This window comes from Pseudoxanthomonas sp. UTMC 1351 (genome assembly GCF_040948865.1).
Lineage (GTDB): Bacteria > Pseudomonadota > Gammaproteobacteria > Xanthomonadales > Xanthomonadaceae > Pseudoxanthomonas_A.
Map to the genome: position 1 here is coordinate 57672 of NZ_JAVGJT010000008.1, position 115343 is coordinate 173014.

Genomic DNA, 115343 nt, shown 5'->3' on the forward strand with positions numbered 1-115343 from the left:
CTCCGTGATCATCAACGAAACGCACGTGATGCGCGTAACGCGGCTTCAGCGCGCGGCCACAGATGCGTTCGCCGATACGCAAAGCGTCCGGACCGGACAAGCGCACGATGCCGACGCCGCCCGCACCGGCGGCGGTGGCAATGGCAGCAATGGTGTCAGCAGCAACGTCGGACATGGTGATTGGAAAGATGAAAGGGGAATAGGGTAACGGAAACAGAAAACCCGCCGTTCGGCGGGTTTTCTGACGCATCAGGCGAGAGCCGGAATGCTATTTGGCGGGGGTGGCTTTCGCCGTTGCCGGTTCCCCGTGGCGCTTGGTCATCCACCATTGCTGCAGCAGGCCCAACGCACCGTTGGTGACCCAATACAACACCAGGCCGGCCGGGAAGAAGGCCATCATCACGCCGAATACCAGCGGCATGAACTGCATCATCTTCTGCTGCATCGGGTCCATGCCGGGTGCAGGCGTCATCTTCTGCGTCAGCCACATCACCAGCATGTTGAGCGCAGGCAGGATGAAGTAAGGGTCGCGCGCGGTGAGGTCCTGGATCCAGGCGAACCAAGGTGCCTGGCGCAGCTCCACCGATTCCACCAGCACCCAGTACAGGGCCAGGAAGATCGGCATCTGCACCAGGATGGGCAAACAGCCGCCCATCGGGTTGATTTTCTCTTTCTTGTACAGCTCCATCATCGCCTGCTGGAACTTCTGGCGGTCGTCGCCGTAGCGTTCCTTCAGCTGTGCGATGCGCGGCTGGAACTTGCGCATCTTGGCCATGCTCTTGTACTGCGCCGCCGAAAGCGGATACAGCGCCAGCTTGACCAGGATCACCAGACCGATGATCGACCAGCCCCAGTTGCCGATGAAGCCGTGCAGGAAGTTGAGCACCCAGAACAAACCTTCACCGATCACCGCGAAGATCATGAACTGGCTGTAGTCCACAGCGCGGTCCAGGCCAGGCACGCCCTGCGCCTTCATTTGTTCGATCAGCTTCGGGCCCACATACAGGCGTGCCGATGTGGTCGCCTGCTGACCGGGCGCAACCGCGACACCGGGGCCGACCTCGCGGATCAGCGCACGCTTGCCGCCAGGCAACGATTGTTCGTCCAGCGAGATCACCGTGGTGTCGGCGGCCTGCGGAATCCATGCGGAGAAGAAGTGGTGCTGCAGGATGGCGATCCAGCCGCTGGCGGTGCGCTTATCGACCTTGCCGTCTTCCAGATAATCTTCATCAAACTTCCGGCGTTGATAACCGCCATCAGCGCTGTACCACGTGGCGCCGCTGAAGCTGAAGGATTCCGGATTGGTCATACCGCTCTTTACGACGGGCGGATTGCGCAACAGCTGGCGGTACACCGAACCCTGCCAGGGCGAGCTGCCGGTGTTGATCACGTCGTCGCGCACGGTCACGGTGTATTCGCCGCGCTTGAGCGTGAATGTGCGACGGATGGTGACGCCGTTGGGGCCCTGCCAGACGAACGGCACCGATATCTCCGCGGCGCCCGGCGCCAACGTGGGATTCGCGGCACCTTCTGCGGGCACGAAACCGTACTCGTGCGTAGGAGCGACGCCCGCGCTGATCCATCCGCTCTCGGCGACAAAATAGTTCGCGGGATCTTCGCTGAAGAGTTTGACCGGTGCGCTGCCTTCCGATTTGGTTTGTGGATACTTCAGCAGTTCCGCCGACAGCACTCGTCCGCCGTCCAGCGTCATCCGAAGTACATCGGTCGTTACCGTCACCGGCTTGGCGGCCTCGGGCGTGGCGCTGCTGGCCCGCGCTTCGACCTCGGCCGTTGGGGCGGGAGGCAGCAGTGCGGCGGCGCTCGGAACGGTGCTGCTGCCAGAGGTGTTGGGAACAGATACGGCGGTCGGCGCAGGCGCCGGTGCGTCAGGCGTTGCGTTGCGCTTGCCCCACTCCATCCACAACAGGGTCGCCACCATCAGCCAGGCGAAAATCAGGAATACACGGGTCTGGTTCATCAGGCAGGCAGTCTCAACCGGCTTTGGCAGCCGACGTGGGGGTGGAAGAGGAAGGGGAATGCGTGGCCGGCGGCATTGTGCCGCCCGCGGCCGGCGCGGGCAATGCGCCAGCGCGGGTAAGGACGCGCACAAAGGTGGCCCGCAGCTGCACGGGCGCCACTTGCGCCGCGGCGGTGCGCGCCACAATCACGTAATCGCCGGGGGCGAGTTGAGAGCGCAGCATCCGGAATTGTTCGCGCAGGTTGCGCTTGATGCGATTGCGCACCACGGCACGCGTACTGACCTTGCGCGATACCGCCAAGCCAAGCCGGGCCGGTGTTTCACCAGGCAGCCAATGCAGACTGAACAGAGGATCGGAAGTGCGGCGAGCTTGGTCGAACACGCGCGCGTAATCGGCACGCGCACGCACCCGCGCTTGGCGCGGGAAAGAGAGTTTCATCGCTGGGAAGAGTCCGCACCGGAGAGTGCGGGCTCCCGGCACTGGGATCGCATTGATGCCTCCGCCGCAGAACGCGGCAAAGTCATCAGGCGCAGAGGCGCTTGCGGCCCTTGGCGCGGCGGCGCGACAGGATCTTGCGACCGTCGGCGGTCTTCATACGGGCACGGAAGCCATGGTCGCGCTTGCGCTTGAGGTTGCTGGGTTGATATGTGCGCTTGGTGGCCATGGGGCCCTCGGGCGTGTGTTGTGAAGGAAGAACCGGAAATTCTATAGGTACCGGGAGCTTACGGTCAACTGTCCGTTGCTTTTGCACATGGACGGCCAACGCTCAGGCCCCGCCGGTACAGCCGTTCGCCCATTCATCCACATCTTATGCACAACATCATTCCCTGCGTCGGTTGCGGGTGGTAGTCTGGCCGACCCCATTTTCTGGTCGACCCGTGGTGCCTCCGGCAGCACGCGGTCCTTCACGACGAGATCTCAGTTGCTTCACGCGATGGACGCTTGGCCCCGCTGTCTCGAACGCCTGGAAGCCGAACTTCCGGCCGAGGATGTGCACACCTGGTTGAAACCTCTACAGGCCGAACAACGCAGTAATGCGATGGTCCTGTACGCGCCCAACGCGTTTATCGTGGAACAGGTACGCGAACGTTACTTGTCGCGGATCCGCGAGCTATTGGACTATTTCGCCGGGCATAACGACGTGTCGCTGGAGATCGGCTCTCGCAGCCGCGCACATGACGCGACAGCACTCAACAGTGCCGCGGTTATCCCGGCGTCACCGGTCGAGCCTTTCGCCGGCAACCTGGACAGCCATTACACCTTTGACAACTTCGTCGAAGGCCGCAGCAATCAGCTGGGCCGCGCTGCGGCGTGGCAGGCGGCGCAGAAGCCCGGCGATCGCGCTCACAACCCGCTGCTGCTGTATGGCAGCACGGGACTGGGCAAGACGCATCTGATGTTCGCCGCCGGCAACGAACTGCGCCGGCAGAATCCAAGCGCACGCGTGCTGTATCTGCGTTCGGAGCAATTCTTCAGCGCCATGACCAAGGCACTGATCGAGAAGTCGATGGACCAGTTCAAGCGCCGCTTCCAGCAGGTGGATGCGCTGCTGATCGACGACATCCAGTTCTTCGCCGGAAAGGACCGCACGCAGGAAGAGTTCTTCCACACCTTCAATGCGCTGTTCGACAGCCGCCAGCAGATCATCCTGACCTGCGACCGCTATCCGCGCGAAGTGGAGGGCCTGGAGCCGCGCCTGAAATCGCGCCTGGCCTGGGGTCTGTCGGTGGCGATCGATCCGCCGGACTTCGAAACGCGGGCGGCGATCGTGCTGGCGAAGGCGCAGGAACGTGGCACCGTCATTCCCGACGAAGTGGCTTTCCTGCTGGCCAAGAAGATGCGCTCGAACGTGCGCGATCTGGAGGGTGCGCTCAACACGCTGGCCGCGCGTGCGAATTTCACTGGCCGCGCCATCACCTCCGAATTCGCGCAGGAAACGCTGCGCGATCTGCTGCGTGCGCAGCAGCAGGCCATCAGCATCCCCAATATTCAAAAGACCGTGGCAGACTACTACGGTCTACAAGTCAAGGACTTGCTGTCCAAGCGACGCACGCGCTCACTGGCGCGGCCGCGACAGGTGGCGATGGCCCTGGCCAAGGAATTGACCGAACACAGCCTGCCGGAAATCGGCGACGCGTTCGCCGGTCGCGACCATACGACCGTGCTGCACGCCTGCCGCCAGATCCGCCACCTGATGGAGGCGGATGGCAAGTTGCGAGAGGACTGGGACAAGCTGATCCGCAAGCTCAGCGAGTGAAGTCCTTTCGCGCCTGCCGGCAGCATAAAGAATTCAACGGGAGGCGTAAAAGGACAATTTTGTGGGCAAGGGCCGGCCGGGCTGTGGATAAGGTGTGCGGGAAAAATCTCGCTTTTTTTATCCACAGGTTGTCACACCTACCCACAGCGCTCTGTCCACCGGGTTTCGTTAGCAAAAAATCTTTTGCTTTCAGTTGGTTAGAGTAGTTGCTAAGCGTTTTGGCTCCTACCATCACCACCAGCTTTTAAGCTTTTAATCTTCAAAATCAAAAGCAGAAGGGGCAACCACTCAATGCGTTTCAGTCTGCAGCGCGAAGTATTTCTTAAGCCGTTGGCCCAAGTGGTCAATGTGGTTGAACGCCGGCAGACGCTACCGGTATTGGCCAATTTCCTGGTGCAAGTCCAGGGTGGGCAGCTTTCCTTGACCGGTACCGATCTGGAAGTCGAGATGATCGCGCGTAGCGCTGTCGACGATGCCCAGGATGGCGAGACCACCATTCCTGCCCGCAAATTGTTCGAAATCGTTCGCGCGCTACCCGACGGCAGCAAGGTCACCGTCAGCCAGTCGGGCGACAAAGTGACCGTGCAGGCCGGCCGTAGCCGTTTCACCCTGGCCACGCTGCCCGCCAATGACTTTCCGTCAGTGGATGAAGTTGAAGCCACCGAGCGGGTCAACGTGCCGGAAGCGACGTTGAAGGAACTGATCGAGCGCACCGCATTCGCCATGGCCCAGCAGGACGTCCGGTATTACCTCAACGGGCTGCTTTTCGATCTAAGCGAGCGGACGTTGCGCTGCGTCGCGACCGATGGCCACCGTTTGGCGTTGTGTGAGGCGGAGTTGGACGGCGCACCAGTATCGAAGCGTCAGATCATTGTTCCGCGCAAAGGCGTGACCGAATTGCAGCGCCTGCTGGAAGGTGGCGAACGCGTGGTCGAACTGGAAGTCGGCCGTAGCCACATTCGCGTCAAACGTGATGACGTCACCTTTACCTCGAAGTTGATCGATGGCCGCTTCCCCGATTACGCCGCGGTGATTCCGATTGGCGCCGACCGTGAGGTGAAGCTGGACCGCGAAGTGTTGCGTGCAGCGCTCCAACGTGCGGCGATCCTGTCCAACGAGAAATATCGCGGCGTGCGGGTCGAAGTCTCGCCGGGGCAGCTGAAGATCAGCGCGCACAACCCGGAGCAGGAAGAAGCGCAGGAAGAAATCGAAGCCGACACCAAAGTGGATGGTTTGGCGATCGGCTTCAACGTGAACTATCTGCTGGATGCGTTGTCGGCATTGCGCGACGAACACATCGTGATCCAGCTGCGTGATGCGAACTCGTCCGCACTGGTACGCGAGGCTAGCAGCGAGAAGTCCCGCCATGTGGTGATGCCGTTGCGCTTGTAGTTTTCTAGATGGCCATACGGTTCCACGTGGAACGAAGCGCTTCGCCCGGTCTATGCCGGGCGAAGTCGTTTTTGGAGCTCGACTCGCGAGTACCGCAGCGGTAAGAGATAAAATTGGCTCATGATCCTTGCCTGCCTGCACCTTTCACCCCTCAAGCACATCGGCGGCGAAACTCGCCTCGCAACGAAGCCGTCGCGATGCGAGTAACTCGGCTGGTGGCCACTGGGCTGCGGAAGTTCGATGAAGTGACCCTAACGCCTGGTCCCGGGATCAACCTGATCACCGGCGACAACGGCGCGGGTAAGACCAGCCTGCTGGAGGCTTTGCATCTGATGGCGTACGGCCGCAGCTTTCGTGGAAGGGTTCGAGATGGTTTGGTTCGAACCGGCGCGGATGCCGTCGAGGTTTTTGTGGAGTGGCAGGAACAGGCTTCTCCGCGTCCACGTAAGGCCGGCCTGCGCCACACCGGGCAGAATTGGCAAGGGAGATTGGACGGCGAGCCTGTAACCCAGCTGGGGGAGCTCTGCGCCGCTCTAGCGGTAGTCAGTTTCGAGCCGGGGAGTCACGCCCTTATTACCGGAAGCGGTGAACCAAGGCGCCGATACCTGGATTGGGGTCTGTTCCACGTGGAACAAGACTTCCTCGCCCTTTGGCGCCGCTACGCCCGCGCCCTGAAACAGCGAAACGCGCTACTGAAGACCGGTGCCGGTGGCGCGCAGCTGGATGTCTGGGACCATGAGTTGGCAACAGCGGGTGAACCGTTGACCCAGAGACGACTGCAGTACCTGGAGCAGCTGCAACCTGCCCTTCAGCGGGTCGCAACGGAGCTGGTGCCTTCGCTGGGTGTGGCGTCTTTGGATTTTCAACCAGGGTGGCGCCGGCATGAACTGCCGTTGGCCGATGCCCTGCTGCTGGCACGTGACCGCGACCGGTCGGCAGGTTACACCTCGGTCGGTCCGCACCGGGCGGATTGGCGCGTGGAGTACACCGCCAATCCCCACCGGGAAACGCTTTCGCGAGGACAAGCCAAGCTGACTGCATTGTCCTGCCTGCTCGCGCAGGCCGAAGATTACGCGGCACGGCGCGGCGAGTGGCCGGTGATTGCGCTGGACGATCTGGCGTCAGAGTTGGATCGGAACCACCAACAGCGGGTACTAACGCGGTTGCGGCAAAGCGGAGCGCAGGTTTTCGTGACGGGGACAGAAATGCCGACCGCATTCCAAGACCTTGAGCTCGACATGGTCTTGTTTCACGTGGAACACGGTCAGCTACGCCAACAACCGCGGGTGACCGTGCCAGCCGAGGTTAAATCGGGCGAATAGGCGTAAGTGCTATAATTTCCGCTTCGAACCCAATAGCTAATGTATTGCCAGCAGGGCTCTCCCGCAGGCGGTAATGGAGCTATGCAGCCGACCTGAAGCGAATGACCGACGAAACGATTTCTGTACCGAACGGCAACTACGATTCCAGCAAAATCACCGTCCTGCGCGGCCTTGAAGCGGTACGCAAGCGTCCCGGCATGTACATCGGCGACGTACACGATGGCACCGGTCTGCACCACATGGTCTTCGAAGTGGTCGACAACGCAATCGACGAAGCGCTAGCGGGTCATGCCGACGACGTCATTGTCAGAATCCACGAAGACGGTTCGGTCGGGGTATACGACAACGGCCGCGGCATTCCGGTCGATATCCACAAGGAAGAAGGCATCTCGGCGGCCGAAGTCATCATGACCGTGCTGCATGCCGGCGGTAAGTTCGACGACAACAGCTACAAGGTTTCCGGCGGCCTGCATGGCGTGGGCGTATCGGTAGTCAACGCGCTGTCCGAGCACCTGTGGCTGGAGATATGGCGCGACGGATATCACTACAAGCAGGAATACGCGCTCGGCGAGCCGCTGTATCCGCTGAAGCAGCTGGAACCGTCCGACAAGCGCGGCACGCTGCTGCGCTTCAAGCCCGCCGCGGAAATCTTCACCGATGTCGAATTCCACTACGACATCCTCGCCAAGCGCCTGCGCGAACTGTCGTTCCTCAACTCCGGCGTCAAGATCACCCTGATCGACGAGCGCGGTGAAGGCCGTCAGGACCTGTTCCAGTACGAAGGCGGCATCCGCAGTTTCGTCGAGCATCTGGCCCAGCTGAAGACGCCGCTGCACCCCAACGTGATCTCGGTGACAGGCGAACAGAACGGCATCACCGTCGACGTCGCGCTGCAATGGACCGACGCGTACCAGGAAACGATGTTCTGTTTCACCAACAACATTCCGCAGAAGGATGGCGGCACCCACTTGATCGGGTTCCGCGCCGCGCTGACTCGTACGCTGACCAACTACATCGAGCAGAACGGCATCGCCAAGCAGGCGAAGATCACGCTGTCGGGCGACGATATGCGCGAAGGCATGATCGCGGTTCTTTCGGTCAAGGTGCCGGATCCCAGCTTCTCCTCGCAAACGAAGGAAAAGCTGGTCAGTTCGGAGGTCAGGCCGGTAGTTGAGAGCACGTTCGGTGCACGTTTGGAGGAGTTCCTGCAGGAAAACCCTGCCGAGGCCCGCTCCATCGCAGGTAAGATCGTCGACGCGGCCCGTGCCCGCGAAGCCGCCCGCAAGGCCCGCGACCTGACCCGTCGCAAAGGCGCCCTGGATATCGCGGGCCTGCCAGGCAAGCTCGCCGACTGCCAGGAGAAGGACCCGGCGTTGTCCGAACTGTTCATCGTCGAGGGCGACTCGGCCGGCGGCTCGGCCAAGCAGGGCCGCAACCGCAAGAACCAGGCGGTGCTGCCGCTGCGCGGCAAGATCCTCAACGTGGAACGCGCGCGCTTCGATCGCATGCTCGCTTCGGCCGAAGTCGGTACCTTGATCACCGCGCTGGGCACCGGCATCGGCAAGGACGAATACAACCCCGACAAGCTGCGCTACCACCGCATCATCATCATGACCGACGCCGACGTCGACGGCTCTCATATCCGCACGCTATTGCTGACGTTCTTCTATCGGCAGATGCCGGAACTGATCGAACGCGGCCACATCTACATCGGCCTGCCTCCGCTGTACAAGCTCAAGCAGGGCAAGCAAGAGCTGTATTTGAAAGACGACGCCGCACTCAACGCGTACTTGGCCAACAGTGCCGTCGAAGGTGCTTCGTTGATTCCCGCCAATGGCGAACCGCCAATCTCCGGCGAAGCGTTGGAAAGCCTGCTGTTGGCGTTCGCTGGTGCGCGTGATGCGATCGCACGCAATGCGCATCGCTACGATTCGATTCTGTTGGAGTCGCTGATCGACTTCACGCCGCTGGATGCCGCGCATCTGGAGCGCAATATCGATGAGCGGCACGAGCTCGATGCATTGGAAGCCAAGCTCAATCGCGGCAATCTTGGCAGTGCGCGTTACTCGCTGCAGCTCCAAGCGGCCAACGATCAGCGTCCCGCTGCTTTGCTGGCGACCCGACGCCACATGGGCGAGGAACTGACGCAGGTGTTGTCGTTGTCAGCCTTCGAAACCGGAGAGCTGCGTCCGCTGCGCGATGCGGCGGCGGTGCTGCACGGCTTGATTCGCGAAGGCGCCACCATCCTGCGCGGCAACAAGACCCAGCCGGTGAACAGCTTCGCTGAAGCACAAGCCTGGTTGCTGGAAGAAGCGAAGAAAGGCCGCAGTATCCAGCGCTTCAAAGGCTTGGGCGAAATGAATCCCGAGCAGTTGTGGGATACCACAGTGAATCCGGACACGCGCCGTTTGCTGCAGGTACGCATCGAGGACGCCGTCTCGGCGGATCAGATATTCAGCACGTTGATGGGCGACGTGGTGGAGCCGCGGCGCGACTTCATCGAAGCGAATGCGTTGAAGGTTTCAAACCTGGACGTCTGATACGGGCGCTGCAATGAGCGATCTAGAAGCGCCCCCGGGCTCGCTTTCCACGCCGTACGCTGCAAAAAAAGCACCATCGTCGCGTGCTCCTGCATCGGCTGCGGGAGTTGCCCGGTCGCTACTGCATTTTTTTGCCGACTGGCTCGTGGCGATGTTCGCCATGTTGGCGATGCTGGTGTCGACCGGATTCATTTGGGCGATATGGCGCGGCATCCAGATCGGTGTGCGGGACGGCGTTTCCGACATGGATGCTTCCGCGCTGGTGCAAGCAGTCGGCAAACCCAGCGCCGTCGCCACGATTGTCATGGTGCTGATCAGTACGGGCGGCGCAGCGTTGCTGCTCTACTTCTGGCGCCGCCGCGCCACGGCTGCCGAACGCGCATATTCCAGACAGGCCGCCCTGAGCAAATCGACCTGGGTCAAGGCGGCGTTGGTCGGGACAGGCGTTTTCCTCATCAGCACGCTCCTCACGCGTCTCGCCCAGTCGTTCGGTATCGCCCCCAATCCCAGCAACCTGGGGTTGATCAAAGACGTATTCGCTACTCACCCCGTTTTTCTGAGTCTATTCGCGGTAGTTCTGGCGCCCGCCTACGAGGAACTGCTGTTTCGACGTGTCCTGTTCGGGCGCCTCTGGGCAGCGGGCTGGCCCTGGCTGGGCGCGGTGCTCAGCAGTCTGGCGTTCGCTTTGGCCCATGAGCTGCCTGGCGCCAATGGCAACGCGCCACTGGCTACACTGCTGTTGTGGGTGATCTATGCCGGCATGGGCATGGCTTTCGCCTGGCTTTATCGGCGAACCGGAACCCTGTGGGCGCCCGTTGGCGCTCATATGCTGAACAATGCGCTAGCGCTGAGCCTGTTCGGGCTCGTAGGCAGCTGAAAAGCCGCGCGATTGACGAAAGTTTAAGCAGACGTTGCACACACTCATCACATCCGTACCGTAAAAGGGGGCCTATGAAACGCTGGATGCTCGCCGTGGCTATCGCCACCGCTCTGACCGCTTGCGCGACCACGACGTCGTCGACCGGGCGCAAGCAATACGTCGGCGGCGTATCGCAGCAGCAATTGGACCAGCTGGGCGCGCAAGCGTTCGCCGAAGCGAAAGCCAAGGGCCCGATCAGCAAGGACACCAAACAGAACGCCTACGTTCGCTGCGTAGTAAATGCCCTGGTCCGGCAACTGCCGGCCGAGCAACAACGCGTCGCTTGGGAAACTGCCGTATTCGCGGAACAGGATCCCAATGCTTTTGCATTGCCGGGCGGCAAAGTAGGCGTCAACGCCGGTATTTTTACGGTCGCCAAGAATCAGGACCAGTTGGCCGCCGTGCTGGCTCACGAAATTGGACACGTGGTCGAACATCACCACGATGAGCGCATCACACGCCAACAAGGCACATCGACATTGCTGGGCATCGGCAGCGCGATCCTGGGTTCCGCTTACGGGCAAGGCGCCGCGAATGCGACCTCCCAGCTCGGCGGTTTCGCGGCGCAAGGCCTGATCCTGCTGCCCAACACTCGGGTGCAGGAAAGCGAAGCGGACGTCGTCGGGCAGCGCCTGATGGCGCGCGCGGGCTTCGATCCGCGCCAAGCCGTGAATTTATGGGAAAACATGATCGCCGCGAGCGGTGGCAGCCGCCCGCCGCAATGGTTGTCCACCCACCCTGATCCCACCAACCGTATCCGTGAATTGCAGCGCGATATTCCCGCGCTTCTACCGGTCTACGAGTCGGCGCGAAAAGGGGGGAACAGCCCTAGATGCAGTTGATGTACGGTACCAATTTGCTGCAAAGCAGCATGCAAACTTGTATCCGATCCGCACCGGATTCTGTTAGTTTTGCCGGCCCCGCGACACCGGCCGGGTTTGGACCGCCATCCCCTGCGGTGGCCTCAAGAGGTAAACCATGAAGCTTCCCAACTCGAAATTTCTGGGCTTGGCCCTGCTCGCCGCCTTCGGTGGCGGCATCGCTGCCGACGCGGTCGCCTTCGATGCGCGCTCTGCCGACCGTAGCTCTTCCCGCAAGGGCGCCAAGGCGGAAGTCCGTTACCCGGACGCCACGCGCGAAGAGCCGAAGACCAAGGCGTCTTCGAAGATGCAAGGCAAAATAAGCAAGCTCTACAAAGCCTACGAAAAAGAAGACAACGACGCCGAGGTGCTGACGCTGGCCAAGGAAATCGCGGCCGACGCCAACGCCAACGAATACGACAAAGCGATCGCCGCGCAACTGGGCGCGCAAGCCGCCTATGCCCTGGACGACAGCGCTACCGCCAAGCAGTTGCTGCAACAAGTGGTCGAGCTCAACAGCCTGGACAACAACAACTATTTCCAGTCGATGCTGATGCTGGCGCAGCTGCAGTTGCAGGACGAACAGTACCCTGAAGGCATGGCCATGCTGGATCGTTATCTGGCCGAAACCAAATCCAACAAGCCGGAAGACCTCATCCAGAAGGGACAGGCGCTGTACCAGATGGAACGCTATGCTGACGCCATACCGGTGCTGAAGCAGGCCATCGCCGCGACGACCGAGCCCAAGGACAGCTGGTACAGCCTGCTGTTGGCATCTTATGTCGAGGCCGGCCAGCCGGCCGAGGCGATCAAGATCGCTGAGCAACTGGCGGCCAAGAGTCCGGATGACAAGAAGGCGCAGTTGAACCTGGTCGCGACCTATCAGCAGGCAGACCAATTCGACAAAGCCGCCGCCGTGCTGGAAAAGATGCGCCAAGCCGGCCAGCTGACCGACGAAAAGGAATATCGCCAGCTTTACGTCACCTACGCCAACATGGACGGCAAAGAGAAAGAGGTGATTTCGGTAGTCAACGAAGGACTGCAGAAAGGTATTCTGAAGCCGGACTACCAGACGCAACTGGCGTTGGCGCAGGCTTACTACTATTCCGAGCAGGTCGGTCCCGCGATCGAGGCTTGGCAAAAAGCTGCGCCATTGGCGCCGAACGGCGAGACCTACTTGAACCTGGCCCGCGTGCTTTGGCAGGAGGATCGCGTTGCGGAAGCCAAGCAAGCGGCGAAAGCGGCACTGGACAAAGGACTGAAAAAGCCTGAGGACGCGCGCAAGATTATCGCGCTGCCTTAGTCCTGATGAATGACACCGTAGGCCAGAAAAGCGACAGAAACGATGGTGCTACAGTGTCGGATTGGTATAAGCTGGGTATTCCGCTGACGAAAAGGTTAGCGGTACCTAAAACAACGCGGCGCGCAAGCGCCCGGACCCAACATTGAGTTAATTGGCGCATGGCTGAACAACTGGTCATCAATAGGTATCGGGAAGAGGAAGAGGACAACAGCCTCAACTGGCCCCGTATCATCGGTATCGCCTTCGTGATCGCGTTGCACGCGGCCGCGCTGCTGATGCTGTTGATCCCGGCGGTTGCTCCGCCGGCCGAAAAGAAACAGGAAACCCGTACTTCGGTGGTCATCGTCGATGCACCGCCACCGCCGCCGCCACCGCCGCCGCCGCCGCCGAAGCAGGACACTCCGCCGCCGCCGGTCAAGAACCTGGCGCCGCCGAAAACCACGCCGCTGCCGCCGCCGCCTGAAGCACCGCCGATCGAAGTGGCCGAGCCGCGTCCGACCGACGTCTACCAGCCCCCGGCGCCTCCGGCTCCTCCGGCTCCAGTCGCGGACATTGGCGCGAGCGTCGATATCTCGTCGAAGAACATGAACCCGCCGAAATACCCGCCGGCTGCGGCCCGCGCCGGTATCGAAGGCACGGTCATTCTGATCATCGATGTGGATGCCAACGGCAACGTCACCAACGTATCCGTTGAGAAGTCCAGCCGTAACCGCGATCTGGACCGTGCAGCGATGGATGCCGCGCGCAAATGGCGCTTCAATCCATCCGTCGTTAACGGCCAGAAGGCAGCCGGTCGCGTCCGCGTACCGGTGGACTTCAGCATGGGCGGTTAATCTCACACACCGCACTTGCATCACCCTTTCGTAAACCGCAACACTCTCAATCAACACTTATATAAAGGTAAGCGTCATGCTGCAGGAAACCATCATCGCCGCCGCAGCGGGGGGCAACAACGCCGCGAGTGCCCTCACGCAGATGGGCTTCGAACACTTGATCCACGAAATGACCAGCAAGCCTGGTGAATTCGCTGTTTCTTGGGTTGTGTTGCTCACCCTCGTGATCATGTCGGCACTGTCCTGGTACTGGACCGTCATCAACGCTCTGAAGAACACCCGTCTGAAGAGCCAGGCAGACCGCGTCACCAGCACCTTCTGGGACACGCCGAACGCACAGGACGCTATCCGTTTGATGGAAGAACAGCCGCGTAACGAGCCGTTCTCCAAGATCGCACTCGATGCCGCCCAGGCCGCTGCGCACCACCAGCGTTCTGAAGGCGCTGCCGCTACCGGCGTCGGTGAAACGCTGAGCCGTTCCGAATTCGTTGATCGCGCGCTGCGTCAGGCCGTGACTCGCGAAAGCTCGAAGCTGCAGAGCGGCATGACCCTGCTGGCTACCGTCGGTGCAACCGCGCCGTTCGTAGGTCTGCTGGGTACGGTGTGGGGCATCTACGGCGCCCTGATCCGCATCGGTGCGACCGGCCAGGCGTCGATCGACGCGGTTGCCGGCCCGGTGGGTGAAGCGCTGATCATGACCGCCATCGGTCTGTTCGTCGCCATCCCGGCGGTGTTCGCCTACAACTTCTTCAGCAAGATCAACAGCTCGACGATCGCCAAGTTCGATACGTTCGCGCACGACCTGCATGACTTCTTCGCCACCGGCTCGCGCGTTCGCTGAGCCGGTAGTACCCAAGTAGTCATCGACAAGCATTGACGGAGCCCGCAAATGGCTTTCAGTAGTGGTAATAGCGGCGGCCCGATGGCCGAGATCAACGTCACGCCCCTCGTGGACGTGATGTTGGTGCTTCTGATCATCTTCATCATCACCGCGCCGCTGATGTCGCATAAGGTCAAGATCGAACTGCCCGAGGCCAATCTCGTGCAGGAAAAGGATCAGGAAGCGCCACCGGTTCCGCCGATCACCATCTCGGTGAAGGAGGACGGCTCGCTGTTCTGGAACGACGAGGCGATCAGCAAGGAAATCCTGGAATCGCGTCTGTCCAGTACCGCCCAGCTGCAGCCGCAGCCCAAGCTGAATCTGCGTGGCGACAAAACCACGAAGATGCGCACGATCTCTGAAGTCACCAAGATCGCGCAGGCGCAGGGCATGCTGGATATCGGCTACGTCGCCACCAAAGAGAAGGGTCAGTAAGCCATGGCATTCAGTACGGGTGGAAGCAAAGGCCCCATGGCCGACATCAACGTCACGCCGCTGGTGGACGTGATGCTGGTGCTACTGATCATCTTCATCGTGACCGCGCCGATCATGACGTATCCGATCGACGTGGCGCTGCCGCAGCGGGTCATCAACCCGCCGCCGCAGCTGCGCGAGCCGCCGCCGCCGATCGACCTGCGGATCGACGCAAGTGGTTCCGTTTACTGGAACAACTCGCCGATCAGCCCGCGCGACCTGCAAGCCCGGATGACAGAAGAAGTGCAGCGCGATCCTACCAATCAGCCGGAACTGCGCATTGATGCCAACCAGGACGCACAGTACGACGTAATGGCGAAGGTTTTGGCTGCCGCCAAGAACGCGCAGATGCAGAAGATCGGATTCGTGCAGCCGTAAGCGCGACGTCCAGCGACACCTGAAACGCCGCCCACTGGGCGGCGTTTTTTATGCGATTGCTGCGGCGGTGTGGAAGGACGTCCCATGCCAGGACATCTCTCGCGTGGGAGGTGCAGGGGACAGCCAAAGCGTTTTTGACACGGATCAACGCGGAAAGGCGCGGATCAAGCCGCTAAGCGTTCTTATCCGTGTGCATCTGCGTCAATCCGTGTCCAAGAAACTTTAGCCTGCCCGTCGCCATTAACTGGTCCCGGCCGACGCGCTGGCTCTCTTGCCAGCTCGTAGAATCCAGCGTAGCGTCGGGATTGCCAACCACATTCAGGAGTCCGCTATGGCTTTCTCCGATTCGGCAGTTTCCTCTCGCGGTTCCGCATTGGCGGAGATCAACATCACTCCGCTTGTCGATGTCATGCTGGTGCTGCTAGTGATTTTCATGGTGACCGCACCCATGTTGACGCGCTCGATCAATCTTTCGCTGCCGCAGCCAACGCCGGAGACAGTTATTACCAAGCCACTGCAACTGCGCTTGGAGGTCGCGGCGGACGGTACCTATCGGCTGGATGATCGCCCGTTGAGCCTTGCGGATCTTCGCCAACGTCTGGAAGAGGCCAGTGTCTCCGATCCAAGCGCAGTGCTCTCTGTCGAAACCGCGTCCGATGCCGACTACCAGCCGGTGGTGGCTGCATTGGCGGCAGCCCGCAATGGCGGCCTGACCAACATCAGCATCCGGTAGCTTCGGTCACACTACTCTGGGAACGTTGGCCGGCAGCGCCTCAGCGCACGGACTCGAGTATTGCCAGGTAGTTCTGTACCGTGTGCTGCAGGCCGGCGTACAGCGCCTCGCTGATCAGAGCATGGCCGATCGATACTTCCAGTACCTGAGGCACCGCCTCCAGGAACTCTTCCAGATTCGTCTGGCTCAGGTCATGGCCGGCGTTAACACCGAGGCCTAACGCTCTAGCTTCGACAGCGGTCCGCGCGCAACGGTGCAGTTCGGCATCCGCATCGCCGTTGGCCAGTGCTTCGGCAAAGGGGCCTGTGTAAATCTCGACCCGATCCGCACCGATCTCGGCGGCGCGTTCCAGTTGCGGACAACCGGCATCGACGAACAGGCTCACCCTGCAACCCAGAGATTTCAGTTCAGCGATCAACGGCCGCAACCGCTCCGCATCCTGAGTAAAATCAAAGCCGTGATCGGAGGTGATCTGACCATCGCTGTCCGGTACCAGCGTCGCCTGGGCCGGACGCGCCTGCTCGCACAACGTCAGGAAACCGGGATAACCCTCGCGTGGCGGCGCAAAAGGATTGCCCTCCAGATTCAGTTCCACCCGGTTTTCGCGGGTCAGCTCCGCCAGCGCAAAGACATCATCGGCGCGGATATGACGCTGGTCCGGCCGCGGGTGCACGGTGATTCCGTGGGCGCCGGCGTACAGGCAGGTGCGTGCCGCGCGTACGACGTCGGGTTCGCTGCCGCCGCGCGAATTGCGCAGCACGGCTATCTTGTTGACGTTGACGCTGAGCGCGGTCATGGCACTGCCTTGGCGATCAAGCCGCAGGCGGTTCCATCGAGGAGCGATTAGCGTCCGCCTTGCGCGCTTCCGCCAGCTGGCGTAGCCGGCGCAGTTCTGTGGGATCGATCATCTGCGATTCGTCTCGGCTGGTGTCGCCAACGCGGGCTGCGTACCAGCCAACGATCCAGGCCAGGAACAAGCCCAGCGATGCCAGCAGGCAAACGACCAGCAGGGCCAACGACGAGGTCCGCAGCGCGACGCCCAGCGAGCCAATGGCAAGCAGCAGGTAGAGCCAATGCATGATCCGCCCCCGTGGTGAATGGCGGAAGTTTACCCCGTCGGCGGGCGGGCAAAAACGGTCACCGTTCACAGCAATGGCGACATCAGCCGCGCCAGGGCTTCCGGCAGGCGCTGACGCCAGAACGCCCGGTTCCGTTCGGCATGGACGGGCTCGGCGGCGGCGAATTCGCCTTCCAGCAACTGCGACAGCACGCCCGCAACGCCGCGGTCGCGGAACAGCATCGATATCTCGAAGTTCAGCCGAAAACTGCGGTGATCGAAGTTGGCGCTGCCGATGATCGCCAACCCGTCGTCGCACAACAGCGTCTTGCTGTGCATCAGCCGCGGACCGTACTCGAAGACCTTCACCCCGGCGGCCAGCAGCTCGTCGAAATAGGACCGCGCCGCGTACGTCACCAGCCGCGAATCGCTCATCTTGGGCACCAGCAGCCGCACATCCAGTCCGCCCAGCGCCGCGGAGGTCAGCGCCATGCGGGCGGCTTCGCCCGGTACGAAATAGGGCGTCGTCAGCCATACCCGGTGGCGCGCCTCGTGGATGGCCGCCACGTGCATGCGGTGGATCGCCTCCCACGCCGAGTCCGGGCCCGACACCAGCGTTTGTGCCGGAATGCCGCCTTGCACATTTGCCTCCACCGCGCCCCACAGGCGAGTGCCGTGGAAGTCGCGGCGTTGCCGGCCGGAGGTGTAGACCCAGTCTTCAACGAACACCTGCTGCACGCTGCGCACGACTTCGCCCTCGATGCGCAGGTGCAGGTCGCGGTAGGCGCGGGGATTCAACGCCTCGTTCTGATCGTCGGTGATATTGATGCCGCCGGTGAAGGCGATACGGCCGTCTACCACCACGATCTTGCGGTGCGTCCGCAAGTTGACCCATGGTCGCGTGAACGGGCGCAGGCGCGTGGGATGGAACCAGCTGAACTCGCCGCCGGCTTCGACCAAGGGCTGAAAGAAGCTGTCCTTCACCCGGCCGCACCCCACCGCATCCACCAGCAGCCGAACCTTGATGCCGGCGCGTGCGCGCTCCACCAATGCATCACGAAGACGGGTGCCGCTGCGATCCGCTGCGAAGATGTAGTACTCAAGATGCACATGGTTCTGCGCCGCCGCAACCGCGTCCAGAATGGCGTCGTAAGTCGCGGCGCCATCGACCAGCAGCTGCACCGACGTGGCGGTGGATGGCGGCAGACCGGTGGTGGTCTGCGCCAGCATGTTCAGCTCGCTGCAATTCTCGTCGGTGGGGCAATAAACGTCGTACGCCTCCAGACTGGAGCGCGACCGGTGCCGTCTGAGTTGCTGCCGTTTGATCTTCTGCGGACCCAGCAGAAAGTAAATCAGATAGCCGATGTACGGCAGCACCGCCAGCGACAGCACCCAGCTCAGCGTCGCCGCCGGTTCGCGCTTCTGCAGAATGATCCAGCCGCATAGCGGCACGATGTACAGCAGCCAGGCCGCGGTCAGCCAGCCCTTCAGGTTGGGGATGGACAGGAACCCGTCCCAGAACGTTTGTATGGCAGTCAGCATCCACCGATTCTATGCGGTGTCGCGGTGATTGAGACGTCCGCGGCGTAAGCTGGCGGCATGGGCGAAGCGAAGCATCCGGGCATCAAGGGACGGGGATCCACCGGCTATCTCCCGGGCCGGTTTGCCGTGACCACCCCGGTTTCCACCGACGATGGCTGGCACCAGCCGGACCAGGAAGGCGATATCGAATCATCGCCGCAGACCCAGGTACGCGAGGAAACCGCCCGCACTATCATCAGCCGCAACCAATCGCCGGACGTCGGCTTTTCGCAGTCCATCAATCCCTACCGCGGTTGTGAGCACGGCTGTTCCTACTGCTTCGCCCGGCCGTCGCACGCCTATCTGGACCTATCGCCAGGGCTGGATTTCGAAACCAAGATCTTCGCCAAGACCAATGCGGTGGATGTACTGCGACGCGAACTGGCCAAACCCGGCTACCGCGTTAGTCCTATCGCGCTAGGCATCAATACCGACGCTTATCAACCCACCGAACGCAAGTTGCAGCTGACCCGGCGGATCATCGAGGTGCTGGCAGAAACCAAGCATCCGTTCTCGCTGATTACCAAGAACGCGCTGGTCGAACGTGACCTGGATCTGCTCGCACCCTTGGCCCACGACAATCTGGTGCAGGTCCACTTCTCCATCACATCGTTGGACAACCATCTGTCCTCACGGCTGGAGCCACGCGCTTCCGCACCGCATGCGCGGTTGCGCGCGGTGCGTCGCCTGAGCGAAGCGGGCGTGCCGGTCGGTGTGATGTTCGCCCCGGCGATTCCATGGGTGAATGACAGCGAATTGGAAGCGGTGCTGGAAGCCGCGCGCGAGGCAGGCGCAACATCGGCCGGCTACGTGCTGTTGCGCCTGCCGCATGAAGTCGCACCGCTGTTCCGCGACTGGTTGCAAACGCATCTGCCCGATCGTGCCGAACACGTGATGAGCACGGTTCAACAGCTGCGCGGTGGCAAGGACTACGACTCGACGTTCGGCAAGCGGATGCGCGGCGAAGGCGTCTACGCCGATCTTCTCGCCCGGCGCTTCGCCTTGGCGACCAAGCGCCTGGGCTTCAACCGGAATCGCCACGACGACTTCAACTGCGATCTTTTCGTTCCGCCGCGCAAGCCATCGCCGCAAGGCGAGCTGTTCTAGCCACCTACCTTCGTAGGAGTGGTGCCGGCATGCCGGTACCGGTAAGTCGCGACCGGAAATCTAAAGCTCTTAGACACGGATCAATGCAGATGAACACCGATAAAGCGGTTTACTTCTTATCCGCTTCTATCCGATTTGATCCGTGTCAAAAGCCTTGCCTATTCTTCCGGTCGCGACTTGACCAGCCATTCGGCTGTTAAAAACCGTCGCTCCCACAAAAGAGCGGATACGAGCGCTGGTTGCACCATTGTGGGAGCGACGTGAGTCGCGACCGCGGCAACGAAACACCCCGTGAGACAGACCAGAGCGGTAACCCGCTGACAATCAAATAATCCGAAGCGTGATTGCCTTCAACACAGCACGCGTGCGATCACGCGTACCCAGCTTGTCCAAAATGGTAGAGACATAGTTCTTCACCGTTCCTTCGGCCAGGAACAAGGTTCGTGCGATTTCCTTGTTCGAGTAGCCGCCCGCCAGCAGCCGCAAGATCGAAACCTCGCGTTCGTTGAAGGTATCGCTGGGAGGAGCCTCGTCGCGAAAGCGGAAGCGTGCGCGGACCGGGTCGGTGCTGACCGGTTGCAACAATGTCTCCCCTGCCGCTACCCGTTTGATCGCATCCTGCAAATCTTCCGGTGCCGCGTCTTTCAACAGAAAGCCTTGCGCGCCGGCTCCAGTTGCGCGCAATAGCAGGTCGCTGTCGTCGAACGTGGTCAGCAACAAAACCGGGGTGCTATCACCGCGTGCGCGCAAAGCGACCAGCGCGTCGATGCCATTGATGCCCGGCATGCGGATATCGCTGAGCACCACATCCACCCGCGTGGCGGCGAGTTGAGTGAGTAACTCAGCGCCGTCACCGGCTTCGAATGCAATCTCGATGCCGCCCAGCCTCTCGATCAACGCACGCAAACCGGCACGAACCAGCGCCTGGTCGTCAGCCAGCGCGATACGAACAGGACTCGTCATGCGGGGAACCTTGCCTGTAGCTGCAGACCACCTTGAATGCGCGTGCGGACGAGAAGATCGCCACCCAGGGCGGCGACACGCTCGCGCATTCCACACAGACCATTGCCTTCCCGAACGGCGCCCCGCAGCTGGCCGTCGTCCTCGATCTTCAGCACCACGCCATTTTCTTGCGCGCTGAGCTGTACCCACAACGTATCGGCGTGGGCATGCTTGGCGGCGTTGGTCAGTGCTTCTTGCACCACCCGCAGCAGTGTTTCGGCGAGCGTGGGATCGACGATGCATAGGTACGGGTCGATATCCAGCTGCAAGCGCGGGCGCGGCAGAGGCGCCGCCAACGCGCGCAGCGCCATTTCCAGATCCAGACCGCGGGAATCACGCAATGCTTGCACCACATTGCGGATGTCGTCCAGCAGTTCAGTCGACAACTGTTCGGCCACTTTCACTTCCGGATGTCCGGCCAAGGCGGGATCCGCCGCCAGTGCACGCAGGTTGAGTTTCATCGCGGTGAGCTTGTGGCCGGCGACGTCGTGCAGCTCCCGCGCCACCCGGAGCCGTTCGGCACCGCGGGCGCTGTCGCTCAGCAAGGCACGCGTGGCCAGCAGGTCGGCGTTGACCCTGGCCAACAGGTCGCGTGAACGTTCGGCGGTGACCGCGTAGTAAACACATAGCGCGGCCAACGCCTGGAAGCCCATGTTGATCAGCACCATCATCGCCGGCGAGTTGAAGCCACTGTCGGCCATCAGCAGATAGAACGCCACGTCGACCAACAGCACCGCGGCTATCGCCCATCGCGGCGGCCAAAACCGGAAAGCGCATGCGGTCCAGATCACCAGCAGCACCTGCGCGGTACCGACCAGCGGCGCCACCCAAGTCAGCACCAGCGCGATGATAGGCATCAGCACCAGCGCTGCATGACGGGTCCGCTGCCAGTGCTCCGGTCCGGTCGACACGGTAGCGAACAGAACCGTGAATACCGATAACACCACCACAGCGGCAAATAGCCGAGATGCGGGGACGAACTGCAACGACAGCGCGACGGCGCCGACTGTGAATAGCCCGGCCAGGGTCATCGGTTCGCGCAAGCGGCGGAAGAATTCCAGCATGTGCGCATGCTGCGCCGGGCGTCCGGACGTTGGCAATGCCTCCGGTGCAAGTGATGACTTCTGGCAGGTCGGCCGTGCGGTGGTTGCCGGCACGACTGCTGACACAACGCTGTCAGCAGGCCACCCCTAGTCTTGCTACACACCCGCGAACCGCCGAGGCGACCATGAGTACGCAGGTATCCCCCTCCCCTTCCCCTGGCTTGCTGGCGCGGGTTCTACAAAGCTATGTCGCGGGAATCGGCCGCGGCATGGTCAGCGGCGAACAGCTCATCTATCCAGGAGGCTTCCCCATGCTGGACCCGCGTCCTCATCTCGACGGCCGCCATGATTTCGATTTCTATCATGGTCGCTGGCAGGTGCATAACGAACGGCTGAAGGAACGCCTGGCCGGCTGCGACGAGTGGGAACACTTCTCCGCCACCCAGCACTGCCAGCCGATTCTGGGCGGCGTCGGCAACCTCGACGACTTCGTTACGCAATGGGGTGGCGGGTTCCGTGGCATGACACTGCGTTTGTTCGATCTGAACGCGCAGCGATGGAGCATCTACTGGGCTAGCAACCGCACCGGCATGCTGGAGCCGCCGGTAGTGGGACGTTTCGAGAACGGCGTTGGTACGTTCTATGGCCACGACCAGCACAAAGGCCAGGCGGTGCTCGTGCGTTTCCTCTGGCACGAGATCTCAGCGGACCGCGCGCACTGGGAACAGGCATTCTCGACGGACGATGGCCAGCATTGGGAAACCAACTGGCATATGCGGATGACGCGTCTTTCGTGATGGAATGCGCTGCGAAGGAACATGCCATGAGCCAACGGGCTGTCACCATGCGTTGCGTGGAAATCCGTTCCTATCGGCTCAAGCCGGGCACGCGCGATACGTTCGATCGATTGATGTCGGATATTTCCGTTCCAATGCTGCGGCACTGGCAGACCGATGTGGTGTGCCACGGTGCTTCGGCGCATGATGAGGTCTTTTATTATTTGGTCCGCGCGTATTCCAGCGTGGAAGACCGGCAGCGCCGTCAGGATGAATTCTATGGCGGCACGGAATGGCGGGACGGACCGCGGCAAGCCATTCTCGATCTCATCGAAGACAGGGCGTGCTATCCATTGGGTAGCACGCCCTACATCGGTCGTCATTCCCATGGACGACCACACCATCGACAGGCTCAGGAACAAGGAAAATAACAATGTTTGATGCCCTGCCCCTCCGGCGTGCCGAACACGCCATCGTAGAGCTGCGCCAATACACGCTGCATCCTGGTCGGCGCGACGAACTGATCGAACTATTCGAACGCGAGTTCCTGGAAGGACAGGAAGCCGCCGCCATGGAAGTGATCGGTCAATTCCGCGATCTCGATCATCCCGACCGCTTCGTGTGGCTGCGCGGGTTCTCCGACATGTCCACCCGCCGTGAAGCGCTGGCCGATTTTTATGGTGGGCCGACATGGAAGGCAAATCGCGACGCCGCCAACGCGACGATGATCGATTCGGACAACGTGCTGCTGCTGCGCCCCGCTTATCCCGGCTCCGGCTTTCGCGTCGAAGGAAAGCCGCGGCCGCCGGGAGCGACCGCATCATCGGACGGATTGGTAGTGGCGAACCTGCATTACTTCGATGCGCCGGTCAGCCCCTGGTTCCTGGCGCATTTCCACAATATGCGTCGGCCGCCGCTAGCCGCGATGGGCGCGACGCTGTTGGCCAGTTTCGTCACCGACTACAGTGAAAACACCTTCCCCGCGTTGCCGGTGCGCGAAGGCGAACATGTGTTCGTCTGGTTCGCCCATTTCGCCGACGAGCAGGCGTATGCGCGCTATTGGCAACTAATGGAGGCGCTTTCGACCAATGGCGGTTCCAAGCCGCCGCAAGTACCGCACCGGGTCGAGTCGTTGCGGTTGAAGCCCACCACCCGCTCGCGTCTGGGCATTTCGTGGTGAGCTGCCGGTCGATATGGCGGTGGACGCGCGCGTCGGCGATGATGCGCGAATGCGCCGCGCCGACCGTCTGTTCCTGATCATCCATGCTCTGCGTGGCCGTCGCACTGCCCTGCCCGCCCGCAACCTGGCCGAGACCCTCGGCGTCTCGCTACGCACGGTTTACCGCGACGTGGCCGACCTGCAGCTGTCCGGTGTGCCGATCGAAGGCGAGGCCGGCGTCGGCTATCTGTTGCGCAAGGGCGCGGACATTCCGCCGCTGATGTTCAACATCGAAGAGCTCGAAGCCCTGGTCGTGGGCACCCGCTTTGTCCGCGCCTTCGGTGGTGAACGGCTGTCGCAGGGTTCGCGTTCGGCACTGTTGAAAATCGAAGCGGTACTGCCGCCTGAACTTCGCGCACGCGCCAAACGCACGCGAATCTTCGCGCCTGTGCTGGAGGGACGCCTCGAAGCCACCGGTATGATCGATCGCCTGCATGCTGCCATTGAAGGCCAGCGCGTTTTGGCGCTGGCCTATCGCGATCAATCCGGCGAACCCACACAGCGCGAAGTGGAGCCGCTGTGCCTGTCCTTCTGGGGCGGTAGCTGGACCTTGGGTGGCTGGTGCCGGCTGCGTGGCGATTTCCGCAATTTCCGACCCGACCGCATCGTGGCCGTGTCGGAAACTGGCGAGGTGTTTACTGAAACACCGGAGCGCGGGATGGATGCTTATCTACGCGCCGTGGGTGTTCAGCCGGAAGCTAGTATTTGATTTGTTGCGATCCTTGTGGGAGCGACGTGAGTCGCGACCGGAAGAACAAAGCTCTTTGACACTGATCAACGCAGATAAACACGGATAAAGCTTCGATGTTTGATCAGCTTCTTTCTGCGCTAATCCGCGTCAGAAGCGTTTGGTTTCCGGTCGCGACTCACGTCGCTCCCACATGGAAGCTCTGCGTCCACGGAGAAAATCAAACATCCCCGTCTTGCGCCCAGCCTTCGCCGGTGCCGTGGGTGTACACGCGGTCGCTCTCGAGCACATCACCCGCTGGAATCGCTTCTTGCTCATCCAGCCGCGCATAGATCGGAGTGAAGTCGGGGGCGGTGGCGTCCATCAGCTGTTCGAAGCTGTCGATGACAAAATACGTCTTCTGATAGGTATCGATGCGGTAGCGCGTCCGCATGATGCGCTCCAGATCGAAACCGATCCGGTTGGGTGCCGGCGATTCCAGCGAATACAAAGACTCGCCCTTCGACGACACGATGCCCGCACCGTAGATGCGCAGGCCTTCAGGGGTATTGATCAGGCCGAATTCCACCGTGTACCAGTACAACCGGGTCAGGTGCTGCAGCGCGTCCGCGCCGACGCCGTGCGCCTTCACGCCGCCCCGGCCGTAGGCCTCCATGTAATCGGCGAACACCGGGTTCATCAGCAGCGGCACGTGGCCGAACAGATCGTGGAACAGATCGGGCTCGGCGATGTAATCGATCTGCTCCGGCCGGCGGATCCACCAGGTCACCGGGAAGCGCCGATTGGCCAGGTGATCGAAAAACTCCAGCTCCGGCAGCAGGCCTTCCACTCCGATCAGGTTCCAACCGGTGGTCTTCCCTAGCACTTCATTGAGTTCGTCGAAGCGGGGAATATGGTGCGGGGTCATGCCCATCGCGTCCTGTGCCTGCAGGAACTCCTGGCAGGCGCGGCCCACCAGCAACTCGCGCTGACGCTGGTACAACTTGCCCCAGGTGTCGTGGTCGACCGCCGGGTAGTCCGCCGGTTGCTCCACCACGGCGGTCGTATAGACCGGCACATAGCCTTTGTCGGTCTTCCGGCCTTCAACAGGCTTGTACTCGACGCGGCGTGGCTCGTTCATGGACGGGTCCGGGGAGTGGGCGTGTGCAAGCATGCTATCGCCGAAGCGGCGCAATGGGATTGCAAAGTTGCGCGTGGTGGTCGCTTTGGCGCAATCTTGTTGCGTAAAAGCGCCAGGAGACACATCTAATGGTCGAATCCATCTCATTGGACCGCACCGACCTGCGCCTGCTCGCGTTGCTGCAGCGGGAAGGCCGGGCCGCCAATACCGAGATCGCCGCCCAGGTGAACCTGTCGCCTTCGGCCTGCCTGCGCCGCATACAGCGGCTGGAAGCGGCCGGCGTGGTCAGCGGCTATGCCGCCCTGGTCGACCCCAAAGCGGTGGGCCTGGGGCTGCAAGCCTTCGTTCGCGTGCAGTTGGAAAAGCACGGCCAGCCCAGCATCGACCTGTTCGCCGACAACATGCAACGCTGGGATGAAGTAGTGGCCTGCTACGCGCTCACGGGCGATATGGACTATCTGCTGCATGTGGTGGTGCAGGATCTGGAACACTTCTCGCGTTTCCTGCTGGACAAACTGCTCAACGCCAGCGGCGTGGCCGACGTTAATTCCAGCTTCGTACTGCGCACGGTGAAGGCGTTCAGCGGATTGCCGCTGCCGAAGGGATAGCGGCTGTGCCCGGGTGCTTGCGCGTTGTAGGAGCGACGGGTGTACGTGAAAGGCAGCGCAAGGTGCTTCAGCAGTAGGCGATGTAATGGTCCCTCATCGACGGCGATAAACTTCCCGTATGAACCAGTTCCAGCACTCCTGGCAACGCGCATGGACCGGCATTGGTGCACGGACGGACGGGCAGGGGGCGTACGAGCAGTTGCTTGCGCGCTATTCGGAACCGCATCGCCACTACCACACGCTGCAACATCTGGGCGAATGCCTGGCGATGTTCGAATCAGTACGTGGCTTGGCCGAGCATCCCGACGAAGTCGAACTCGCGCTGTGGTTTCACGACGCGATCTACGACACCCATCGGCCCGACAACGAAGAACGCAGCGCCGACTGGACGCGCGCTGCGTTGCTTGATGCTGGCGTCGCCGCCGACTCGTCCGATCGCGTGCATGCCTTGATCATGGCGACACGGCATACCGCCAATCCCACGCTGCCGGATGAGCAACTGTTGGTAGATATCGATCTGTCCATTCTTGGCGCGGAGCAGGCGCGCTTCGACCAATACGAAGAACAGATCCGCAAGGAGTACGCGTTCGTGCCGAGCTGGCTGTTTCGCCGCAAACGCAAGGCGATTCTGCAGGGTTTTCTGGATCGGCCGTCGATCTATAGCACGGCGCATTTTCGCGAAGCGCTGGAGCAGCGCGCCCGCGCGAACCTGAGGCAGACGACGCGTAGAGCGGCGATCTTATGCTGACTGTTAAACCGTCATGGCAGCAGTGTCGACATAGCATCCTTGTGGGAGCGACGTGAGTCGCGACCGGAAACATCAACGTCGCGACTCACGTCGCTCCCACAAGGAATTAACCCGTGCCTTCTGTAGAACCCGGCAAGCCCTGTTATACAACATACGTTAGCGTCACTGCGCTTTGGCCGTCTTCTCTTCGTCGCCGCACTTGCCGTCACTGCCCCACAATTTGCCGAGACGAAACTTGCTTTCCTCGCAGTCCGACTTCGCCGTAACCGGCGGCGGCGTCAAGCGCGCAGCCTGCGCGGCAATCCGCGTTTGCTGCAATTGCGCCAGCTTGGCGCGGATCTGCGGCATCGCCGCCAATGCCGCTTTCTCGCCTTCCAGAATGGCGTTGTTGCGCTGCTGGAAATCGGCCGGGCCGATGTCGCTGACCTTGGGCCTGATCACAATGTCCGCGCGCGCCAGTTCCTGTTCGCCCAGCTTCTGACCCATGATGCCGATCGACTGGTTGACGATGCCCAGCATGCTGGCGGGACGCGTGCCGGGCGCCTTGGTGGAAATATCCACCGCAATGACGAAGTCGGCGCCCAACTGCCGCGCCGCATCCACCGGTACCGGGCTGACCACGCCGCCATCGACGAAGCTTGCCTTACCAATCACCACTGGTTCGAACACACCTGGAATACTGCTGGAAGCGCGCACCGCCTGACCGGTGTTGCCACGCACGAACACCGTGCGTGCGCCGGTTTCCAGCTGCGTCGAAACCGCAGCGAAAGGTTTCTTTAGCTTCTCGATGGGCCGCTTGTCGACCAGATCGTTAACGTAGTCCTGCAGTTTCTGGCCTTGCACCAGGCCGCCGGAGAACAGGCGCACGTCGCGGATCTTCGCTTCATCCAGTGCGAACGCCTGCTGCTGCATCTGGAACGCGTCCATACCGCTGGCATACAGCGCGCCAACCACGCTGCCGGCGCTGGTGCCGGAGACCACGACGGGCTGGATGCCGTTGGCTTCCAGCATCTTGATCACGCCGATGTGCGCGAAACCCTTGGCCGCACCGCCGCCCAACGCAATGCCGACACGGATATCCGGCGGCGGAGGTGGCGGTTCAACGACCGTCGGCGGAGGGGTAGGCCGGGTGTTGTCGAAGCACGCGCTCAGCAGCAGCGTGAAGGTCAGCAGCCAAAGCGGGCGAGCGCGGCGGAGCGTAGTCATTTTGGTCAGGCCGGATAGGCGTGGTTGGAGCAGGGCGGTCAGGGCGCTGCGGTAAGGCGAGCGGCGCAGCATACACGCCGGCAGCCCAACGATATCCAACCGTCCGCGCCTATGTCGGATCGGCGTCCCGCCGCGAGCTCTTTCCGTCAGATCACGGCAAAAGCGAAGAACTCGCGGCGGGACGCCGCTCCTACAAGGGCACCTCCAGGGGGCATCGACATACGGAAATCCGTCCCTCCGCATGGAAGAACCGGCGGAGCGGCCGCGAATCCCCGTTACCTTCAGCCTGAACGGTACTTCCGGCGGTTGCCCCGGCTGTTGCTGTAATGCAACATTCGCGTGCTAGCGCCGTCGGCGCCCCGACCACCCACTCTCCGGATAGCCATCGCCATGTCCCAGCTTCGCTCCGCCGCCGTGCGGCCGCATCGCCTTGCCTTCGCCATCGCCGCTTTGCTGCCCTTCGGCACTGCCTTTGCCCAGGAAACACCGACGGCTGTCGCCGAATCACGCGAGGCTCCCGCCGCCACGCTGGATGCAGTGCAGGTCACCGCGCAGCGCAGGGTCGAAAACATCCAGGACGTGCCAGTGTCCATTTCCAGCGTCAGCGCCGAAAAACTTGACGTGCTGGGTTCCGGCGGCAATGACGTGCGCTTCCTGTCCGCACGCGTCCCCAGCCTGAACATCGAATCTTCCTACGGCCGCGCGTTCCCGCGTTTCTATATCCGCGGCCTGGGCAATACCGATTTCGATCTCAATGCGTCGCAGCCGGTTTCGCTGATCTATGACGAAGTGGTGCAGGAAAGCCCGTTGCTGAAAGGCTTCCCGGTGTTCGACCTGGAGCGCATCGAAGTGCTGCGCGGTCCGCAGGGCACGTTGTTCGGCCGCAACACGCCGGCTGGCGTGGTGAAGTTCGAATCCGCCAAGCCCACGCGCGAACTGAGCGGCTACGGCCAGCTGTCCTACGGCACCGACGACATGTGGAATTTCGAAGGCGCCGTCGGCGGCCCGCTAAGCGAGCGCTGGTCCGCGCGCGTGTCGGCGATGTACCAGCGCAAGGAAGATTGGGTGGACAACACCTACGCCGGTCCGAGCGACGGCTTCGAGGGCTACGACGAATCCGCCGCCCGCGTGCAGTTCCTCTATGAAGGCGATGCCTTCGAAGCGTTGCTCAATCTGCACAAGCGCCACCTCAATGGCACCGCGCGACTGTTCCGCGCCAACATCATCGAACCTGGCAGCAACCGTTTCGTGGCAGGCTTCGACAAGGACAAGGTGTCCACCGATGGCGTCAACTTCTCCGAGCTCGATACCTGGGGCGGCAGCGCGCGCCTGCGTTGGGAGTTTGGCGACTACAACCTGCATTCGATCACCGGCTATGAAACCGCCGAATCGCTCAACCGCGGCGATATCGATGGCGGCTACGGCGCGGCATTCCTCGGCCCAGGCAACTCCGGTCCCGGCTTCATTCCGTTTGCGTCCGAGTCGGCCGACGGCCTGCCGGACCACAAGCAGATCACCCAGGAATTCCGCCTGGAATCGAACTACGACGGCCAGTTCAACTGGCAAGCCGGTGTCTTCTATTTTAAGGAAGACATCACCATCGACAGCTTCAACTACGACTCGCTGACGCCTGGTAATCCGCAGGCGGGTCACGCGGTGCAGGAACAGGAAAATACCGCCTGGGCGGTGTTCGCTTCGGGTGAATACGACGTCACCGACAAGCTGAAGCTGCGCGGCGGCGTGCGTTATACGCAGGACAAGAAGGACTTCTCCGCCAGCGTGCTGGAAGCCGCGCCTTTCGGTGCGCCGGTCGGAGGCCCGTACGTGGTCAGCACCGACGTCAACGACGTCAGCTGGGATGCCAGCGCGGTGTATGCGTTCAACGATGACGTCAACTTCTACGGCCGAGTGGCCAAAGGCTTCCGCGCGCCTTCCGTTCAGGGCCGTCTGCTGTTCGCCGCCGCCGATTCACCTAACGGCGGCGTATCCAACGCGGACTCGGAAGAAGTGATTTCGTATGAAATGGGCGTCAAAGCCGACCTGTGGGACAAGCGCGCGCGCGTGGGCTTCAATGTGTTCCGCTACAACGTGGACAATCAGCAGATCATCGCCGTCGGCGGCGGTTCCAACATTGCCACGCTGCTCAACGCCGACAAGAGCACTGGCCAGGGCTTCGAGTTGGATTTGGAAGCGTACCTGACCGACAGCCTGCTGGTGACGCTAGGCAGCAGCTACAACGACACCGAGATCAAGGACGCCAACCTGGCCGTGCCGGGTTGCGGCGGCGGCTGCACCGTCACCGATCCAGCCGTGCCGGGTGGCTACTCAATCGATGGCAATCCGCTCCCGCAGGCGCCCAAGTGGGTGCACAACCTGACCGCGCGTTACGGCATCCCGATGGGCGAGGGCGCCGAGTTGTACGTCTACACCGACTGGGCTTATCGCAGCGAAGTAAATTTCTTCCTGTACGAATCGCTGGAGTTTCGCGGCAGGTCCACGCTGGAAGGCGGCCTGCGCGTCGGCTACGGCTGGAATTATGGTGACTACGACGTGGCGCTGTTCGGCCGCAACATCACAGACGAAACCCGCATCGTCGGCGCCATCGACTTCAACAACCTGACCGGCTTCATCAACGAGCCGCGCAGCTACGGTATCGAGTTCACTGCCAAGTTCTAAGACATCTTCTTAATCCGTCATCCCGGCGCAGGCCGGGACCTAGCGACTTGTGCGACGCGAAGACAAGGCACTGGGTCCCGGCTTACGCCGGAAGTGCTTTTCAACAGCCGAATGGCTGGTCATGACGATCAAGATCTACGGTGCTTTGATGACCGCCGCGGAACACCCGCGCCGCTTTACGGCGCGGGATACAACGCAGCGCGCACCACATCCAGAAGCTGCTCGTCGGGATCCTGCCGCTGTTCCCAGTACATCACGCCACCCAACCCGCGTTGGCGCACGAAACGCGCCTTCGCCTGCAGCGCCTGCGGGTCGTCATAACTGATCAAGCGCCGTTGCTCTTCGTTCCAGAGCCACGCGGATTGCGCCTGCTCGTCCCAGTAGCGAACCACGCCGGGCTTCCCGAGATGGTCACGTGCGATCTCTTGCCAGGAAATAAAACCACCGTCGCTGCCGAAGCGCTGGTGCAATCCGTGTTGTTCGACCGCCACATCGCCGAACGTGCGGCCATAGAACGCCAGCCCGATATTGATCTTGCGCGGTGGCGCGCCCGCCTTGATGAATTCGTCCACGGCTTTTTGCGTATTGCGGCTATCCGGCGCCGCCGTGCTTGAACGATACAAGGACGCATGATGCCCGGTCGTCGGCGTCAGGCTGCCGTAGAAGTCGTAGGTCATCAGATTGATCCAGTCGAGTATCCGGGCGATCTTCGCAATCTCCAGACCCTTGGCGGCTTCGCCGTCGGCCGCCGCGATGGTGAGCAGGTAGCGGCGACCGCTGTTGGTGGTACTCAAGGCATCCAGCTTTTCCCGGATGGCTATGAGCATGCGGGTGAAATTCTGTTTGTCTTCCGGGCGGTGGCTGATGCCAGGACCGGGATGGGCCGGATACTCCCAATCGATGTCCAAGCCATCCAGATCGTGCTTGCGTACCAGTTCCACGGCGGTGTCGGCGAACCGCGCGCGTGCGGCCTCGGTGAGTGCTGCTTCGGAGAAATTGCCCGCGCCCCAGCCGCCGATCGACAGCAGCACCTTCAGATCCGGATTTGCTTCGCGCAAGGCCACCAGGCCAGCCAGCGAACGCGCCGCGGTTTCCTGTGGCAGGAACACCTCATGCGACGGGTTGACCAGTGCGAACGCGAAATTGATGACGTCCAACTTGTCCGCGCTGATCTTCGGAAGCGCGGGACCATCGGCGACGTAGCCGATGATCCGGTAGTCATTCGCGGCGATATCGTCCGGCTGTTCCGCCCGCGCAGATACGTGGATGACCATGGCGACCCATGCCAGGCCGACCGCGAGATATTTCCTTGACGCTCCCATCCGTTGCACACCTCACGCGATTGCGAGAGGGCACTATACGGCGCAGCGCCGGCAGAGAATTGAGACGATGATTCGAAGAATCGGGAGACCGGTGCAGACAAAAAATGGCTGCAGGTCTGTCGCGCCTGCGCACCATCAAGTCAGGAATGCGGCGGGTCGCGGGGCGGGAAACGCAACAACACGCCGCGCTCTTCTTCTTGTTCCCCGCGTCGCCATAGGACGGGCACTTCCTGAGGCACAGGCAGTTCCAGCTCATCGTTCGCCTTGGCGGCTTCTTCTTCCTCGATCTCCCAGCTGTAGCGTTTGCGCGGCAGCATCGGATCGAGCTTGCGGAACAAGATGGCGGCGATGAAACCCGCCACGGCACCGCCCATATGCGCCTGCCAGGACACGCCGACTTCGCGCGGCAACACCGTCAGCACCATGCCGCCGTAGAACAGGAACGCGATCATGCCGGCGGCAATCGCCGCGCGGTCGCGGCGCAGCAGGCCCAACATGAAGATCATGAACATCAGGCCGTGAGTCAGCCCACTGGCGCCCAGGTGATGCGTACCAGCATCGCCCAGCCACCAGGGCCCCAATCCAGCGCCCAGCCATACCAGCGGCAACGCGTACAACGTGGCCCGCGGATAGACGCTGCCGGCCAGCGTACCCAGGATCAGTAGCGCGGTAGCGTTGGCGGCGATGTGCTCGATCGACCCGTGCAGCAACGGCGCCGTCAAAATGCCCCACAGCCCCTCACGGCTCATTGGCTCGATCGCGAACGGCCGCCAGTCGAAGCTGCCCTGCGCGGAGAACACCATAATCAGCAGCAGCACGAAAGCGAGGCTGAGGTTCAGCGCCCACAGCAGGCGCCGGCGGTCATGCTGCCGTTGGGTTTCCGGGTCGAAGGCCGGGTGATCGGGATGATGTGGGTCCATGCATCATGCAATGGCGCCGCTGGTTCGGATTGCAAGGGTGGTCATGGTGGTTCTCATACGGATACACCATCCCGTCCCCGGGATATTCCTACGGGTGAGTTGCAATTGGCTTTAGAGAGGGTTGCGGCAGTTCACTTCGCCGTTGGCTGGAGAGCACGAAGCTGGTTAACGTTTTCTCTTATTGCTTGCTGAGGCGGACAGTTTCCGCGCTGCCGCGGGCGTCACTTGTTCTTTGCTCGTGCAAAGAAAAGTAACCAAAAGAAACACGCCCCTGGCAGCGCGCCCCTTCGGGGTACGTGTCGCCGGTGGGAATTTTCGGAAGGCACATCCATGTACCTGCCGAAAACGCCGCGCGTCCTGCGCGGCGCCCCAAGGGGTTGTACCCACCGGCGCCACCGCGCCTTAAAGGGGACCCCAAAAGTCAAAGGCAACGACAAACGCGACAGCAACAGCAAAGCAACAGCAATCGACTACCTGGTGTACACACACGGATACGGTTTTTGCTTCTGTTCTTGACTGTGCTTTTGACGTTGCCTTGCTTTTGCTCTTCTGCTTCTCGGGGCCCCGTTCAGGTGCGGCAAGCGGGACGGGTAAAACCCCGCAAGGGGCGGCGCACAGGATGTGCGCCGTTTTCGGCAGGTACATGGATGTACCTGCCGAAAATTCCCGGCCCGATTGCGAACCCGAAGGGCGGGCCGCCTGGGGCGTGCTTTCTTTTGGTTACTTTTCTTTGCACGAGCAAAGAAAAGTGACGCCCGCTGCAAGCGCGTAGACCACCAGCTCCAGCGAGATATTCGCGTCAGCGCCAGGACAATACAAAACTACGCCGAAGCTCCAGGCTTAGCCGGCCGCATCAAACTCAGAACAATGGTCACACCCAGAATCACCACCACACCCGCCAACGACCACAACACCGGAATCTTGAACACATCGATCAGCAGCATCTTGGTGCCGATGAACACCAACACCACCGCCAACCCGTAAGGCAGCAGATGGAAACGATCCGCCATGCCCGCCAACAGGAAGAACATCGCACGCAAGCCCAGCACCGCGAATACGTTGGACGTCAGCACGATGAATGGATCCGCGGTGATTGCGAAGATCGCCGGAATACTGTCCACCGCGAAGATCACATCGGTCACGCAGATCAGCACCAGCACCACGAACAAGGGCGTGTACCAGCGGACGCCGCCCTGCTTCACGCTCAGCGCATCGCCGTGATAGGTCGGCGAGAGACGTAGGTGCCCGCGCATCCAGCGCAGCGCGGGATTGGCTTCCAGATCCGGTTCCTTGCCCGCGGCGAACCACATCTTGATGCCGGTCACCAGCAGGAACGCGCCGAACAAGTACAGCAGCCAATGGAACTTGGCCAGCAGCGCCGCGCCGGCGAAGATCAATAGGCCGCGCAGCACGATGGCGCCCAGTACGCCGATTACCAGCACACGCTGGCGCTGCTCTTCCGGTACAGCGAAGTAGCTCATCAGCATCAGGAAGACGAAGATGTTGTCGACCGCCAGCGACTTCTCCACCAGATAACCGGTGAGGAACTCCAAACCGACCTTGCTGGCCATCGCCGCGCCGGCGGTTTCGTTCAAGTACCACCACAACCCGGCATTGAACAGCAACGCCAGGCCGACCCAGCCCAGGCTCCAGTACAGCGCTTCCTTGAACGTCACCTTGTGCGCGCCGCCATGACGCATCAGCACCAGGTCGGCCAGCAAGGCCACGACCACCACGACGGCGAAGCCGCCCCACAACCACACATTGCCAATCGTCTGCATTCGCGACTCCGTCGAAAGTAAAAGGCGTACGGGCCGCAAAGGCAGAGGGATGCGAATGGAATGGAAGATATTCCCGATTCCAGGGCAAACCTTCGCCATGCGGCGAAGGTCTTGCTCACAGCCGATTAACCGACTGCCGTGGGACCGGAGCGATATGCTCGAAATGACGGCCTGCACGTTGGGAGCTACTCCCCTTCTGCGGCCATTCTCACGGCGCAGGGCGGTGAGGTCAATCCGACAGGTAAAATGATGGTCATGAATACCCCACTTCCCGTTGTCCGTCTCAAAAACGCCTGGCGCTCCAGCCACCCGTGGATTTTCCAGAAGCTGGTGGAAAAGCCCGTCCAGAAGCCCAAGCCCGGCAGCCTGGTCGATGTCGTCGGCGTGGATGGTGAGTGGATCGGCCGGGGTTTCTACAACGGCCATTCGCGCATTGCCGTGCGCATTCTGGAAACGCACCCCGAAATTCCGGTGGATGCCGGCTGGTTCTCGCGCAAGATCGCCGATGCGGTTTCGCTACGCCGTGATGTGTTGAAGCTGGATGCCACCACCGACGCCTGGCGCGTGGTGCATGCCGAAGGCGATGGCCTGTCCGGGTTGGTGGTGGACCGCTATGGCGATCTGCTGGTGGTCGAATTCTTCAGCGCCGGCATGTTCCGCCACCGCGACTGGATCTATGAAGCGTTGAGCGAACAATTCCCCGGAGCACGCTTCTATAGCTTCGCCGAGGAGCATGTGCAGAAGCAGGAGAGCTTCGATTACCGGCCGGTGAGCAGCGCAGGTCTCGAAGCGCCGGCGCCGAGCATCATCACCGAAAATGGCGTGAGGTTCCGCGCCGACCCGGCCGGCGCGCACAAGACCGGCTTCTTCGCCGATCAGCGCGAGAACCGTGAATGGTTGTCGCAACAGTGCAAGGACAAGCGTGTGCTGGACCTGTGCTGCAACACCGGCGGCTTCGCGGTATATGCCAAGGTGCGTGGTGCGGAAGAAGTGGTGGGCGTGGACATCGATGAGGACGTCATCGAGATCGCCAAGGGCAACGCCAAGCTCAACGACGTCAAGTTGAAATTCGTGCAGGCCGATATATTCCCGTACCTGCGCGATGCGGCAAATCGCGGCGACCAGTACGACGTCGTGATCCTGGACCCGGCCAAGATGACGCGCGACCGCGAGCAGGTGATCACCGCGCTGAAGAAATACCTCGACATGAACAAACTGGCGCTGGGCGTGGTGAAGCCGGGCGGCTTGTTCGCCACGTTCTCCTGCACCGGCCTGGTCAGCGAAGAACAGTTCCTGGACATGCTGCGCCGCGCCGCTTATTTCTCCGGCCGCACCATCCAGATCCTCAAGGTGTCCGGCGCCGGTGCCGACCACCCGTTCATGGCGCATGTGCAGGAATCGCGTTATCTGAAGGCGGTGTTCTGCCGCGTGGTGGATTAGCTCAGGAGCGAGGTCGGTTGCGACCAAAAATCAAAGCTTCTTAGACGCGGATCAACGCAGATAAACGCGGATAAAAGCATTCATTGCTTTATCCGCCTCTTTCGCACTGATTCGTGTCAAAAATGGCTTTATTCTTCCGGTCGCGACTCACCGGCGCCAGCATGCTGGCGCCGGTGAGTCGCGACCGTATTAATCGACCGGAAAAAGAGCCGCCTCAGCTCTCCGGCGACAACTCAATGCAATCGAACTGGACGTTCGGATCGACGTCGGCGTCGTAGTCCACGTCGTCGCGCTCGAAGCCGAACAGCTTGAGGAACTCGCGCTTGTAGCTGGCGTAGTCGGTCAGCTGGAGCAGATTTTCACTGTTCACCTTGGGCCACAATTCCTTGCAGGTTTCCTGCACGTCCTCACGCAGTTCCCAGTCGTCCAGGCGCAGGCGGTTTTCATTGTCGGTTTCCGGCGGCTGACCATCAGCACGATAAAGACGCTCGCGGAACAGGCGGTCGAGCTGTTCGATGGTGCCTTCGTGCAGGCCTTTCTCCTTCATGATCTTGAAGACCATGGAGATATACAGCGGCATCACCGGAATGGCGGCGCTGGCCTGGGTCACCACCGATTTCAGCACCGCGACATTCGCACCGCCGCCGATCTTGCGCAGGCGTGCGTCCAGCCGGTGAGCGGTGGCATCCAGATCCACCTTGGCGCGGCCCAATGCGCCGTGCCAATAGATCGGCCAGGTGATCTCGGTACCGATATAGCTGAAAGCCGCCGTGCGCGCGCCAGGCGCCAACGCATCGGCACGTTCCAGTGCATCGACCCACAGCTCCCAGTCCTGGCCGCCCATGACGGTGACGGTGTCTTCGATCTCCTGCTCGGTCGCAGGTTCGATCGATGCCTGGATGATGGTGTCCTTGTTGGTGTCGATCGCGGTCGAGCTGTACGCCGCCCCGATGGGCTTCAGCGCCGAACGCTTCACTTCGCCGCTGCCGGGCAGCTTGCGCACCGGCGAGGCCAGCGAATAGATCACCAGGTCCACCTGGCCGCCCATCTCGTTCTTGATCAGCTCGATGGCCTGGGCGCGCGCTTCATCGGAGAACGCATCGCCATTGATCGAGCGGCTGTACAGGCCTTCGGCCTTGGCGAACTTGTCGAACGCGGCGGCGTTGTACCAGCCAGCGGTACCGGGCTTCTTGTCATTGCCGGGTTTTTCGAAGAACACGCCCAGGGTGTCGGCACCGTAGCCGAACGCCGTGGTGATCCGCGCGGCCAGGCCGTAGCCGCTGGACGCGCCGATCACCAACACCTTCTTCGGACCATCGCTGCGCACGCCATGTGCCCGGACCGCGGCAATCTGGTCGCGCACGTTGAGCTCGCAGCCGAGCGGGTGGGTGGTGGTGCAGATGAAGCCACGGACCTTGGGATGAATGATCAACGTCGTTACCGGGTTATGTGCCTGCGCAGCATCTTAGTCTCGCGCCCGTCGAGAATGAAGCAAAGGTGCTACACACGCCTGCGTATGGCGCGGCACAAGTACGGCAGAAAGGGGGAGTGCGTCCTCAATAGCCGCTCTCGCGCAGCGTGTCCTGTACCTGCTCATGCCGTGCCTGTAATTGTGGTGAAGGCGCTTTGCCGAGCAGGCTGACAATGATGATTCCGACGGTGGAGGCGAAGAAGCCAGGCACTATCTCGTACAGCGCGCTGCCCGTTTGTTTCCACAGGACCACCGTTGCCGCGCCGACCACCATGCCTACCAAGGCGCCGTTGCGGGTCATGCGCTTCCAGAACAACGACAGCACCACCACTGGTCCGAATGCCGAACCGAATCCAGCCCAGGCGTAGGCGACCAGTCCGAGCACGCGGCTCTCCGGGTCGCGCGCTATCCAGATCGCCAGCAGTGCGACCGACAGCACCATGGCGCGCCCAAACCACACCAGCTCTTTGTGGCCGGCTTTGGGGCGAACGAAACCGCGGTAGAAATCCTCCGTCAGCGCGCTGGAACAGACCAGCAACTGTGCCGACAGCGTGCTCATGACCGCGGCCAGGATCGCCGACAGCAGCACACCCGCCACCCACGGGTTGAACAAGAGTTCCGACAATGCGATGAACACGCGCTCGGGGTTTGCGTTGACCGGTCCGGCCACGGCAGGGTTGGCCGCGAACCAGGCAATACCGAAGAAGCCGGTCGCCATCGCGCCGGTCAGGCACAGGACCATCCAGGTCATGCTGATGCGGCGCGCACGTGGAATCGTCGCCAGACTGTCGGCAGCCATGAACCGCGCCAGGATGTGCGGCTGGCCGACGTAGCCCAGTCCCCACGCGACAGCGGAAATCACCGCAACAACGCCGCCAGCGCCGATCCATTGCAGCCGCGCCGGATCGGTCTGTTCGATCAGCGCGATCGCCGTTTCCGGCCCACCGGCGCCGATGATCGCGAACACGGGCACCAGCAGCAGCGCGAAGATCATCAGCGTTGCCTGCACGGTGTCCGTCCAGCTGACCGCAAGAAATCCGCCGATGAACGTGTAGGCGATCGTCACCCCGGCGCCCCAGAGCATGGCTTGCTCGTATGGCAGTCCGAACATGCTTTCAAACAACCGTGCCCCGGCCACGATGCCGGACGCGCAATAGATGGCAAAGAACACAAGGATCACCACCGCCGACAGAATTCGCAGCAGTCGGCTCTCATCGGCGAAACGGTGGGTGAAATAGTCCGGCAGTGTCAGCGCGTTACCCGCGCGTTCGGTATAGACGCGAAGCGGCCCGGCCACATATTTCCAGTTGCACCAGGCGCCGATGACAAGCCCGATGGCGATCCATGCCTCGGAGGCGCCGGTCAGGTACAAGGCACCCGGCAGGCCCATCATCAGCCAGCCGCTCATATCCGATGCACCCGCGGCGAGCGCGGTAACGTAGCTGCCGAGCGAGCGCCCGCCGAGAATGTAGTCATCGAAGGTGCGCGTGCGGCGCCACGCCAGGAAACCGATAGCCACCATCAGCAGCAGATAGGCGGTGAACGTGACGAGCAGCGGCGTGCCAGCAGTCATGTGAATCCTTGTGGTCTTCGATGAAGTGCCGCGCCGATAGACGTGACATAAGTAAGGGCGGTAAATCGCCGGCCCGCAAGCGTATTCACGGGAGTGGCGGGCAGGGTAAAGGCGCGCGGCGTGACTGGCAATCGGCGCTGCACCACGCACCGGATATGCCGCTGCGGCAGAGTGAGAGGGAAGCCAAATCCTGGTACTGATTGTGGGCTTCTACCTGCACGCAATGTTCGGAGAATCAAGTCACATCGGCGGCTGGCGCAGCCTTCGGGATAACAACCACTGCATCGCCATGAAGAATCTCTTGTCGTGTCGCCCCGGCGTTGATTCTGGTTGTCATCGCGGTCGTTCCGCTCAGTGGTCGTGGTCAACCGGGACCACCCTCCGACCGCTTCTTCGTCGATACGACTCAGGCCGCTTCCGCTACAACACCGACGCGTTCGTCGGCGCGCGGCTTGACCGGACGATTGACCAACAACACTCCAGAGAACACCAGCCCCAGCGCGGGCAGCAAGGTCCAGCCCAATGACTCGCCGAACAACCACGCTCCGGCAACGACGCCGGTCAGCGCGATGACATAGCCGATCTGGCTATAGGCCACGCTGTCGGCGATACGCTGCAATGCGGCTGCGGACACGTTGGCGGCCACGGTGACCACGATCATCAACAGCACCAGCGGCCACAAAGTGATTGCTCGTGGCAGCGAGGCCATGGCGTCGCCGGAGAAAAACAGCGGCACCAGCATCAGTGCCTGCACGGCCATGGTGCCGGCAGTGGAAGTGGGTGCATCCATGCCGGTCGGCCAATAGCGCGAGCGATAGACATTGCCGGCCGCCAGCAGCACCGGCACTGCCAGCGCGACCACCAGTGCCAGCGCCTGCTCGCTGTCCACCGCCTGCGCGCGCGGCAGCAGCACCAGGCTTACGCCCAGCAAGCCCAAGCCGGTTCCGATCAGCGCATTGCGCGACGGCAGCTTCCGCTGCACCAACGCCTGGAACAACGAGGTGAACAATGGAGACAGCGTCACCACCACGGTGAAGATCCCGGCCGGAATGCGCGCCAGCACCCAATTGCCCACCAAGGCGGAAGCGCTGACCGCGATCAGGGCGGCAATCGCAAAGAACCGCAGCGCAGCCGGATCGGTCGGCAGCCGGGTCCCGCGCGCGACCACCAGGGTGACGATTACGCTGGCTGCGCCGACGACCTGGAAAAAGGACACCGCGACAGGACTTAGGCCCTGGCTCAGCAACAATTTGCCGATCACGAAGATGCTGCCCACCAGAGTGCCGGCGGTCAGGGTAAGTAGCAGACGGGCGGTAGAGGTATGCATCGCGGGGCTTCCAGGGCGGGATGACTGCAGGATAGGCATTGGCCAGCGACGGATAATCCGCCCGGAAGTGATTAGACTGTTTCCCCATGTCAACAATCCCGTTGGGACAAATCCCCATTCCCGACCTGCCCGGGCTGCTGGCGTTCGTCCGGGTCGCCGAGCTGGGCAGCTTCGTCCGCGCCGCCGAAACCCTCGGCCTGTCCAAGGCGGCTGTGAGCAAGCAGGTGTCCGGTCTGGAGCAGCGCCTTGGGGCGCGCTTGTTGCACCGGACCACGCGACGGTTGAGCCTGACCGAGGCCGGCCAGCTCTACTTGCAGCACGCACAAGTCGCTTTCGCCGAAGCGCGCGCCGCCGAGGACGCCGTTACCGAGGGCAGTGAAGTCCCGCGCGGGCGTCTACGCGTCGCTATTCCGATGACATTCGGCGTCATGCACGTGGCGCCTTATGTGGGTGCTTTTCTCAGCCAGTATCCGCAGGTGGACATCGATTTGCGGATGGCGGACGGCCCGCAGGATCTGATTCGCCAGGGAGACGATCTGGGCATCCGGCTGGGTCAGCTGGAATCCTCCAGCCTGGTCGCGCGCACCATCGCCCACAGCCCCGTCTATCTATGCGCCTCGTCGGCCTATCTGGACCAGCACGGACGGCCTCAACGCCCGGACGAACTCAGCCAGCACGATTGCCTGCATTTCAGCCTGGCCTCCGCGGGCCGCACCTGGGAGTTTCGCTCCGGTGAGGAAACCCTGCGCATCGCTCTGCCGGCACGGTTGGACGTCAACAACACGCTGGCACTGAAAATGGCGGCGCTGGCCGGCGCCGGCATCGCGCGCATTCCGGCTTTCGTGATTGCCGATGAACTGCATGACGGCCGTCTGGAAAGGGTGCTGCCGCAATGGTCGCTGTTGGGCGTGGACGTGCACGCAGTGATGCCGGCGCGCCAGCATGTGCCGGCCAAGGTGCGCGTCTTCGTCGAATACCTGCGCCAAGCTTGGGCAGCGCAGACGGATTGGCGCACGGCAGCTCAGCCCGGCGGCTGACGCAGTCCCTGCGACGCCGCCCAGTACACTGTCCGCATGGATATTCAGACGCTACTTCTCCTCTTGCTCGGGCTCGCGGCTGCCGCGGTCGTGCTGCTCATCGTGCTGTTGCTGCGCCGCCCCGAAGCGCGGCTGGAGCAAGCCTTGCGCGAAGAGCAGCGCAATGGCCGCGGTGAACTGCGTGAACAGCTGGACAGCCTGTCCAAGCAGCAGGAAACCCGTATCGAAGGCTTCGGCCGCAACCTGGCCGATCTGAGCATCCGCACCGACCAGCGCCTGGACGTGTTGCGAGACAGCCTTGCCGAAGATGCCAGGAAAGGGCGCCTGGAAGCGGCCGAATCGCAACAGCGTTTCGCCGACGTGCTCAGTCAGCGGCTGAGCGAACTGACCCAACGCAATGAACTGCGTATCGGCGAGATGCGCGCCACCCTGGAAGACCGGCTGAAGTCGTTGCAGGCGGACAACACCGCCAAGCTGGAGCAGATGCGCCAGACCGTGGACGAGAAACTTCACGCCACCCTGGAAACGCGCCTCACCGAAAGCTTCGGTAATGTCACCGCCATGCTGGCGCAGGTGCACCAGGGCTTGGGCGACATGAACAAACTGGCGGCCGACGTGGGCGGCTTGCAGCGCGTGTTGAGCAACGTCAAATCGCGTGGCGTGTTCGGCGAAGTGCAATTGGGCAACCTGTTGGAACAGGTATTCACGCCGGACCAGTACGCCGCCAATGTCGTCACCGTACCTGGCAGCAATGAGCGGGTGGAATACGCGGTGCGTTTCCCCGGTTCCACCACCGACTCGGCGGTATGGCTGCCGATCGACGCCAAGTTCCCGCGCGAAGACTACGAACGCCTGCTCGATGCACAGGAACGCGCTGACGCGGAGGCCGTGCGCGTGGCGGGTGACGCGCTGGAGCGCGCCATCAAGAAACAGGCACTGGAAATCCGCAAGTATGTGGCGGCACCGCACACCACCGAATTCGCCATCATGTTCCTGCCCACCGAAGGCCTGTATGCCGAAGTGCTGCGCCGCCCCGGCTTGTTCGAAGCCATGCAGCGCGACCATCGCATCACCCTGGCTGGCCCGACCACGCTGCTGGCGCTGCTGACCAGTTTGCAGGTCGGCTTCCGCACGGTTGCCATCGAGAAGCGCTCAGCCGAAGTCTGGCGCATCCTGGGCGCGGCCAAAAGCGAGTTCGGCAAGTTCGGCGACGTGCTCGATTCGGTCAAGAACAAACTGGAACAAGCCAGCAAGCAGATCGACAACACAGGCGTGCGCACCCGCGCCATCGCCCGCACCCTGCGCGAAGTGGAAACACTGCCGGGGGAAGAGACCCAGAAGTTGTTGGACGCCGCGGCCGATAGCGACGAGGCGGAGTAGGGCGGCTACTGTTTGTAGGAGTGGTGCCGGCATGCCGGCACCGGTAAGTCGCGATCGCAAATGAGATCTACACGCAGGATCCCTGTAGGAGCGCCGTCCCGGCGCGAGCTCTTCCTGGCAGATCGCAATAGAAGCGAAGAGCTCGCGGCGGAATGCCGCTCCTACAAATACAAATGATGGGTGTCGCGCTTCAAGCGCCCGGTGTGGAAAACGAAAAGCTACTGGACACGGATCAACGCAGATAGACACGGATAAAAGCATTCGATGCTTATCCGCTTCTATCCGCGTTGATCCGTGTCTAAGGCTTTGGCTGTTCTTCCTGTCGCAGTACCGGCATAGCGGCGCAGGTCTACACGCAGAAGTTCTGTAGGAGCGGCGTCCCGCCGCGAGCTCTTCGCTTTATCGCGATCTGACGGAAGAGCTCGCGGCGGGACGCCGCTCCTACAAAAGCAGGACGCCGCTCCTACAAATACCAATGATGGGTGTCGCGCTTCAAGGACCCGGCGTGGAAATATCCGGCATCGGCATGGCATCCACCGGCACCGTCGGGTTGTTTTCGTCCAGCAGATAATCCGGCAGCGAATCTTCGTTGTCGCCCTGCTTGCTGCCTTCGATCTGATAGGCGCGGCGCTGCATCCACGAATCGCGCACCAACGTGTAGTCGTCCACGGCGCCATCGCGCAGGCTGTCCAGCGACAGCAATTGCGCGCGCGTGTCGACCAGATTCAGGCCCTGCAGGAAAATGCGGGTCTTGTCCTGTTCGATTTGCCGCACCGGACTGAGCGGCATGTCGCCGGCCAAGCCCAGGACATCGCGCACGGTGCGCGGCCCGAACAGCGGCAGTTCCACATAGCGCGAACGATGCCAGCCCCACGTGCCCAGCGTCTGCCCGAAATCTTCCCGTCCGCGCGGCAGCTTGGCGTCGCTGGCCGGGTCGAACAGGCCACCGATGCCCAGCGTTGAATTCAATACGAAGCGGCCCAGTGTCTGCCCGGCGGCTTTCGGTTTGCCCTGCAGCAGTTGGTTGACCAGGGTCAGCGGCTGGCCCAGGTTGTCGAAGAAATTGCTGACGCCCAGTCGGACCGGGCGCGGAACCGCTTCGACGTAGGCGCGCGCCAGCGGCTTGGCGATGGTGCGATCCACCGCGTTGTTGAACCTGTGCACCTTGCGGTTGTATTTCTCCCAAGGGTCGTACGCCTTGGGCAACTGCGCCGCAGCTGGCAACGTGGGGTCGGCGATCGGGTCGTAGGGTTCCTGGCCATAGATGGCGGCGAAATCCTGTTCCGCGGACGTGCTGCCGTTGACAGTAGGCGTCTCGACTGTCGCGGCCTCCCCCATGGGAGCAGGCGCGGTGTCGCCGGCCGGCGTGGCTTCGGCTACGGAGCCGCCATCAACAGGCGCGCTGTTGGATCCGCCGTTGTCAGGCGTGCTGTTATAAGGCGTGCTGTTATTAGACGCGCTGTCGATGACCACCGGCTCGGCCGGCGAAGCGGACGAGGCGGCGGGTGGTGCGGAAGCGCAGGCGGAAGCCAGCGCGGCGAACAGTACGACGGTGCTGACGCGAAACAGGTTCATCCCGGTTCCTTGGGCTAACGTGGGGGGTTGCCGCTACGCCGGATAGTCCAGCGTCGGCGTCAATCGATAGGCTGCCCGCAGATCCGCCAAGCCCGCGGGCTCGCCATCGAATTGCGGGGAGTTGCCGGCAGCACGCAGGCGCGCGGCGAGTTCCGCCAACAATGCCAGCCCGGCGCTGTCGACGGTAGTGACGTTGGTCAGGACGAAGCGTTGCGTACCGGGCAACGCTGCCGAAGCCTGCCGCCACAAGCGCGTGGCAGCAGCACGGTCCAGCGCACCGGTGAATACCAGCGCGCTGCCGTCGCGGCTGACGCCGGCGTCAGTTGACGTCGCCACTGACCTGCATCCTGCCGGCGCGCAGATCGGCAGCGACCTGCGGAATGGATTTCTGCCGCAGCGGCGCATCGAACTGGTTGCGGAAGGTCTGCACGAACGACACGCCTTCCACCATCACGTCGAAGATCTTCCACTTACCGCCAACCTGGCGCAGCAGATAGTCGACCGGCACCGGGTCGCCGTCCGGGCGGATCATTTCGCTGGACACCTTCACCCCGCGGCCGCCAGGCAGCGCGGTTTCCGACTTCACCCGCACCTTCAGGCTCGTATTGAAGTCCAGCAACGCCGAACCGTAGCGGGTCATCAGGCTGTCACTCAGCGCATCGGCGAACAGCTTGATATCCGCATCCGACGCGCCGCGGCCGTGCATGCCCAATACCAGCCGGCCGGCATAGTCGCGATCGAACAGCGTGTTGAATTCGCTGGATACATACTCGCGCAGCGCCGCCGGATTGCCTTTGAACTCGGCGCGGCGCTGTTCCAGCGTGGTCAGGATGCGGGTGCTGCTGGCCAGTACCAACTGGCTGGCGGCGCTGGGCGCAGCCTGCGTCCGGGCGGCCTGCGCGAAGGCCGCGGGAATGGGTGCCGCGGCTACCAGAGCCGAGGCGAGAACAACCGACAAAAGAGAATGCTTCATAAGAGGCCTCAAGGCTGGGGAACTTCTTCAGAGGGAGCAGGCGGCGGCGTTGCTTCCGGCGTCGTGCCAGTGTTGCCGCCGCCGCTGAACATGTACTTGCCGGCCAGTTGCAGCAGATCGACCGCCGGCTGGGTGAAGGCGATCTCATCGCCGGACTTCAATACTTCCGGATCGCCGCCCGGCGACAGCCCGATGTAGTTCTCACCCAGCAAACCGCTGGTGAAGATGCCGGCGGCGGTGTCGCCCGGCAGGTCCTTGTACCGGCCGTCGATGGAGAGCGTCACGACGGAGTCGTATTTGACCGGGTCCAGCTGAATGTCAGCCACCTGTCCGATCACCACGCCACCGATCTTCACCGGCGCCTGCTTGCGCAGCTGGCCAAGATTGGTGAAGCGCGCTTTCAGTTCGTAGCTGCTGCCACCGAAACCGAAACGTTGGTTGGTGGAAGCCAGCGCCAGCACCAGCAGCGAGGCCAGTGACAGCAATAGGAACGCGCCGACGGCGAATTCTAGACGGGGTCCGCGAATGGACATGGCATTAACTCCGGAACAGCAAAGCGGAAAGAACGAAATTGAACATCAGCACCAGCAGCGAGGCATTGACCACCGCGCGGGTGGTTGCCACCGAGGTGCCTTCGATAGTGGGTTCTGCGTGGAAGCCGACATAGGCGGCGACCAGCGCGGCGGTACCGCCGAACACCGCCGACTTCAGCAGCGCCACACCGAAGTCGTCCCAGAAATCCACGCTGTTGCGCAGCGCCGACCAGAACGTCCCGTTGTCCAGGCCCAGCACGTGCACGGCTTCGAAATAGCTGGCGCTGATCGCCAGGCTGCAGAAGAAACCGGTGAGCAACGGCACCGTCAGCACCGCCGCCCAGAAGCGCGGCGCGACGGCCTTGGCGACCGGATCGATCGCCATCAGCTCGAGTGCCTTGATTTGATCGGTTGCACGCATCAGGCCCAGTTCGGCGGCGATGGAACTGCCGGCGCGCCCGATGAACAACAGCGCGGTGAGCACGGGACCCAGTTCGCGGTACAGCGACAGGCCCAACAGCGTCGATAGCGCATCGGCGGCGCCGAACGTGGTCAAGGTGCGATAGCCCTGCAGGGTCAGCACCAGGCCCACGAAGGCGCCGCCCACGGCGATGATGGGCAGCGAACGCCCACCGATCTTGTAGATCTCACGGGTCAGCTCAGCAAAAAAATCGCCCGTGGGCTTGGAGGCGCGAAACACCGACAGCGAAAACAGCCCGGCGCGGCCCAACGAGCGAGTGGCAGCGATGAAGGGCATCAGGCTTCGCCTCCGGGAATGGGGAATAGGGAATGGGGAATGGGAAAAGCCGTCGCTACGCCATGCCGACGTAGGCATGCAGCGATTCCCGATTCTCGATTCCCGATTCTCGTCCTCACGCCGCCTCCGTCCGTTTGGCCGTATCGAAGGCAATCGGCCCATCCGGTTCGCCGCGCAGGAACTGGCGCACCAACGGGTCGGCGGTGTTTTCCAGTTCGGTGGGTGTGCCGGCAAATACCAAGCTTCCGTTGGCGATCACCACGGCTTGGTCGGCGATGGGCAGGGTTTCATGAACGTGGTGGGTCACGATGATGCTGGTCAGCCCCAAGGTCGCGTTGAGGCGCTGGATCAGGCTCATGATCACGCCGCTGGCGATCGGGTCCAGCCCGGTCAGCGGTTCGTCGTAGAGCATCAGCGGCGGATCCAGCGCAAGCGCGCGGGCGAGGGCGACGCGACGGGCCATGCCGCCGGAAAGCTCGCGTGGATACAGGTCGGCGGCGGCGCGCAGTCCCACCGCATTGAGCTTGAATTCGACGATACGGCGAATCAGCGCGTCCGTCAGCTTGGTATGGGTGCGCAGCGGCAGGGCGACGTTGTCCGCCACCGACAGATCGGTTAGCAATCCATTGCCCTGTAGCAGCACGCCAACACTTTTGCGCATTTCCAACAAGGCGCGGCTTCGCTGCGGCACCGGCTGGCCGAACACTTCCACCGCACCGCTGACAGGCGGAAGCTCGCCGGTCAGCGCTGCCAGCAACGTCGACTTGCCGCTGCCGCTGGGGCCCAGGATCGCGGTGATGCTGCCCGCCGGCGCCGCGAAGGCGATGTCGCGCAGGATCGTGCGACCGCCGCGGTCAAGGCGGACATCAGACAGGCGAACGGCGGGGGTGTCGGAAGACGTCATGGATTGCCGGATTGTTTGGCGGGATGTTTGGCTAATCGGGTTTAACGGAAAAACAACGGGTTAGCTTCACGGCTAGCGCCTGAACAAAACCTGCACCGACGAGTTTGATTATTGTTTAAGACAGCTTGGTCACCGCATGCGCCCACATCAAGTCTCGCCACAGCCGAGTCTCTGCAATTGCGACTGGGCTGCGGCATCATGGCCGGATGCAGGGGCAGCCCCACGATTTCCGTCTTTATCCTTCCAACGATCTCGATGTGCTGGCCGCCGTGCTGGCCAGCGGGCTGCGCGGCCGTGCGGACGACTGGTGGCGGCAGGAAGTGGTGCTGGTGCCGCAATTCTCCATGCGACGCTGGCTGCAGCAGGCACTGGCAGAACGACTCGGCATCTGCGCCAACGTAAGTTTCCTGACGCCTGGCGAGTTCGTCGATCTGGCCCTGGATGCCAATCTGGGCGAGGCGCCGCGTGGCGACCGGCTGATGCCCGAAGCGCTGCGTTGGCATCTGCTGCGCGAACTCGAACACGACCCACCGGCCGAATTCGCGGGCTTTGCCGGCAACGCCGATCCGCGTTACCGCTGGTCGTTGGCGAGTGCGTTGGCCGACAGCTTCGAGAAATACCAAGCTTGGCGCCGCGATCAGTTACTGGCTTGGGAGCGCCATGCGCCGCGTGACGACGCCCAGGCCACGTTATGGCAGCGGATCGGCCGCGGCCGTCAGCATCGCGCGCGGCGTATCGGCGAGTATCTGAAAAAGTTCGGTCCGGAAGGCGTGCAGGCGCCGGCCGGGTTGCCGCCGCGGCTGTTCGTGTTCGCCTGCCAGAACATCTCGCCGGATGTGTTGCAGGTGATCGCCAGCCAGGCACGCGCAGGTGAGCAGCACTTCTATCTGCACACTCCGTCGCGGGTTTACTGGGGCGATCTGTCGCGCTGGGCGGCTGACTACACACCCGACCAGGACGACCGCTTCGGCGGCGAAAATCCATTGCTGGCCGCCTGGGGCCAGGCCGGCCGCGATTTCATCGCCGCATTGGGCGGCGGCGAAACCGTTCGCGCACGCTTCGAGGCCCCCGCTTTCAGTGAGCCCTACGACGATCTCTTGCTGGGCCGTATCCAGGCCGATGTGTTGGAGAACCGCGCGCCTTTGGCCGCGGAGGCTCACGACGCCAGTTGGCCGCGTACGCAAGTCGCAACGGACGACACCAGCCTGCAATTCCACGCCTGCCACACGCGCTTGCGCGAAGTGCAGGTGCTGCACGATCAGCTGCGGGCGCTGTTGGAACAGGAAGCGCCTGAAGGCCGCGAGCGTCTTAACCCGCGCGACATCGCGGTGCTGATGCCCGACGTGGATGCGTATGCGCCGCATGTGGAAGCTGTGTTCGGCGGCGCGCTGGGCACTCCGCGCGAGCTGCCCTACACCATCGCCGACACCAGCCCATTGGCCACCGCCGCCATCGCGGAAGCTTTCCTGCGTCTGTTGAAGCTGCCCTTGCAGCCGCTGACCTTGCCGGACTTGATCGATCTGTTGGCGGTGCCGGCGCTGGCGCAGCGCTTCGATATCGAAGACGCCGACCGCGCGCGTTTGCAGGATTGGCTGCAGGCGGCTGGCGCGCGCTGGGGTTTGGATGGTGCCGACCGCGCGCGTCATCTGGTTCCGTCAGACTCGCCCATGCTGGAGAGCGAATCCGTCCGCCTCGCGCGCGAGTCGAACGAGTACACCTTCGAGTTCGCTGTGGACCGGCTGCTGTTGGGCATGGCCAGCGGCGATGACGAACTGATCGGCGGCGCGGCTACGGGCGGAGGACACACCATCGCACCGTGGCCGGAGTTGGAAGGTCAAGCCACCGAATCGCTCGACGCACTGGTGCGGCTGTTGGCGGCGCTACGCAGTTTCGGCGCGCGCCTCCAGGGTCCGCACACACCAAAGCAATGGTCCGATCATCTGGCCGAACTACTGACAGCCGTGTTCGCCGCCGAACCTCGCGAAGACAGCGAACGCGCCGTTCTTGAGCGCCTGCACAAAGCAGTCGCCGATTTCGCCGACAGCGCGGTACTAGCCGAGTTCGACGACGCCGTGGCGCACCGCGTGGTGCTGGATCACTTCCAGGCCGAACTGGCGGGTAGCGATGCGCGTGCCCCATTCCTGTCTGGTGGCGTCTGCTTCGGGCGAATGGTGCCGATGCGGCTGATCCCCTTCCGTGTGATCTGCCTGCTGGGCATGGACGAGGCGGCGTTTCCAGGACGCGACGGCCGCGACCCGATCAACCGCATCAACCAAGCACTGGAAGACAGCGACCGGCGGGTGGGCGACCCTTCGCGGCGCGACGCCGACCGTTATTTGTTCCTGCAACTGTTCTCGTCGGCCAGCCGGGCGTTCTATGCCAGCTGGGTAGGCATGGACGCGCGCGACGGTAGCCGGCGCGAGCCCTCCGTACTCGTGTCGGAACTACTGGACACCGCCGCGCGTTATCACCACGGCGATGCAGAAGCCGTACGTGAGAAGTTGGTAGTCCGGCATGCGTTGCAGCCGTTTTCGCCCGCCGCGTTCGGCGCGGCGCTGCCGGAGGAAAGCCACGGCGACGCGCGCCGTTTCAGCTTCGACGCGCGCTGGTATCCAGCAGCGGGTGCCGATACCGGCACAGGCCGCGCCGAACGGGAAATATTCGCGTCGATTCTGCCGCCGCGCGATGAGGCGGATGAGAAAACCGTTCTGTCGCTGGCGCAATTGCGCGACGCGCTGATGCGGCCGCATGCGTTCTACCTGCAGGCCGGGTTGGGGCTGCGGCTGCCGGAGGAAGAAGCGCCGCCGCAAGAACACGAACCCTTCGGCATGCCGGATGCGCTGAGCCGCTACGGACTACGGCAGGTAGTCTTCGACGCCTGGCGCCGCACAGGCGAGGCACCGGAACTTTCGTCGCTGCAAATCGAATTGCTGGCGCGCGGCTGGTTGGCGCCTGGCGCGGACGGCCGCGCCGTGCTGCGAAACATCGTCGACGAAGTGGCGCCGTTTGCCGAAATGGCGATAGAAGAAGGCTTCACAGGCACCGGCGAGGCGCTGCCGTTCGAGTTGATGCTGGGCGATGGTGGGGCGGAGAAAAGCATGCTGGCCGGAACCCTGGAGCAAGTGCATGGCGATCGGCTATTTCGCGCAGCGCTCAACCCTACGGGCCGCCACGGCGGCCATGCGTTGCGGCACGGATTGGATTGGCTGGTGGCTTCCACGCAGGATTTGGCGTTGCACGAGCTGTCGGTGGAAAAGAAAGGCGCACTGCCGCGCATCGCGGTGCGCGAACCGCTGCCGCCATCGCAAGCACGCGCCGCATTGGGCGCGCTGATAGCGTTGCGTCAGCACGCCGCGCGCTTCCCGTTGTGTTTCCTGCCCAAGAGCGGCCACGCTTGGTGGTCGATGGCGCAGCAGGATCACGAACGCGCACTGGAAGAAGCGCAGAAGGTATGGGGCGGTGGCGCCGAGGGCGGCTTTGATGAGCTTCGCTTCGGTGGACCCGGGGAAGCGCAAGCGGCAACACGCATTGCATTGCGCGGACGCGATCCGTTCCTGGATGGTGACATCGAAGCGCGCGACGCATTCGAACTGCTATCCCACAGTATTTTCAGCGCGCTGGAGCAGGGCCAGCCTTTCGACGCGGAGGCGCTGCTGTGAGCGACGCCGTATTCGACACCAATCTGCATGCGCGCAGCCTGGTCGAAGCCAGCGCCGGCACCGGCAAGACCTATGCGCTGGCAGGATTGTTCGCACGCGCGGTGATCGTCGACCGGCTGCGCGTTCCGCAGATCCTGGCGGTGACCTACACGGTCGCTGCCACGCAAGAACTGCGCGAACGCGTACGGCTGCGGCTGAGACAGGCGGTGGAGTTGGCCGATGCCTGGAAAGAAGATGACCCAGAGACGCAGGCGGGCGACGCACCCGAAACCGCGATGCTGCGCAGGCTGCTACATCAAGCTTTGCTGACCGAGCCGCGCGAATCGCTGCCGGCATTGCGCCAGCGCCTGGCCCGGGCGCTGCGCGAAATGGATCTGGCCGCCATCGCCACCATTCACGGCTTCTGCCAACGTGTTCTGCGCGAACACGCGCTGGACACACGGCAGCCGTTGATTGCTTCGGAACTGGAAACCGCCGATACCGCCGCGCGTGAACGACTGGCAGCGGATCTGTGGCGTGCCTTCTCGCGCGATGCCGAAGGCGCGGATTTCCTGCATCGGCAATTCGGCCGAGTCGAAGCCCTCTCCCGGGCACTGCGCGACTTGTTGGCGCCAGAACCGTTGCTACCGCCATCGCCGCCGGCGTTGGTCGATCCGCGTCCTGCGCTGGCGCAAGCTTGGCAGCACGTCTGCGAAGCGTTCACCGTCCATGGCGAGCCCGCGTGCGAAGTCGTCGGCCGTGCCATCGCCGATGCTGTGCTCAAGGCGAATGAGTACAAGGCCGACCACGTCGTCTCGCTCTGGCAGTGGCTGAGGAAAGCGGTAGCGTCATCGAATCCGCCTTTGGCGGCGCATCCCAAGCTGCACAAATACCTGCCTGCCGTGCTGGAGAAAGGCACGCTCAAGGCCAAGGCGGGAAAGACACCGCAATCGCCATTATTCGCCACCTTCGAGCCCGTCATCGACACGCTGGCGGCGGTGGAAACTTGGCAGGAAGCGCGGGATCTGCAACGGCTACATGTCTTGCGTGCCGACGCGCTGCGCCGCGAACGCGCTCGCAAGGAAGCCTTCAACGTCCGCGACTATGACGATCTGATCGGCGAACTGCATGCGGCGGTCGCCGACGAACGCACATCGGCCAAGCTGGTCGGCGCCTTGCGCGAGCAGTTCCCCTGCGTGCTGGTCGACGAGTTCCAGGACACCGACGCGCGCCAGTGGCAAATATTCGCGCGCTTGTTCGGCGAAGGCAGCCTGGTGCTGGTCGGCGATCCCAAGCAGGCCATCTACCGGTTCCGCGGCGGCGACGTGAATACCTACGTTGCCGCAGCGAAGACGGCACAACAGGGCGCCACGCTGGACCGCAACTTCCGCTCGCGGCCCAGCGTCATCCGCGCCGTCAACACGTTGTTCGAAAGCACTCCACCGAGCGCATTGGGCGAGGGAATCGATTTCCTGCCCACGCAGCCCGGTGGCAGTGCGGCCGACATGGATTTTCTGCTGGATGGACAAGCCGCACCGGCAATCCACTTCCACGTCGTACCGCCGTCCGAGAATGGCAAGGACTACACCAAACCGGTTTCAGTGCGCTTGGCCGCCGAACTCTGCGCCGATGCCATTCTGCAGCGCCTGCAACAAGCCCAAGCGGGCCACGCGCTGATCAAGGACCGTTCGAACAAGACCATGCGGCCGTTGCAGCCGCGCGATGTCGCGGTGCTGGTCCGCGATCACCGCCAAGCCGCCGCCGTACGCCATGCGTTGTCATTGCGTGGCGTTCCTGCGGTAGCTTCCGGCCGGGAAAGCCTTTATCAAAGCGAAGAAGCGCAGGATTTGCTGACGTTGCTGCTGGCACTGCGTGCACCTGGCGATGACCGCCGCCTGCGCGCCGCGCTGGCCACGCCGCTACTCGGCTGGGATGCCGCACGTATCGCCGTGCTGGATGAAGAAGGCGACCTGCTGCGGCAATGGCAGCAATCGCTGGTGAGCTGGCGTTCGCGCTGGGAGCGGCACGGCCCGCAAGCGATGCTGGCAGAAGTGCTGGCAGCCAATGCCGAGCGCTTGCTGGGACAGGCTGGCGGCGAACGCCGATTGACCAATTACCTGCAGCTGGGCGAACTGATGCAGTCCGCGGCCGGCCGCAATCTGGGCACGCAAGGACAGCTGGACGCACTGCGCTATGACATCGTCCATGCCGATGGCGATGACGAAGCGCAGCAACCGCGACTGGAATCCGACGCCGGACGCGTGCAGATACTCACCCTGCACAAGAGCAAAGGGCTGGAATTTCCGCTGGTCTATCTGCCGTTCGTCGGCATCGGCCGGCAGGAGAAGGTCAGCGGTTTGGCGATGTATACCGACGCCTCCGGCCAGCGCGTGCGGCAATGGCCGACGGCACAGACGTTCGAAGGCGCTCCCGCCTGGAACGATGCCAAGCAGGCACATCTGGATGAGGAAAGCGCCGAGGATATGCGGTTGCTTTATGTGGGCCTGACCCGCGCCAGCGAAGCGCTATGGTTGTGCGGCGGTCCGCTGTCGCAGCATCACAACGCCTCATTGCACCGCCTGTTGCAAGCGCCTGCGTCTGCGCTAGAACTAATGGATGCGTTGGGTGACGCCGCTGTTGTCAGCAACGGCATGCCTCCGCTGGAGCAGCCGGGACGTTTGCCTGCCGCGTCTGTGCCGGCGGTGCCTGCGCCACGCGAAGCTCGGCGCAGACTGCACCGCGATTGGTGGATTCATAGCTTCAGCCAGCTGCACAAACAACAATCGCATGGTGCCAGCGCCATGATCGAAGCGCGCCCAGCGGACGATGAAGTACCGTCGGCCATCGCGCCACCCCGGCCACGCCAATTCGGCGGATCGCGTTTCGGCAATACGCTGCATCACGCGCTGGAACGCATCGACTTCGCCGCTTGGCGCGATCACGCCGCTGAATGGCCACCTCACGGACAAACCCAGCCGCTGATTGATGCCTTGAACAGCCAGGGCTATCCGGAAAAGCAGCACGAAGCCGGTGTTCGCGAGTTGACACCGCTGATCGCAAACACCGTCAACGCACCGATGCCCGAAGGCGTCCGCTTGTGCGACCTGCCCCAGGAAGCGCGCATCACCGAACTGGAATTCCATCTGGCGCTGCGTGGAGCCACTACGCAGGCGTTCCTCGATCTGCTGCACCGGTATGAGTTGGCGCTGGACCGCCATGATTTCGGCGTGTGGACGCAACTCACCGGACTGTTGAACGGCAAGATCGACCTGACCTATCGCCATGCCGGCCGCGTCTATGTGATGGATTACAAATCCAACGATCTGCCTTCGTATGAACCCGATGCATTGGCACAGACCATGGCGTCCAGCGAATACGACCTGCAAGCGTTGCTGTACACCTTAGCGGTGCACCGCTGGATGCAATTGCGCTTGGGCGAGCAATACGATTACGACCGCGATTTCGGTGGCGTTCGCTATGTGTTCTGCCGCGGGCTGGACGTTGCCGATCCAGCGCGCGGCGTCTTCGTCCCGCAATTTCCGCGCGCGCTGGTCGAAGCGGTGGATGCGTTGCTGGTACCGCCACTGGAGCTCGCCGCATGAGCGCGGTGACGTCGATGCTTGGTGATCGCCTGCGGCCCGTGGATATGGCGTTGGCCGACACGCTGCGCCGGCTGGATCCGCGAACCGATGAGCGCGTGCTGCTGGGCGCGGCGTTGGCATCGCTTGCGGTCGGCGCTGGCCACGCCGGCTTCGATCCCGCACGGCCGCATTGGCTGCTGGGACATGCGGAAGATCTGCCTGATGCCGACGAATGGATCGCCGCCTGGCGCGCATCGCCATGGATAAGCGAGCCGGCGCAGGAAGACATCGCCAACCCGGCAGCACCCTTGGTGCTGGAAAACGGATTGCTCTATCTGCGGCGTTACCGTGAATACGAACGCGCACTGGCCGCGGGATTGAAACGGCTGGCTGCGCAATCGCTGGTGGGAACCGATCTTGCCGCGGTGCAGCCGCTGTTCGCCGACCTGTTTCCGCACGCAGAGCAGGGCGATCGGCAAGCGCGCGCGGCGGCGTTGTCGCTGGTGCAGTCCTTGCTGTTGATCACCGGTGGTCCGGGCACCGGCAAGACCACCACCATCGCGCGGCTGCTGTTGCTGCTGATCGCGCAAGCCGATGCGCAGGGCGCGGTATTGCGTATCGCGTTGGCGGCGCCGACTGGACGCGCGGCCGACCGCATGTCAGAAAGTCTGCGCGCTGCCTTGGCGAAGTTGGATGGGCTGCCCAGCCTCCGCCCCGCATGGCGCACGGCGCTGCCGGACCGGGCCAGCACCTTGCATCGCCTGCTTGGCAGCCGGCCCGGCAGTCCCCACTTCCGCCACAACGCCAGCCAGCCGCTGCCGTTCGACGTGATCGTGGTGGACGAAGCCTCCATGGTGGACCTGCCGCTGATGGCAAAACTGGTCGACGCCGTACCCAACGGTGCGCGCCTGATCCTGCTGGGCGACCGCGATCAGTTGCCGTCAGTGGAAGCGGGCGATGTGCTGGCGGCGATTGGCGATGCCGCGGGCGATGGGGATGTGTTGCCGGAAGAGCTGGCGGAGCGACTGGCGCCGTTGCTAGGGATTTCTGGTTGTGGGAGCGACGTAAGTCGCGACCGGAAATCTTCCGCAGCCAGCGACACTCCCAAACAGGTAGATCTATTCGCGGAAGAAGTAATTGATAGTTCCAGCACTACGGTCGCGACTTACGTCGCTCCCACAAATGAGTTCCTGCCCCCACTCTTCGGCCATCGCGTCCAACTACAACGCGGCTATCGCCAATCCGAGGAACTCGATCTCGCACCACTAGCGGACGCCGTGCGCAACGGCGATGCGGACACCGCTTTGTCGCTGCTCCGCAGCCAATCGCTACGCGGCGTCGATTTCCACGAAGACGCCATCGGCCCGCTAGCACCCACCACGCGTCGATCGTTGCTGACGCACTGGCGCGGCATGGCAGCCGAAACCGACCCTGCCGCGGCGCTGGCGTTAGCCGACCGTCTTCGCCTGCTGACCGCTCTACGCGAAGGCCCGCAAGGCGCCGCCACGTTGAACGCGCAGATCGAGGAAGCCTTGGCCGGGGTCCATCGCGAGGTGTACTTTCACGGGCGTCTGCTGCTGATCGCGGAGAACAGCTATCGGCACGGATTGTTCAACGGCGATGTCGGTATCTGCCTGCGCCAGTCCGATGGCGCCACCGCGGTGTTCTTCCCGGGCGGCGGCGAAGGCGTGCGCGGTTTCCATCCCGCCGCACTGCCGGCGCATCTCAGCGCCTTCGCCCTCACCGTGCACAAGGCGCAGGGCTCCGAGTTCGACCAGGCCTGGGTAGTGCTGCCGCGCCAGGATGCGCGCACGCTGACGCGCGAACTGCTCTATACCGCGATCACCCGCACGCGCCGGCAAGTGCATCTGTTCGCGCGCGAGGACATCCTGCGCGCAGCGTTGTCCCGACAGGCACAGCGCATCGCCGGATTGAAGGAAAGACTGGCGTAGCAAGTCCACCCCGCGCCCGTGCGAGAACAAAGCGCAGCATCCGACACCTCTTGGTCGCTGCTGCCGATAGGCGGCGAGAGCAGGCGCTATACCGCGTTGCAATCTAAGCTATAACTTAGTTTTTCAGGGTTTCTGAAGAGTCAGATAGGCAATCTAAGCTATAACTTAGATTTCGCTTGCTTTTGGTAGCCTGATGATGAAATCTAAACTGTGGATTAGATTTCGGAGCATCAGTATGCAGGTCCATATAGAGGACGCCAGTGACGTCGGGCGTTGGGTTCGTGCAGTCCGCAAGGCACAGGGACTGCGGCAAGACGATCTGGCGGCGATGGTCGGTGCCAGCCATGTATTCCTGGGCGATGTCGAGCGTGGCAAGGGTACCGTGCAGCTGGGCCGGGTCTTTGAAGTCCTGCGGGAGCTCGGCATCGGCGTGAGCCTGGATATACCCGCCGACATGGCGGCCGATACATCCCGGCAAAGGCAATCGGAATGAATGCCGGTCTGCCGCCACGTCGGCTGGAGATCTGGTTGGAGGATCGCCGCATCGGTGAACTGCGCGAACAGGGCAATTTATGGGCGCTGGCTTACGATACCGCCTGGCGACAGGACGGTTACGACCTATCCCCGTCTTTGCCGCGCGCCGAAGGCGAAGTGGTTGACGGCGCCAGTGTGCGTCCCGTGCAGTGGTTCTTCGACAATCTGCTACCCGAGGAGGGCGCGCGCCAGTTGGTGGCGCACGACGCCGGGGTCGACGCCGCCGATGCCTTCGGTCTATTGCAACGATTCGGTCCCGAATCCGCCGGCGCGCTGACCTTGCTTGCGCCGGGGCAGACGCTGCTTCCGCCGGACTTACGCCTTCTGCCGGACGAGGTGCTGTCCGCGCGTATCCGTGCGTTGCCGCGCCTGCCGTTGTCGCACGACGCGCCCAAGCGCATGTCGTTGGCCGGCGCGCAGCACAAGCTAGCGGTGGTTATCCATGAGGGCCGGTTGTGGGAACCGGTGGGACGTGCCGCCTCCACACATCTGCTCAAGCCAGACCACGAACGGGTCGACGATTACCCGCACAGCGTCGCTAACGAGTGGTTCTGCATGCGACTAGCGGCAGCCTGCGGGTTGCCCGTACCAGCAGTGGAAGTGCGACGGTTGCCGGAGCCGATATACCTGGCGCGTCGTTTCGATCGCGAGGGCGACGGCTCGGCGGCACGCCGACTGTACGCGCTCGACGCTTGTCAGTTGCTCTCGCTGGACCGCACCTTCAAATACTCGCAGGCCACCATCGAACGCCTGCGCCAACTGGTTATTCTTTGCCGTCGCCCAGCAGCGACTCGTATCGCCTTGTTGCGCTGGCAGATATTCAACTTGCTGATCGGCAACGGCGATGCGCACCTGAAGAACCTCAGCTTTCTGGTTAGCGCCGATGGCCTGGAGCTGGCGCCGCACTACGACCTGCTCAGCACCGCGGTCTACCGGGCGCCGGATTGGGGCGCCGCGGAATCGGTGATTTCGATGGGTGGCAAGCGGCGCTTCGGTGACATCGGACGTGCCGAAGTGCTTGCCTTCGGGCAGACACTCGGCGTGCCCGAGCAAACGACTGCGCGCCACCTGGACCGGCTATGCGTGGACATGCCGCAGAAAGCCATCGAACTAATGGACGAATACGAACAAGGCGCAGCTGGCCGCGTTGATCCGGGCGAGGCGCGGTTGCTGCGGCAGATCGTGCATGGGCCGTTGGAGGATAGGCTGCGAGTGTTGCGAGTCGTTCAATGAGCGATGATTAAGAACAAAAAAGGGGATAGGGAATGACGATGTCTTGATCCCACACCGGATCAGTTGATCGACGAGCAGACGTCCGGAAACGGCGCTTACATGTCGCCCGAAGGCTGAGCAAGCCATATCCAATGGATGACGCGCACTAATGCGTTAACATCACGCCCCCGTACGGGAGTCCGCGCCCATGAGCCCCAAGAGCAAACCCATCCCCCCCAACGTCACCCAGGAGCAGGCCGAAGACGCCGTGCGCGTGCTGCTGGAATGGGCCGGCGAGAATCCGGAGCGCGAGGGCTTGCTGGATACGCCCAAGCGGGTCGCCAAGGCGTACCGCGATTGGTTCAGCGGCTATCAGATCGATCCGCGTGAGTACTTGGCGCGTACCTTCGAGGAGGTCGCCGGCTACGACGAAATGATCGTGCTGCGCGACATCGAGTTCGAAAGCCACTGCGAGCACCACATGGCGCCGATCATCGGCAAGGCGCATGTCGGTTATCTGCCCAACGGTAAAGTAGTGGGCATCAGTAAGCTGGCACGCGTGGTCGACGTCTATGCACGCCGCTTCCAGGTCCAGGAAAAGATGACCGCGGAAATCGCGCAGTGCATCCAGGACGTGTTGCAACCGCGTGGCGTCGGCGTGGTGATCGAAGGCGCGCACGAATGCATGACCACCCGCGGCGTACACAAGCGCGGCGTCAGCATGGTCACCTCGAAGATGCTCGGCGAGTTCCGCGAGGATGCCCGCACCCGTTTGGAATTCCTGCAATTCATCAAGGCCGGCAACGGCGGACGATAGGAGCGGTCGCTAGCCGGTAGGAGCGGCGTCTCGCCGCGAGCTCTCCCGTCAGGTCGCGATAGAAACAAGGAGCTCGCGCCGGGACGGCGCTCCTACAGGAGCGTCCGCTTTGTAAGAGCGGCCCTGCTCCCTCGATGCAACAATGCTCCAGGTATGCCGAAGCCTTCGCATTCTTCAATCTGTCCTTGCGGTTCCGGGCGAGCCTATACCGCCTGCTGCGGCCGCTACCATGCGGGCGAAGCAGCACCGGATGCGGAAGCATTGATGCGTTCGCGCTACAGCGCGTTCGTGTTGAAGGATGAGCCGTATCTGCGTGCCAGTTGGCATCCGGATACGTGTCCTGCCGATCTGCATCTGGACGAAGCTGATGGCTCAACGACCTGGCTAGGCCTGAGCGTGAAGCACCACCGCATCACCGGGCCGGACACGGCGGAAGTGGAGTTCGTTGCCCGTTATCGCATCGGCGGAGGACCCGCAGTGCGACTGCACGAACGTAGTCGCTTCGTTCGCGGTGATGGCCGTTGGCTCTACGTGGATGGCGATCATCTTTGACGGCAGTGCAAGGAATTAGTCCACGTTATTTGTAGAGCCGAGCTTGCTCGGCTGCTCTTGAGGAATTCCGAGATCTGCAACGAAGAGCAGCCGAGCAAGCTCGGCTCTACGAAGAGCTATCTCAAGTGGCTCTCTACGACTTCCCACCATGCAGGTAATCCAACGCCACCTGCATCAGCGACCGAAAGCCCAAATCCAGCGAAGACTCATCCAGCATGAACTGCGGCGAGTGGTTGCTGGGTGCCGTTGCCGGGTCGATGCCTTTGGCCGTTGAGCCGACAAAGAAGAACATCGAAGGCACTTCCAGCGCGTAGAACGAAAAATCCTCCGCGCCCATCTGCAACGGCGGCTCGATGACGTTCTCCTTGCCCGCCGCGGCCTGCAGGCTGGGCAGCATGCGCGCTGTCAGCTCGGGATTGTTGATGGTGGCTGGGTTGCCCGGTTGGTCAGGCACCTCCGCCACGACCTTGGCGCCATGCGCCGCGGCCACGTGTTCGGATACGTTTTTCAGGTCGGCGAAGATCTTCTGCCGCATGCCTTCATCGAACGTGCGAATGGTGCCCACCAGCTCCACGTCGTCGGGAATGATGTTGTAGCGGATGCCACCCTTGATGGCGCCGAAGGTCACCACCGCCGGCAGCTTGGCGATGTCGGTGCGACGGCTGACGACGGTCTGCGCGCTGCCGATCAAATCAGCGGCCGCCACGATCGGATCGATGCCGCCCCAAGGCCGTGAACCATGCGTCTGGCGGCCGATCACCTTGATGGCGAAGCGGTCCGATGCCGCCATCAGCGGTCCCTGTCGCACACCGATCTGTCCGGCCGGGATCGAAGAAAAAACATGCAGGCCGAACACCGCTTCCGGCTTGAAGTCCTTGAACAATCCCTCCTTCAGCATCAGCGACGCGCCGCCTTCTTCGCCGGTCGGCGCGCCTTCTTCAGCGGGTTGGAAGATCAGCATCACTTCGCCGGGCAGGTCGGCCTGCATCGTCACCAGCGCCTCGGCCACGCCCATCAGGATGCCGGTATGCGCATCATGGCCGCAGGCATGCATCACGCCGACGGTCTCGCCGCGATAGGTCGAAGTGACCTTGGAGGCGAAGGGCAGGTCATTGCGTTCGGTCACCGGCAACGCGTCCATGTCCGCACGCAACGCGATGCGTGGCCCCGGCTTGCCACCCTTGATGATCGCCACCACGCCGTGATGGGCAATGCCGGTCTTCGGCTTCAGACCGAGCGCTTTCAGGTGCTCGGCGACCTTCGCGGCGGTGCGCTCTTCGCGGTTCGACAACTCGGGGTGCTGATGGAAGTCGCGGCGCCAGGCCATCACCTTGGCTTGCAGCTTTTCGGCGGCAGCGGAGACTTCCGGGCGCTGTGCAGCAGCGGCATCCTGCGCTTGGGCAGACAGCGCGCACACCATCGACACGGCCAGCAGGGGAACAGCAAATCGAGAAGCAATGCGCATCATCGGACTCCGGACAAGGGATGCCGTGATGCTAAACCGGATAGCGATGCGTGTGGGACGTATGATAAGCGCGCGTTCCGTGCGGCGTTCTCGCCGATGGCGGTACGTCGGCCGTTACCCCACACCGGATTTCCATGTACGAACTCGCCTTGCAGGCTCTGCTGCTGTTGTTCTTCGCCGGCATGCTGGCCGGCTTCATCGATGCCATCGCTGGCGGCGGCGGCATGATCACCATTCCCGCCATGCTGCTGGCGGGTATCCCGCCGCTACAAGCGCTGGGCACCAACAAGCTGCAATCACTGTTCGGCTCCGGCTCGGCCAGTTGGAGCTACGCGCGCCATGGCCATGTCGATCTGCGGGCGCAATTGCCGATGGTGTTGATGGCGGCTTTGGGCGCCGCGCTAGGCGCGTTGCTGGCGACGGTGGTGCCAGGTGGCGTACTCAAGGCCGCGCTGCCGTTCCTGCTGATTGCCATCGCGGTGTATTTCGGCCTGAAGCCCAACATCGGTGAGCTGGACCGGCAGCGGAAGATGACGCCGTTTGTCTTCGGCCTGACGTTCGTACCGCTGCTTGGTTTCTACGATGGCGTATTTGGTCCCGGTACCGGGTCTTTCTTGATGCTGGGGTTCGTCGCGCTGGCCGGCTACGGCATTCTCAAAGCTACGGCGCACACCAAGTTTCTCAACTTCGGTTCCAACGTCGGTGCGTTTGTGGTGTTCCTCATCCATGGCGCGGTGTTGTGGAAGGTGGGTTTGGTGATGGGGGCGGGACAGTTCATCGGTGCGTATCTGGGTTCGCGGTTTGCGATGAAGCAGGGGGCGAAAGTGGTCAAGCCGTTGTTGGTCACGGTCTCTGTGGCGTTGGCGATTCGATTGTTGGCGGATCCGGCGCATCCGTTGCGGGTTTGGTTGGGTGTGTAGGCCTGTTTCTTTTGGCCCGGGAACGGCGGCCATCATCATTGAAACACCGGAGCGGCGTCCCGCCGCGAGCTCTTTGGCTTCCTGGCGATCTTTCTGGACTTGGGGTTGGGTTATAGCGGGCAGTCTTGCGCTGGCGCGGACGATTCATCGGAGCGGATGATCTACGCGCTTGCAGCGGGCGTCACTTGTTCTTTGCTTGTGCAAAGAAGCGCTTCTCAACAGCCGAATGGCTGGTCAAAGTAACCAAAAGAAAGCACACCCCAGGCGGCGCGCCCCTACGGGGTCCGCAATCGGGCCGGGAATTTTCGGAAGGCACTTGCTCGCTTCGCTTCCAAGACCGGGGCGCGCGCCTCCGGCGCTTGCCCGTTCGCCGGGGCAAAGCAGTGCTTTGCCTTTATCCGGCTCACCCATGTGCCTGCCGAAAACGACGCACATCCTGTGCGCCGCCCCTGCGGGGTTTTACCCGTCCCGCTTGCCGCGCCTAAACGGGGCCCCGAAGATCAAAAGCCAAAAGCCCACAGCCCACAGCCCACAGCCAAACCTACAGCAACGGCGCCAGCAACGGCGAGAAGCAGAACGCTTTGCCCTTCGCTCTTGCTTTTGCTCTTAGCTTTTGGGGCCCCTTTAAGGCGCGGTGGCGCCGGTGGGTACAACCCCTTGGGGCGCCGCGCACGACGCGCGGCGTTTTCGGCGGGCACATGGATGTGCCCTCCGAAAATTCCCACCGGCGACACGTACCCCGAACGGGCGCGCTGCCAGGGGCGTGCTTTCTTTTGGTTACTTTGACCAGCCATTCGGCTGTTGAGAAGCGCTTCTTTGCACGAGCAAAGAACAAGTGACGCCCGCTGCAAGCGCGTAGATCATCAGTAGCAGTGAGCCATCCGCGTTAGCGCCAGGACGGCGACAAGCCGCCATGACTCGCAAACAAAAATCCCTCTAATGCGAATACAACACCGGCAACATCGCATCGCTAAGCAGCTCGCGCGTCACCCCACCCACCGCCCACTCCCGCAAACGCGAGTGGCCATAACCACCGACGACGATCAGCTGCGCCTGCGACAGTTGCGCGTGCTCCAGCAACACTGAGGCGACCGATTGGCCGTGCGATTCGCGTACGACCCGGTTCGCGACGACGCCGTGGCGCGCCAGGTGGTCCACGATATCCGCGCCAGGCAAATCGTCTTCGTCATCGTCGGGCTCGGCGCCGGCGGGCTCCACCACCAGCACATCGACGGTGTCGGCGGACACCAGCAGCGGCAAGCTGTCGTGCACCGCGCGGGTTGCCTCGCGGCCGGGCCGCCAGCCCACCACCACGTGGCGTGGAGGTAGTGCGACGTCGCAGTGCGGCGGCACCACCAGCACAGGCCGGCCGGATTCCAGCAACAGGCTGGCGAAATAGGAATGCGTGATCTTGGCTTCCGTGCTGTCGGCTCCGCCTCCCGCCACCACCACCAGATCCGCGGCATGCGCGCAGTGGGCCGCCATCCGATACGGCTCGACGAACAGCGCCTCGACCGCAGCGACATCGCTCGACAGCGGCTCGGGCTCCAACTTCGCGCGTAGCCGCGTCACGTTGTCTTCGGCCCGGGTACGTAGCCGCTGGTAGACGTCGCTCATGGCCGCATCTGGCATGAAACCCCAGGCGCCCGTCGCCGGCACCGGCAGGTTCACTATTTCCAGCACCAGCAGATGGGCGCCCAGATCGGTTGCCAGATCGATGGCGGTGTTGAGCGCATCCACATCGCCCGCGGTAGCGGTGTTGGGAACGACGATGGTCCGGATCATGAGTGGCCTCCGATTCGATAGGTCGATACAGGCGTTATGGGCCAGGCGCCTCCTCCATCTATGTTGATCCTGGTGGCATTACCGTTCTGAGAAAGCCGCTGTGCCGTGCTCGCTTCTCCCTCACTTCCCAGGCGCAGGCTGCTGGTAAGTGCCCACCAGCTCGCCCTTGGCGAGTACATGTCCCCGCATGGCGGACAGCAGTTGGTTGCGGTCGGCGCCTGGCGGCAGGTCGAGCGGTTGGTCCAGTGCGAACACTTGGAAATGGTAGTGATGGGGCGGATCGCCTTCCGGCGGCCGGGGGCCGAAATAGCCCGGCGAACCGCGATCGTTCGCACCTTGCAGGACGCCTTCGGGCTCGGTCAGCCGTAGCTGCTCCTGCAATCCTTCCGGCAGTTCGGTAGTGGCGGCGGGAATATTCCACGCCAGCCAATGCGCGAATGGCTTGATCTGTTTCGCATCCGGGTCTTCCACGATCAGTGCGTAGGCGGCGGCACCTCCCACTGCGTTCCAGCGCAGCGGCGGCGATATACCGTCGGCGTATTCGCTGTACTGGGCGGGGATGGCCTGCCCGGGTTGCCACGCGGCGGAAGAAATCGACAAGCTGGCGTTGGCTTGGCCGGCTTTGACCTGAGTTTCCGGACGTGCCGAGGCCAAGGGCCCGCGATCGGTTTGCGTCTGGCCGCTGTCGCGCGGCCGATCAGAGGTTTGTGAGGTCATGGCTGTAGCCTTCTTGGGTCCGTTGTAGTTGACGCGATAGATGACGCCGTTGGCGTCGTCGCTCATCAGTAGCGCCCCGTCTTTGGCCACCGCCAGTCCAACCGGCCGCGCGAAATGCGTGGTGCCGCCATCGCTCAGAAAGCCGGTGACGAATGTGCCGTCACCTTGTTGCGCCATCGCACTACCGCAGCACAGCGCTAGCAACAAGCGGTACCGTGTTCGCTGTCCGGTCGATAGCAACCCACTGCGCAACGGCATTCATTCCGCGTGGTGTTCTACCTGCTAATGCGGCAAGGATTTGTCAACGGAGCGATTCTTCCCCTCTCCCTTTGGGGTGAAGGCATGCGGCTTACGAGCCATTGGCTCGTGCATGCCTGAATGCCCTGCACGCTGCGCAGGGCTGGGGCGCGAAGCGATGTGCCCGAAGAGCCTGCCCGCACTTGATACGGGATGGATGAGGGAATGGCATTGATTGGCCATCGGCCTTCAATACAAGCGGAAATGTCACGCCTCATCCGCCGCTTCGCGCCACCTTCTCCCGGAGGGAGAAGGAAAAAGCTGACGCCGATGCGCTTAGCTAATACGCATATAACGACTGTTACAGAGAACGACCCGACGTATCGGAAAATGCCATCGCCATCATGCCGGCGTTAGCAGCCTGGCGGGTGTCGTGCCGGGTGAACTGCACCACGACCGGGCAATCGCTTTCTATCAACAGTCCGTACGGCTCATCCAGCCGCACCGCTTCGGGAAATATCAGGTCGTTGACGCGGAAGACACGCACCCGCCGTGCCGCGATGGTCAGCCGGTAGGTTCCGATGGGCGAGTGCCGCTCGTACAGTACGCGGATGCGCAGATTGGCCAGCGTGGGGCCGGTATTGAGCACGCTGAACTGATCGCGGCTGGTGAACGCCGGTTCCGGTCCGTTCGAGCGAGAAGGCACGCAGCCGGCGGAAATCGCCCAGCGGCGTTTCCCAAGTGGTGCGTCACGCGAAGGGGTGCTGGGAATCATGCGGGTTTGACTCCCAGTAGTTCGCGAAGATCGCGGTTGAGGAAAGTACCCGCGGGGTCGAAGCGCTCGCGCATGTGTTTGAAATGATCCCAGCGTGGATAGCGCGGCGCCAGGTCGCGCGCCTGCAGTCCATGTTTCTTGGCCCAATGCGGGCGACCGTCGTACGCCAGGAAGATGGGTTCGATATCGCGGAAGTAATCGCGCCATGGCAGCGAACTGTTCTGGTGCAGCGACAGCGTGACCACATCGCGCCCATGCGCTGGGCTGAGATCGCTATCGTCGGCGGCCACGGTGCGGAACAGCACGCGCCAGCCGACGATGTTGCGCCAACTGTCCAGCACTCGCTGGCGCACCGCTTGAAAGCAGGCGACGCCGTGTTCGGCGGGCACCGCGTACTCGCACTCTTCGAAATGATGCGGAATGCCGCTATGCGTGGGGATCACCTGATGTCCGTAGCCGCCATGCCATTCCAGCAATCGTGCGTAAGGAAGATCGGAAGTGCCGCCGCCAGGAGGGTTGAGCAAACGGATCTTGCAGTCGTCGCGGCGCGGGTACCAATAAAAATCGAAACTGTGGTTCTCCGCCATCAACCGTTCGCAATCCTCAAGCACATCATCGGTGGCAGCGGCGTACTCCCGCCGTTCGATGTTGTAGCTGCGCACCAGTTGCAGCGTGATGTCGGTAAAAATGCCCAGCACGCCCAGGCTGACACGCAGTGAATGCAGCTTGTGAGGTTCGTTGGCGCCGATCTCGTGCAGATTGCCGTCGCCATCCACCAGCCGCACGGCAATCATCATCTGCGACAGGTTCTGCAACCGTCGCCCTGCGCCGTGCGTACCGGTACCTATGGCGCCGCCGATGGTCTGCGTGGCCACGTCGCCCAGGTTGGGCAGGGCCAGGTCATGCGCGTAGAGCGCTTCGCCCAGTTCGTCGAGCGGAGTTCCCGCGCGCACCGTCGCGCGGCGACGCATGCCGTCCACGGAAATGATGCCTTTGTACTGGCGCAGCGATATCAGCGCATCCGGCGCATCCACAATCCCAGTGGACGAATGGCCGGTGCCCACGATCCGTGCGCATCCCGACCGTTGCCTTAGCCGACGAACCAGTGCGGTCAGCTCGTCCTCCGAACGCGGGTAGTGAGAGGTGCGCGGATGCGCCGCCACACTGCCTGACCAGTTACGCCAGGTAGCGCTGGCCATGGCGCGTCAGGCCACGCTATCGGGACGAGCAACCCTGCGGGTCGCGACCCAGTACACACGGGAGAGCGTTATCACTCGGGCATGTATCGACATACATTTCCTCGTTCTTTCTTGCCCCGCACGCATCGGGCTGCGGCGGTGCCTATCCCAGCGTTACCAGGCCCTAATCCGCGGCGAAGGCGATCGTCGTCATCAGGGCGTTCTCCGCCTGGCGTGAATCCAGCCGGGTGTGCTGGACGACGATTTCGACGTCCGATTCGATGACGCTGGCATACGGCGTATCGCGAGGAACCGGCTCCGGATCGGTGAGTTCATTGAAGCGCACATGCCGGGTGCGTCGTGCGTCCACCTGCAAGCGATAGGGGCCGGTCGGTTCGCGGTCCTCGAAGTAAAGCGTGATGCTGATGTGCGCCTTGCGTTCGCCAGCGTTGAGGATGCAGCAGGTCTCGTGGCTTTGCAGTTCCGGCTCCCGCCCGTGGCTCCAACCCGGGATGTAGCCCTCCGCGATCGCCCAGCGTTTGCGTCCGATGGTCCCGTTCATGGTTCCGCTATGTATCACGGCCCAACCATAGGCGATGTGTAGATGAAAGCACCTCCCTGTCTCGCCGCGTTAACGCCCACTACCTATCCTGAATCCATTGATTTTCAGTGGAATTGTCGATGCCGAAGATCGGTTATCACGCCTCGCACGAGCAGTTCTCGCCGCGCGAACTGCTGGATCTTGTGCGGCGCGCCGAACAGGCGAGATTCGATGCGGCGATGTGTTCCGACCACTTCCACCCCTGGAGCCGCGCACAGGGCGAGAGCGGACATGCCTGGAGCTGGCTGGGCGCCGCGATGGCCCTGACCCGGCTGCCGTTCGGCGTGGTGACGTCGCCGGTCGGTCGTTATCACCCCGCCGTGCTGTCGCAAGCGGCGGCGACACTGTCGCAGCTGTTTCCCGGCCGCTTCTGGTTGGCGGCGGGCAGCGGCGAAGCGCTCAACGAAGCCATCACCGGCGAGCCGTGGCCGGACAAATCGCAGCGCAACCAACGCCTGCAGGAGGCGGCCGCAGCGATGCGCGCCTTGTGGCGCGGCGAGGAAGTCAGCTGGCAGGGCGCCATCGAAATAGATAAGGCGCAGCTGTACACGCTGCCGCCGGAGCCACCGTTATTGCTGGCAGCGGCGCTGACCGAAGCGACCGCGCGCTGGGCCGCCGGATGGGCGGACGGTCTGATCACCATCAGCCAACCAAAGCCGCAAATGCGCGCGTTGGTCGATGCGTTCCGCGAAGGCGGCGGCGAAGGCAAGCCGATATACCTGCAGGTCAAGTTGTCCTACGCGAAGGACGAGCAAGCGGCGTTGGATGGCGCCATGGAGCAGTGGCGCACGAATGTACTGCCGCCGAAGACGTCGCAGGAACTGACGACGCCAGCGCAGTACGAGGCGGCCGCCGAATCGGTCAGCGAGGACGATATCCGGCGCGCGGTGAGAGTGTCCTGCGATCTGCAGCGCCAGCTGGCGTGGCTGCGAGAGGACACCGAGATGGGGTTCGATCATCTGTATCTGCACAACGTGAATCGCGAGCAGCACCGATTCATTGATGATTTTGGTGAGCATGTTCTGCCTGGAATCGCGTAATGGGGCACTGCGTCTCTCCAGCCGATGAAGCGCCGGCGAACGCGGTCTCATCTGTAGGAGCGGCGTCCCGCCGCGAGCTCTTCGCTTCTACCGTGATCGGACAGGAAGAGCTCGCGGCGGGACGCCGCTCCTACAAGGGCCCGCGGGCTCTCGGCATGATCTGCATAGCAACACATGCAACGGTCCTGCTACGAATAAGGCTTCCGCAACCACCGATACCCATACCCATTGATCGGCACCACGCCTTCGGCAATCGGCTCGTAATCCGCATCGCTCAACGCATCGGCCATCGTTTCCACGCCTTCCTCCTGCAATCCAACCTCTACCGCATCGGGCGACAGATTCACCAGCGTGATCACATCCGATCCGCTTTCACTGTCCTCGTAGCGCAAGCCAAAAACAGAATCCTGATCCAGACGAGCCGGCCGCCAATCGCCGCCAAAGGCAGGAATCGCTACGCGCATATGGTTGGCAGTGCGGACGACGGAAAGCAGTGAATCCTTGCGCCAGAACTGCGATTCCACGTTGATCTTCGGAAACCCGAATGCACCATCGCGAATGATCGGCACCTGCAACTCGTCGGCGGCTGAGAATCCGCCGTTGTGCGTGCCGGACCACTGCATCGCGGTACGGACCGAGTTGCGTTCGGTCAGCGATAGATCATCGCCCATCCCGATCTCCTCGCCATAGCGCATGATCGGCGTGCCGGGCAAGGAGAGCAGCAACACGTGCGTCATCGCCAATCGGCGGACATCGCCGCCGAGCATCGGAGCCAATCGACGGCGAATGCCGCGTCCATAGATACGCATGTCCGGCTGCGGTGCGAACGCCTCCAGCACCGCATTGCGGTCCCGTTCCGGCAGTTGTTCCAGATCCAGTTCGTCGTGGTTGCGCAGCCACACCGCTCGTCGCGCACGCGGTTCCGGCGTCGGGTTGCGCAGCAAGGCTTCCACCAGCGGTTCGGCACGGCAGCGCGCCAACGCCAGGAAGAAATGATTGTTGGTCCAGAAATCCAGCAGATGGGTCAGACGGTCGCCATTGCTGAAGTACTCCTGATACTTCTTCACCTCGACGTCGGCTTCGCCCATCAGGATCGCGCCATGACGACGCTGCCGGGCGAAGCGATGAATGTCGTCCAACAACCACAAACCATCTTCGCGCGGGTCGGCGGCCTTGGCTCGCTCGATCATGTGGGGCACCGCGTCCACCCGGAATCCCGCCACGCCCAGCCGCAGCCAGTAGGCCATGATGCGATACATCTCTTCGCGCACGCGCGGGTTGGCCAGATTCAGATCCGGCTCGTGCGAATAGAAGGTATGGCGGTAGAACTGGCCGGCCTGTTCGTCCCAAGCCCATACGCTGTCCTCCACGCCGGGAAAGATCGGCTTCACGTCCGTCGGCTGCGGCTCGTCCACCCAGATGAAATAGTCGCGATATGGCGAATCTCGGTTGCTGCGCGCTTCTTTGAACCAAGGGTGCTGGTCGGAAGTGTGCTGCATCACCAGCTCGACCAGCACACGCAGGCCCAACGATTCGGCGCGTTCCATCATCGTAACGAAATCGGCGATATCGCCGAAGCGCGGATCTATCGTGAGATGGTCGGAAACGTCATAGCCGCCGTCGCGGAATGGCGATCGATAGAACGGCAGTAGCCACAAGGTGCTGGCGCCTATGGCGCTGATATGTTCCAGCCGGCTCTCCAGTCCGCGCAGATCGCCGCGGCCGTCGCCGTCAAAGTCGAGAAAGAGAGAAGGATCTACCTGGTAGATCAATGCGTCGTGATGCCACATGCGGAAAAGCCGAATGAGTGGCTTGTCTTGGTAACCGGTGCGGCGCTAAAAGCAGGTGATGGATGTGTGCAAGCCATTGACGTTTGTGCGTGGCGTACGCGGTGCGCGCGCTACAGCACCCGTCAACGCTTTTTTCGCATGTCCTTTCGCATCGCCTCGGCAACGCTGGCGATGTCCTGAAAGAAATGCACTCGTGCGACTTCCCGGCCGGGCGATCGCATCCGCAATATCGCGGATGGATGCCACGTCGCCATGGCGCGGGTATCGGTGCCGATCTCGCGCCATTGGCCACGTTCGCGCGTCAGCCGGAACTGATTGCCGAACAATGTCTGCGCTGCCATCGCACCCAAGGCGATCACCAGCCGCGGTTTGAGACGCAACATCTCGGCCGCGAGCCAGGGCCGGCACGCCGCCTGCTCAGCCGCATTCGCGCGCTTGTGCAGCCGTACCTTGCCGCTACGCTCGTACTTGAAGTGCTTGACGGTATTGGTCACGTACAACGTAGCGGGATCGATGCCGGCTGCGGTTAGCGCTTCATGCAGCAGTCTCCCTGCGGGACCGACGAAAGGTTGGCCTTCGATATCCTCCTGCGATCCTGGCTGTTCGCCGATGAACATCACGCGCGCATCCGGCGGACCGGCGCCGAACACGGTCTGCGTCGCATTGCGCCACAAGGGGCAGGCGCGGCAATCTTGAGCCTGCTCGCGCAGGGATTCCAGCGATCCGTCTGGGATGTGGTCGACGGGTTTGGCCAGCGGGGGAGCGAGGTCATCATCGGGAGGGCGCTTGCGCGGCATCGGGCATTCGCTCCTGCGAAGCGGTCGGAACCGATGACTCCCGTCATGACGGTTCCCTAGAAGCCGATCACAACGCAGCGCGCATCAACGCCGTGTAAAAGCAATTCATCCCAAGATGGGTGAATGACGATAAATATCATCGAAATAGGTAGGAGCGGCGTCCCGCCGCGAGCTCTTCCGCTCCGATGTTCTGAAACTTTGTGCTCGATTATGGTGTGGCGTTTAGGCGCTGACGCGGATGGCTCATTGGGGTTGATGATCTACGCGCCTGCCGCGGGGCCCTACTTTCTTTGCTCGTGCAAAGAAAGTAGGCAAAGAAACACGCCCCAGGCGGCGCGCCCCTTCGGGGTCCGCAATCGGGCCAGGAATTTTCGGAAGGCACATCCATGTGCCTGCCGAAAACGACGCACATCCTGTGCGCCGCCCCTTGCGGGGTTTTACCCGTCCCGCTTGCCGCGCCTAAACGGGGCCCCGAAGATCAAGAGCTAAGAGCTAAGAGCTAAGAGCTAAGAGCTAAGAGTCAAGAGCGAGAGCCATAGCCAACGGCCAAAATCCGGCTAAAACAACGGAAAAGTAAACCAGCGACGGAAGCAAGCTAAAAGAAGAGAAAAGCTAAAGGTAGAAGAAAAAAGACTGTACCGAGCGCCCATAGCATGAAGCCGATTGCTTATTGCTTATTGCTTACGGTGGGTACAACCCCTTGGGGCGCCGCGCAGGACGCGCGGCGTTTTCGGCAGGTACATGGATGTGCCTTCCGAAAATTCCCACCGGCGACACGTACCCCGAAGGGGCGCGCTGCCAGGGGCGTGTTGACCAGCCATTCGGCTGTTGAAAAGCACCTCTTTTGGTTACTTTTCTTTGCACGAGCAAAGAACAAGTGACGCCCGCGGCAGCGCGTAGATCATCAGTCTCAATGAGTCACCCGCGCCAGCGCCAAATCCCAAAAAAACTAAAACAAAATCTACCCACCAAACGGAAACCGCTTAGCCACCATCAAAAAAAAGATCAACAAAAACGAAATCAATGCCGGCACACCCAACGCCGCCCAACACCCCAGATACGCCGAATACTTCCTCGGCAACTCCGTGCCCGCCAGATCCGCAGCCACCGCAATATCCCTCAACCGCATCTGCAACCACACCACCGGCAACCAACACAACGCCGCAAACAGAAAAAGTACCAACGACCAATACAGCCACGGCGTCGACAGTGGCAAACCCATCTTGTGCGCCAGGTATAACCCGCTCAATGGCTGGAACACGATCGTGGTAGCAGTGAATAGCCAGTCGGCGATCACCACGTAGCGCGCGACTACCGCAACCGCGTGGGTATCGCGGCTCCAGCTGATAAAGAACAGATAGAACGCCGTGCCGATTCCCGTGCCGAACAGGAAAGTCGAGGACAGGATGTGCAGGAATTTAACGACTACCAGATCCATGCGTGTCATCCAGTTCGTGTAAGGCCAGGATCATGGCCAGCAAGGGCAGGTTCTTGAGCACCGGACCATACGGGTGTGCCCAGTATTCGGGCAGGTACAGGCTGATGATCACCGTGTAGAACACGATCAATGCCAGCTGCGCACGATAGACCCACCGCCGTCGGCGCACGAACAACGTGGCGCCGCCCAGCAGCGCGTCCAAACCTGCGGCGCCATACAGGGTTGCAATACCCAATGCGCCTTCCAGTCCGCTACGCGCCAGCAGCGCCAGGCTGGCTTCATGCGGATAGACGAACAGCGACACCCAGGCAGTGACCAGCCACATTGCCGCCACTGTGAAGCGCATTAGTGGTACCAACCAGGACAACTGAGCTTGTCGGCGCAGGGCAGGGACTTGATCGTCGGCAAGGAAGTCCGCCGCCGGTCGCGGTGTGCGCCCCAGCGCCGTGGTGAACCGTTGCGGGTCGGCGGTATTGCCGCGCTCCAGCATGCGCAGCGCCTCGGGTGTCATGACCGTGTTGGGAAAGTACGATGCCAGGCGCGCCGCGCCTACCGCCAGTGCCTGCGGAATAGAAACGAAAAACCCGCCAAAGCAGAGACGGCGCTTCAGCGCGGCCAGGTAGGCGCGCAGGGGCAACGGGGCCGGGCCGACGACATCGACCACGCCTTCGATCGCCGCACCGCCGCCATCGCCGTTACCAATGCCGCGAGCGCCTTCGATCAGACGCAGCGTTGCCTCGCAGAGATCATCCAGATGCACGGGCTGAATAGGCTGTCTTCCACTGCCGGGCAGCGGGGTCAGTGGCAGCGCCGCCAAAAGCATGAACCAACGGCTGCTGGCGCCATTGGGTGCGAACACCAGCGAAGGCCGCAGCACCACGGAACTGATCGGCAGCGCCGCCAATGCAGCATCGGCGCGCCCCTTGGAAGAAAAGTATGCGAACGGCGATTGCGGATCCGCACCCAGCGCCGAGATCTGCACGATGCGGCGAACGCCCGCTGCAACGGCGGCTTCGAACAAGGCGACGGGTGCTTTCACATGCAGTGCATCGAAAGTTTGATTTCCTTGTTCGCGGAAGATGCCGACTGCATTGACCACCACGTCGATGCCTTTCAAACGCTGCCGCCAGGCTTCGGCCGTGGTCTGTCGTGCATAGTCGGCATGAACTGTCGGCAGGCCGTCAAAGCGTGCGGCGGTCGTCGCTTCAAGCTTGCCTTCGTTGCGCACGCCCAGGACCACCGCATGTCCCGCCTCCACCAGCCGCCGGACCAACGACCTGCCAATCAGCCCGCTGGCGCCGATCACCAGGATGCGCATCGGCTGTCTCCCATCGCGGGTTGGCGGACGGTGCTGCGGCGTGCGTGCATCTCGGGATCGTTGGCGAGCGTATTGTCCACGGCGGTTATCTCCTGGCTAAGCCATCGCCGGACCGGTGCGGCCAGCAGCGGCACCAACGCGACCAGCCACTGGATCTGGGGCGAGCCGGCGAAGCATAAGCACCGCCCTTCGCTGAACCATACCGCTGCCGGTTACACGATTCATCACGCCATGTCGGTTTTCTGGGCGTGTTGGTATGAACTTGCGACGGGCAGAAATCAGCCGGCACCGATGCTGGCGAGCAAAGCGGCCGCGACAGCCGCCATTGCCTACGTGGTGGACTACTACGTCGTTCCTCCGCGGCTGAATCCTGGCTTCGACCGGCATCTCTCGGCGCGCGGAATGCTGCTGACGTATACCGCCTTCGCCGCTGGGTTGTGGGCGGCAAGCCTGGCGCGGCAACGACGCGCTGGACGGTTCACCATGCATGGCGAAGCCTCCGTCCACGCGCCGACCAGGCGGCGCGGAATTCCAGCAGTGCCGGCAGAACGCACAGCAGCAGCGCCGGTGCCAGCACCCACATCCAAACCGCGGGCGAGAAAGGCGGCTGCCGCGCCGCGAGCGTCCACCCGCGCTGCCAGGCCGTCGACCACTCCGACCCCAACAGGATCCCGAAAGCGATGATGGGCGCCATATCCAAGATGCTGTGCACGTGCTGTTCGACCGGGGAAATGACGCGGCGACCAAAGGCCCGCCGTGTGTCTACATAACCGAACACCGCGTGCACGGTCACGAGCAACAGTTCGATCGACAGCAACAACAAGCTTGGCGTCAATGCCAACCACAGCACCAAACCGGAGCCGATGACGGCCAGTTGCAGCAGATGCATCCACGATTCCGCAAGTCCTGAGGTATGCGGAAGATCGGTGCGCCGATGACACAGGAAATCGGCCGCGCCAGCGAGCAGCCACAGCAGATAGCCGCCGTAAATCAGCATGGGTGGCGAAGCTTCGATCACCGCGTCGATCACGAAGCGATGGCGGCGTCTTCCAGTTCGAACGATGCCAACGGCGCCTCCGCCGGCCCGTTGAGCACCTTTCCACTGACCGCATCGAAGCGCGAGCCGTGGCAGGGACAGTCCCACGACTTTTCCGCGGTACTCCAGCGCACGGCGCAGCCCAGGTGCGTGCAGCGCGCGGAATAGGCATGCAGCACGCCATCGCCATCGCGATAGACCGCCACGCGGTGGAAGCCACGCCGAATCACCGCGCCACTGCCCAGCGCCAATTCATCCAGCCGCTGCTGGTCGCCCGGCGCGATCCAATCACGATACTGCAGCACCACGTTGGCGTTTTCGCGCATCCATTCGCCAGCGCTCTTCACGATCTTGCGGCGCGGGTCGTACAGCTCGGTCCAAGGACTTTCGCGGCCTTGAATCAAGTCGCTGATCAACAATCCCGCGATGGTGCCGTGGGTGATGCCATTGCCGGAATCGCCAGTGGCGACATACACATTGTCCATGCCTCCTGCGTCCCGTCCGATAAACGCCAGGCCGTCGGCAGGTTCGATGATCTGGCCTGACCAGGCATGGGTGAATTCGGCGACGGCGGGGAAGCGCTCGCGCGTCCATTCCTGCAGGCGGACGTAAGCGGTTGGGTCGTCTTCCTGGCCGGTCTTGTGGTCTTCACCGCCGACGATGACCATCACCTCATTCGGGTCATCGCCACGGTCGTGCACGCGCACGTAGTGATAAGGGTCGCCGTCATCCCATATCAACGCATCGGGCACGGCGCCTCGCGGCGCGCGCCCAGCCACCACGTAGGTTCGGTACGCCGCCTGCTTGGTATGCAGGGAAACCGTTTCATGGAAGGGCACATTGGTGGCGACTACAACGGCGGCCGCGGTCAACTGCCCGCCGGTACCCAGGCCTAGCGTTGGCGAAGCACCGCCATTCACTTCGGTGACATGAGCGCGATGGAACCGCACACCACCCGCTTGCGCAGTTTCCGCCAGCGTCAGCAAATAGCCGCCGATATCGACGCGAGCCTGGTCTTCGAATCGTAGGATCGGGCCGAAACCCGGCAGTTCCGGCAGTCCGTCTTCCAAATAGTCGACGCGTAAACCGGCGCGGCGCGCGGCGCGCAGTTCCTGCTGCAGCGGCTTGCAGCTGCCGTCATGCGAGAACAGATAACCGGGCACTCTCTGGAACCGGCAATCGCGCAGCGCCGATGCCGCGATGTCTTCGATCCAATCGATCGCCGCGACGTGACTGGCCGCCGCCAGCCGCGCACCGGCTTCGCTATGCCAACGTGCCAGTTGGTAGAAGCGATCGTCCAGTGCCGACGCCAAGTGCGCCGTCGTACGGAGTGTTTCGCCTTCGCCCAGCCCTTGGCGGTCTATCACCGTGACCTGTCTTTCTTCACGCGCCAGGCACACCGCGGTGCTCAGCCCGGCGATGCCCGCTCCGATAATCACCACGTCCTGTTGCCCCACGGGCGGTGTGTCCACAAAGTGCGCCTCCGTGAATCCAGTCAACGAACCCCAGACAGGAAGCGTGCGCGCCGTCGTCATCGTTGTTACCTCCCAGGCGAACGCCATCACTGTTTTCCGAAGGCGTGTGCTTATCGATGTGTTGGCAGCGCCACAGTGCGCAACGCGGCGTGGAAGAGAAGTGAATGCCGAAGACGGTGCTGGTCGCCACGGATGGCTACTGCGAAATTCGTTCTATGCAAATTCTTTCGTAGGAGCGGCGTCCCGCCGCTCCTACAAAAGGATGAACCAACACCAGCACATCAAGCGCTTGACGCCGGCGTGCAGGCGGCGTAGCTTGCGCCTGTCGAGGCTTCCATCTCTTCATCAGGATGTAGAGATGGAATTAAAAGGGAAGCCGGTGCGGGCCTGCAAGGTCCAATTCCGGCGCTGCCCCGCAGCGGTATTTGGAAACGAACTTCGCCAATTGCACTGGTCTTCGCGGATCGGGAAGCGGCGAACAGTAGGTCCGCGTTTCGCACCAGCGCAACGCGCCGTCCATGAGCCCGAAGACCTGCCCCGACCGGAGGATCCAACGATCTTCCGTTTGACCTGGAACTTCCGAGGGGAAGCACCGGGAACGCCCGCGTGCAACTGTCCGCTGGCGATTCCCTGTGCGTTGCCGAAGCGGTTCCGGTTCGCCCGCGGGGGCGAAGGTCGTTGCGCGGTGATTCGGTCAGCGCGCCGTTCCTTCGTTCCTCATCCGAAAAACGCATGAGGAAACGCACCATGACCCAAGTGACCACGCTCGGCTTTCCGCGCATCGGCGGCAAGCGAGAACTGAAACGCGCACTGGAAGCCTACTGGCAAGACGATACGCAAGACCAGGCACTGCTGGATACCGCGCGCCAGCTGCGGCAGCGCCACTGGAGCCTGCAGCAGCTGGCGGGCGCGGACACCGTGCCCTGCAACGATTTTTCGCTGTACGACCACGTGTTGGACACCGCGTTCCTGTTCGACGCCATTCCCGACGCCTATCGCGCATTGGCCGATGCCGATCCGTTGGCGGGCTATTTCGCGCTCGCACGCGGCAGGCAAAAGGACGGTGTCGATCTGCGGGCACTGGAGATGACCAAGTGGTTCGACACCAACTATCACTACCTGGTGCCGGAACTGCACGCGCAGCAGACCTTCCGCCTGCGCGGCGAAAAACCCATCGCCGAGTTCTTGGAAGCTGTTGCGCAAGGCCATCGCGCTCGACCGGTGCTGCTGGGTCCGGTGAGCTTTCTGCGGTTGTCCAAGACCGTGGATGGCAGCGATCCGCTGGCACTGCTGGACAGGCTGTTGCCCGTGTACGCCGAGCTGCTGGCCAAGTTGAAGCGCGCCGGTGCCGAGTGGGTGCAGATCGACGAGCCTTGCCTGGTGCTGGATCTGAGCGTCGCCGAGCAGGCCGCGTATCGCACGGCTTATGCGGCGCTGGCTGGTGTTGGGCGGCCGCAACTGCTGCTGGCCACCTACTTCGGCAAGCTGGCGGACAATCTCTCTCTGACCGCAACGCTTCCCGTCGACGGCCTGCACATCGACCTGGTGCGCGGCCTGGATCAGCTGGACGACGTATTGAAAGCGCTGCCAAAGGGACGCGTGCTGTCGGCGGGATTGGTCGACGGCCGCAATATCTGGCGCGCCAACCTGGAGAACGCGCTGATCCTGGCGAAGTACGCGCAAGGCCATGTCGGAGAAGATCGCCTGTGGCTGGCGCCTTCGTGCTCGTTGTTGCACGTCCCGATCGACGCCAGCGGCGAAACCGGGTTGGATGCCGAACTGCGCGACTGGCTCGCGTTCGCACGGCAGAAGCTGGAAGAACTACGTACACTTGCCGACGCTCTGGACGGTGTGGTGGGCGCTGACGCGGCGCTGGCGCTGGCGCGTGAACGCCAGGAACGGCGCCGGCGTTCGCCACGCGTACATCGCCCCGAGGTGGCGGCGCGCTTGGCCGGATTGGACCGCGATGCATCCCGGCGTGCATCGCCTCACGACGTACGCCGCGCGCGGCAGGACGCATGGTTGAAGTTGCCGGCTTATCCGACCACGACGATAGGCTCATTCCCGCAGACGCCGGAGATCCGGCAGGCGCGTGCGCAGAACAAAGCGGGAAAGCTGTCGGATGGGGACTATGACGCCTTCATTGCCACCGAAATCGCCCGCTGCATCCAGGTGCAAGAAGAGATCGGTCTGGACGTGCTGGTCCACGGCGAATTCGAACGCAATGACATGGTGGAATACTTCGGCGAGCAGCTCGATGGCTTCGCTTTCACCCGCAACGGCTGGGTGCAGAGCTACGGCTCGCGCTGCGTCAAGCCGCCGATCATCTACGGCGACGTGCAGCGCCCGGCTTCCATGACGGTGCGTTGGACGCAGCATGCACAATCGCTGACCAGCCGGCCGATGAAGGGCATGCTGACCGGTCCGGTGACCGTGCTGCAATGGTCATTCGTCCGCGACGATCAAGCGCGTGCCAACACCTGCCGGCAGATCGCGCTGGCATTGCGCGATGAAGTGAACGACCTGGAGGCCGCGGGTATCGGCGTCATCCAGATCGATGAACCGGCACTGCGTGAGGGCCTGCCGCTGCGGCGCGGAGATTGGTCCGCCTATCTGGCGTGGGCGGTGGAATGCTTCCGCATCACCGCGTCGGGCGTGGCCGACGGAACCCAGATCCACACGCATATGTGCTATTCGGAATTCAACGACATCATCGAAGCCGTGGCCGCGATGGACGCCGACGTCATCTCCATCGAGACCTCGCGCTCGCGCATGGAGTTGCTGGAGGCGTTCGTGAAATTCCGTTACCCGAACCAGATCGGTCCCGGCGTCTACGACATCCATTCGCCCAGGATTCCCGATGACGGCGAAATGCGCGCGCTGCTGCAGAAGGCCCGCGAAGTGCTGGCGCCGGAGCAGATATGGGTGAACCCCGATTGCGGCCTGAAAACCCGCGGCTGGCCGGAAACCGAAGCCGCGCTGGTGGCGATGGTATCGGCGGCCAAGGCAATGCGGGCCGCCTAGGCAAGCCAACCTTTCTGTGGGAGCGACGTAAGTCGCGACGGAAGCATCCGGATGCTTCCGTCGCGACTTACGTCGCTCCCACAAGGACATGCCTCTAGTCAGCCGGAGGCGATAGGACAAAAGAACATACAGCCATACACTCAAAACGCGTGATCGAAGCCGACCTCGCCTTCCACGCCCACCTGGTACGCGGACACGCGGCGTTCGAAGAAGTTGGTCAGCTCCTGCACGTCCTGCAGGTCCATGAAAGGGAATGGATTGGTCGCGCCGAAATGCTTGGCGAAGCCCAGCTGCGCCAGGCGCTGGTCGGCGCAGTACTCCAGGTACTGGCGCATGTCCTTCAACGACAGGCCGGCGACGCCGCCCGACAGTGTGTCTTCGGCGAAGGCGGTTTCGCATTCCACCGCTTCGGTCAGCATCTGCACCACCTGCGCCTTGAACTCGTCGTCCACCAGATCGGGCTCTTCCTCGCGCGCGGTGCGGATGACCTCGAAGGCGAACGCCATGTGGCAGCTTTCGTCGCGGAACACCCAGTTGGTGCCGCTCGCCAAACCATGTAGCAGGCCACGCGAGCGCAGGTAGTACACGTAGGCGAAGGCGCCGAAGAAGAACAAACCTTCGATGCAGCCGGCGAAGCAGACCATGTTGAGCAGGAACTGCCGGCGCTGCTCGCGGGTTTCGACGCGGTGCAAACCCTGCAGCGAGTCGATCCACTTGAAACAGAAAGCCGCCTTGCGCTGGATCGACGGAATGTTTTCCACCGCTGCGAATGCCTTGGCGCGCTCGTTGGGGTCTGGCAGATAAGTGTCCAGCAAGGTCAGGTAGAACTGCACATGCAGTGCTTCCTCGTACAACTGCCGCGACAGGTACATGCGCGCCTCGGGGGCATTGATGTGCTGGTACAGGTTGAGCACCAGATTGTTGGAAACGATGGAATCACCGGTGGCAAAGAACGCGATCAACCGTTCGATCAGATGCCGTTCGGCGGGACCGAACTTGTGCTTCAGATCGTTGGTGTCCAGCGCGAAGTCCACTTCCTCCACGGTCCAGGTGTTGCGGATGGCATTGCGGTACATCTCGTAGAACTGCGGGTAGCGCATGGGGCGCAGCGTCAGTTCGAAACCGGGGTCGAGGAGCAGTTGGCGGGGTTGGGTGGACATGGATGCAAGGTTCTCGTTGTTTCCTTCTCCTTCAGGGAGAAGAGCCTGCCCCGTACTCGATACGGGGTGCCCCGCAGGGGCGGATGAGGGTGTGGCGAGGGCAATGGCGGTGAACGATCGTCACTCCGCCGTACCCTCACCCCAACCCCTCTCCCGGAGGGAGAGGGGCTTATGCCGTTTGGTCTGACGCGTCCCTGCGTCTCCGATGGTTCTGTTCTTTTCCAACTAGCGTGCGCCAGTCAACGCACGTAACGATCACGAACATGACGGGTAATGAACGTACTCAAGCCTTTCCCCGCGGCCGCCAAGCGTTTCATCTTGGCCACGTTGGCGGTGCCGGCACTCGCGTTGCTGTACTCGTAAACTCGATCTGAGTCGCGGAACTTCACGAATATGGATGTCGGCGTGGTCCGATAAGCCTCCACGCCGGTGTCGTCTCCCTCGTGACGGTACCGCTTCATCACAACCTCCGAGACATTCAACTCATTGGCAGGCCTCGCACGCTTCCGGATTCTCCAGCGAACAGGCGATGGCTTCCGACGGGGTGTATTCCGGCGGCGGCGCTACCGCCGAGGCTTGGCCCACCGTGGTCTTGGCGATCTTGGTGGCCGGACGCGAGCGCAGGTAGTACGTGGTCTTGATGCCTTTCTTCCACGCGTACATGTACATGGACGACATCGCGCCGATGTTCGGGCTTTCCATGAAAAGATTCAGTGATGCCGACTGATCGATAAAGGCGCCGCGGTCGGCGGCCATGTCGATCAGCGAGCGCATGGGGACTTCCCAGGTGGTCCGATAGATATGGCGCAACGCTTCCGGGATCTGCGCGATGCCTTGAATGGAACCTTCGGCCTGTTTGATGGCATCGCGGACTTCCGGTGTCCACTGGCCCAGCTTCTTCAGTTCTTCCACCAGGTAGCGGTTGATCTGCAGGAAATCGCCGGACAGGGTTTCGCGCTTGAACAGGTTGCTGACCTGCGGCTCCACGCATTCGTAGCAGCCCGCGATCGACGCGATGGTGGCGGTCGGCGCAATGGCGATCAGCAAGGAATTGCGCAGGCCATGTTGTTTGATCCGCTCACGCAACGCGTCCCAGCGCTCCTGGTTTTCCGGCTTCACGCCCCAGGCATCGAACTGCAGTTCGCCATCGACCGCACGCGTATCGCCGAAGGACGGGTGCTTGCCGCGTTCCTGCGCCAGCTCCACCGAGGTTTCCAGTGCATGCAAGTAAATGGTCTCGGCGATCTTCGCCGACAACGCGCGCGCTTCATCGCTGTCGAAAGACAGCCGCAGCTTGAAGAACACATCCTGCAATCCCATCACGCCCAAACCGACCGGGCGCCAGCGCAGATTGCCGCGGCGCGCGGATTCGATGGGGTAGAAATTCAGATCGATCACGCGATCCAACTGGCGAACCGCCAAGCGAACGGTTTCGGCCAGCTTGTCGAAATCGAAATAGCCACGGCCACTGTCCGCATCGCTGTCGAAATGCCGGCCAAGATTGATGGAACCCAGATTGCAGACCGCCGTCTCTTCGGCCGAGGTCACTTCCAGGATTTCGGTGCACAGGTTGGACAGATGGATCACGTTGCCGGCGCGCAGCGTCTGGTTGCTGGCGCGGTTGCACTTGTCCTTGAACGTCATCCAGCCGTTGCCGGTTTGCGCCAGCGTGCGCATCATCCGGCCGTAGAGCTCGCGCGCCTTGATCGACTTGACCGCCTTGCCCTGGGCTTCGGCTTGTTCGTAGGCGCGCTCGAATGCGTCGCCATACAGATCGGTGAACTCCGGCACCACGCGCGGATCGAACAGCGACCAGTCGGCGTCGGCTTCCACTCGTTTCATGAACAGGTCCGGCACCCAATTGGCCAGATTGAGGTTGTGAGTGCGGCGCGCTTCGTCGCCGGTGTTCTCACGCAGCTCCAGGAACTCTTCGACATCGGCGTGCCAGGGTTCCAGGTACACGCAGGCCGCACCCTTGCGCTTGCCGCCCTGGTTCACCGCCGCCACCGAGGAATCCAGCGTCTTCAGCCACGGCACGATGCCGTTGGAATGGCCGTTAGTGGATTTGATCAGCGAGCCGCGCGAACGCACCCGCGTATAGCTGACGCCGATGCCGCCGCTGAACTTCGACAGCTGCGCGATGTCGCCGTACTTCTGATAGATGGATTCCAGCGAGTCCTGCGGCGAATCCAGCAGGAAGCAACTCGACAGTTGCTCGTGCGTGGTGCCGGAGTTGAATAGCGTCGGCGAACTGGGCAAGTAGTCCAGGTTGCCCATGCGCCGATACAACGCCAGAGCCTCGGGTACGTCTTCGCTCAAGGCGCAGGCGATGCGCAGGAAGAACTGCTGCGGCGTCTCGATGACCTTGCGTGTGTGCGGGTGGCGCAACAGGTAGCGGTCGTACAGCGTACGCAGCCCGAAGTAATCGAACTGCAGATCTAGCGATGCGTCCAGCGCATCGTTGAGCTTGCGTGCATTGGTCTGCACGAATCCGAGCAGGCGCTCGTTGATCAGTCCGACCTCATGGCCGCGCGTGATCGACTGCGAGAACGCATGGATTTCCTGTCCCGTCACTTCCTTGGTGATGTAGCCCGCCAGCAGGCGCGCGGCCAGGCGGCTGTATTCGGGTTCCTCGGCGGTCAGCAGCGCGGCGGTACGGATGGACAACTCGTCCAGTTCGCGCGTGCTGGCGCCGTCGTACAGACCGGAAATGGTGCGCGTGGCGACGCGCATCGGGTCGATGGCGTGCAGCCCTTCGCAGTTGCGCTGCACCGCGCGGACGATCTTGTTCAAGTCCACCGGTTCGCGGCTGCCGTTGCGCTTGGTCACGCTCATCGCGGTAGCGGTGGGCGGCGGCGTCAGCAGGAATGTACTGTTGACGGCGTCATTATTGGCGGACGGGTGTTCGCCAGCGGCGACCGCCACGGTGGCCGCATCGGTCTGGGACAGGGTCTGATTCACGGGTTTTCCTCCATGCGATGCACGCAGCGGCCCGTCCCTCGCAGGCAGCGCAGGGCCGGTGGATCAGCAGGATGGGAAAGCGGCGTCGCAAGGTCAGCGACAGCGGAGATTCCGCAGCTGGCCTGCTTCACCAGCCATCTCCCCCCGGAGATTCCGCGGCCGGCACCGCGCGGTGTGCTTCGCGCGGCTGTCGGCAGGTCTTCGGACTCGTGGACGCGGAAAGCCTCTGCTTTCCTCCTAGCCCGCCGCTTCCCAAGGTCCGTGCCTCAGTGCCAATGGCGAGTTCGTTTCCACATACCGCTGCGGGGCAGTGCCGGAATTGGCTCTTTCAGAGCCGTACCGGCTTCCCTTTTCATCCAGCGGTGTGGCCGCTGGAACCGACGGGCACAACATAGTGGGGTGTCACCTATCAGTCAACACCAAATGTAGTGTGGAACCTATGTGTTGTTGGCTGTGGTGGTTTCACGGGTGAGTTGCCGCCTAGACGACGCGTGTCATAACCCGAAATAAGAAGCCAAAGGGCTCGCGGCGGGACGCCGCTTCGCGCCCTGATAGTCGCGCAGTGAACACGATCAAGAACGCGCCGCAGCGCGTCCGGATGGCGAACGGCGGGCTTCGATCGCTCTTCGTTCTTATCGCGATCTGACGGGAAGAGCTCGCGGCGGGACGCCGCTCCTACAAAGGCAAATGCCCTTTCCCTTGATCCTGTAGGAGCGCCGTCTCGGCGCGAGCTCTTCGCTTTTGTCGCGATCTGACGGAAAAGCTCGCGACGGGACGCCGCTCCTACAGGTATGAGGCGGATGGATCACGATCAACCGGTCAAAACGTCGCACCCACCGCGAAAACTAACCCGAAGTCAGCACATACCCCGTGCCACGCACCGCGCGCAGGGGGAAATCCTCCCCCGATAACTTGCTGGCCTTCTGACGCAGGCGGTGGACAATCACTTCCAACCGGTGCGGATCGAAGTCGTAGATGTTGTGGGTGAAGCGGGCGATGAGCTCTTCCCTGGATATAACGTTACCCGGGCGGGCAATAAGCGGCTCGATCAGGATGCGTTCGTTGCCGGTGATGTGGATCCGCGCGCCGCCGGGCGATATCAATGCCCAGCCTTCCGGATCCAGGCGCCATGCCCGTGCGGACTCGACCGCGGCCTGCGGCGCATGGGAAGCCATCTGCCTTCGCAGCACACTGCGAAGCGTGGCCGCCAGCAGTTCCATGTCGACCGGCTTGAGCAAATAAGCATCCGCACCGTCGTCCAGTCCTTGAACGTACTGCGCCTTGGTGTGCCCGCCGCCAGTCAGCACCACGATGCCCGCATCGGTCGCTTCGCGCAGATTCCGGCTCAGCGTGAAGCCGCTTTCGTCGGGCAAGCCGATGTCCACCAGGAACAGTGAAAAGCGCTGGGTAAGGACAGCGCGATACGTCTCCTTGGCGCTTCCCACGCCCACCACGTTCCTGAAGCCGCAATCGCGCAACCCAGGAATCAGGATCTGGTCCCGCATCTCTTCGTGGTCTTCGACCACCAGGATGCTCTGCTGGTGAACCGTTGCGTTGTCTTCCCGTTGCGTTCGCCGCGCCTGGCCGAACCGCGGGGCTGCGCCATCGCCTTTGTCGCGCACATGACCTCTGATGAGGCCGTGCGTTCCGCTGCCGCACGTGTCCTGCAATTTGACCCTTCTCAAAACACTTTCCCCTGTGGATCGATACGTACGCACGTGTCGAATCGCCCGCCTCTCGTTTCTCTTCCGAGTAAACGCGAATACATGAATGAGAGTCTTCCGAGATTTTCTGAGCGTGTAATCCCAACTACTGGTTGTTAGCTTGTGGTGAAAGAGATGTAAGCACAAGGGGAAAGCCGTGTGCTTGCCCTCTCGGATTTCAAGAATCCTACCGCCGTCTCAAAGTTGAAGCGCGATGACTCGCGGCGGGGCTCTGCGTGTTCAACAAAGTCAAAAAGCCAGGATGGGCAGCTGAATGAAGCAGGCAATCAACACGAGTAGCACGTCGAATTCACGCGCGACGTTCAGCTGCGTGAATTCCCGAAACATACTCGCCAATCTACCTGGCTTTCTATTGTGTTTGACGCTGTGGCTGCTCTGGGCGCCCGCGGCTTTCGCGCAGACCTCGGTCGACAACGTGGCCCGCATCGCCAATCCATCGGGCGTGCCATGTACCGATGCGGCCACCAACCCGAACTGCGAACGCACCGACAATGCGGTCGTCACAGTCACGCCGCTGCCGACCATCACCACATCCAAAGTAGCGGACCCGGTTACCGACGCTACGGTTAACCCGGGCGACACCATTACTTACACAGTAAGCACGGTCGTAGCGGATGGTTCCACCACTGCTGATTTCCAACTGACGGACACGATAAGCACAGGCCTGGCATTCGGAACGATCGTTTCGCAAGCCCCGGCGTTCGCCGGCAGTTGCGCTGTCTCGGGACAAACGCTGACCTGTGCGTTGCCGTCCGACACGCCAGCAGGCACCTATGACGTCAGCTACACCGTTGCCGTTGCTGCCGGCGCTACCGGCACGGTAAGTAACCAAGTGGTGATTGCCGGTGGCGGCGATCCAGACCCCGTCTGCAATCCATGCAATACCCAGCACCCCATTGCGCCAGCGGTCGTTACGCGCGCGAAGACCAGTAATCCCGCGTCCGGCGCATCGGTGGAAGTCGGCGACGCCATCACCTACACACTGGCGCTCACCGTGGCCGGCTCGGCCACCACCCAGGTGGAGCAGCTGCAAGACACGCTGGGATCGGGTCTGACTTTCGGTTCCATTACTAGCCAAGCGCCGGAATTCGGTAGCAGCTGCGCCGTCGCCGGCCAGGCGTTGACCTGTTCTCTGCCCACCGGAGCGCTGCCAGGCACCTATAACGTGGTGTACACGGCCACCGTAGCCGCCGGTGCGAACGGTTCGGTGAGCAATACACTGAACGACTGCGCCGCGGTGGGTACGCCGTGCGGCACCAGCCATCTGATTTCGTCGGTGACGGTGGCCAAGTCGGCGAGTCCCGCCACGGGCGCATCGGTGGAGGTCGGCGACACCATTACCTATACGCTGACTTACACCGTCGCCGGCGGCAATTCCAAAGAAGTGAAGACGGCGAACGACCAACTCGGCGCCGGCCTGACCTTCGGCGCGTTGGGCACCATCAGCCATCCCAACCTGTTGAGCTGCACCGGCAGTTCGCCAATGGCGTGCACGCTGGAAGCGGACGCACCGGAAGGCACCTACACCGTTCAGTACACGGCAACGGTCGATAGCAGCGCCGCCAGCAGCGTTTCCAACACGGTGAGCGGCGTGACCTGCACAACGCCGAGCGGCTGCACCACCACACATCCTCTGTCTGCGGTCAGTGTCGCCAAGTCGGCCAACCCGGCCAACGGCGCATCGGTGGAAGTGGGCGACACCATCACGTACACACTGACTTACAACGTGACCGGAGGCGCATCGCCGGAAGCCAAGACCGCCAACGACCAACTGGGCACCGGTTTGACCTTCGGCGCGTTGGGCACCATCAGCCATCCCAACCTGTTGAGCTGCACCGGCAGTTCGCCAATGGCCTGCACGCTGGAAGCGGGCGCACCGGACGGCAATTACACCGTCCAGTACACGGCAACGGTCGATAGCAGCGCCGCCAGCAGCGTTTCCAACACGGTGAGCGGCGTGACCTGCACAACGCCGAGCGGCTGTACCACCACACATCCTCTGTCCGCGGTCACTGTCGCCAAGTCGGCCAACCCGGCCAACGGCGCATCGGTGGAAGTGGGCGACACCATCACGTACACACTGACTTACAACGTGACCGGTGGCCCGTCACCGGAGCCCAAGATCGCCACGGATCAACTGGGCACGGGACTGACCTTCGGTGCTGTCGGTTCGATCAGCGATACCGGTCGCCTCAGCTGCACCAGTACCTCGCCCATGACGTGCACGCTGGCAGCGAACACACCGATCGGCACCTATACCGCGCAGTACACGGCCACCGTGGCTGCCAATGCCAGCGGCAGCGTCGCCAACACAGTGACGGGCGTGCCCTGCGCCACCCCAAGCGGCTGTGCGACCACGCACATTCTGTCGGCCGTGACGGTCGCCAAGTCCGCCACTCCGGCCAATGGCACGTCGGTGGAAGCCGGCGACACCATCAACTACAGGCTCACCTTCAGGGTTCTCGACGCGCAATCGCCAGAGGACAAGACGGCCAACGACCAGTTGGGTGCGGGCCTGACGTTCGGCTCATTGGGCACCATCAGCCATCCCAGCTTGTTGGACTGCACCGGCAGTTCGCCAATGGCGTGCACGCTGGAAGCGGGCGCTCCCGTGGGCACGTACACGGTCGATTACACCGCCACGGTGGACGCAGGCGCGACCGGCTCGGTCACCAACACGGTCACCGGTGTGACCTGCGCTACCGCGGGCGGTTGCACCGTTGCCCATCCGATCTCGGCCGTGACGGTTGGCAAATCCGCCAGTCCTGCCAACAACGCATCAGTGGAAGCGGGCGACACCATTACCTACACGTTGACCTTCAACGTGGTCGATGGCGCCTCAACCGAAGCCAAGGTCGCCAATGACCAGCTGGGCGCCGGCCTGACCTTCGGTGCAGTAGGCAGCATCAGCGATTCCAACCGTCTCGGCTGCTCCGGCACTTCACCGATGGTGTGCACCTTGGCAGCCGGTACGCCGGTCGGCACCTACACCGTCCAGTACACGGCCACCGTGGACGCGGGTGCCACCGGCACCGTCACCAATACCGTGAGCGGCGTGCCCTGCGCGACCGCAGGCGGTTGCGCCACCACGCACACGCTGTCGTCGGTGACGGTGGCCAAGTCGGCCAGCCCGGCCAGCGGCACCTCGGTGGAAGCGGGCGACACCATTGCTTATACGCTGACCTACAACGTGGTCGGCGGTCCGTCGCCGGAAGCGAAGATCGCCAACGACCAATTGGGCGCGGGCCTGACCTTCGGCGCCGTGGGCGCTTCCAGTGATCCCAGTCGGTTGACCTGCACCGGCGGCTCGCCAATGACTTGCACGTTGGCGGCCGGCTCGCCGGCCGGCCTCTACACCGTCCAATACACCGCGACAGTTAATGCGGATGCCAGCGGCCCGCTGACCAACACGGTCAGTGGCGTGCCGTGCGCGACCGCGGGCGGTTGCACCACCACGCACACATTGTCGTCGGTGACGGTGGCCAAATCGGCCAGCCCGGCCAGCGGCACCTCGGTGGAAGCGGGCGACACCATTACCTACACGCTGACCTACCGCGTGGCTGGCGGACCGTCGCCGGAAGCCAAGACCGCCACGGACCAGCTCGGCACCGGTCTGACGTTCGGCGCCATCGGCACTGTCAGCGATCCGACCCAATTGAGTTGCGCTGGCAGTTCGCCGATGGCATGCACGTTGGTAGCGGGCGCACCGGCCGGTACCTATACCGTGCAATACACCGCGACAGTGAATGCGGATGCCAGCGGTTCGTTGACCAACACGGTCAGCGGCGTGCCGTGCGCGACGACCGGCAGCTGCACCACCTCGCACAACGTATCGACGGTAACCGTGCAGAAGACCGCAGCTCCCGCCAATGGCACGTCGGTGGAAGCCGGTGACACCCTTGCCTATACGTTGACCTTCACCGTTAACGGCGGCACTTCCACCGAAGCCAAGACCGCCAACGACCTGATGGGTACGGGCCTGACCTTCGGCGCCATCACCAACATCAGCGATGCCGGTCGCCTCAGTTGCACAAGCGGTTCGCCGCTGGCGTGCACGCTGGTAGCAGGTACGCCCGCCGGCACTTATACGGTGAACTACACAGCCACCGTGGACGCCGATGCCACCGGCACCGTCACCAACACAGTGAGCGGCGTGCCGTGCGCCACTGCCGATGGCTGCACCACCACGCATACGCTGTCGTCGGTGACCGTGGCCAAGTCGGCCAACCCGGCCAACGGCAGCTCGGTGGAAGCCGGCGACGTCCTCACCTACACGCTGACCTACACCGTTACAGGCGGCGCAGCGTCGGAGCCGAAGGCTGCCACCGATCAACTGGGCGCAGGCCTGACGTTCGGCGAGGTCACCACGGTTAGCGACGCAGCCCAGCTAAGCTGCACCAGCGCCGCACCGATGGTCTGCACCTTGGCGCAGGGCGCACCCGCAGGCACCTATACGGTTGAATACACCGCGATAGTGAACGCGGACGCCACCGGTGCGGTCACCAATACGGTGAGCGGCGTCGATTGCGCCGCCGCCGACAGCTGCACCACGTCGCACAGCGTGTCGACGGTGACGGTGCAAAAGACCGCCAGTCCGGTCAGCGGCACCACTGTAAGCCCAGGTGAAACCATCACCTATACGCTGACCTACACGGTCACCGGCGGTGCTTCCAGTGAGGCCAAGACGGCCAACGACCAGCTGGGCGCCGGCCTGACCTTCGGCGCCATCGGGACCATCAGCGATACCGGCCTTCTCAGCTGCACCGGCACATCGCCCGTGGCGTGCACGCTGGCCGCCGGTACGCCAGCGGGCACCTACACGGTCCAATACACCGCGACCGTCGACGCCGATGCCGCTGGCGCCGTCACCAATACGGTGAGCGGCGTGGCGTGCACCGCCACCGGCGGCTGCAGCACCGAGCATCCGCTGCGTGCGGCAATCGATGTGACCAAGACCGCGCTGCCGGCGCCCGGCAGCGAGGTATATGTCGGCGATACCATCGCCTACACGCTGACGGCGGTGGTGGAAAACGGAACGACCACCGAACCCGTGCGCCTGATGGACACGCCCGGAGCTGGCCTGAACATCGGTGCATTGCCAGCCGGGTGCGCGATGGCCGGGGCGCAGATCGAGTGCATCCTGCCGACCGGCACCGTGCCGGGTACGTACACCTTCATCTACGATGCGACCATCGGTGCCACTGCCAACGGCAACGTCAGCAACGTGGTGGTCAGCGCCTACAACGGCCGGGCCATCGATGTGAGCTGCGTCAGCTGCCAGACGCAACACCAAGTGGTCGCGCTGCCTTCGCTGCGCGTGGTCAAGACGTCCGCGGTACGCGAAGCGCGCATCGGTGACCTGGTGCGCTACCGGGTCACGGTCGAAAACGTCGGCCTTGTCGATGCGAGAAACGTCTCGCTGGCGGACACCCCGCCGGCGGGCTTCACCTACGTGGAAGGCTCCTTGTCGGTGGTGGACGGCGACAACGCCGCCACCGTGAGCGGCCAGAGCCCGATCCGCTTCGACGGCTTGGATATTGAGCCAGGCCAAACGGCCACGCTGATCTACATGATGCGAGTCGGTGCAGGCGTACGTCACGGCACGCATGTGAACCAGGCGCAGGCGCTCTCGTCCACCGGTACGCCCATTTCCAACATCGGCACCGCGGAACTGACAGTGGCCTCCGATCCGCTGGTCGACGACAGCCTGATCTTCGGCACGGTCTTCAACGACCGCGACGGCGACAGCTGGCAGGACGGCGCTGCGCTGACCGGCGTGAGCGTGCAGGGCGGTTTCGCGCCCGACGCCTATGTGCCGGGCTCGACCCTGATGGATCGCGGCCTGGGCGCGCAACCGTTGCCCGACGCCAGCGCACCGTTGCTGCACGGCATCCGTGTCGGCGATATCGCCGCGCGGCAATCGGAAGCCGATACCGCACAGGCGCACCAGGTGGTGATCCGCCAGCACCTGAGCAAACCGAGTTTCACCGGCGACTTCGTGTTGACCAGTGACCAAGGCGTGACCGTTCGCATGGACGCGGACGGCCGCACCACCGTCGAAAGAAACGGTGAAGCAGCCAAGGGATTGAATGCGGCCGCGCCCACGGTGGAACGCCGTGTCGCGCAGGGCGAAGGCGGCTACGTGGTCGATTACGTGATCGGCAACGACGGTATCGACGAACGCGGCATACCGGGCGTGCGTATCGCCTCGGTCGAAGGCCTGCTGATCGAAACCGATCCGTTCGGCCGCTACCACCTGGTCGGTATACCGGGCGGGCAGTCGCGCGGGCGCAACTTCATCTTGAAGGTCGACCCCGCCACGCTGCCGGTCGGCACAGAAATGACCACCGATAACCCGCTGGTCCGCCGTATCACCCCGGGTGTACCGGTACGCTTCGACTTCGGCGCAAAGATGCCGGTGGAAGAGATTACCGGCGGCACGCAGCTAGTGGAACTGGAGCTGGGTGAAGTGATCTTCGCGCCTGGCAGTGCGGAAGTCCGCGAATCCTACCTGCCGGTGATCGACCGTATCGCCGCCAAGCTGGACGAGTACCAGGGTGGCGAAGTGGTGATCAGCGTCGATGGCGATGGCGATGCCCTGGCATTCGACCGTGCCGCCGCGGTGAAGACAGCGCTGATGCAGCGCTTGCCCACCGCGCTGGTACCGATGGTCAGCGTCAGTGTGCGAACCGCAGCCGACGATCCAGGCACACGCGTGACCGGTGTGGATGGCCAAGGTCCGGTGCTGGGCACAGTGTTGTTCGACACCAACCGCGCCGACATCAAGCCGGAGTTCGCGCCACTGATCGAACGTGTAGCGGCTTATCTGGAGCAAGTGGGCGGCGGCACGGTGTCGATCGTCGGCCATACCGACCTGCGCGCATCGGACGAATACAACATGGCATTGGGTATGCGCCGCGCAAGAGCGGTGTACGAAGCACTGGCGGCGCACCTGAGTCCGGAATTGCGAAGCCGGGTGCGCGTTGACCCCGGCCGGAGTCCGGCAGCGCCTGCCGGCGTGGACAGGAAGTGAGGGAGCACGCCATGACGCTGAAAATGAAACTACTCGACTACACCTTGATCGGCCTGCTGGCCGGGTTGCCGACGATGTCGGTGGCACAGGATGAGCCGCCGCAATCGCTGGCTGGAACGAACGCAGCGCAAGCCAACGCACCGCAAGTCTCATCAACCGACGATCCGACGGCCAAAGCGCTGTCGGAATGCACCGGCGACGAATGCCGTTCCGGCGAGGAGCTGTTGTTCAAGCTGCGTACCCGCGGCGAGCGCGAACCGGCAACGGCTGGCGTGAAGCAGACCGATTCGCAAACGCTGCAGCCGGACCGGCGCGTGACCGTGGCCATGGAGCCGGCGGGCCGCGCACGCGTGGCCGGAAAGTTCAGCCTGCAACTGCCCAACGGCGGTGTGATCTGGGCGACTGAAGATCCGGCCCTGGGCGAACCGGAACTGTCGGTTTCGGCGCCTACCTTCGCCGCGTTCAACGGCAGCGCCATCACCCAGCCGGTGCAGTTCTACGTGCGCAGCAACTATTCCAACTTCATCGACCGCTACGAACTTACGCTGTACCGCGCCACCGATACCGACCTGGTCGAGCCGGTGGCGACCGTGCCGCTGGACGTGGCCGCGGTTTCGCGCAGCGAATGGGATGGCAAGCTGACCGCGAAGTATCCGTTCCGTGCTGGCGACGAGTTGCTGTACGTACTGCGTGCCTACGACAAGGACGGCAACGTCGACGAAACCCAACCGCTCACGCTGCAACTGGTGACGCCGGAAGAAGCCGAGCGCGGCGGCCAGCGCTTGCGCGACAGCACGGAACAAACGTTAGGCACGGCGTTGACGACCGGCCAGGCGCAAGATCAACGCCTGATCGAAAGCGCGTTCGGCAGCAATGGCCTGCGCCAGCAGAACATCCCGATCTACGGTTCGCGCGTGCGCATCCAGGGCCGCAATCTACCGACCGGCCAAAACCTGCTGATCAACGGCGACAGCTACCCGGTAGATTTGGAGCGCAAGTTCGTCGCCGAATACCTGGTGCCGGTGGGCCAGCACACGTTCGATGTCGCGTTGGGTGGAAGTAGCGATGAGTTCGGTGGCAAACCAGCGCCGGATGCAAAGGGACAACACCACACGCTGGGTGTGGATGTCACCGGCCGCTACTTCTTCGGCGTGGGCATAGCTGATATCACGGTGTCGGAAAACAAGATCAGCGGATCGACGGAACCATTCCAGAACGATCCGCGCTACCAAGACGACATCATCAGCGACGGTCGCCTGGCGTTCTACGGCAAAGCCAAGCTGCGCGGCAAATACCTGATCACCGCTCAAGCCGATACCACCGAGCGCGACCTGGAACATCTGTTCGACGGTTTCGGCCAAGCCGATCCGCAGGACATCTTCCGCCGCCTCGATCCGGATCTGTACTACCCGGTGTACGGCGACGACTCCACTACCTATCGCGACGTGGACACCATGGGCCGGTTCTACCTGCGCATGGACTGGGACAAGAACCAGGCGCTGTGGGGCAACTACCAGACCGGATTCACCGGCACCGAATACGGCCAGTACGTGCGCTCGCTGTATGGTGCGGCGCTGGATTGGCGCTCGCGCATGGCCAACCGCTGGGGCGACCCGGTGACCGAGGTGCGTTCGTTCGGTTCCGAAGCGCAGACCGCGCCAGGCCACAACGAATTCATCGGTACCAATGGCAGCCTGTACTACCTGCGCCACACCGATCTGTTGCCGGGTTCGGACCAGGTGGCGCTGGAGATTCGCGACCGCACAACCGGCCGGACCGAGAACAGGGTGACCTTGCTGCGCGGTGCGGACTACGAGATCGACGAGCTGCAGGGACGCATCATATTGACGCGTCCGCTGATGCTGATCACTCGCGAGAATCTGAAAACCATCACCCGCGATACGCCACTGGACGGCTACGAGCCGCGCCTGATCGTGGACTACGAATGGGTGCCCTCCAGCTTCGATGCCGATGAAGTCAGCGCCGGTTTCCGCGGCAAGCATTGGTTCGGTGACCACGTTGGCGTAGGCGCGACCTATGTCGATGAAAACCGCGCGGGCGACGACTACACGCTGGCCTCGGGCGACATTACCTTGCAGGCCGGTCGCGGCACCTACCTCAAGGCCGAATACAGCCAGACCGAATCGTTCAGTGCACCGGTGTTCTTCTCCGACAACGGCGGTCTTGCCTTTACCCAGCTCAACCCAGTGGGTCCACGCGAAGGCGAAGCCAAAGCCGTCGAAGCGCGAGTCAACTTCCGCGAGTTAGGCTGGACCGAGCAGGATTGGTCGATGGGTGCCTGGTGGCGCCACGTCGGCGCTGGCTATTCGATCAGCCGCTATGACACCGGACAGGCAGTGGAAGAGCAGGGCGTTGAACTGCTGGGTCACTTCACCAACACCTTCGGTATCTACGCACGTTACACCGAAGCGCAACGCGGCACGGAAGCGATCGACCAGGCGCAGCTGACCACCGAATGGCGCGTCCGCGACAACAGTACGCTGACGACCGAGTTGCGCCGCGTGGAAGAGCGGCGCGCAGCGCGCGAGGCGACCGGCACGCTGGGTGCCGTGCGCTATAGCCAGCGCGTCGGCACCGCTGTGGACTTGTACGGCACCGCGCAGTTCACTCTGGACGACGACAGCGGTGCATATGACGACAACGATGCCTACACCGTCGGTGGCAAGTACCTGTTCGAAGGCCTGTCCAGTGTCGGTGCCGAGCTTACCCACGGCGACCGTGGCGACGCCGCGCAGGTGAATACCGAATACCAGCTGACACCCGAGCACACCGTCTACGGCGGCTACACCTATTCCACCGACGGCACCGATTACGACCCGTTGTTCAATCCGCGCCAGCAGAGCGGTTGGACGCTGGGCCAGCGCTGGCGCTTGTCCAACCAGCTCAACGTGTTCAACGAAAGCCAGCAGCTCAAGAGCAACGGCGAGTCGGGCCTGGCGCACACCTTCGGCATGGATTTCTTTCCGTCGGTGGGTTGGAACCTGGGCTTCACCTTGTCCGATGGCGAGTTGGTCAACAGTGCCGGCGGCTTGGTCGATCGCCGCGCGGTCAGCATCAACGGCGGCCGCACTTCGCCCGACACCGATTGGCAGAGCAAGCTGGAGTGGCGTCGCGACCAAGGCGCGGAGCAACGCACGCAGTGGGTATCCACCAACCGGCTGCTGCACAAGGTCAATGAAAGTTGGCGTATCGCAGCTCGGCTGAACTACGGCGACACCGACGACGAACTCAATCCCGCCGCGGGCGCGAAGTTCATCGAAGGCAACTTCGGCTTTGCCTGGCGGCCTTGGAACAGCGCGCGCTGGGGTGTGTTCGGACGCTACAGCTATCTGTACGACCTGGCCACGCTGGCGCAAGTTGACGGCGCCGAGTACGACCAGCGCACGCAGGTGCTGTCGTTGGAAGGCGTCTACAAGTACGACCAGCGCTGGGAGTTCGCCGCCAAGGTGGCACGGCGTGAAGGCGAAGTGCGGTTCGGGCGCGGCGTGGGCGCGTGGTTCGATTCAGGCACCACGTTCGCCTCCGGTCAGATCCGCTATGACCTGCGGCAGCGCTGGCACGCACTGGCCGAATACCGCTGGCTGGATGTCGAGGACGGCGGCACTCGTAAGGGCTGGCTGGTCGGAGTGGACCGCGACCTGGGCCGCAACCTGCGGCTGGGTGTTGGCTACAACTTCACCGAGTTCAGCGACGACCTAACCGACTTCGACTACGACCACAAAGGTTGGTTCATCAACTTCGTGGGCAGCTATTGATCAAAAAACGATGTAGGAGCGGCGTCCCGCCGCGAGCTCTTGTTCTTCAGATGCATCGCAGGGACTGCGGAAGAGCTCGCGGCGGGACGCCGCTCCTACAAGAGCGACTCATTGGACGGATATAGGCAACAAAGAAGGTACATAGGATGCGGTAAGCCAAAGGCGCACCGCATCGTTCGCGCGATGAAGAACGCGCCGCAGGGCCGTCCGGATGGCGAACAGGCATTTGCTCTTTGAACGGATACAGCAGGCAACGAAGAAGTGGACGAAGGAAAACATATGACGCGCCGGGAAAAAGCAATCACCACTCTCGCGCAATGGGCCGCGCCCCGGCAACCACTCCGTGTGCGCGATGAAGAACGCGCCGCAGCGCGTCTGGATGGTGAGCAGGTGAGCTTTACGCGCCGCTCGAATCGACACCCCATCGCCCACCGCCTCGCTTCCATTGCGTTCTTCGCGGCATTCGCCGCATCGGCGTTGTGGAGCGACGGTGCACAGGCCCAGGTACAGCGCAGCTTCGTCAATCCGAGCTTCGAGCAGCCGCTGTTGCCCGGCGCCAGCTGCTATTCGATCAGGGAATCGGCGGTGGTGCCTGGATGGGAAACGACCGAGCCCACTTATACCGGCATATGGAACGATTCATCGCATGGAACGTGCGGCGGGCATAAGGCGTCGCCCCCAATCGTGGGTGGCATGCAGATGTTCAAGAACAATGCCGAAGGCACCAGCGCCCGCACGGGTATCCAGTGGGCCGAACTGAATGCATTCACCGCGGCCCGTCTGTACCAGAACGTATGCATGGTGACCGGGGAAAGGGTGGACTGGCGGCTTGCCCACAAAGGCCGGGTCACCACCGAGCGGATGACCTTCAATATCGGCACTAACCCATCGGGAGCGGGTAGCCAGCTCATCATGGATGCCAGCACCACCACCGCTGGCGCAGGAACGCTCAACAGCTGCGGATTGGGTACATGCAATCTCGGTGGCACCGTGGGCGGCTGGGCCAACTATTCCGGAAGCTTCGTCTGGAACGGATCCGTGGGGGTGCAGACCATCGGATTCCAGGCGGTCACCGGCGGATCTGCCGGCAATATCCTGGATGACATCGTCCTGATCCTGCGGCCCTACGTCGAGTTCTTCCCGGCAGTGGCATCCACGCGCGAAGACCAGGGTGCGGCCGGTGTTCCTGCCATACGCATTACGGGCGTCATCGAAACCACCTTCAACGTGCAGGTGGCGATCACCGGCGGCACCGCCACGCTTGGAACAGACTTCTCCGCGCCCGGATCGACCTTCAGCGTCACCATCCCGGCGGGCGACTACGGCGCCGGCCAGGATTTCCCGCTGCCGCTGTCGGTCATCGACGACACCGACATCGAAGGCGACGAGACCGTAACGCTGGCCATCGTCGAGAATCCGGCGAACTACGTGGTGAGCAGCACTTCGGTTTGCGGTGGAGCCGCGAACGCCGAGCTTACTTGGACCATCGTCGATAACGATGTCGACCTGTCCATCACCAAGGACGACGGCGCCGCGACCTACGTCCCCGGCTTCGACGTGAACTACGCGATCGTGGTTTCCAACGCAGGCCTGATCGACGTCATCGGCGCGCAGATCAGCGACCCGCTGCCGGCAGACATCACGAATGCAAGCTGGACCTGTGGAGGTGCGACAAATGGTGGCGTCTGCGGTGCGCCAAGCGGCACCGGCGCCATCAACACCACGGCCGACCTTCCCACTGGCGCCTCGGTCACCTACCTGTTGAACATGGTGGTGCCGTCGGATTACACCGGTAACCTCACCAACACAGCAACGATGGCCGTGCCCGCCGGGGTGACCGACACGAACCTCGACAACAACCAGGCCAGCGATACCGACACGATGGAACCGCCGCCGACCTCCGGCGCCTGCTCGCCGCGTGTGGTTCTGCAGGGCGCATCGTTCACGCTGGCGCCGTTCCCCACCACCGGTACGGTCCAGAAATCCGCCGCCAACGGTTGGCACCCAGACAATGCCTGGGCGACACGGGGCGGGAACTACACCTTCACCTGGACCTTCACGCAACCCATACCGGTGAGCTGGATCCGCTTCGCGGTCGTCGATGTCAACGAGACTTCCGGTCTCGACTACGATGCGAACCCGCCCGTCTTCACCATCACCCTGGCCGGCGGCACCGCCACCACGGCCGATTTCTCTCTTGCCGATGGCGATCTGATCTATTCCGGGGGAGCGCTCCGCTTCCGACCGGGCGGGCCGTATCGGCAATCGGGCCATCTGCAGGGCAACGGCAGCGACACCGTCACCTCCATCACCATTACCTCCACCGGCGTGGCCACCGGCGACAACATCGCCAACTCGCTCTTTGTCCGCCCCGCGTGCGTGACGGTGGAGAAGGTCAGCGAAGGCGGCACCGATGCATTCCAGTTCGGCACCGGCAATGTGGTGGAGGCCAACGGCACCGCGGTTCCCACCATCACGCTGACGACGACCGCACCGGATACCGCGGTGTCCTCGACCGTGTACTACTCGATCATCGACCAGAACGTCACCGTGAGCGAGACGGTGCCAGTCGGCTGGAATCTGGCTTCGGCCGTCTGTACCGACCAGAACGCAGGCGTGACTGGCAACCCGACGGTGATCGGCAGCTTCGCTTCGCCCACGATCACGCTGCCGGCCAGCAACGTGCGGCCGCAAGCCGATATCCGCTGCCGCTTCACCAATGACGCGCTGCCCAGGGCCAATCTTACGATCGCGAAAACCGTCACTCCTACCACGGTGACTTCGGGAGAAGAGGTGGTCTACACGCTGCTGGCGACCAACAATGGACCGGACGCCGCGGATGGTGCCGTTGTGACCGATCCCGGCGTGCCGAACAGCCTGGCGTGCACCGCGCTGACATGTTCGGCGGCAGGAGGCGCGGCGTGCCCGGCTGCGCCGACACCGGAGCAGCTGGCGGCTGGGCTGGCAATTCCGACATTTCCCAATGGCGGCACGGTCACCTTGGCGCTTACTTGCACCGTGACGGCGACGGGGCAATGAACCATCCAGAAAAATGACGTAGGAGCGGCGTCCCGCCGCTCCTACAAGAGCGACACTATTGGACGGATACAACAGGCAACAAAGAAGTGGGAAGAGATAAAACGCATGACGCGCCGCACCCGGTAACCACCCGGTGTGCGCGATGAAGAGCGCGCCGCCGTGCGTCCAGACGTCGAACAGGCGAGCGCCAGCTCTTCTGAACGGATGCAGCAGACAACCAGTAGAAGTGAAGAAGGAAACGCATGATGCGCCAGAAAAATGCAATCACCACTCTGGCGCGACGGGTCGTCTCCCTTGGTTTCGGCTCAAGCCGGCCTGACGACAAGCGCTGCTCGGACAGGCATTCAATCGCCTATCGTTTCGCGTCCGTTGCGTTCTTCGCGGCATTCGCCACTTCGGCGCTGTGGAGCGGTGACGCCCAGGCGCAGGCGTGCAATATCGCCACCAACGGTTCGTTCGAATCGCCGAACATCCAAACCGAGCCGCAACGCGCTGGTGAAAATACCGCCTATGCAAACGGCTACGCAGTATGGCGGACAACGACGTACCCCATCGATGGGTGGCAAACCGTAAGCGGCACCGTCGATATCCTGCGTTACTACAGCAATATGAGTCACGGTGCGCAGGGTCTCGACCTTTACGGGACTGCGGCGGCAACGTTTCGGCAAACCTTCACCGGCCTAGTTGCCGGGCGGCAATACACCTTCTCGATCGACTATTCCGGCCACTCGGCCGCGCAATCGGCGGGTGTCGTGCAACTAGGAAATGGAAGCGGCGCAACGCCGGTCACGCTTGCGACACTCCGGCCTGCTGCCGATTCTGTTTCCAACGGAGGGACCGCCGGCATACCGACGACGCTGCCGTACACGGTCACCTGGCGTACTTATCAACATACGTTCACTGCAGTGGATACCGCGGCAACGATTCAGATCGTCAATACCGGCGTCTATGCCAGCTCCGGTACTGGCCTGTTTATCGACAATTTCACCTTTGCCAGCAGCGGTCCCTGCGAAGGCGATCTTTCGATCACCAAGGACGACGGCACGGCCACTTACACGCCAGGTCTTGATCTCACCTACGACATCGTCGTCCGCAATATCGGCACCACACCGGTGACCGGCGCACAGATCACCGATCCATTGCCGACCGGCATCACCAGCGCCAGCTGGACCTGCGGCAGTGCCACCGGCGGAGGCGTTTGTGGTGCTACCAGCGGCGCGGGGGCGATCAATACGACGGCCAATCTGCCGGCAGGCGCTTCGGTCACCTACCGGTTGAGCATGGCGGTTCCGTCCACCTACACCGGCAGCCTGACCAACACCGCCACGGTGACGCCGCCCGCTGGCATGACCGATACCGACACCAGCAACAACACGGCCAGCGACACCGACACCATGGAGTCACCGCCAAGCTCCAACGCGTGTTCACCGGTCCGCGTGCTGGGCAACATGACTTTCGCGTTCAATCCGCTGGGCGTCACCGGTACCATCGCAAGAACCGGCAATTGGCAGCCCAATACCTATTGGACAACCTCGGGCGGAGATTTCACGATTACCTGGACGTTCGGACAAGCGGTTCCGGTGGATTGGATCCAGTTCGTCGTCAGTGATATCGGCGTGGAGGATTATCAGACACAACCCCAGCCTACCGTCACGATAGCGTTCGGCGCGGGGAGTGGAGCCAGCCCGGCGGATCTAGTCCGCCGCGAAGGGGAGTTGCTCTATGACCCCTCGACGGGCGTGTTGACCTACGACCGGCCTGGACCCCTCCGGCAGCAGGCGGTGATGCGGGGAAACTCGACGGGAACCGTTACGTCCATCACCTTGACCACCAATAATGTGGGGGTCGGCGACCACATCAATGTCTCGCTCTTTGCGCGTCCGGCCTGCTTGACGGTCGCCAAGCTCAGTGAGGGCGGCACGGGCAGCTTCCAGATCGACTTGACTAATGTGGTACAGACAGACAGTACCGCCGTTCCCAGCACAGCGCTGACAACCACGACGGCCGGCACGCCCGTGTCCTCCCCTGGATATTTCTCGCGCGCTCCAGGTACCGCCATCACCTTGGGCGAAGTGGTGCCAGAGGGCTGGGGCATCACCGCCGCCGTGTGTACCGACCAGAACGCCGGCAGCACCGGCAATCCGACCGTGATCAGCACATTTGCCACGCCCACGCTCACCATTCCCGCGGCCAATGTCAGGCCGGAGGCGGATATCGTCTGCCGCTTCGACAACGGACCTTTGCCGACCATCAACCTGAGCAAGATCACCTCGCAGATTGCGGGCGGGCCGTTCGGATTCACACTGGGCAACACTACGGTGACTGCGCCGGCGCCGGTCTCGACTACCGCAGGCGGCAGTGCGGCCGTGGTGGACGGCAACCCGGGTGCGGAGACCGCTTTCCGCGTAGCCAGCCTGGGAGCGGATGTGACCATCGACGAATCCAGTGTCCCCACAGACTGGGTGCTCAACGGCGCGACTTGCGCCAATGGCAATGGCGCATTGGTAGGCAGCCTGGTCAATGGCAGATACACCATTCCTGCCGCCTCGATCACGACGGGGCAGACGTATAGCTGCAGCTTCGTCAACGATCCGACGACCAACCTGCGCATCGACAAAGCGGTCACGCCGGCGACTGCGCGCCCCGGCGAAACCGTGACCTACACCATCGCCGTCAACAACGACGGCCCGGGCACCGGCGACGGTGCGGTGGTGACCGATCCGCCGGTGCCGGGGATGGATTGCACCGCCGCCACGCTGAGCTGCAGCGCCAGCGGCGGCGCGGCGTGTCCGGCGTCGCTGGATGTGGCGGCACTGCAAGGCCCCGGCCTGGTCATTCCCACGTTCCCAGCCGGCAGTGCATTGCAGTTCGGCATGGCCTGCACCGTGACGGCGACGGGACAATGAACCACCCAGAAAAATGACGTAGGAGCGGCGTCCCGCCGCGAGCTCTTGCTCTTCAGATGCATCGCAGGGAATGCGGAAGAGCTCGCGGCGGGACGCCGCTCCTAAAAGAACGAATAAGTCGGCAAATCAGAGGTCAGTAAGTTGAAGAACAAGAATCCGCTCTCCAAATGGTTTGCGAAGAAGAAGCCAGAGAACGATGACCTGCCTCATCGAGCCAAAGCCATTCATCGGTTCGCTTCCTTCGTGTTCTTTCTGGCATTCGCCGCTTCGGCGCTATGGAGCGGCAACGCCCAGGCGCAGGTCGTATTCCGGGAAACGTTCGGCTCGGCCAATGCGGCCTTGCCGACTGCGCAAAGTACTGCCGACGGCAACTGGCTTAGCGCAGGCTGCCTCAATGGGCAGATCGTCGCCACCAATGGAGACTCGACTTCCGATGGTGCCGGATCGACCCACTATCTGTTCCATAACACCGCGACCTGCGCCTACACCGCAGGTCAGGCGGTCTGGCGCACCGTTTCGGCAATCGCGGTGCAACCGAACAAGACCTATGTTTTTTCGTACATGACGATGGTAGCCAATCAGGTCAGCGATCCCGTCCTGACCCAGGGGATCACCCCCAATGCCGGTGCGATCACCGTCGTCAGCACTACCAACACGGCCTATCCCGGCACCAATAACACCTGGATCCGGCGCCAGGTGGTATTCACCACGGCCGCCGCGACCAGCGAGGTCAGCCTGCGCATCACCAACAGCAACACAGTGTCTGCCGGCAACGATTTCGGCATCGACGACGTGATGCTGGCAACAATGCCGACAGTAACGCTGACCAAAACCACGCAGAACGGTGTCGGTGGTGCGTTCGGATTCACGCTGACCAATACGCGGCAGACTACGGGTTCAGTGACCACGACGGCAGCAGGCTCGCCCACGGTGGTGAATGGCGATGCCAATGCCGCCGTCACCGATTTCACTGTTGCTACGCTCGGAACCGCCATCACCATCAACGAATCCACGCTGCCGGCGTTGTGGAACTTCGCCAGCGGCAGCTGCACCAGCTCGTCGGGCGCGACGGTCGGCACGCTCAGCGGCCGGCAGATCACCATTCCTGCGGGCGCCGTAGCCGCGGGCGAACGCTTTACGTGCTCCTACGTCAACAGCACGCCGCCCAGCTTCGGCACCTGCAGCTCCACCATGTATCTCGGTGTGGACTCGCCGACGCAGCTATATCGCATCGATACCAGCACCAACCCGCTGACCTACCCACCGATAGGCGCGCCGAATTCCCCCGGCTACAACGCCATGGGCTACGACCCCGCCAGCAATTACCTCTTCGCCACGCGGTGGGATGAGACTACGAGCACGCATCGTCTGCTGCGTATCGCCGCCAATGGCGTGGTACAGGATGCCGGTGCTATCTCCGGTGGCGGTATCGGTGCCGCGACGGGCATAGCATCGGGTGAAGTCGGTGCCGACGGCTTCTACTACATCAAGAGCAATGCCTCGACGAATCAGATGTGGCGGATCAATCTCACTACCCGGGTTGCCACACTCATCACGTTGAACCGGTCCATCGCCAACGGGGACATCGCCTGGTCCAACGGCATGCTTTACGCCCAAGACCACGACACCGGCCTGTTCAACTCCATCAATCCGACGACCGGAGCCGTCACCCCTATCGGGCCTTCCGGGTTCACAGGACCCACTGATGCGTTCGGTTCCATGATAGGAGCGAGCAACGGTATTTTTGGTCGCCGCAATAGCGGTGGGTTCTACAAGTTCGATCTGGTAACCGGTCGGGCCACCCTGATCTCCGATGCGCCGGCGGGCGGCGGAGACGGGGCCAAGTGCGCCACCTCACCCGTGGTCTTTCCAGCCGATCTGGCGATCACCAAGACCGACGGCAGTAACACCTATACGCCCGGCAACGACGTTACCTACACCATTGTGGTCAGCAACAACGGTCCGTTCGGCGTGCAGAACGCGCAGGTCGTCGATGCGCTGCCCACCGGCATCACCACGGCCAGCTGGACTTGTGCCACCACCACCGGCGGCGGCGTATGCGGCGCCGCCAGCGGCAGCGGCGCGATCAACAGCACCGTCAACTTGCCCGTCAGTGGGACGACCACTTCGTCGGTCACCTACACCTTGACGTTGAGTGTGCCGTTGTCGTTCTCCGGCAGCTTGCTTAACACCGCCACCGTGACCGCGCCGGCAGGTACCACCGACTCCAACACCGCCAACAATTCGGCCAGCGACACGGACAGCCAGTTTCCGGTACCGGCACCGAACGTTGCCAACCTCACCTGCAGCAGCGACGCCAGCTTGTTGAATACCGCTTACGACGGCAGCGGCGGTCGACTCACGTCCGGTACCGACACCCATTGGCAAGTCGCGCTGACCACCACGCCGATCACGGGCGCACCGCCGGCCGGATTGAGCTATGGCGCAGCGGCCGTGCTAACCAATCCGCCTGCGAACTACATGGTCTCACCGTACAACAACGCCAACTGGATCTCCCACGCGGCCAATGCCCTTCATCCCACCAACGTCAACTACGACGTCTTCTACCGCTACCAACTTAATCTGGGGCCGGGCACCGACCCGGCGACCCTCCGTCCGCGCTTGGACTTCTACAGCGACAACGCCGTCATCCAGATATGGGTCAACGGAGTAGCGCAGAACATCCGCTCCAACTATGGCGCGGCCGATCCGTACTTCTACGCCGGCTTCCAAGCGGGTAATCCGGCTGCGGGCACATTGGTAGGACCATGGAATAGCGGCTTCAACGAGATCGTCGTGCATATCAAGTCAGGGCCTGGTGCGCAGGCCTTACTGGCGCAGGTGGTGTTGCCGCAATCGATCTGCGAACCGGCCACGGTGACGTTGAACAAAACAACGCGGTTGATCACCGGTGGCCCGTTCGGCTTTGGCCTGACCAACGCCGCACAGGCGACGGGTTCGGTCAGTACCACGGCAGTGGATGCACCGGCGCAGGTGGACGGCGACACGAGTTCGGCGGGTACTACCGAGCCGTTCGCGGTCACGACGTTCGGCACCGACGTGGTGATCACCGAGAACACGCTGCCGGCCGGATGGTTGCTGAGCGATGCCGTGTGTACTTCTGGCGGCACGCCGGTCGGTAGCCGCTCGGGTAACGCCTACACGATCCCCGGCGGCCTGATCGACGCCAATGCCGAGAGTTTCGTCTGCACGTTCACCAATACGCCCACGACCAATCTGAGTATCGACAAGACCGTCAATCCAGTTACGGCACGGCCGGGCGAGACGGTGACCTATGTGATCGCCGTGAATAACGACGGTCCGGGCCCGGGCGACGGTGCGGTAGTGATCGATCCAGCCGTGACCGGTGTGGATTGCGCCGCGGCCGCGCTCACCTGCAACGCCAGCGGCGGTGCGGCGTGCCCCGCGTCGCTGGACGTGTCGGCATTCCAAGATATCGGATTGACGATTCCCACCTTCCCGGCCGGCGGTGCCTTGCAGTTCGGCATGGCCTGCACCGTGACGGCAACAGGGCAGTGATTCCTCTAGAAAAATGACGTAGGAGCGACGTCCCGCCGCGAGCTCTTCCGCTTTTCTGTGATGCATGTGAGGAGCAAGAGCTCGCGGCGGGACGCCGCTCCTACGTTAGGTTGTGAAGAGCTGTGACTGGCTACCGCGTTGGCATCAGCGACAATCGCCGCATGGACGCGCTCTTTCGCTCACGTATCGATGCTCTGACCGATGGGTTGCATCGGCTGGCGCTCGAAGATGGTCGGAAAATGGTGATCAAGCGCCGCCGCATGGCGCCTGCAGGATTCTTCGCCATGGAAGCGCATGGATTGGCGTTGCTGGAAACCGCGGGCGGCCTGCGCGTCCCACACGTGCACGCGGTGGTCGAAGATGCGTTGGTGATCGAGGACTTAGGACGTGGTCAGCCCAGCAGCGTCGCATGGGAGCGCGCAGGCGGGGCTCTGGCGCGTCAACACCGATGTACGGCTAACGAGTTCGGACTGGATCGCGATGGCTGGTGCGGTGATGGTGCTCAGCTCAACATACGCATGCAGGATGGCTGGCGCTTCTTCGCCGAATGCCGGCTGCTGCCACAGGCAAAGCGTGCGCGTGATACCGGCCTGCTGATCGAACGCGATATCTTGAGTGTCGAGCGGATCTGCGCCGAACTGCCGATGCGGATTCCAAAGCAGCCGCCCGCGCTGCTGCATGGTGATCTGTGGTTGGGCAACCTGCATCCGTGCGCGGATGGCGAACTGGCGTTGATCGATGCCGGTGCCGTGCACTACGGCTGGGCGGAAGCCGACCTGGCGATGCTGACGTTGTTTGGTGAAACGCCTGCGGTGTTCTTCGATGCGTATCAGTCAGAGTTGGGTATCAATGGCGACTGGCGCGAGCGCGTTCCCGTCTACAACCTTTACCACCTGCTCAATCATCTCAATCTGTTCGGCGGTAGCTACCTACAGCCGGTACGCAACGCGATGAGTCGTGTCGGAGCTGGGTAAGGTCATCATGTAAGACAAACCCACCCTGTAGGAGCGGCGTCCCGCCGCGAGCTCTTTCTATCAGGTCGCCATAGAAGCGAAGAGCTCGCGGCGGGACGCCGCTCCTACAGGGTCATCTATTTTGGAAGCCATCGCGAAAATCTCTATGGCAAAAGAGATCCGTCATCCCGGCCTGCGCCGGGATGACGGACGATTATCGGTTGATTCTGGCGCAAGGTGACGTTGGAGCGACGAAGCCAACAACCTGCGCTCTAACCACCCATCTCTTTCAACAAAAGCGGCAACGCTTCCGCCGCGGTCGTGCGCCAATGCATGTCCACATGTGGTGTGAGTGCGGTGTCGTCGGGATTTATCTCCACCACTTTCGCGCCGTGTTGCTGGGCCACCGCAGGCAGGCCCGCGGCGGGGTAGACCAGGCCGGAGGTGCCGATGACCAGCATCAAGTCGCAACGGTCCGCGGCGGCTTCCGCGCGCGCCCAGGCGTATTCGGGCAGGGCTTCGCCAAACCAGACGACGCCCGGGCGGATATCGCCGCCGCAGTGGAGACATGTGGGCGGCATCAGGCGCAGCACGGCCGCCTGCGGTTTCATGGGTTTCAATGCGGCTGTATAAGTTTGTGCGCAGTCGAAACAGCGCAAAGCGGACAGACTGCCGTGCACGTGTGCGGACACCCGGCTGCCGGCGCGTTCGTGCAAGTCGTCGACGTTCTGTGTCACCAGTGAAATGTTGGTATGCACTGCGAGCTTGGCCAGCGCCAGATGTCCCGCGTGTGGTTTGGCCTGCTGCACCATGGCCATCCTCCAGCGGTACCAGCCCCAAACCAGCGCTTTGTCCGCCCGCCAGGCGTCGGCCGTCGCCAGCTGCTGCGGGTCGAACTGCGACCACAAGCTGTTGTGCTGTCCGCGAAAGGTGGGAATGCCGCTTTCGGCGGACATACCCGCGCCGGTGAGGACGGCAACGGAGTCTGCCTCCGCGATCAGAGGGGCGAGGGTCTTGACGATGTCGTGGGAGGCGTGGGGCATTTGTTGGGAGATTATTTTTACGGTCGCGACTTACGTCGCTCCCACGGTCAGGGTTATGGGGTGTGCTTCAGGCTTTGTGTTCGGTGGCCAGGTATTCGGTGCTTTGCATTTCGATCAGGCGTGAGGCGGTGCGTTCGAAGGCGCCTTGCAGGCGCATTCCGGAATACAGCGTGGTCGGAGGCGCGGCCGCGGTGCAGACCAGGTTGACGTGGCGGTCATAGAACTCGTCGATCAGGTTGACGAAGCGACGCGCGGCGTCTTCATTGGTGCGGTCGAAGGTGGGAATGCCGCCCAGCAGCACAGTGTGGAATTCGCGGGCGATCTCGATGTAATCGCTGGTGCCGCGAGGCCCTTCGCAGAGTGCGGCGAAGTCGAACCAGGCAATGCCTTTGCCGCGTCCGCGTACCGGTATCTTGCGGTCTTCGATGACGATGTTGCCGTCGCGGAGCGCGGTACCGGCGGTCAGCTCTTTCCAGCGTTCGCAAAGCCACGTGTCGGATGTGTCATCCAACGGCGTGCGGTAGACCGGCGAGCGCGTCAACGCACGCAGCCGATAGTCTTCCGCGCCCATCGCGTGCACTTCCACGCAATACTTCTGGATCAATGCAATGGCGGGCAGAAAGCTGTCGCGCTGCAGGCCGTCCTTGTACAAGTTCTCCGGCGGGGTGTTGGAGCTGGTCACCAGCGTCACGCCTTCTGCGATCAGCCGCTCCAGCAGACGGCCAAGCAGCATCGCGTCGCCGATGTCGGTGACGAAGAATTCATCCAGCACCAGTACGCGCAGTTTCTCGCGCCATTCCTGCGCGATCTTCGCCAGCGGATCACTCTGGCCGGCGTGCTCGCGCAGTCGCTCATGCACGCTGCGCATGAAGCGGTGGAAGTGGGTGCGGTACTTGCCGCTCTCGCCATTGTGCTGCGTGTGCGGCAATGGCAAATCGGGTCCGCCCGTGGCGGCCAGTGCGGGCAGCGGCAGGTTGTCGTAGAACAGATCGATCAGGAAGGTCTTTCCGCGGCCCACGCCGCCCCACAAGTACAGACCCTTCACTGGTTCGGGCTTCTTCCACAACGAGGAAAGCCGATCCAACCAGCCTTCCTTCGCGTCCTCCAGCAGCGCCAGATGGATACGGTCCAATTCGCGCAGTGCTTCATGCTGGGCTGGATCGTCCTGCCATTCGCCATTGGCCGCGCCGCGCGCATAGGCCTGCGAAGGCGTGAGCCGGTCCTGTAACAGCGTGTCCTGCATATCGCCGTAAGCCATCATGCCGCCGGAAGAAAGGCTTTCATGGCGTGCTTGACCGCGCCGCGCAGGTCCATCAGCTTGCGATGAAAGAAGTGGCTGGTTTCCGGCATGCGGATGAGTTCCGGCGGATCTTTCAGTTCATCGATCCAGTCGTACACCGCTTGCGGGTCGACAATCTCATCCTCTTCGCCCTGTATCACCAGCCACGGACAGGCAGGCGGCACAATCTTGTCGAAATCCCAACGGCCAACCGGCGGCGCGACGGTGATCAATGCGTCGGGTTTTATGTCATTGCTGGTACGTAGCGCGACATAGGAGCCGAAGCTGAAGCCAGCCAGCCACAATGCATTTCCCGGACGCTGCTCACGCACCCAGGTAGCGACGGCGCGCAGGTCGTCCGCCTCGCCTTCGCCATGATCGAAGTGCCCCACTGAGCCACCGGTGCCGCGGAAATTGAAGCGGACGGTGACCGCGCCGAGCTCGCGCAAGCTGCGCGCCAGCATCACCACGACTTTGTTGTGCATGGTGCCGCCTTCGGTCGGCAGCGGATGGCAAACGATGGCGGTCAGCGGCAGCGCCGCGACGCCGTCCTCCGGCCATTCGACATGCGCCTCCAGCGTACCGGCGGGGCCGGGAAGGGTCAGTGGACCGGATTCAGCGGGGAATGGAGGGTTTGCCATGCGTCCATGATAAGGCTTGGTGAAATGAAGGGCTTTAGCGCCTTGATAGCCCCCTTTTGTAAAAAGGAGGCGGCAAAGCTACTTGCGTCTCCTTGCTGACGCGCGAAGCGAACACGACCGTCGCCCAATTATCTGGAGCAACTCAATCTTTATCGCCAGCAATCCCCAAATCTGTAGCGCCACCGATGCAACGCTGGGTTGGGGCGGTCGGCCTTGCCCGCACATTTTGTGCAGTGCACAATTGGCCGGATCTCCCCCAGATATCTCCCATGCGGCTTCCTCTTCTTGCGCTCGCGGTGAGTGCTTTTGCTATTGGCACCACGGAATTCGTGGTGATGGGCCTGCTGCCGCAGATGGCGGACGATCTGGGTGTATCGATTCCTTCGGCCGGGTTGCTGGTGTCCGGCTATGCGTTGGGCGTGGTGATTGGCGGGCCGCTGCTGGCGATGGCAACGGCAAAGCTGCCGCGCAAGGCGGTGCTGCTGGTGCTGATGGGCATCTTCGTGCTGGGCAATGTGTTGTGCGCGCTGGCGCCCAACTACGAAACGCTGATGGTGGCGCGGGTGATTGCCTCGCTGGCGCACGGTTCGTTCTTCGGGGCTGGCGCCGTCGTTGCCCGCCACATCGCGCCGCCGGGCAAGGGCGCGCAGGCCATCGCGTTGATGTTCACTGGGTTGACCGTGGCGAACATCCTGGGCGTTCCGCTGGGCACGCTGCTGGGCCAGGCGCTGGGCTGGCGCGCGACCTTCTGGGCGGTGGTGGTGCTGGGCGTGGCGTCGCTGGCGATCATCGCCCGCAATGTGCCGAACTTGCATGACCTGACCGCGCCGCAACTGCGCCGCGAGCTACGCGTACTGCGCGAACCGCAGGTGCTGCTGGCGCTGGGCATGACCGTGTTCGGCTTCGGCGGCATCTTCGCCGTTTTCACCTACATCGTGCCGATCCTGACCAGCGAAGCGGGCCTGGGCGAAGACGCCATCAGTCTGGTGCTGGTGCTGTTCGGGCTGGGCGCTACCGCGGGCACGCTGCTGGGCGGACGGCTTGCAGACTGGAAGCTGATGCCCGCACTGATCATCGCGCTGCTGGTGTTGTGCGCATTCTTTGTCGCGTTTGCCGGCGCCATGTACGTGCCCGCGCTGGCGGTGACCGGTGTTTTCCTGATCGGCTTGATCGGCTTCGTCGCCGGCCCCGGCCTACAGGCGCGCTCGGTGCAGCAGGCGAAGGATGCACCCCTGCTGGTGTCCACGCTGAACCAGAGTGCGTTCAACCTGGGCAACGCCGGCGGCGCCTGGATCGGTGCGACCCTGCTGACTCATGGCGCCGGTTATCCCGTCCTGAGTTTGGCCGCTGCCGGAGTAACGGTAGTGGGACTGGGTTTGACCTTGCTCAGTTTGCGGATGGAGCGGCGTGCGGCAGTGAACGATGTGGTCTATGGTGCAAGCGCATGACCTTGTAGGAGCGGCGTCCCGCCGCGAGCTCTTCGCTTTATCGCGATCTGATGGAAAGAGCTCGCGGCGGGACGCCGCTCCTGCCGCCGGGACGCCGCTCCTACGGGGGATCATTTAGCCAGTGCTTCAATCGGCCGGCACGGTGCGTTCGATTGCCCAGGTGCGCAGGGTTTCTACTTGTTCGGCCATCAATACCGACAGCGGTTTGGCCTGGCGGATTTCCTGCATCAGCAGATCGGTGTCCAGTGGCTTCTGCTCCGCATGCGCGGTGTAGAGCGCGGCGACGATGGCTTGTTCCAGTTCGGCGCCGGAAAAGCCTGCGGACGCGGCGGCCAGCGCGGGTAGCGCGAAGTCCTCGGGAACCAACTGGCGGCGAGCCAGGTGCACGCGCAGTATCTCCACCCGTGCATCAGGACTGGGCAGATCGACAAAGAAGATCTCGTCGAAGCGTCCTTTGCGCAGCAATTCCGCTGGCAGGTCCTGTACCTGGTTGGCGGTGGCGACCAGGAAGACAGGTGCTTTGCGTTCGGCCATCCAGGTCAGCAGATAACCCAGCACACGGCGCGACACGCCGCCGTCTTCGCCACCGGTCGCCACACCTTTTTCGATTTCGTCGATCCACAGCACGCAGGGCGCCAGCTGTTCGGCCGACGCCAGTGCCGCACGCAGGTTCTTTTCGGTTTCGCCGTGGTACTTGTCGTACAAGGTGCCGAAGTCCAGGCGCAGCAGGGGAACGCCGAAACCGGCGGCCGTCGCCTTGGCCAGCATCGATTTGCCGCAGCCTTGCACGCCCAACAACAAGACGCCTTTGGGCGGGTCCAAACCGGGTGGCGCACTACCGGAAACGAAGACGCTGCGGCGTTGTTCGATCCAGCGCTTCAATCGGCGTGCGCCCGCCACATCGTCGAAGCGCGCGCTGTCGTATTCGTAGTGCAGGTGGCCGCTGCGATTCAACAGCTCGAATTTCAGCTTGGCCAGCTGTGGCAGGTCGTTCGCGTTCAACGCGCCGTCGGCGAAGATCAGCTGGCGTGCGATGCGCCGCGCGTCGGTCAGGCTGAGTCCTTGCAGGTTGCGCACGATTTGCTTCACCGCTTCGCCATCCACTTCCACGCGCCGTCCACCGTTCTCGCGTGCGTAGTGCTCGGCTTCCTCGCGCACCAATTTCAGCAGCGCATTGGCGTCGGGCAGGCGCGGATTGAACCTGACGGCCACCGCCTCAAGTTCGGGCGGCAGTTCCACTTTGGCGCCCACCAGCACCAGCACGTGCGGCAGGGTATGACGGCGCTGCACGATGTCGCGCAATTGGCGCTGGCTGCTGGCGTAGCCCAGGTACGGATGGAAATCCAACAATAGATAGATGCCGCGCTGATCGGCCTGCTTGATCGCCTGCAGCGCGGCGCTGGCATCCGGTGGGCCCTGCGGCTCGTCCTCCCGGTCCAGGTCCAGCCGGCGCAGGCCTTCGGTGATGCTCCAGCGGTGCAGCGCCCGCCAGACCTGCGACAGGGCCTGGCGGAACAACTCGATGACGCGTCCTTCGTCCTGGGTTTCGATGACGATCAGCGGCGTGTTGGCGCGGATCAGTGCGGTGAGGTCTTGCAGCTCGCTCATGGGGTGGCCGTTCCGTGGGAAGCGGAACGATAGCAGTGGGCGGTGGAGCGGGGAACGGGGAATGACGGATCTCCGCTGCTGAAAGCTCCTGTGCTCCGCATCGATCCGGGCAGCTCCTGTCGACGAAACGTCCATGCGGCTTCATTCCCCGTTCCCTGTTCCCCGTTCCCGGCTTTTACCCATTCCCGCTCGCCCCCCCGCCCGGTGTACCCTGCGGCTTCCCGGGCAACTGAGGTGTGCGCATGAAGACGATTCTGGTCGCCAGCTCCAAGGGCGGTGCCGGCAAGTCCACGATAGCGACCAACCTGGCCGCGAATTTCGCGCTGGAGGGCAAACGAACCGTATTGGTGGATGCCGACCCGCAGGGGTCTTCGACCCGTTGGGCCGAGCGACGGTCGGAGATGGAAAGTGCTGTGCTGCCGATCGACGCCAGTCGGAAACGGCCTTGGCTGTCCTCCCTGCCTGAAGACGCCGAGCGGGTGGTTATTGACGCCGCGGCCGGGTCGATGGCCGTCGACCTGGACAGTTTCCTTGAGCATGCCGACGCCGTGGTGGTGCCGGTGCTGCCTTCAGCGTTGGACATCGAAGCCACCGTCGGCTTCCTCAACACCCTGTCCAAGGTGCAGCGCATCCACAAGCGCAAATTGCCGGTCGGCCTGGTGCTCAACCGCAGCCGCCCCTGGACCAACACGTCCCAGCAGGCGCTGGAAATGCTGAAAAGCTGGCCTTACCCGGTGGTGGCGCAGTTGCGCGATACCCAGGCCTACGTCGTTCTGGTGGGATTGGGGCGCAGTCTGTTCGACTACAAATCCGCGCAGGTGCGCGATCACCAGTCCGATTGGGACCCTTTGTTCAAGTGGATCAAAAAGGCATAACGCGGGTTACGGCCCATGGGCCTTCCATCCCAAGCCACAACCACGTTTCAGCCGCATAGGAGAAGGTTTGCATGCGTGAATTGATCCTGCTGCGCCATGCGCACGCAGAACCGGCGACGACCGGGCAGCCCGATTTAGATCGCCCGCTTTCGCCGGAAGGCCTGGCCGAAGCCGAGGCGGCCGGCAAATGGCTCAAGGACCAGGGCTTGACGCCTGATGTCGTGCTTTGTTCGCCAGCACGGCGGGCGAGGGAGACGCTGGAGGCGGTGCTCGCCGCCATCGGTTATGTCGAGCAGCGTCTGGAAGAAGGCATCTACGAGGCCACCGCCGGCAAGCTGATGGAAGTATTGGACCGCCACCGCGACACGGATCGCCTGATGGTGGTCGGCCACAACCCCGGCTTCGAAAAACTGGTGGCGTTGATGCACACCGGCCAGTCGACCGACTACCGCGGCATGCCTCCGGCATCGGTGGCGGTACTGAATCTCCCGGCAGACAAGCTGATAGAGCCCGGAGTGGCTAGCCTGACCCAATTTTGGTGGCCATGACGGCGAACTTTCGCCGCCTGTTGGCGATCTGTTGGCTGACCATGTGGGGTATCTGGCCGGTATCGGCCAGCAATAGCGGTTTCGACCCGGAACACACACGCCTGGGATTCGAGCTTCGCACCCGTTGGGGACAGAAACTGGAAGGCCTTTTTCCTCACTACGAGGGAGAGGTGAGGACGTTGGCTGACGGCCGGCAGCAGGTGCAGCTGCGCATGCACACCCGGCAGGTGGAGATCGTCGGCCATCCGCGCTACACCGAATGGGCGCGCAGCGAGAAGTTCTTCGGCGCGGATCGCTACCCCGTGGTGGTGTTCGTGTCCAAGCCGTACGATGCGCAGTTGCTGCGGCACGGCGGTGAGCTGGCGGGCGATCTGATTATTCGCGGCATCAGCCGCCCTAGAAGCCTGACGGTGGAGCCCGCGACCTGCGAACGGCCCGCCAAGGAGTGCGATGTGGTAGCTACCGGCGCGGTACGGCGCAGCGATTACGACATGGACGACTGGATGTTGGCGGTGAACGACCGCGTGGTGTTCGTGTTGCGCGCAAGAGTGCGGAACGAGGCGGTGGAGTGAATGCCAATGCCCTCAGAACCTGTTTACGATCCGTCGCGAGCGAAGGCAGGCGGCTCGTGGCGGAGCGGAGCAAGCGCAGCGTATGTGGGATACGTGAGCATTGCGCGCACCGCACGCGGGCCGCATGCCGAGCGCAGCAGGATCGTGAACAGGTTCTTTCGCTGGCCGCGCGCTGCGCGGTACTGTGGCTGGCGCTGTTGTGCAGCGCCTGCGCGGGGCTGTCGCAGAAGCAGCGCGCCAACGCAGCCGTCATTGCCGGAGCCGAGCGTTCGCAAGAAGTCGAGTGCGACCGGCCTGATGCCTGTGCACTGGCCTCGCCGTTGTATGCGCTGGGCGATCGGGCGCTCGCACAATCCACATCGACCGCACCGCGTCACTATGCCGTCATCCTGGACCAGGGCCAGGACGCGTTGCTGGCGCGCATCAATCTGATTCGCAGCGCCCAGCGGCGCATCGACTTGCAAACCTACATCTTCGACAAAGACGACAGCGCGCGTCTGGTCATCGATGAGTTGTTGGCCGCGGCGCGCCGCGGTGTGCGGGTGCGGGTGCTGATCGACCAGCTGTCGGCCATCGCTGACCTGCAGATCCTGGCGGCGTTGTCGGGCGCGCACAAGAATTTTGAACTGCGCATCTACAACCCCAGTTTCCACAAAGCCAA

The 115343-nt window shown here is 62.8% G+C and carries 87 protein-coding genes and 2 riboswitches (2 of these 89 cut by a window edge); of the genes, 44 read left to right on the top strand and 43 right to left on the bottom strand.

All coding sequences use genetic code 11. The features are described from left to right. The 4 genes from mnmE to rpmH all read right to left on the bottom strand — a co-directional run. Positions 1–175: the 5' end (the start) of a tRNA uridine-5-carboxymethylaminomethyl(34) synthesis GTPase MnmE gene (gene mnmE / locus AB6O04_RS06225; RefSeq protein ID WP_368562969.1), read on the bottom strand. 1169 nt of this gene lie to the left of the window's left edge; only the first 175 of its 1344 coding nucleotides appear in the window; it begins with the start codon at positions 173–175; its stop codon lies beyond the left edge, outside the window. 93 nt (positions 176–268) lie between these two features. Beyond that, positions 269–1978, bottom strand: coding sequence for a membrane protein insertase YidC (yidC, locus tag AB6O04_RS06230; RefSeq protein ID WP_368562970.1), 1710 nt, complete (start codon positions 1976–1978; stop codon positions 269–271). A 13-nt stretch (positions 1979–1991) separates the two neighbouring features. Continuing rightward, on the bottom strand, positions 1992–2417 hold the full coding sequence (rnpA, locus tag AB6O04_RS06235; RefSeq protein WP_368562971.1) for a ribonuclease P protein component: 426 nt from the start codon (positions 2415–2417) through the stop codon (positions 1992–1994). A gap of 85 nt (positions 2418–2502) precedes the next feature. Then, entirely contained in the window at positions 2503–2643 is a 141-nt protein-coding gene (gene rpmH / locus AB6O04_RS06240) for a 50S ribosomal protein L34 (protein ID WP_337343761.1), read from the bottom strand. Positions 2644–2913: 270 nt separating this feature from the next. Here rpmH and dnaA point away from each other — a divergent pair, with 270 nt between their 5' ends. From dnaA to AB6O04_RS06300, 12 genes are all read left to right on the top strand, one after another. Beyond that, positions 2914–4236: a chromosomal replication initiator protein DnaA gene (gene dnaA / locus AB6O04_RS06245; protein ID WP_368562972.1), complete on the top strand. Its 1323-nt coding sequence runs from the start codon at positions 2914–2916 to the stop codon at positions 4234–4236. A 291-nt stretch (positions 4237–4527) separates the two neighbouring features. Next, positions 4528–5628: a DNA polymerase III subunit beta gene (gene dnaN / locus AB6O04_RS06250; protein ID WP_368562973.1), complete on the top strand. Its 1101-nt coding sequence runs from the start codon at positions 4528–4530 to the stop codon at positions 5626–5628. 197 nt (positions 5629–5825) lie between these two features. Further along, on the top strand, positions 5826–6950 hold the full coding sequence (gene recF / locus AB6O04_RS06255; protein WP_368562974.1) for a DNA replication/repair protein RecF: 1125 nt from the start codon (positions 5826–5828) through the stop codon (positions 6948–6950). Between the two features lie 101 nt (positions 6951–7051). Next, on the top strand, positions 7052–9490 hold the full coding sequence (gene gyrB, locus AB6O04_RS06260; RefSeq protein WP_368562975.1) for a DNA topoisomerase (ATP-hydrolyzing) subunit B: 2439 nt from the start codon (positions 7052–7054) through the stop codon (positions 9488–9490). Between the two features lie 13 nt (positions 9491–9503). Next, entirely contained in the window at positions 9504–10367 is an 864-nt protein-coding gene (locus AB6O04_RS06265) for a lysostaphin resistance A-like protein (RefSeq protein WP_368562976.1), read from the top strand. A 74-nt stretch (positions 10368–10441) separates the two neighbouring features. Further along, the gene (locus AB6O04_RS06270) at positions 10442–11251 is read left to right on the top strand and encodes a M48 family metallopeptidase (protein WP_368562977.1); all 810 of its coding nucleotides are present in this window, start codon (positions 10442–10444) and stop codon (positions 11249–11251) included. A gap of 136 nt (positions 11252–11387) precedes the next feature. Beyond that, positions 11388–12572: a tetratricopeptide repeat protein gene (locus AB6O04_RS06275; RefSeq protein ID WP_368562978.1), complete on the top strand. Its 1185-nt coding sequence runs from the start codon at positions 11388–11390 to the stop codon at positions 12570–12572. A gap of 158 nt (positions 12573–12730) precedes the next feature. Continuing rightward, entirely contained in the window at positions 12731–13405 is a 675-nt protein-coding gene (locus tag AB6O04_RS06280; protein WP_368562979.1) for an energy transducer TonB, read from the top strand. A gap of 76 nt (positions 13406–13481) precedes the next feature. After that, the gene (exbB, locus tag AB6O04_RS06285) at positions 13482–14246 is read left to right on the top strand and encodes a TonB-system energizer ExbB (protein WP_368562980.1); all 765 of its coding nucleotides are present in this window, start codon (positions 13482–13484) and stop codon (positions 14244–14246) included. Between the two features lie 48 nt (positions 14247–14294). Beyond that, on the top strand, positions 14295–14720 hold the full coding sequence (locus tag AB6O04_RS06290; protein ID WP_368562981.1) for an ExbD/TolR family protein: 426 nt from the start codon (positions 14295–14297) through the stop codon (positions 14718–14720). A 3-nt stretch (positions 14721–14723) separates the two neighbouring features. Continuing rightward, positions 14724–15137, top strand: coding sequence for an ExbD/TolR family protein (locus AB6O04_RS06295; RefSeq protein ID WP_368562982.1), 414 nt, complete (start codon positions 14724–14726; stop codon positions 15135–15137). A 331-nt stretch (positions 15138–15468) separates the two neighbouring features. Then, the gene (locus AB6O04_RS06300) at positions 15469–15870 is read left to right on the top strand and encodes an ExbD/TolR family protein (RefSeq protein WP_368562983.1); all 402 of its coding nucleotides are present in this window, start codon (positions 15469–15471) and stop codon (positions 15868–15870) included. Positions 15871–15910: 40 nt separating this feature from the next. On the opposite strand, the gene AB6O04_RS06305 is transcribed toward AB6O04_RS06300, so the two are convergent. The 3 genes from AB6O04_RS06305 to cls form a co-directional block, all read right to left on the bottom strand. Beyond that, positions 15911–16666: a pyridoxine 5'-phosphate synthase gene (locus tag AB6O04_RS06305; protein ID WP_368562984.1), complete on the bottom strand. Its 756-nt coding sequence runs from the start codon at positions 16664–16666 to the stop codon at positions 15911–15913. 16 nt (positions 16667–16682) lie between these two features. Beyond that, positions 16683–16949 (bottom strand): hypothetical protein, encoded by a 267-nt coding sequence (locus tag AB6O04_RS06310; protein WP_368562985.1) that lies wholly within the window; start codon positions 16947–16949, stop codon positions 16683–16685. A gap of 65 nt (positions 16950–17014) precedes the next feature. After that, positions 17015–18469 carry a cardiolipin synthase gene (gene cls / locus AB6O04_RS06315; protein ID WP_368562986.1) on the bottom strand — a complete coding sequence of 485 codons (1455 nt, stop codon included), beginning with the start codon at positions 18467–18469 and terminating at the stop codon, positions 17015–17017. Positions 18470–18526: 57 nt separating this feature from the next. On the opposite strand from cls, the gene AB6O04_RS06320 reads away from it, so the two are divergent. Continuing rightward, a complete protein-coding gene (locus AB6O04_RS06320) occupies positions 18527–19615 on the top strand; it encodes a PA0069 family radical SAM protein (RefSeq protein WP_368562987.1) in 1089 nt (362 codons plus the stop codon). A gap of 324 nt (positions 19616–19939) precedes the next feature. Here the strand turns inward: AB6O04_RS06320 and AB6O04_RS06325 are convergent, their stop codons facing one another. Continuing rightward, a complete protein-coding gene (locus AB6O04_RS06325; RefSeq protein ID WP_368562988.1) occupies positions 19940–20578 on the bottom strand; it encodes a response regulator in 639 nt (212 codons plus the stop codon). After that, positions 20575–21681, bottom strand: coding sequence for a sensor histidine kinase (locus tag AB6O04_RS06330; protein WP_368562989.1), 1107 nt, complete (start codon positions 21679–21681; stop codon positions 20575–20577). The genes AB6O04_RS06325 and AB6O04_RS06330 overlap by 4 nt, the downstream gene beginning before the upstream one ends. Positions 21682–21845: 164 nt before the next feature. On the opposite strand from AB6O04_RS06330, the gene AB6O04_RS06335 reads away from it, so the two are divergent. The 4 genes from AB6O04_RS06335 to AB6O04_RS06350 are packed head-to-tail and all read left to right on the top strand — an operon-like array spanning position 21846 to position 24364. Next, positions 21846–22457 carry a hypothetical protein gene (locus AB6O04_RS06335; RefSeq protein ID WP_368562990.1) on the top strand — a complete coding sequence of 204 codons (612 nt, stop codon included), beginning with the start codon at positions 21846–21848 and terminating at the stop codon, positions 22455–22457. Between the two features lie 26 nt (positions 22458–22483). Continuing rightward, positions 22484–22867 carry a hypothetical protein gene (locus AB6O04_RS06340; protein ID WP_368562991.1) on the top strand — a complete coding sequence of 128 codons (384 nt, stop codon included), beginning with the start codon at positions 22484–22486 and terminating at the stop codon, positions 22865–22867. A 2-nt stretch (positions 22868–22869) separates the two neighbouring features. Beyond that, positions 22870–23616, top strand: a complete 747-nt coding sequence (locus AB6O04_RS06345) for an NIPSNAP family protein (protein ID WP_368562992.1) — start codon at positions 22870–22872, stop codon at positions 23614–23616. A 49-nt stretch (positions 23617–23665) separates the two neighbouring features. Beyond that, complete coding sequence (locus AB6O04_RS06350) at positions 23666–24364, top strand: helix-turn-helix transcriptional regulator (RefSeq protein WP_368562993.1); 699 nt, start codon at positions 23666–23668, stop codon at positions 24362–24364. A gap of 199 nt (positions 24365–24563) precedes the next feature. Here the strand turns inward: AB6O04_RS06350 and phhA are convergent, their stop codons facing one another. Further along, positions 24564–25463, bottom strand: a complete 900-nt coding sequence (gene phhA, locus AB6O04_RS06355; protein ID WP_368562994.1) for a phenylalanine 4-monooxygenase — start codon at positions 25461–25463, stop codon at positions 24564–24566. A gap of 128 nt (positions 25464–25591) precedes the next feature. Between phhA and AB6O04_RS06360 the strand changes: the two genes are divergently transcribed. After that, on the top strand, positions 25592–26071 hold the full coding sequence (locus tag AB6O04_RS06360) for an Lrp/AsnC family transcriptional regulator (protein ID WP_368562995.1): 480 nt from the start codon (positions 25592–25594) through the stop codon (positions 26069–26071). A 118-nt stretch (positions 26072–26189) separates the two neighbouring features. Then, complete coding sequence (locus tag AB6O04_RS06365) at positions 26190–26819, top strand: N-methyl-D-aspartate receptor NMDAR2C subunit (protein ID WP_368562996.1); 630 nt, start codon at positions 26190–26192, stop codon at positions 26817–26819. Positions 26820–26981: 162 nt separating this feature from the next. Here the strand turns inward: AB6O04_RS06365 and AB6O04_RS06370 are convergent, their stop codons facing one another. Then, the gene (locus AB6O04_RS06370; protein ID WP_368562997.1) at positions 26982–28025 is read right to left on the bottom strand and encodes a patatin-like phospholipase family protein; all 1044 of its coding nucleotides are present in this window, start codon (positions 28023–28025) and stop codon (positions 26982–26984) included. Between the two features lie 390 nt (positions 28026–28415). On the opposite strand from AB6O04_RS06370, the gene AB6O04_RS06375 reads away from it, so the two are divergent. Continuing rightward, entirely contained in the window at positions 28416–30701 is a 2286-nt protein-coding gene (locus AB6O04_RS06375) for a TonB-dependent receptor (protein WP_368562998.1), read from the top strand. A gap of 176 nt (positions 30702–30877) precedes the next feature. On the opposite strand, the gene AB6O04_RS06380 is transcribed toward AB6O04_RS06375, so the two are convergent. The 3 genes from AB6O04_RS06380 to AB6O04_RS06390 all read right to left on the bottom strand — a co-directional run bounded on the left by AB6O04_RS06380 (position 30878) and on the right by AB6O04_RS06390 (position 34724). Next, complete coding sequence (locus AB6O04_RS06380; protein WP_368562999.1) at positions 30878–32023, bottom strand: glycoside hydrolase family 18 protein; 1146 nt, start codon at positions 32021–32023, stop codon at positions 30878–30880. 140 nt (positions 32024–32163) lie between these two features. Continuing rightward, the gene (locus AB6O04_RS06385) at positions 32164–32943 is read right to left on the bottom strand and encodes a rhomboid family intramembrane serine protease (protein WP_368563000.1); all 780 of its coding nucleotides are present in this window, start codon (positions 32941–32943) and stop codon (positions 32164–32166) included. A gap of 821 nt (positions 32944–33764) precedes the next feature. Further along, complete coding sequence (locus tag AB6O04_RS06390; protein WP_368563001.1) at positions 33765–34724, bottom strand: TerC family protein; 960 nt, start codon at positions 34722–34724, stop codon at positions 33765–33767. 255 nt (positions 34725–34979) lie between these two features. On the opposite strand from AB6O04_RS06390, the gene AB6O04_RS06395 reads away from it, so the two are divergent. Then, positions 34980–36164, top strand: coding sequence for a class I SAM-dependent rRNA methyltransferase (locus AB6O04_RS06395; protein ID WP_368563002.1), 1185 nt, complete (start codon positions 34980–34982; stop codon positions 36162–36164). Between the two features lie 214 nt (positions 36165–36378). On the opposite strand, the gene fabV is transcribed toward AB6O04_RS06395, so the two are convergent. From fabV to AB6O04_RS06410, 3 genes are all read right to left on the bottom strand, one after another. Then, a complete protein-coding gene (gene fabV, locus AB6O04_RS06400) occupies positions 36379–37596 on the bottom strand; it encodes an enoyl-ACP reductase FabV (RefSeq protein WP_368563003.1) in 1218 nt (405 codons plus the stop codon). A gap of 124 nt (positions 37597–37720) precedes the next feature. After that, positions 37721–39208, bottom strand: a complete 1488-nt coding sequence (gene putP, locus AB6O04_RS06405; RefSeq protein ID WP_368563004.1) for a sodium/proline symporter PutP — start codon at positions 39206–39208, stop codon at positions 37721–37723. 406 nt (positions 39209–39614) lie between these two features. Further along, on the bottom strand, positions 39615–40535 hold the full coding sequence (locus AB6O04_RS06410; protein WP_368563005.1) for a DMT family transporter: 921 nt from the start codon (positions 40533–40535) through the stop codon (positions 39615–39617). An 86-nt stretch (positions 40536–40621) separates the two neighbouring features. Between AB6O04_RS06410 and AB6O04_RS06415 the strand changes: the two genes are divergently transcribed. Together AB6O04_RS06415 and rmuC are read left to right on the top strand one after the other, a co-directional pair. Beyond that, positions 40622–41572 carry a LysR substrate-binding domain-containing protein gene (locus AB6O04_RS06415; protein WP_368563006.1) on the top strand — a complete coding sequence of 317 codons (951 nt, stop codon included), beginning with the start codon at positions 40622–40624 and terminating at the stop codon, positions 41570–41572. Between the two features lie 36 nt (positions 41573–41608). After that, positions 41609–42952: a DNA recombination protein RmuC gene (gene rmuC / locus AB6O04_RS06420; RefSeq protein WP_368563007.1), complete on the top strand. Its 1344-nt coding sequence runs from the start codon at positions 41609–41611 to the stop codon at positions 42950–42952. Positions 42953–43444: 492 nt separating this feature from the next. On the opposite strand, the gene AB6O04_RS06425 is transcribed toward rmuC, so the two are convergent. From AB6O04_RS06425 to AB6O04_RS06450, 6 genes are all read right to left on the bottom strand, one after another. Next, positions 43445–44527 (bottom strand): VacJ family lipoprotein, encoded by a 1083-nt coding sequence (locus AB6O04_RS06425; RefSeq protein ID WP_368563008.1) that lies wholly within the window; start codon positions 44525–44527, stop codon positions 43445–43447. Between the two features lie 33 nt (positions 44528–44560). Continuing rightward, the gene (locus AB6O04_RS06430) at positions 44561–44863 is read right to left on the bottom strand and encodes an STAS domain-containing protein (protein WP_368563009.1); all 303 of its coding nucleotides are present in this window, start codon (positions 44861–44863) and stop codon (positions 44561–44563) included. Beyond that, positions 44847–45500, bottom strand: coding sequence for a phospholipid-binding protein MlaC (locus AB6O04_RS06435; protein WP_368563010.1), 654 nt, complete (start codon positions 45498–45500; stop codon positions 44847–44849). The genes AB6O04_RS06430 and AB6O04_RS06435 overlap by 17 nt, the downstream gene beginning before the upstream one ends. An 8-nt stretch (positions 45501–45508) precedes the next feature. Continuing rightward, positions 45509–46033, bottom strand: coding sequence for an outer membrane lipid asymmetry maintenance protein MlaD (mlaD, locus tag AB6O04_RS06440; RefSeq protein ID WP_368563011.1), 525 nt, complete (start codon positions 46031–46033; stop codon positions 45509–45511). Positions 46034–46037: 4 nt separating this feature from the next. Then, complete coding sequence (locus AB6O04_RS06445) at positions 46038–46790, bottom strand: MlaE family lipid ABC transporter permease subunit (RefSeq protein WP_368563012.1); 753 nt, start codon at positions 46788–46790, stop codon at positions 46038–46040. Between the two features lie 115 nt (positions 46791–46905). Continuing rightward, a complete protein-coding gene (locus AB6O04_RS06450; RefSeq protein WP_368563013.1) occupies positions 46906–47694 on the bottom strand; it encodes an ABC transporter ATP-binding protein in 789 nt (262 codons plus the stop codon). Positions 47695–47900: 206 nt separating this feature from the next. On the opposite strand from AB6O04_RS06450, the gene recC reads away from it, so the two are divergent. From recC to AB6O04_RS06485, 7 genes are all read left to right on the top strand, one after another. After that, positions 47901–51353, top strand: a complete 3453-nt coding sequence (recC, locus tag AB6O04_RS06455) for an exodeoxyribonuclease V subunit gamma (protein ID WP_368563014.1) — start codon at positions 47901–47903, stop codon at positions 51351–51353. Continuing rightward, entirely contained in the window at positions 51350–54934 is a 3585-nt protein-coding gene (recB, locus tag AB6O04_RS06460) for an exodeoxyribonuclease V subunit beta (protein WP_368563015.1), read from the top strand. The genes recC and recB overlap by 4 nt, the downstream gene beginning before the upstream one ends. Next, positions 54931–56865, top strand: a complete 1935-nt coding sequence (gene recD, locus AB6O04_RS06465) for an exodeoxyribonuclease V subunit alpha (RefSeq protein ID WP_368563016.1) — start codon at positions 54931–54933, stop codon at positions 56863–56865. The genes recB and recD overlap by 4 nt, the downstream gene beginning before the upstream one ends. A 235-nt stretch (positions 56866–57100) precedes the next feature. Further along, positions 57101–57358 (top strand): helix-turn-helix domain-containing protein, encoded by a 258-nt coding sequence (locus tag AB6O04_RS06470; protein WP_368563017.1) that lies wholly within the window; start codon positions 57101–57103, stop codon positions 57356–57358. Continuing rightward, positions 57355–58632 (top strand): HipA domain-containing protein, encoded by a 1278-nt coding sequence (locus AB6O04_RS06475; protein ID WP_368563018.1) that lies wholly within the window; start codon positions 57355–57357, stop codon positions 58630–58632. The genes AB6O04_RS06470 and AB6O04_RS06475 overlap by 4 nt, the downstream gene beginning before the upstream one ends. A 187-nt stretch (positions 58633–58819) precedes the next feature. Beyond that, positions 58820–59428: a GTP cyclohydrolase I FolE gene (gene folE / locus AB6O04_RS06480; RefSeq protein WP_337343804.1), complete on the top strand. Its 609-nt coding sequence runs from the start codon at positions 58820–58822 to the stop codon at positions 59426–59428. Positions 59429–59581: 153 nt separating this feature from the next. Continuing rightward, positions 59582–59980: a YchJ family protein gene (locus tag AB6O04_RS06485; RefSeq protein ID WP_368563019.1), complete on the top strand. Its 399-nt coding sequence runs from the start codon at positions 59582–59584 to the stop codon at positions 59978–59980. Between the two features lie 133 nt (positions 59981–60113). On the opposite strand, the gene AB6O04_RS06490 is transcribed toward AB6O04_RS06485, so the two are convergent. Beyond that, a complete protein-coding gene (locus tag AB6O04_RS06490) occupies positions 60114–61445 on the bottom strand; it encodes a M20 family metallopeptidase (protein WP_368563020.1) in 1332 nt (443 codons plus the stop codon). A gap of 134 nt (positions 61446–61579) precedes the next feature. Between AB6O04_RS06490 and AB6O04_RS06495 the strand changes: the two genes are divergently transcribed. Next, positions 61580–62365 carry a TSUP family transporter gene (locus AB6O04_RS06495; RefSeq protein ID WP_368563021.1) on the top strand — a complete coding sequence of 262 codons (786 nt, stop codon included), beginning with the start codon at positions 61580–61582 and terminating at the stop codon, positions 62363–62365. 936 nt (positions 62366–63301) lie between these two features. Here AB6O04_RS06495 and AB6O04_RS06500 read toward each other — a convergent pair. From AB6O04_RS06500 to AB6O04_RS06520, 5 genes are all read right to left on the bottom strand, one after another. Next, positions 63302–64150: a universal stress protein gene (locus tag AB6O04_RS06500; protein ID WP_368563022.1), complete on the bottom strand. Its 849-nt coding sequence runs from the start codon at positions 64148–64150 to the stop codon at positions 63302–63304. A gap of 120 nt (positions 64151–64270) precedes the next feature. After that, on the bottom strand, positions 64271–65044 hold the full coding sequence (locus tag AB6O04_RS06505) for a YbhB/YbcL family Raf kinase inhibitor-like protein (RefSeq protein ID WP_368563023.1): 774 nt from the start codon (positions 65042–65044) through the stop codon (positions 64271–64273). 421 nt (positions 65045–65465) lie between these two features. Next, complete coding sequence (locus AB6O04_RS06510) at positions 65466–65879, bottom strand: sensory rhodopsin transducer (RefSeq protein ID WP_368563024.1); 414 nt, start codon at positions 65877–65879, stop codon at positions 65466–65468. After that, on the bottom strand, positions 65876–67078 hold the full coding sequence (locus tag AB6O04_RS06515) for a D-arabinono-1,4-lactone oxidase (RefSeq protein WP_368563025.1): 1203 nt from the start codon (positions 67076–67078) through the stop codon (positions 65876–65878). Before AB6O04_RS06515 ends, AB6O04_RS06510 begins: the two co-directional genes overlap by 4 nt. Positions 67079–67241: 163 nt before the next feature. Next, on the bottom strand, positions 67242–67619 hold the full coding sequence (locus tag AB6O04_RS06520; RefSeq protein ID WP_368563026.1) for a sensory rhodopsin transducer: 378 nt from the start codon (positions 67617–67619) through the stop codon (positions 67242–67244). Positions 67620–67738: 119 nt separating this feature from the next. Between AB6O04_RS06520 and AB6O04_RS06525 the strand changes: the two genes are divergently transcribed. Beyond that, entirely contained in the window at positions 67739–68698 is a 960-nt protein-coding gene (locus tag AB6O04_RS06525; RefSeq protein WP_368563027.1) for a TIGR03885 family FMN-dependent LLM class oxidoreductase, read from the top strand. 188 nt (positions 68699–68886) lie between these two features. Here the strand turns inward: AB6O04_RS06525 and AB6O04_RS06530 are convergent, their stop codons facing one another. The 6 genes from AB6O04_RS06530 to AB6O04_RS06555 form a co-directional block, all read right to left on the bottom strand. Further along, the gene (locus AB6O04_RS06530; protein ID WP_368563028.1) at positions 68887–70488 is read right to left on the bottom strand and encodes an alpha-amylase family protein; all 1602 of its coding nucleotides are present in this window, start codon (positions 70486–70488) and stop codon (positions 68887–68889) included. Between the two features lie 122 nt (positions 70489–70610). Further along, positions 70611–71285: a UdgX family uracil-DNA binding protein gene (locus AB6O04_RS06535; RefSeq protein WP_368563029.1), complete on the bottom strand. Its 675-nt coding sequence runs from the start codon at positions 71283–71285 to the stop codon at positions 70611–70613. Positions 71286–72246: 961 nt separating this feature from the next. Continuing rightward, the gene (locus tag AB6O04_RS06540; RefSeq protein ID WP_368563030.1) at positions 72247–72723 is read right to left on the bottom strand and encodes a DUF2269 family protein; all 477 of its coding nucleotides are present in this window, start codon (positions 72721–72723) and stop codon (positions 72247–72249) included. Beyond that, positions 72704–74041: an SDR family oxidoreductase gene (locus AB6O04_RS06545; protein WP_368563031.1), complete on the bottom strand. Its 1338-nt coding sequence runs from the start codon at positions 74039–74041 to the stop codon at positions 72704–72706. The genes AB6O04_RS06540 and AB6O04_RS06545 overlap by 20 nt, the downstream gene beginning before the upstream one ends. Positions 74042–74519: 478 nt before the next feature. After that, on the bottom strand, positions 74520–75071 hold the full coding sequence (locus tag AB6O04_RS06550; RefSeq protein ID WP_368563032.1) for a hypothetical protein: 552 nt from the start codon (positions 75069–75071) through the stop codon (positions 74520–74522). Further along, positions 75068–76639, bottom strand: a complete 1572-nt coding sequence (locus AB6O04_RS06555) for an FAD-dependent oxidoreductase (RefSeq protein ID WP_368563033.1) — start codon at positions 76637–76639, stop codon at positions 75068–75070. Before AB6O04_RS06555 ends, AB6O04_RS06550 begins: the two co-directional genes overlap by 4 nt. 224 nt (positions 76640–76863) lie before the next feature. Beyond that, a riboswitch (cobalamin riboswitch) is annotated at positions 76864–77107 on the top strand. 192 nt (positions 77108–77299) lie between these two features. Between AB6O04_RS06555 and metE the strand changes: the two genes are divergently transcribed. Further along, on the top strand, positions 77300–79576 hold the full coding sequence (gene metE / locus AB6O04_RS06560) for a 5-methyltetrahydropteroyltriglutamate--homocysteine S-methyltransferase (RefSeq protein WP_368563034.1): 2277 nt from the start codon (positions 77300–77302) through the stop codon (positions 79574–79576). A gap of 140 nt (positions 79577–79716) precedes the next feature. Here metE and AB6O04_RS06565 read toward each other — a convergent pair whose 3' ends face one another. From AB6O04_RS06565 to AB6O04_RS06580, 4 genes are all read right to left on the bottom strand, one after another. Then, a complete protein-coding gene (locus tag AB6O04_RS06565; protein ID WP_368563035.1) occupies positions 79717–80736 on the bottom strand; it encodes a ribonucleotide-diphosphate reductase subunit beta in 1020 nt (339 codons plus the stop codon). Positions 80737–80975: 239 nt separating this feature from the next. Then, on the bottom strand, positions 80976–81197 hold the full coding sequence (locus AB6O04_RS06570) for a hypothetical protein (protein ID WP_368563036.1): 222 nt from the start codon (positions 81195–81197) through the stop codon (positions 80976–80978). 22 nt (positions 81198–81219) lie between these two features. Next, positions 81220–83571 (bottom strand): ribonucleoside-diphosphate reductase subunit alpha, encoded by a 2352-nt coding sequence (locus tag AB6O04_RS06575; RefSeq protein ID WP_368563165.1) that lies wholly within the window; start codon positions 83569–83571, stop codon positions 81220–81222. Positions 83572–83871: 300 nt separating this feature from the next. Further along, positions 83872–84094, bottom strand: a riboswitch (cobalamin riboswitch). Between the two features lie 448 nt (positions 84095–84542). Then, positions 84543–85319, bottom strand: coding sequence for a response regulator transcription factor (locus AB6O04_RS06580; protein ID WP_368563037.1), 777 nt, complete (start codon positions 85317–85319; stop codon positions 84543–84545). 412 nt (positions 85320–85731) lie between these two features. On the opposite strand from AB6O04_RS06580, the gene AB6O04_RS06585 reads away from it, so the two are divergent. The 6 genes from AB6O04_RS06585 (at position 85732) to AB6O04_RS06610 (ending at position 106689) form a co-directional block, all read left to right on the top strand. Then, the gene (locus AB6O04_RS06585; protein WP_368563038.1) at positions 85732–92454 is read left to right on the top strand and encodes an isopeptide-forming domain-containing fimbrial protein; all 6723 of its coding nucleotides are present in this window, start codon (positions 85732–85734) and stop codon (positions 92452–92454) included. An 11-nt stretch (positions 92455–92465) separates the two neighbouring features. Continuing rightward, positions 92466–96230 carry a hypothetical protein gene (locus tag AB6O04_RS06590; RefSeq protein ID WP_368563039.1) on the top strand — a complete coding sequence of 1255 codons (3765 nt, stop codon included), beginning with the start codon at positions 92466–92468 and terminating at the stop codon, positions 96228–96230. A gap of 279 nt (positions 96231–96509) precedes the next feature. Then, positions 96510–99269, top strand: coding sequence for a hypothetical protein (locus tag AB6O04_RS06595; RefSeq protein ID WP_368563040.1), 2760 nt, complete (start codon positions 96510–96512; stop codon positions 99267–99269). Between the two features lie 245 nt (positions 99270–99514). Beyond that, positions 99515–102175: a hypothetical protein gene (locus tag AB6O04_RS06600; RefSeq protein ID WP_368563041.1), complete on the top strand. Its 2661-nt coding sequence runs from the start codon at positions 99515–99517 to the stop codon at positions 102173–102175. A 141-nt stretch (positions 102176–102316) separates the two neighbouring features. Beyond that, a complete protein-coding gene (locus AB6O04_RS06605) occupies positions 102317–105715 on the top strand; it encodes a hypothetical protein (protein WP_368563042.1) in 3399 nt (1132 codons plus the stop codon). A 161-nt stretch (positions 105716–105876) separates the two neighbouring features. Further along, a complete protein-coding gene (locus AB6O04_RS06610) occupies positions 105877–106689 on the top strand; it encodes a fructosamine kinase family protein (protein ID WP_368563043.1) in 813 nt (270 codons plus the stop codon). Positions 106690–106940: 251 nt separating this feature from the next. Here AB6O04_RS06610 and AB6O04_RS06615 read toward each other — a convergent pair whose 3' ends face one another. The 3 genes from AB6O04_RS06615 to AB6O04_RS06625 form a co-directional block, all read right to left on the bottom strand. Then, positions 106941–107711 (bottom strand): NAD-dependent deacetylase, encoded by a 771-nt coding sequence (locus AB6O04_RS06615; RefSeq protein ID WP_368563044.1) that lies wholly within the window; start codon positions 107709–107711, stop codon positions 106941–106943. A gap of 67 nt (positions 107712–107778) precedes the next feature. Beyond that, positions 107779–108954, bottom strand: coding sequence for a cell division protein ZapE (gene zapE, locus AB6O04_RS06620; protein ID WP_368563166.1), 1176 nt, complete (start codon positions 108952–108954; stop codon positions 107779–107781). A gap of 14 nt (positions 108955–108968) precedes the next feature. Continuing rightward, positions 108969–109631 (bottom strand): alpha/beta hydrolase, encoded by a 663-nt coding sequence (locus AB6O04_RS06625; protein WP_368563045.1) that lies wholly within the window; start codon positions 109629–109631, stop codon positions 108969–108971. 269 nt (positions 109632–109900) lie between these two features. On the opposite strand from AB6O04_RS06625, the gene AB6O04_RS06630 reads away from it, so the two are divergent. Further along, the gene (locus AB6O04_RS06630; RefSeq protein WP_368563046.1) at positions 109901–111079 is read left to right on the top strand and encodes an MFS transporter; all 1179 of its coding nucleotides are present in this window, start codon (positions 109901–109903) and stop codon (positions 111077–111079) included. 126 nt (positions 111080–111205) lie between these two features. Here AB6O04_RS06630 and AB6O04_RS06635 read toward each other — a convergent pair whose 3' ends face one another. Next, a complete protein-coding gene (locus tag AB6O04_RS06635) occupies positions 111206–112687 on the bottom strand; it encodes an AAA family ATPase (RefSeq protein WP_368563047.1) in 1482 nt (493 codons plus the stop codon). A gap of 242 nt (positions 112688–112929) precedes the next feature. On the opposite strand from AB6O04_RS06635, the gene AB6O04_RS06640 reads away from it, so the two are divergent. From AB6O04_RS06640 to AB6O04_RS06655, 4 genes are all read left to right on the top strand, one after another. Beyond that, entirely contained in the window at positions 112930–113562 is a 633-nt protein-coding gene (locus AB6O04_RS06640; protein WP_368563048.1) for an AAA family ATPase, read from the top strand. Positions 113563–113633: 71 nt separating this feature from the next. Then, positions 113634–114110: a histidine phosphatase family protein gene (locus AB6O04_RS06645; RefSeq protein ID WP_368563049.1), complete on the top strand. Its 477-nt coding sequence runs from the start codon at positions 113634–113636 to the stop codon at positions 114108–114110. Continuing rightward, the gene (locus AB6O04_RS06650) at positions 114107–114682 is read left to right on the top strand and encodes a YceI family protein (protein WP_368563050.1); all 576 of its coding nucleotides are present in this window, start codon (positions 114107–114109) and stop codon (positions 114680–114682) included. The genes AB6O04_RS06645 and AB6O04_RS06650 overlap by 4 nt, the downstream gene beginning before the upstream one ends. 161 nt (positions 114683–114843) lie before the next feature. Beyond that, on the top strand, positions 114844–115343 hold the 5' end (the start) of the coding sequence (locus AB6O04_RS06655; RefSeq protein WP_368563167.1) for a phospholipase D family protein. 1426 nt of this gene lie beyond the right edge of the window; 500 of the gene's 1926 nt are visible here — the first part of the coding sequence; the start codon lies at positions 114844–114846; the stop codon falls past the right edge of the window.

Bases quoted from the DNA above. Each gene is read 5' to 3' on its own strand.
- yidC (WP_368562970.1), bottom strand. From the start codon at position 1,978: ATGAACCAGACCCGTGTATTCCTGATTTTCGCCTGGCTGATGGTGGCG.
- rnpA (WP_368562971.1), bottom strand. From the start codon at position 2,417: ATGAAACTCTCTTTCCCGCGCCAAGCGCGGGTGCGTGCGCGTGCCGAT.
- rpmH (WP_337343761.1), bottom strand. From the start codon at position 2,643: ATGGCCACCAAGCGCACATATCAACCCAGCAACCTCAAGCGCAAGCGC.
- dnaA (WP_368562972.1), top strand. From the start codon at position 2,914: ATGGACGCTTGGCCCCGCTGTCTCGAACGCCTGGAAGCCGAACTTCCG.
- dnaN (WP_368562973.1), top strand. From the start codon at position 4,528: ATGCGTTTCAGTCTGCAGCGCGAAGTATTTCTTAAGCCGTTGGCCCAA.
- recF (WP_368562974.1), top strand. From the start codon at position 5,826: ATGCGAGTAACTCGGCTGGTGGCCACTGGGCTGCGGAAGTTCGATGAA.
- gyrB (WP_368562975.1), top strand. From the start codon at position 7,052: ATGACCGACGAAACGATTTCTGTACCGAACGGCAACTACGATTCCAGC.
- AB6O04_RS06265 (WP_368562976.1), top strand. From the start codon at position 9,504: ATGAGCGATCTAGAAGCGCCCCCGGGCTCGCTTTCCACGCCGTACGCT.
- AB6O04_RS06270 (WP_368562977.1), top strand. From the start codon at position 10,442: ATGAAACGCTGGATGCTCGCCGTGGCTATCGCCACCGCTCTGACCGCT.
- AB6O04_RS06275 (WP_368562978.1), top strand. From the start codon at position 11,388: ATGAAGCTTCCCAACTCGAAATTTCTGGGCTTGGCCCTGCTCGCCGCC.
- AB6O04_RS06280 (WP_368562979.1), top strand. From the start codon at position 12,731: ATGGCTGAACAACTGGTCATCAATAGGTATCGGGAAGAGGAAGAGGAC.
- exbB (WP_368562980.1), top strand. From the start codon at position 13,482: ATGCTGCAGGAAACCATCATCGCCGCCGCAGCGGGGGGCAACAACGCC.
- AB6O04_RS06290 (WP_368562981.1), top strand. From the start codon at position 14,295: ATGGCTTTCAGTAGTGGTAATAGCGGCGGCCCGATGGCCGAGATCAAC.
- AB6O04_RS06295 (WP_368562982.1), top strand. From the start codon at position 14,724: ATGGCATTCAGTACGGGTGGAAGCAAAGGCCCCATGGCCGACATCAAC.
- AB6O04_RS06300 (WP_368562983.1), top strand. From the start codon at position 15,469: ATGGCTTTCTCCGATTCGGCAGTTTCCTCTCGCGGTTCCGCATTGGCG.
- AB6O04_RS06305 (WP_368562984.1), bottom strand. From the start codon at position 16,666: ATGACCGCGCTCAGCGTCAACGTCAACAAGATAGCCGTGCTGCGCAAT.
- AB6O04_RS06310 (WP_368562985.1), bottom strand. From the start codon at position 16,949: ATGCATTGGCTCTACCTGCTGCTTGCCATTGGCTCGCTGGGCGTCGCG.
- cls (WP_368562986.1), bottom strand. From the start codon at position 18,469: ATGCTGACTGCCATACAAACGTTCTGGGACGGGTTCCTGTCCATCCCC.
- AB6O04_RS06320 (WP_368562987.1), top strand. From the start codon at position 18,527: ATGGGCGAAGCGAAGCATCCGGGCATCAAGGGACGGGGATCCACCGGC.
- AB6O04_RS06325 (WP_368562988.1), bottom strand. From the start codon at position 20,578: ATGACGAGTCCTGTTCGTATCGCGCTGGCTGACGACCAGGCGCTGGTT.
- AB6O04_RS06330 (WP_368562989.1), bottom strand. From the start codon at position 21,681: ATGCTGGAATTCTTCCGCCGCTTGCGCGAACCGATGACCCTGGCCGGG.
- AB6O04_RS06335 (WP_368562990.1), top strand. From the start codon at position 21,846: ATGAGTACGCAGGTATCCCCCTCCCCTTCCCCTGGCTTGCTGGCGCGG.
- AB6O04_RS06340 (WP_368562991.1), top strand. From the start codon at position 22,484: ATGAGCCAACGGGCTGTCACCATGCGTTGCGTGGAAATCCGTTCCTAT.
- AB6O04_RS06345 (WP_368562992.1), top strand. From the start codon at position 22,870: ATGTTTGATGCCCTGCCCCTCCGGCGTGCCGAACACGCCATCGTAGAG.
- AB6O04_RS06350 (WP_368562993.1), top strand. From the start codon at position 23,666: ATGCGCCGCGCCGACCGTCTGTTCCTGATCATCCATGCTCTGCGTGGC.
- phhA (WP_368562994.1), bottom strand. From the start codon at position 25,463: ATGAACGAGCCACGCCGCGTCGAGTACAAGCCTGTTGAAGGCCGGAAG.
- AB6O04_RS06360 (WP_368562995.1), top strand. From the start codon at position 25,592: ATGGTCGAATCCATCTCATTGGACCGCACCGACCTGCGCCTGCTCGCG.
- AB6O04_RS06365 (WP_368562996.1), top strand. From the start codon at position 26,190: ATGAACCAGTTCCAGCACTCCTGGCAACGCGCATGGACCGGCATTGGT.
- AB6O04_RS06370 (WP_368562997.1), bottom strand. From the start codon at position 28,025: ATGACTACGCTCCGCCGCGCTCGCCCGCTTTGGCTGCTGACCTTCACG.
- AB6O04_RS06375 (WP_368562998.1), top strand. From the start codon at position 28,416: ATGTCCCAGCTTCGCTCCGCCGCCGTGCGGCCGCATCGCCTTGCCTTC.
- AB6O04_RS06380 (WP_368562999.1), bottom strand. From the start codon at position 32,023: ATGGGAGCGTCAAGGAAATATCTCGCGGTCGGCCTGGCATGGGTCGCC.
- AB6O04_RS06385 (WP_368563000.1), bottom strand. From the start codon at position 32,943: ATGGACCCACATCATCCCGATCACCCGGCCTTCGACCCGGAAACCCAA.
- AB6O04_RS06390 (WP_368563001.1), bottom strand. From the start codon at position 34,724: ATGCAGACGATTGGCAATGTGTGGTTGTGGGGCGGCTTCGCCGTCGTG.
- AB6O04_RS06395 (WP_368563002.1), top strand. From the start codon at position 34,980: ATGAATACCCCACTTCCCGTTGTCCGTCTCAAAAACGCCTGGCGCTCC.
- putP (WP_368563004.1), bottom strand. From the start codon at position 39,208: ATGACTGCTGGCACGCCGCTGCTCGTCACGTTCACCGCCTATCTGCTG.
- AB6O04_RS06410 (WP_368563005.1), bottom strand. From the start codon at position 40,535: ATGCATACCTCTACCGCCCGTCTGCTACTTACCCTGACCGCCGGCACT.
- AB6O04_RS06415 (WP_368563006.1), top strand. From the start codon at position 40,622: ATGTCAACAATCCCGTTGGGACAAATCCCCATTCCCGACCTGCCCGGG.
- rmuC (WP_368563007.1), top strand. From the start codon at position 41,609: ATGGATATTCAGACGCTACTTCTCCTCTTGCTCGGGCTCGCGGCTGCC.
- AB6O04_RS06425 (WP_368563008.1), bottom strand. From the start codon at position 44,527: ATGAACCTGTTTCGCGTCAGCACCGTCGTACTGTTCGCCGCGCTGGCT.
- AB6O04_RS06435 (WP_368563010.1), bottom strand. From the start codon at position 45,500: ATGAAGCATTCTCTTTTGTCGGTTGTTCTCGCCTCGGCTCTGGTAGCC.
- mlaD (WP_368563011.1), bottom strand. From the start codon at position 46,033: ATGTCCATTCGCGGACCCCGTCTAGAATTCGCCGTCGGCGCGTTCCTA.
- AB6O04_RS06445 (WP_368563012.1), bottom strand. From the start codon at position 46,790: ATGCCCTTCATCGCTGCCACTCGCTCGTTGGGCCGCGCCGGGCTGTTT.
- AB6O04_RS06450 (WP_368563013.1), bottom strand. From the start codon at position 47,694: ATGACGTCTTCCGACACCCCCGCCGTTCGCCTGTCTGATGTCCGCCTT.
- recC (WP_368563014.1), top strand. From the start codon at position 47,901: ATGCAGGGGCAGCCCCACGATTTCCGTCTTTATCCTTCCAACGATCTC.
- recD (WP_368563016.1), top strand. From the start codon at position 54,931: ATGAGCGCGGTGACGTCGATGCTTGGTGATCGCCTGCGGCCCGTGGAT.
- AB6O04_RS06470 (WP_368563017.1), top strand. From the start codon at position 57,101: ATGCAGGTCCATATAGAGGACGCCAGTGACGTCGGGCGTTGGGTTCGT.
- AB6O04_RS06475 (WP_368563018.1), top strand. From the start codon at position 57,355: ATGAATGCCGGTCTGCCGCCACGTCGGCTGGAGATCTGGTTGGAGGAT.
- folE (WP_337343804.1), top strand. From the start codon at position 58,820: ATGAGCCCCAAGAGCAAACCCATCCCCCCCAACGTCACCCAGGAGCAG.
- AB6O04_RS06485 (WP_368563019.1), top strand. From the start codon at position 59,582: ATGCCGAAGCCTTCGCATTCTTCAATCTGTCCTTGCGGTTCCGGGCGA.
- AB6O04_RS06490 (WP_368563020.1), bottom strand. From the start codon at position 61,445: ATGCGCATTGCTTCTCGATTTGCTGTTCCCCTGCTGGCCGTGTCGATG.
- AB6O04_RS06495 (WP_368563021.1), top strand. From the start codon at position 61,580: ATGTACGAACTCGCCTTGCAGGCTCTGCTGCTGTTGTTCTTCGCCGGC.
- AB6O04_RS06500 (WP_368563022.1), bottom strand. From the start codon at position 64,150: ATGATCCGGACCATCGTCGTTCCCAACACCGCTACCGCGGGCGATGTG.
- AB6O04_RS06505 (WP_368563023.1), bottom strand. From the start codon at position 65,044: ATGGCGCAACAAGGTGACGGCACATTCGTCACCGGCTTTCTGAGCGAT.
- AB6O04_RS06510 (WP_368563024.1), bottom strand. From the start codon at position 65,879: ATGATTCCCAGCACCCCTTCGCGTGACGCACCACTTGGGAAACGCCGC.
- AB6O04_RS06515 (WP_368563025.1), bottom strand. From the start codon at position 67,078: ATGGCCAGCGCTACCTGGCGTAACTGGTCAGGCAGTGTGGCGGCGCAT.
- AB6O04_RS06520 (WP_368563026.1), bottom strand. From the start codon at position 67,619: ATGAACGGGACCATCGGACGCAAACGCTGGGCGATCGCGGAGGGCTAC.
- AB6O04_RS06525 (WP_368563027.1), top strand. From the start codon at position 67,739: ATGCCGAAGATCGGTTATCACGCCTCGCACGAGCAGTTCTCGCCGCGC.
- AB6O04_RS06530 (WP_368563028.1), bottom strand. From the start codon at position 70,488: ATGTGGCATCACGACGCATTGATCTACCAGGTAGATCCTTCTCTCTTT.
- AB6O04_RS06535 (WP_368563029.1), bottom strand. From the start codon at position 71,285: ATGCCGCGCAAGCGCCCTCCCGATGATGACCTCGCTCCCCCGCTGGCC.
- AB6O04_RS06540 (WP_368563030.1), bottom strand. From the start codon at position 72,723: ATGGATCTGGTAGTCGTTAAATTCCTGCACATCCTGTCCTCGACTTTC.
- AB6O04_RS06545 (WP_368563031.1), bottom strand. From the start codon at position 74,041: ATGCGCATCCTGGTGATCGGCGCCAGCGGGCTGATTGGCAGGTCGTTG.
- AB6O04_RS06555 (WP_368563033.1), bottom strand. From the start codon at position 76,639: ATGGCGTTCGCCTGGGAGGTAACAACGATGACGACGGCGCGCACGCTT.
- metE (WP_368563034.1), top strand. From the start codon at position 77,300: ATGACCCAAGTGACCACGCTCGGCTTTCCGCGCATCGGCGGCAAGCGA.
- AB6O04_RS06565 (WP_368563035.1), bottom strand. From the start codon at position 80,736: ATGTCCACCCAACCCCGCCAACTGCTCCTCGACCCCGGTTTCGAACTG.
- AB6O04_RS06570 (WP_368563036.1), bottom strand. From the start codon at position 81,197: ATGAAGCGGTACCGTCACGAGGGAGACGACACCGGCGTGGAGGCTTAT.
- AB6O04_RS06575 (WP_368563165.1), bottom strand. From the start codon at position 83,571: ATGAGCGTGACCAAGCGCAACGGCAGCCGCGAACCGGTGGACTTGAAC.
- AB6O04_RS06590 (WP_368563039.1), top strand. From the start codon at position 92,466: ATGACGCTGAAAATGAAACTACTCGACTACACCTTGATCGGCCTGCTG.
- AB6O04_RS06595 (WP_368563040.1), top strand. From the start codon at position 96,510: ATGACGCGCCGGGAAAAAGCAATCACCACTCTCGCGCAATGGGCCGCG.
- AB6O04_RS06600 (WP_368563041.1), top strand. From the start codon at position 99,515: ATGCGCCAGAAAAATGCAATCACCACTCTGGCGCGACGGGTCGTCTCC.
- AB6O04_RS06610 (WP_368563043.1), top strand. From the start codon at position 105,877: ATGGACGCGCTCTTTCGCTCACGTATCGATGCTCTGACCGATGGGTTG.
- AB6O04_RS06615 (WP_368563044.1), bottom strand. From the start codon at position 107,711: ATGCCCCACGCCTCCCACGACATCGTCAAGACCCTCGCCCCTCTGATC.
- zapE (WP_368563166.1), bottom strand. From the start codon at position 108,954: ATGCAGGACACGCTGTTACAGGACCGGCTCACGCCTTCGCAGGCCTAT.
- AB6O04_RS06625 (WP_368563045.1), bottom strand. From the start codon at position 109,631: ATGGCAAACCCTCCATTCCCCGCTGAATCCGGTCCACTGACCCTTCCC.
- AB6O04_RS06630 (WP_368563046.1), top strand. From the start codon at position 109,901: ATGCGGCTTCCTCTTCTTGCGCTCGCGGTGAGTGCTTTTGCTATTGGC.
- AB6O04_RS06635 (WP_368563047.1), bottom strand. From the start codon at position 112,687: ATGAGCGAGCTGCAAGACCTCACCGCACTGATCCGCGCCAACACGCCG.
- AB6O04_RS06640 (WP_368563048.1), top strand. From the start codon at position 112,930: ATGAAGACGATTCTGGTCGCCAGCTCCAAGGGCGGTGCCGGCAAGTCC.
- AB6O04_RS06645 (WP_368563049.1), top strand. From the start codon at position 113,634: ATGCGTGAATTGATCCTGCTGCGCCATGCGCACGCAGAACCGGCGACG.
- AB6O04_RS06650 (WP_368563050.1), top strand. From the start codon at position 114,107: ATGACGGCGAACTTTCGCCGCCTGTTGGCGATCTGTTGGCTGACCATG.